This window comes from Nocardioides sp. SR21 (assembly GCF_022761125.1).
In the GTDB taxonomy this organism is placed as follows: domain Bacteria; phylum Actinomycetota; class Actinomycetes; order Propionibacteriales; family Nocardioidaceae; genus Nocardioides.
Genome location: NZ_JAKWJR010000002.1, coordinates 394,923 through 508,633 on the forward strand (window position 1 = coordinate 394,923; position 113,711 = coordinate 508,633).

Sequence of the window (113,711 nt, forward strand, 5' to 3'; positions counted from 1 at the left end):
CAGACCGCGGTGCATGCGCTCCGGGTCCTCCCAGGCGAGCAGCACCTGGGCGGCCGAGCCGGCGCGCATCGTGAGCTGCGAGCCGACCGGGATGGTGTCGCGCAGGCCGGAGGGGCGCTCGGCGGCAGCGACGCACACGCGGTGCTCGCCCTGGCGGCGCCAGAGCTGGGCGGACTCGCCGGTGATGTCGCGCAGTCGCGCCAGCACCGGGCCGGCGGTGGCGAGGAGCCGGTCCTCGCCGGCCGCGGCGGAGAGCTCCGAGAGCCGCGGGCCGAGCACGAAGCGGCCCTGCATATCGCGCGCGACGAGGCGGTGGTGCTCGAGCGCGACCGCGAGCCGGTGGGCCGTCGGTCGGGCCAGGCCGGTGCCGGCGACCAGGCCCGCGAGGGTGGCCGGTCCGGACTCGAGGGCGGTGAGCACGAGGGCGGCCTTGTCGAGCACGCCGACGCCGCTGGAGTTGTCCATATGGCAATACTGCCGTCTCACAACCTGGGATGCAAGTGGTACGGTATGTGAGATCGAACGGATCACCAGTTGACGTCACGACGACGTGAGGGAAGAGGGAACCGATGGGCAAGACCCTGTCAGAGAAGGTGTGGGACGAGCACGTCGTCCGCTCGGTCGAAGGGGAGCCCGACCTCCTCTTCATCGACCTCCACCTCATTCACGAGGTCACCTCGCCGCAGGCGTTCGACGGCCTCCGCATCGCCGGCCGACAGGTCCGCCGCCCCGATCTGACGCTCGCCACCGAGGACCACAACGTCCCGACCCTCGACTGGGACAAGCCGATCGCCGACCCGGTCTCGCGCACGCAGGTCGAGACCCTGCGCAGGAACTGCGAGGAGTTCGGCGTCCGCCTGCACCCGCTCGGCGACATCGAGCAGGGCATCGTGCACGTCGTCGGTCCGCAGCTCGGCCTGACCCAGCCCGGCATGACGATCGTCTGCGGCGACTCGCACACCTCCACGCACGGCGCGTTCGGCTCGATCGCCCACGGCATCGGTACGTCGGAGGTCGAGCACGTGCTCGCCACCCAGACGCTGCCGCAGGCGCGCCCGAAGACCATGGCCGTCACCGTGAACGGCACGCTCCCCGACGGCGTCACCGCCAAGGACCTGATCCTCTACCTGATCACCCAGGAGGGGACCGGCGGCGGCCAGGGCTACATCGTCGAGTATCGCGGCCAGGCGATCCGCGAGCTCTCGATGGAGGCCCGCATGACCGTCTGCAACATGAGCATCGAGTGGGGCGCCAAGGCCGGCATGATCGCTCCCGACGAGGTCACGTTCGCCTACCTCGAGGACAAGCCCGAGGCGCCCAAGGGCGCCGAGTGGGACGCCGCGGTCGCGCACTGGAAGACGCTGGTCTCCGACGACGACGCGGAGTTCGACAAGGAGATCGTGATCGACGCGGCCGACATCACGCCGTGGGTCACCTGGGGCACCAACCCCGGCCAGGGCGCGCCGCTCGGCGGCACCGTCCCGTCGCCGGCCGACTTCGAGGACGCGATCGACAAGGTCGCGGCCGAGAACGCCCTGCGCTACATGGACCTCGAGGCCGGTACGCCCCTGCGCGAGGTCACGATCGACACCGTCTTCGTCGGCTCGTGCACCAACGGTCGCCTCGAGGACCTGCGTGAGGCCGCCTCCGTCATCAAGGGCCACAAGGTCGCCGACGGCACGCGCATGCTCGTCGTCCCGGGCTCGGCGCGGGTGCGCCTCGAGGCCGAGGCCGAGGGTCTCGACCTCGTGTTCAAGGAGGCCGGCGCCGAGTGGCGTGGCGCGGGCTGCTCGATGTGCCTGGGCATGAACCCCGACACCCTGGCCCCGGGCGAGCGCAGCGCCTCGACGTCGAACCGCAACTTCGAGGGCCGCCAGGGCAAGGGTGGTCGCACCCACCTCGTGTCGGTGCCGGTCGCGGCCGCCACCGCCGTCCGCGGCACGCTGTCCACGCCCGCCGACCTGGTCTCGACGAGCTCGACCAACGGAGGGAACTGACATGGAGAAGTTCACCAGCCACACCGGTGTCGGCGTCCCGCTGCGTCGCAGCGACGTGGACACCGACCAGATCATCCCGGCCGAGTACCTCAAGCGGGTCACGCGCAGCGGCTTCGAGGACGGCCTGTTCTCGGCCTGGCGCAACGACCCGACCTTCGTGCTCAACAACCCGGCGTACGCCGAGGGCTCGGTCCTGATCGCCGGCCCGAACTTCGGCACCGGCTCGTCGCGCGAGCACGCCGTCTGGGCGCTGCAGAACTACGGCTTCAAGGCCGTGATCTCGCCGCGCTTCGGCGACATCTTCCGCGGCAACTCCGGCAAGGCCGGCCTGCTGACCGGCAAGGTCGACGAGAAGGTCGTCCAGCGACTGTGGGACTACCTCGACGAGAACCCTGGCGCCACCGTCACCGTCGACCTCGAGTCCCGCACGGTGCGTGCCGGCGAGGGCCCCGACGCGATCGAGGACTCCTTCGACATCGACGACTACACCCGCTGGCGGCTGCTCGAGGGGCTCGACGACATCGGGATCACGCTCGGACACGAGGCCGACATCGCGTCGTACGAGGCGAATCGGCCGAGTTGGAAGGCCGTGACGATTCGCGGCTGACAAACCGTCTCTCTGAGGGCGAATTCCCAAGCAGGCTTGGGGATTCGCCCTCATTGCGTTCCAGAACCCGCTCAACAGAGACGAAATCGCGTTCTGAGAAAACGGAAAAACATCACGGAAAACACCGCGTGGTGATTGTGACGAGCGCCGCGAATACCTAGCGTGCATTGAAGAAAGTCGAGCACGGGCTCGACCACTTGTCGTTCATTGGAAGGGAAGACAGTGAACAAGTCAGAGTTCATCGACGCACTGGCGGGTCGTTACGAGGGCAACCGCAAGGCCGCGGCCCACGCTCTCGAGTCCGTGCTGGACACGATCACGCGCGAGGTCGCCAAGGGCGAGAAGGTCGCCATCACCGGCTTCGGGTCGTTCGAGAAGCGGATCCGCGAGGCCCGCTGGGTCCGCAACCCGCAGACCGGCGCTCGCATCAAGGCGAAGAAGACCGCGGTTCCGAAGTTCACCGCTGGCGCGGACCTGAAGAACGTCGTCTCCGGGGCCAAGAAGCTCCCGAAGCTGACGCTGACGGCTGCTCCGGCTGCTGCGAAGAAGGCTGCGGCGCCGGCGAAGAAGGCCGCCGCCGCGACCAAGAAGGCCGCTCCGGCCAAGAAGGCGGCGCCCGCCAAGAAGGCTGCTCCGGCCAAGAAGGCGGCTCCGGCGAAGAAGGCGGCTGCCAAGAAGGCTCCGGCCAAGAAGGCGCCCGCGAAGAAGGCGGCTCCGGCCAAGAAGGCTCCCGCCAAGAAGGTCGTAGCCGCGAAGAAGGCGGCTCCGGCGAAGAAGGCGGCTGCCAAGAAGGCTCCGGCCAAGAAGGCGCCGGCGAAGAAGGCTCCGGCCAAGAAGGCCGCCAAGAAGGCCTGACCTCGCTGGTCCGAACTGCGACGGGCCGTCACTCCTCTGGAGTGGCGGCCCGTCACTCGTCTGTGGGTACGACGGCCGCGGTGCGCGGCCCGATCCCCAGCGCCACCGCGGACCTGAGGTCGTCGAGGTCGTCGACGTCGCGGCGCACCGACGCCGGCACGTCCGCGAGCTCGTCGGCCCCGGCGTCCACGTGTGCGTCGCGCGACCCGGGGCCGAAGCGCGGGTCGAACTCCTCGAAGCCCGCGACGTACAACGTGGTGCCGGTACCAGCGGCGTCGGGCACGAACGACGGGTACGGCAGCACGGCTCGCGCCAGCGCCGCGTCGAGGTCCTCGGCGCGCAGCGAGGGCAGGTCCGCGCACAGCGCCACCGGCGCGAGCTCCGGCCAGCGCCGGTGCGCCTCGGCCGCGGCCAGGCGCAGCGCGCCGTTCAGGTCGTCGGTGACGCCGTCGGGGATCGACACGGCGCCGAGGGACCCGAGGATCGAGGAGAAGCGGGCGTCGTCGGTCACGGCCAGCACCTGCGCCACGGACGTGGCGGCGAGGCAGGCGGCCACGGTGTCCTGGGCGAACGCCTCGGCCAGCGACCGGCGTACGTCGGTGTCGAGCCCGAGCAGGCGCGACTTCCCGACCGCCGGTGGCTTCACGGGGACGAGGACGACGAATTGCTGATCGGGTCGGTGCTCGGACATCGCGCCGATCCTGTCAGGCCGCTCCACGTCCGGAGCACGGTGTCCGAGTAACCTGCGTCCGTGACGGTACGCAAGCTGCAGCAGAGACGCGGGTGGGCATGGTCCATCGGCGTCGCCATCGTGAAGCCGCTGCTGCTGCTCACGACCAAGCGCACGTGGATCGGCGGGGAGAACATCCCCGTGTCCGGTGGGTTCATCCTGGTGCTGAACCACATCTCGCACCTCGACCCGTTCATGGCCGCGCACGTCGTCTACGACCACGGCCGGATGCCGCGCTACCTGGCGAAGTCCGGGCTGTTCAAGAACAAGCTGCTCGGGTTCTTCCTGCGCTCGGCCGGCCAGATCCCGGTCGAGCGTCTGAGCAAGAACGCCGTCGGTGCGTACGCCGCCGCAGTCGCCGCGGTGCGCAGCGGGGAGGCCGTCGTGGTCTACCCCGAGGGCACCATCACCCGCGACCCGAACGGCTGGCCGATGCTCGGCAAGACCGGCGCGGCGCGCATCGCGCTCGAGACCGGCTGCCCGGTGATCCCGGTCGGCCAGTGGGGCGCGCAGTCGCTGCTCGCGCCGTACTCGAAGAAGCCCGACCTGTTCCCGCGCAAGCAGATCACCATGAAGGTCGGCCCGCCGATCGACCTGGCCGACCTGGCGGAGCAGCCGCGGTCCGCGGCCTCGATCGCCGAGGCGACCGACCGGATCATGACGACGATCAAGGACCTCGTCGAGGACGTCCGTGACGAGCCGGCTCCGGCCGAGCTGTTCGACCCGAAGAAGGCCGGCATGAACGAGATCGGCAATCCGAACCGCAAGACCATCCCGGGAGAGGACCCCGCATGACCACCCCATGGACTCCCGGGCTTCCCCCGCTCCGCTCCTCCAGCCCCCGATTCCACGGGGACCCCGGATGAGCAAGGTCGCCGTCTTCAGTGCCGGCTCCTGGGGCACCGCCTTCTCGATCGTGCTGGCCGACGCCGGCAACGACGTGACGCTGTGGGCGCGCCGCGAGGAGCTCGCCACCGCGATCAACGACCGGCACGAGAACCCGGACTACCAGCCCGGAGTCGAGCTGCCGCACACGATCAGCGGCACCCACGACGTCGAGAAGGCGCTGCACGGCGCCGACCTCGTCGTGCTCGCGACGCCGTCGCAGACGCTGCGGCAGAACCTCACCGAGTGGGCGCCGTACGTCGAGAAGGATGCGGTGTTCGTGTCCCTCATGAAGGGCGTCGAGCTCGGCAGCCTCGAGCGGATGAGCCAGGTGATCGCCGAGGTCACCGGAGCCGGCCCGGAGCGGATCGCGGTCGTCAGCGGGCCGAACCTCTCCCCGGAGATCGCCCGCCGCGAGCCGGCCGCGTCGGTCGTGGCGTGCGAGGACGAGGACGTCGCGAAGATGATCCAGGGGCGCATCCACTCCGCGGCGTTCCGCCCGTACACGTCCGTCGACGTGCTCGGCTGCGAGCTCGGTGGCGCGTACAAGAACGTCGTGGGTCTCGCGGTCGGCATGGCCGTCGGCCTCGGCTTCGGTGACAACACGACCGCGTCGGTCATCACCCGCGGCCTCGCCGAGACCGCCCGGCTCGCGATGGCGCTCGGCGCCAACCCGCTCACGCTGATGGGCCTCGCCGGCCTCGGTGACCTCGTCGCCACCTGCTCGTCGCCCCTGTCACGCAACCGCACGTTCGGCGAGAAGCTCGGCCAGGGCATGACGACCGCCGACATCTACGCCTCCACCAACCAGGTGGCCGAGGGCGCGAAGTCCTGCTCGTCGCTGCTCGCGCTCGCCGACCGGACCGGTGTGGACGCCCCGATCGCCCAGGCCGTCACCGCGGTCGTCGACGGCCGGATGACCGCGCAGGACATGATGGAGGCGTTCATCGCGCGCGACACCAAGGCCGAGACCGACTGAGACGTCCGGCAGTACCTGGGCTGGCTTCGCTCGCACCTCGACACCACCCTGCGACTACGGTCTGCGGCATGCGCGCGACCATCGAGATCCAGGCGCCGGGCGGGACCGCCGAGGCGTACCTGACCGGCGAGCCCGGCAACCCGGGCGTCCTGCTCTACGTCGACGCGATCGGGCTGCGGCCGCGGACCGAGGAGATGGCCGACCGCATCGCGTCGTGGGGGTACGTCGTCCTGGTGCCGAACGTCTTCTACCGCGCCGGCCGCGCAGCGGACCTCGCGCCGACCGGGGACCTGCGCGACCAGGGTGCGCGCGAGGCGTTCTTCGCCGGCGGCGTCATGGACCGCGTGCACGGACTCACGCCCGACCTCGCAGAGCCGGACGCCCGTGCGTGGGTCGCCGAGCTCGAGGGGCACGCCGCCGCCGGACCGATCGGCGTCACCGGCTACTGCATGGGCGCGCGGCTCGCGGTCCGCACCGCGGGCTGGTTCCCCGGCACGGTCGCCGCGGTCGGCGGCTTCCACGGCGGCGGACTCGTCACCGGCGCGGCGGACAGCCCGCACCTGTCGATCGCCGGCTCGACCGCGGCGTACGTCTTCGGGCACGCCGACCGCGACCCCGGCATGACGCCCGAGCACGTCGCGGCCCTCGAGCTCGCCCTGGCGGACCACCCCCACCTCAACGAGATCTACCCCGGCGCGCGGCACGGGTACTCGATGGCCGACACGTCGGTCTACGACGAGGCCGGCGCCGAGCGGCACTTCCGTGAGCTGCGGGCGCTGCTCGAGCGAACTCTCTGACCGACCCTCGAGGGGGCTGGCGGGCGCCGCCGATGAGGAGTAGCAATGGAGCAGCGCGGGCGAGCGTGCCCGCGGAGACGGAGGGAACGAGATGGCTGCTCATCTGCCCGCTGACGCCGAGCACCCGCACGCGTACGACGATCGGCGCTCGACGATCACCGCGATCCTGGCGGTGGTGCTGCTGAACGCCACGATCATCGGGGTGTTCATGTTCATCACCTGGCTGACGTACAACACCGACTGACCAGGCCGCCTGTCTCGCTTCAACCGAACGGGCACCCCCGCGCGTTGAGAGGGTGTGACGGTGTTGAGGCGGGAGTCGTTCGAGGAGTGGGCGCGATCCCGCCAGCAGCGGCTGGTGCGGTCGGCCTACCTGGTGACCGGTGACTTCCAGCGCGCCGAGGACCTCGTGCAGGAGGCGCTGATCCGCGCGGCGCAGCGGTGGGACACGTTGCGCGACGGCCAGCCCGACGCGTGGGTGCGCACGGTCGTCTTCCGCGAGCACGTCTCGTGGTGGCGCCGGGTGCGACGCGAGACGGTCACCGACGAGCCACCCACGGGGCTGCTCGATCCGCCCGGTGAGGCGCCGGTGATGATCCAGGACGCCCTCGCCCTGCTCACGCACAAGCAGCGGGCGGTGCTCGTGCTGCGCTACATCGAGGACCTCAGCGTCGCCGAGACCGCGGCGGTCCTCGGCGTCAGCGACGGCACCGTCAAGAAGCAGGCATCCGTCGCGCTGGCCAGCCTCCGCGAGATCGCGCCCGGGCTCGAGGAGCTGCAGGAGGAGCTGTCATGAGACTCGCCGACCTGGCCGAGCAGATCGACCTGCCCGAGACAGACGTGGTCACGGGCGCCTGGGACGCCGCCGTACGACGGACCCGGCGCCGACGCGCCGTGGTCGTCGCCGCGAGCGCGGCGGTGGTGCTGGTGGTCGTCGGTGTCTCGGCGTTGTCGTTGCGTGGCGAGCCGGAGCGGCCGCAACCGGCGGTGCCCGAACCCACGCCGACCGTGACCGAGTCGCCGCAGGGCATCGACCACTCCAACACCCAGCGCCTGGTGTCACCCGAGCTGTGGGAGGGGCTCTCGAGCCTGGAGCCCGGGGCGACGACCGACCTGTCCGAGGACCCGATGGACGAGGGGGTGTTCGCGACCGTGGACCCGGACGACGGAGCGGTCCCGATCGTGCTCGGCTCGGACGGCCGTTGGCGCCGGGTCGACGTGCCGGGGCTGGTCCTCATCGACGACGGCGGTGGCTACACGTCCCCGGTGGTCAGGCCGACGGCGTTCTCGGCGGACGGCACGCACCTCGCGCTGCCGCAGCCGGACGCGCTCGTCGTCGTCGACCTCACCGACGGCAGCCACCGGACCTATCCGATGCCCGACGACTTCCTGTCGTACGCCGTCTGGGCCGACGACTCGCACGTCCTGGTCTCGTCGGAGGGAGCCACGACCAGCACGCTCGTCGACCTCGACTCCGGCGACACCGTCGCCGCCGACCTCCCGCCGGACACCGTGTTCGCCGACGGCGACAGCCTGAGCTGGGGGCGCTCCGACCAGGTGCTCGACTGGGGGTCGCGACCCGACGTACCCACCCTCGCCAACAACGCCGGCGGCCTGGTCGAGTACCCGCCGCTGCTGAAGGACGGACTGGCCATCGGCGACATGACGGTCGGCTCGCGCACCGTCGGCAGCGAGGACCCGCCGCTCGGCAACGGCGTCGTTGCCGTCGACACGAGCAGCGGCGACGTCCTCGCCTACCTGCACGTCGGTCCGGGCCCGGGGCTGATCGCGCTGCTGGGCTGGGACGGCGCCCTGCCGGTCGTCGGCTTCGTCGACCGCACGGGAACGCACCTGAGCATGGCGATCGCGGTATGGGACTACCGCGCCGGGAACCTCCGGCCGATCGCCGAGACGAGCGGCATGGCCGTCGCGTGGCGCCGGTCGCTCTAGGCGAGCGCCTGCGCGAGGTCGGCCCAGAGGTCCTCGACGTCCTCGATGCCGACCGACAGCCGCACCAGGCCGGCCGGGATCGTGTCCGGCTCGGCGTTCCACCTGCGCCGGCGCTCGTACGTCGACTCCACGCCGCCGAGCGAGGTCGCGTACAGCCACGTCCGCAGCCGCTCGGGCAGCCGATCGGCCGCGTCGGCACCGTCCGCGAGCACGATCGAGATGATGCCGCCGAAACCCGGGTAGCGGACCTCGCTGAGCGCGGGGTGACCGTCCAGGCGCCGGGCGAGCTCGGTCGCGTTCGCCTGGGCCCGCTCGACGCGCAGGTGCAGGGTGCGCAGGCCGCGCAGCGCGAGGTAGGCCTCGAGCGTGCCGGGGGTGGTGCCGAGCAGGTCGCGGCGACCCTTGAGGACGGCGTACAGCTCGTCGTCCGCGGTCACGATCGCGCCCATCAGCGCGTCGCTGTGGCCGGCGATGTACTTGGTCGCCGAGTGCAGGACGATGTCGACGCCCTGCTCGATCGGGCGCTGGATCACCGGCGTCGCGAACGTGTTGTCGACCACGACCCGGGCGCCTTCGGCGTGCGCAGCCTCGGTGATCGCTGCGATGTCGGCGATCTCGAGCGCCGGGTTGGTCGGCGACTCGAACCACACGAGCGCCGCGTCGTCGCACGCGGCCGCGACGGCCGCGGTGTCGGTGATGTCGACGAGCCTGGTGCGGATCCGGCCCCGCATCTCGAGGTCGGCCAGCTGGAGCAGGGTGCCGGTGTACGAGTGCCTCGGGGCGACGACGATCCCGTCCTGGCCGACCAGGTCGAGCACGGTCGTGACCGCCCCCATCCCGGAGCCGAAGCTCAGGCAGCGACCCCCCTCGAGCGCGCCCAGCGCGTCCTCGAACGCCGCCCAGGTCGGGTTGCCGTAGCGGCCGTACTCCACGTCGCCGCCGGCGCCGTACGTCGAGGCCATCGTGATCGGCACGTTCAGCGGCTGGTCCGGTCCGCGCTCGGGACGACCGGCGTGGACGGCGACCGTGGCGGGCTTCCTGCTGTCGGGCATGGGGCAAACACTAGATGGGGAGATTCGAGGGGCGTGCACGCGAGCGGCGCTCGCGGAGCGCGCGAGCCCGCGGATCTCGTCATCTAGGGTCAGGGGCATGATCGCGATGACGCTGGCCGAGGTCTCGGAGGTCGTGGGCGGCGAGGTCGTCGGCGCGACCGAGCCGGTCGTCGTCGACGGGCCGGTGAGCATCGACGGGCGTGAGCCGGCCCCGGGCGGGCTCTTCGTCGCGTTCGTCGGTGAGCGCTCCGACGGTCACGAGCACGCCGCGCAGGCGGGGGAGAACGGCGCGGTCGCGGTGCTCGGCAGCCGGCCGACCTCGCTGCCGACCGTGGTGGTCGACGACGTCCAGGCGGCCCTGCAGCGGCTGGCGGCGCACGTCGTCGCCCAGCTGAGGCGCACCCACCAGCTGACCGTGGTCGCGATCACCGGCTCCCAGGGCAAGACCTCCACCAAGGACCTGCTCGCGGCGGTGCTCGCCGACGCCGCACCGACCGTCGCCACCCGCGGGTCGTACAACAACGAGATCGGGATGCCGCTCACCGCGCTGCGCAGCGGCCCCGACACGCGCTACCTGGTGCTCGAGATGGGGGCGCGCGGCCGCGGCCACATCGCCGAGCTCGCCGCCCTGGTCGCGCCCGACGTCGCGCTGGTGCTGAACGTCGGCGTCGCGCACCTCGGTGAGTTCGGCTCCCGGGACGCGATCGCTCAGGCCAAGGGCGAGCTCGTGGAAGCCCTCACGACAGCCGGTACGGCGGTGCTGAACGCGGACGACGACCGCGTGGCGGCGATGGCCTCCCGGACGCCGGGTGCGGTCGTCACGTTCGGGGCCGAGCGCGAGGCCGGCGTCCGGGTCGAGGAGCTCACCCTGGACCGGCTCGGCCGGCCGTCGTTCGTCCTCGCGGCCGGTGGTGAGCGGGTGCCGGTCACGCTCCGGCTGGTCGGTGCGCACCAGGCGCTCAACGCCGCCGCGGCGGCCGCGGCCGCCCTCGCGGCCGGGCTCGCGCTGCCGCAGGTCGGCGCCAGCCTCGGCGACGTCGCCGAGCTCTCGCAGTGGCGGATGGAGCTGCACGAGCTCGCCACCGGCGTGATCGTCCTCAACGACGCGTACAACGCCAACCCCGACTCCATGCGCGCCGCGCTCGACGCGCTGGCCGTGATCGGCGCGGACGCGGGGGTGCGCCGTACCGTCGCGGTCCTCGGTGAGATGCGCGAGCTGGGGGAGACGTCCGCCGCCGAGCACCGCGCGGTCGGCGAGTACGCCGCTGGGCTCGGGATCGACGAGGTCGTCGCCGTCGGTGAGCCGGCACGGGAGATCGGCGGCACCTTCCTCGAGGACAACGCGGCCGCCGTGGCGTGGGTCGCCGAGCACGTCGGCGAGGGTGACGCAGTCCTCTTCAAGGCCTCCAACGGAGCGCGCCTCTTCGAGGTCGCGGCCACGCTTGCGTAGGGTTGCTTCCCGTGTCTGACAAGGTCCGCGTTGCCCTGCTCTTCGGAGGCCGCTCCGGCGAGCACGCGATCTCGGCCGCCACCGCCGCCGGCGTGATGAAGGCGATCGACCGCGACAAGTACGACGTGCTGCCCGTCGGCATCACCCGCGAGGGGCAGTGGGTCCTCACCAGCGGTGACACGCAGCAGTGGGAGCTCTCGGCGAGCAAGCTGCCCGAGGTCACCACCGAGGCCGGTCGCTCGGTCGCGACGCTCGCCGACCTCGGCGAGGTCGACGTGGTCTTCCCGCTGATGCACGGACCGTTCGGCGAGGACGGCACCATCCAAGGGCTGCTGGAGCTGGCCGACGTCCGCTACGTCGGCTCCGGCGTGCTCGCGTCGGCCGTGGGCATGGACAAGCAGTACATGAAGATCGTCTTCGCCGGCCACGGCCTACCGGTCGGCCCGTACGTCGCGATCGCGCCGCGCGACTGGGAGAGGCGCCAGGACGCCGTGCTCGCCGAGATCCAGGAGCGGCTGACGTTCCCGGTGTTCGTGAAGCCGGCGCGCGCGGGCTCCTCGCTGGGCGTGCGCCGCGTCGACGTGCCCTCCGACCTCGTCGAGGCGATCGAGGAGGCTCGCTTCCATGACCCCAAGGTGCTCGTGGAGCAGGGCCTCGAGGGCCGCGAGATCGAGTGCGCCGTCCTCGGCGGGCGCAACGGCGGCGAGCCCCGGACGTCGGTTCCTGGCGAGATCGTCGTCGACCACGACGCGGCGGACTTCTACGACTTCGAGGCCAAGTACCTCGGCGGCACGCAGGCGCGCACCGAGGCGCCCGCCGACCTGCCCGACGACGTGGCGGCGCGGGTGCGGGAGCTGGCGTCCCAGGCGTTCGAGGCGATCGGCGCCGAGGGTCTTGCCCGCGTCGACACGTTCGTCACGCCGGGCGGCGAGGTCGTCCTCAACGAGATCAACACGATGCCGGGCTTCACCCCGATCTCGATGTACTCCCAGATGTGGGAGGCCAGCGGTCTGTCCTACACGGACCTGGTCGACGAGCTGATCCAGCTCGCGCTCGAGCGCCGGACCGGCCTGCGCTGAGCGGCTAGAGGCACTTTCCGGACTTCTCGAGGTTCGCCTCGATCAGTTCGGCCAGCTCGCCCGCGGTGTTCGGGAACCCGTCGGGCCGGTACTCGCCCGGCAGGTCCACGTGGACGCGCGGGCGGTAGTTCATCTCGGTCATCGGCACGTCGGTGGTCTCGTCGCCGTCGAACATGTCCTTGAACACCTCGTCGGGGACGAACCAGCCGGTCTGCTTCACCGCGATGCAGGTCGAGGTGTCGCTGAACTCCGGCGGCTGCTCGACGCCGCACGTCAGCACGATCGCGGGGTCGCCCCAGGCGGCGCCGTACTCCGTGTCCCCGGCGACCTCGACGGACTCCTGCCCGGCGAGGGTGTCGGGGAGCTTCGCGACGAAGTCGCGACAGGCCTGGGCGTCCGCGTCCGACATGTCGGCGGCGTGGATCTCGGGCGGGCCGCTGCTGCAACCGGCCAGCAGGACGAGCCCGGCGAACGCGACGACGCCCCGCGTCCAGGAGGACACGGGGCGTCGTGAACGAGCGGGGTGGATCACCCTCAGATGTGCACGACCGGGCAGGTCAGCGTCCGGGTGATGCCGTCGAGGTTCTGGACCTTCGAGACCACGAGCTTGCCGAGCTCGTCGACGTTGCGCGCCTCAGCACGCACGATGACGTCGTACGGACCGGTGACGTCCTCGGCGAGGGTGACACCCTTGACCTGGGCAATCGCGGTGGCGACCTCGGCAGCCTTGCCGACGTCGGTCTGGATCAGGATGTACGCCTGGACGACCATCGAGCTCTCCCTGGTGTCTGGATACGGGGACGTGTCGCGGTCAACCTATCGTGCGCCCCACCGCACCGCATCTGGTGGGATGGTCCCCATGCCGTTCCCACATGACGCGACCCTGGCCGACGCGGGCGAGTTCGGGCTGATCTCGGAGCTGGTCGCGCTGTTCCCGCAGGGCGAGCACGTGCTGGTCGGGCCGGGCGACGACGCCGCGGTGCTGCGGGTCCGCAACGGACACGTCGTCGTCTCGACGGACCTGCTGGTCGAGGGGAACCACTTCCGCCGCGACTGGTCCTCGGCCGAGGACATCGGCCACCGGGCGGCCGCGCAGAACCTGTCCGACATCAACGCGATGGGCGGCCGGGCCACGTCGCTGACCATCGGGCTCGCGGCGCCCGCCGACCTCCCCGCGGCGTGGGCGCTCGACTTCGCCCGCGGCTTCGCCGACGAGTGCTCCCTGGTCGGCGCGAGCGTCGTCGGCGGTGACCTGACCCGCTCGGACAAGGTCGTCATCGCGGTCACCGTGCTCGGCAGCGTGACCGCGTCGCCCGTGCTGCGCTCCGGCGCCCGCCCCGGCGACACCCTCGCGCTGTTCGGCCGCCAGGGCTGGGCCGCCGGCGGCCTCGCGGTCCTCGGCCGCGGCTTCCGCTCCCCGAAGGTCCTCGTCGACGCCTACAAGCGCCCGGAGCCGCCGTACGACGCCGGCCGGGTCGCCGCCGAGGCCGGCGCCACCGCGATGATCGACGTCTCCGACGGTCTGCTCGCCGACGCGGGACACATCGCCTCTGCCTCCGGCGTCGCGATCGACGTGCACGCCGCGGCGTTCGACATCGCCGAGCCGCTGCAGGCCGTCGGCGCCGCCCTCGGCGCCGACCCCCTGCAGTTCATCCTCGGCGGGGGAGAGGACCACTCGCTGCTCGCGACCTTCCCCGACGCCCTCGCCGTACCGACCGGCTGGCTGCGGGTCGGCACCGTCGCCGAGGGCTCGGGCGTCACCGTCGACGGTGCGGAGTACGACGGTCCCACGGGCTGGACGCACTTTTAGCTGCCTTCCAGCCCCGAGCTTGCTCGGGGCTGGAAGACGCAGCAGCAAGGTCGAGTAGCCGCGCGAGCGAGGGACGAGCTCGCGACCGGCGTATCGAGACCCAGTTGGCACAGGCAGTCGGTCGGGCGCAGCGGTCTCGCTGGCGCTCGCGGCAGCGGTCTCGCTGGCGCTCGCCACTCGACCAACGAGAGTCGCGACATGCAAAAGGGCCCCGACCGATTGGTCGAGGCCCTTCTGGGAGAGCTAGATCAACGGGTGACCTTGCCGGCCTTGAGGCAGCCGGTGCACACGTTGAGGCGCTTCGGGGTGCCGTTGACCTTGGCACGCACGCGCTGGATGTTGGGGTCGAAGCGACGCTTCGTGATCTTGCGGGACCACGGCCGGTTGTTGCCGAAGCCGGGCTTCTTGGCGCAGATGTCGCAGACGGCAGCCACCGTGTACTCCTGAACGAATCGATGATGTGAACTGAACTGAAAACGTGGGGCCCGGCGAGCGGGCAACCGCACAAGAGTATCCGATGCCCAGCCGCACTCGAAAATCGAGCCGGACGCACTAGCCTGTGGCACTCGACTCACCGAGCAGGTGCCCGGTGGTCAGTCTCCACGATCGAGGACGGCATGGAAACTCCGGGCAGCGCGAGCATCACGCTCGGAGCGGTGCTGCGGTTCGTGGACATCGCCGTCGACGCCCTCTCGGAGGCGCGCGAAGAGATCGACGCGCTCAACGTCTACCCGGTGCCCGACGGCGACACCGGCACGAACATGTACCTCACCATGTCCGCCGCCCGTGACGCCGTCCGCGACGCGACCGGCGGCGACCCGGAGGCCGACCTGGGCCCGGCGCTCGCGGCGTTCAGCCGGGGCGCCCTGCTCGGCGCGCGTGGCAACTCCGGCGTCATCCTCAGCGAGATGATCGGCGCCCTGGCCCGCCGGATCGTGCAGGCGACGCCCGACGAGCGCCGCGCGCTCGTGATGGCCGAGGCGCTGCGCCAGGCCACCGAGGCGAGCTACGCCGCGGTCGGCGACCCGGTCGAGGGCACCATGCTCAGCGTCATCCGCGGCGCCGCGGAGGCGGGCGCGGAGGCCGCGCAGGCGCCGACCGCGCGCTCCAGCGACGTGTTCACGGCCGCCGCCCAGGGAGCGCGTACGGCGCTCGCGCGCACGCCCGAGCAGCTCCAGGTGCTGCGCGACGCGGGCGTCGTCGACGCCGGCGGCCGCGGCATCAGCGTGATCCTCGACGCGGCGGAGACCGTGCTGACCGGCCGGCGCCCGGTCCCGGTCACCTCACCGCTGGGCAGCCGCACCATCCCGATCCCGACCACCCCGACCGGCGACCTGACCCCGGAGGGACCGTCGTACGAGGTCATGTACCTCCTCGACGCCGAGGACGCCGCGATCCCGGCGCTGCGCAGCGCGCTGGCCCCCCTGGGCGACTCGCTCGTCGTCGTGGGCGGCGAGGGACTGTGGAACGTCCACGTGCACGTCGACGACGTCGGCGCCGCGGTCGAGGCGGGGATCGCCGCCGGACGGCCGCACCGGATCCGCGTCACCCACTTCGCCGAGCAGATCGCCGAGGTCCGCCAGCGCGCCACGGACCGGCAGGGTCGCCGGGTCGTCGCGGTCGCGGCCGGCCCCGGGCTCGCGAGCCTCTTCGAGGAGGCCGGCGCGATCGTCGTACCCGGAGGTCCCGGGAGGCGGCCCTCCACCGGCCAGGTGCTCGAGGCGATCACCACCTGTGGCGCCTCCGAGGTCATCGTGCTGCCCAACGACGCCGACTCCGTGCGGGTCGCGCAGATCGCCGCGAGCACCGCCCAGGCCGACCTCGAGGGCGCGATCCGCGTCGCGGTGATCCCGACCCAGGCCCAGGTCTCCGGCCTCGCCGCGATCGCGGTGCACGAGCCCGGGCGCGCGTTCGACCAGGACGTGCTCGAGATGACCGCGACCGCGCGGCACGCGCGCCAGGGCGCGGTCACCGTCGCATCGCGTCAGGCGATGACGATGGCCGGGCCGTGCGAGCCGGGCGACGTGCTCGGGGTCGTCGCGGGCGACTTCGCGGTCGTCGGCGAGGAGCTGTTCGCCGTCGCGACCGACGTGCTCGACCGGCTCCTCGGCGGTGGCGGCGAGCTCGTGACGATCGTCGCGGGCGCCGAGGACGCCGAGGGTGCGCTGGCGACCCGGTGCGCCGGTTACGTGGAGGAGCACCACCCGGCTGTCGACGTCGTGGTGTACGACGGTGGTCAGGAGCGGTACCAGCTCCTGGTGTCCGTCGAGTAGAGGAGCCTGGTTGATCAGTCTCGACTCACCGGTGATCGCAGTCCTCGGCGACCACAAGAAGAAGCGGGAGGGGATCGAGGAGCGGCTTGGCCTGCGCACGGTCGGCGACCTGCTCCACCACTTCCCGCGGCGCTACGTGAAGACCGGCGAGCTGACCCGCGTCGACGACCTCGAGGACGGGCAGATGCTCACCGTCGTCGGCCAGATCGCGCACAGCAAGCTCAACAGCTACACCGACCGGCGCACCGGCCGCCCGGCGTACCGCCTCGACGTGAGCGTGCGCACCGACGGGCCGTCGTTCCGCATGTCGTTCTTCGCCAAGGGCAAGCACATCGGCGAGTGGCACCAGAACCGTCTCCCCGTCGGGCGCCGCGGCATCTTCCTCGGCAAGGTCGGCAGCTTCCGCGGCGACTGGCAGCTGACGAACCCCCAGCTGGTGCTGTTCGGCGACCCCGACGAGGACGCCGCGCAGCTCTCACTCGACAAGATCGGCGAGTTCTACCCGATCTACCCGCTCACCAAGGGCGTCGACTCGTGGGACATCCAGCGCGCGGTCGCATTCGCGCTGACGGTCGTCGATGACGTGCCCGACCTGATCCCCGAGGCGGTGCGCGAGGAGTACGGCCTCCTCGACGTCCGTACGGCGCTCGAGCGCATCCACAACCCCCACGACTACGGCGAGATCAGCGCCGCCCAGCGACGCTTCCGGTTCGACGAGGCGCTGGTCACCCAGCTGGTGCTGGCGCGCCGTCGCCGCGCGGTCCGTGAGCTCGGCGCGCAGGCGCGCACCGGCGGCGGCGGGCTGCTGGCGGCGTTCGACTCCCGGCTGCCGTTCGACCTGACCGCCGGGCAGCGTGAGATCGGCGCCCAGATCGAGGAGGACCTCGCCCAGCCGCACCCGATGAACCGGCTGCTCCAGGGTGAGGTCGGCTCCGGCAAGACCCTCGTCGCGCTGCGCGCGATGCTGCGCACCGTCGACTCCGGCGGCCAGGCGGCGCTGCTCGCGCCGACCGAGGTGCTCGCCCAGCAGCACCACCGCTCGATCACCGCGATGCTCGGCGACCTCGCCGCGGGCGGGATGCTCGGCGGCGCGGCCGACGCGACCAACGTCGAGCTGCTCACGGGCTCCATGACCAAGGCGCAGCGCACCGCGCCGATGTCGCGGATCGCGACGGGGGAGGCCGGGATCGTCATCGGCACCCACGCCCTGCTCGAGGAGAAGGTGATCTTCGCCGACCTCGGCCTCGTGGTCGTCGACGAGCAGCACCGCTTCGGCGTCGAGCAGCGCGCTGCGCTCACCGACAAGGCCGGCACGCCGCCGCACGTCCTGGTGATGACCGCGACCCCGATCCCGCGCACCGTCGCGATGACGGTCTTCGGCGACCTCGAGACCTCCACGCTCACCGAGCTGCCCGCCGGCCGCGCGCCGATCCAGACCAACCTGGTCCCGCTGGCCGAGCAGCCGCAGTGGATCAGCCGGGTCTGGGAGCGGGTCCGCGAGGAGGTCGAGAAGGGCCACCAGGTGTACGTCGTCTGCCCGCGCATCACCGGCGACGAGCACGAGCAGGGGGAGAGCGACCAGCTCGACGTCGACGAGGACGGCAACACCGTCGCCCCGACCGCGCCGGCCGCCGGCCTGAGCGCGGTCGAGGAGGTCGCCGCGGAGCTCGTCGAGGGACCGCTGCACGGCCTCCGCGTGGAGAAGCTGCACGGCAAGCTGCCGCCGGAGGAGAAGGACGCCGTCATGCGGGCGTTCGCCGCCGGCGACGTCGACGTCCTCGTCGCGACGACGGTGATCGAGGTCGGCGTCGACGTCGCGAACGCGACCGCGATGGTGCTCCTCGACGCCGACCGGTTCGGCGTCTCGCAGCTCCACCAGCTGCGCGGCCGCGTCGGCCGGGGCGGCCTGCCCGGGCTGTGCCTGCTGGTCTCCCGCGCCGAGGTCGGGTCGCCGGCGCGCGACCGGCTCGACGCGGTGACGAGCACCACCGACGGCTTCGAGCTCAGCCGCGTCGACCTCGAGCAGCGCCGCGAGGGCGACGTTCTCGGCAAATCGCAGTCGGGATACCGCTCGGGCCTGCAAACTCTGCGCGTGCTGCGTGATGAGAAGACGATCGTGGAGGCGCGCGCCGCCGCCGTCGCCCTGCTGGAGGCCGACCCCGACCTCGCCCACGCGGGCGACCTGGGCGCCGCCGTGACCGCGCTCGAGGAATCGGTGCAGTCTGACTTCATGGAGAAGTCGTGACGCGGATCATCGGCGGCACGGCAGGAGGCCGGCGGATCACGACGCCGCGCGGCGTGCTGACGCGACCCACCAGCGACCGGGTGCGCGAGGCGCTGTTCTCCGCCATCGAGTCGTGGAGCGGATCGCTGCACGGGCTCCGCTTCCTCGACCTGTACGCCGGCTCGGGGGCGATCGGCCTCGAGGCGTGGTCCCGCGGCGCCGGCGTGGTCACGCTGGTCGAGCAGGACCGCAGGACCGCCGCGCTGATCTCCGAGAACGCCCGCTCCATCGGGTTCGCGCGCGCCAACGTCGTGGCGGCGCCGGTCGCGAGCACGCTGCACCGGCCACCGAGCGCGCCGTACGACATCGCGTTCCTCGACCCGCCCTACCCGCTGTCGGAGGACGCCCTCGCCACGGACCTGCTGGCGCTCACCGCCGAGGGCTGGCTGGTGCCGGGCGCCCTGGTGATCGTGGAGAGGTCCGGTCGCAGCCCGGAGCCGCGGTGGCCCGACGGCATCACCGGCGACCGCGAGAAGCGGTACGGCGAGACCGTGCTTTGGTACGGTCACGCCGCCCCCGAAGCAGAGGAGTAGCCGTGCGTCGAGCCGTCTGTCCCGGGTCGTTCGACCCGGTCACCCACGGACACATCGACATCGTCGGCCGTGCGGCGAAGCTCTTCGACGAGGTCGTGGTCGCGGTCGGGGTGAACGCCTCGAAGAACCGGCTGTTCACGGCCGAGGAGCGCATCGAGATGCTGCGCGAGGCCTGCGCCGGCATGGCGAACGTCACGGTGAGCAGCTTCTCCGGGCTGATCGTCGACTTCTGCCGCGAGATCGACGCCCAGGCGATCGTGAAGGGCCTGCGCGGCGGCAACGACTACGAGTACGAGCTGCCGATGGCGCAGATGAACTCCCACCTGACCGGCGTGGAGACGGTGTTCGTGCCGACGACCGCCGCGCTGGGCTACGTGTCCTCGAGCCTGGTCAAGGAGGTCGCGACGTTCGGTGGCGACGTGACCGGGCTGGTGCCGGACGCCGTGCTCGCGCGGCTCACGACGCGGCTTGCCGAGCGGGCCTGACCGTATTTTGCCGGTCGGGACCCCAGCCCGGTACGCTTCTCGCTGATCTGTTTGTGCCTGAAACGGAAGTAGAAACCTGAGCAGCCTGGACCCGAGAGCGCCGCTCGTGCTCGACACCCGCGAGCTCGGCCGCCGCCCGGGGTCCCAGCGTCAGGTGACACTCACGGCTCCGGCACCCGCAGATCTAGGCATCGAAGTCCTTCGTGTCCCGGAAGGTGCGCCGGTCGAGCTCGACCTGCTGCTGGAAGCGGTCATGGAGGGAGTACTGGTCACGGGCACGGCTCACGCCGTGCTCGACGGCGAGTGTGCGCGGTGCCTGGAGCCGATCTCCGACGAGATCGAAGCGCGGTTCCAGGAGCTGTTCGTGTACGTCGAGCACCAGACCTCCCACGACGAGGACGACGAGGTCAGCAGGCTCGAGGGCGACCTGGTCGATCTCGAACCCCTGTTGCGGGACGCGGTGGTGCTGGCACTACCGTTCCAGCCGCTGTGCGAGGACGACTGCCCAGGACTGTGCACCGAGTGCGGAGCACGCCTGGCGGACGACCCGGACCACAGCCACGAAGCACCGATCGACCCGCGCTGGGCCGGCCTGACCGCCCTGACGCAGGACCAGCAGGACCCCGAAGCAACCGAGTAGCACCCCGTACGGCCGGAGATCCCGGTCCTGGTAGAGGAGATAACAGTGGCTGTCCCGAAGCGGAAGATGTCGCGCAGCAACACCCGGCACCGTCGTTCGGCCTGGAAGGCCGTCGCGCCGAGCCTCGTGACGTGCGCGAACCCCGCCTGCGGCGCCAAGCACCTGCCGCACCGTGCGTGCGGCGAGTGCGGCCAGTACGGCGCGCGCGCTGACCGTCGTCAGGTCCTCTGACCCGGTCAGAACGCTGACCAACTACGCCGAGCTGCGCGCCGCGCTCGGGGACCCGGAGCTGGACCCCGAGCTGCTCGAGCGCGCGCTCACGCACCGGTCGTTCGCCTACGAGAACGGTGGGCTGCCGACCAACGAGCGCCTGGAGTTCCTGGGTGACTCGGTGCTCGGCGTGGTCGTCACCGAGACGCTCTACCGCACCCACCCGGACCTCTCCGAGGGCCGGCTGGCCAAGCTGCGCGCCGCGGTCGTCAACGCCCGGGCGCTGGCCGAGGTCGGACGCGGCATCGGCGTCGGCGACCACGTGAAGCTCGGCCGCGGCGAGGAGTCCACCGGCGGTCGCGGCAAGGCGTCGATCCTGTCCGACACGGTCGAGGCCGTGATCGGTGCCGTGCACCTCAGCGGCGGTTTCGAGACCTCCGCGATCGTCGTGCACCGGTTGTTCGACCCCCTCATCGAGGCGGCGTCGGCGCTCGGCGCCGGCCTGGACTGGAAGACCTCCCTGCAGGAGCTCTCCGCCGAGCACGGCCTCGGTGTGCCGGAGTACGTCATCGAGGACGACGGCCCGGACCACATGAAGACGTTCACCGCCCAGGTGCGCGTCGGCGACGGCCTCTACGGCAACGGCATCGGCCGCTCCAAGAAGGAGGCCGAGCAGGCCGCCGCGGAGACGGCGTACGGCGAGATCGCCACCAGCCTCGGCGTCGACGACTCCGTCGACATCGCAGCGCAGATCGTCTCCCGCAAGAACTAGCCCCGACCACGCATGCCTGAGCTGCCCGAGGTCGAGGTCGTCCGGGCCGGGATCGAGCGGCACGTGCTCGGCTCGACCATCACGCGTGTCGACGTCCTCCACCCGCGTCCGGTACGCCGCGACGCGGGCGGGCCGGCCGGGTTCGCGGCGGCCCTGACCGGTCGCCGGATCGAGGCGGCCCGACGTCGCGGCAAGTACCTCTGGCTGCCGCTCGACAACGGCGACGCCCTGCTCGGCCACCTCGGCATGAGCGGCCAGATCCTGGTGCAGCCGCCCCATGCTCCCGACGAGCGGCACCTGCGGGTGCGCTTCGCGCTCGAGGGCGCCGACGAGGGCCGCGAGATGCGCTTCGTCGACCAGCGGATGTTCGGCGGGCTGTCGGTCTCGGCCGGAGGCGCGGACCTCCCGCCCGAGATCGCGCACATCGCCCGCGACCCGCTCGACCCCGAGTTCGACGACGACCTGTTCGTGCGCAAGGTCCGCAAGCGCACCTCCGGCGTGAAGCGGCAGCTGCTCGACCAGGGCCTCATCTCGGGCGTCGGCAACATCTACGCCGACGAGGCGCTCTGGCGGGCCCGGATCCACGGCGAGCGGCCGGGCGACCGGCTCACCGCCACCCAGGTCCGCGAGCTGCTCGGGCACGCCCGCGACGTCATGGTCGCGGCGCTGGGGGAGGGCGGCACGTCGTTCGACGCGCTGTACGTGAACGTCAACGGCGAGTCCGGCTACTTCGACCGCTCGCTGCACGCGTACGGCCGCGAGGGCGAGCCGTGCGAGCGGTGCGGCACACCGATGCGCCGGGTCGCGTTCATGAACCGCTCGTCGTACTTCTGCCCGGTGTGCCAGCCGGCCCCGAGAAGGCGTCGCGGCACCGCGAGTGGGCTTCGGGACGGCTCGCTCAGTCCGTCGCACGCTCCGGACTGAGCGCCGATGCCTCCTCGACCTCCTCGCTGATCGGGAGCTCCGCAAGCTCGGCTCCCGCGCTCGGAGATTGACCTACGAGAGCCCCGGTGGGACTCTTGAAGACGGCCCGTCACCCACGGTGACCATCACGACCCCTGGAAGGTTCCTCTATGGCCAAGGCGCTGATCGGCTACATGAACAGCGACCTGCGGACCCCCGCGAACCTCGTAGCCGAGAACGCTCGGCTGCGCGCGCGTGTGGGCGAGCTCGAGGCGTTGGTACTGCGCCTCAGCGAGGAGAACGACAGCCTGACCGCCGCTCAGGCCGCTGTGCTTCTCGACGAGGCCTCCCTGCAGGAGATGCAGCCCGCCTGACGCAGTAGACCACCGCGGACCGGTTGACCCGTTCTGGTCCGCGGGTACGAGCGCGTCCGCACGTCAAACCGGTGGGAACCGGCAGCGCGTGACGGTTAGGGTCTGCACCTTGTGAGCAGCCTCGTCGAGATCGTCGCCCCGCGGCGGTTCGGCATCGGGTTCCGGTGGCTGCTGTCCTCGTCGTGGGTCTCGAACCTCGGCGACGGCATCGCGATCGCCGCCGGGCCGCTGCTGGTCGCGTCGATGACGCACGACCCGATCCTGGTCGCCAGCGCGGCGCTGCTGCAGTGGCTCCCGCCGCTGGTCTTCGGGCTGCTCGCCGGGGCCCTGGCCGACCGGCTGGACCGGCGCCTGATCATCGTCACCGTCGACCTGCTGCGCGCGGTCGTGCTGGTGCTGCTGACGCTGGTGATCGCGACCGACCTGGTGCAGATCTGGATCGTGCTGCTCGCGATGTTCCTGCTCGGCACGGCGGAGGTCTTCGCGGACAACACCGCGTCGACGCTGATGCCGATGCTGGTCGATCGGGACGACCTGGCGGTCGCGAACTCACGGCTCACCTCCGGCTTCATCACCGTGAACCAGCTGGCCGGACCGCCCATCGGCGCGGCGCTGTTCGCGGCCGGTCACGCCGTACCGTTCGCGGCCCAGGCCGTGCTGGTCGCGCTCGGTGCGGTGCTGATCTCGCGCCTCGTGCTCGCGCCGCACCGGCGTGAGGTCGCGCCGGACACCCACCTGCGCCACGACATCGCCGAGGCGTTCCGCTGGGTGCTGCACAACGCGGCCGTCCGCACGCTGGTGATGACGATCTTCGTCTTCAACATCACCTTCGGCGCGGCCTGGTCGGTGCTGGTCCTCTACGCCACCCAGCGGCTCGACATGGGGCCGATCGGCTTCGGCCTGCTGACGACGGTCTCCGCGGTCGGGGGCCTGCTCGGAACCCTGGCGTACCCGTGGATCACCCGGCACGTGAGTCTCGGCAACCTGATGCGGATCGGGTTGGTCTTCGAGACGTTCACGATGCTCGCGCTGGCGCTCACCACGCATGCCTGGGTGGCGATGTGCATCTTCTTCGTGTTCGGCGCCCACGCGTTCATCTGGGGCACGACCTCGCTGACGATCCGCCAGCGCGCCGTCCCCAGCGAGCTCCAGGGCCGGGTGGGCAGCGTCAACCTCGTGGGCGTCTTCGGCGGCCTGGTGATCGGCTCGGGCATCGGGGGAGTGATCGCGTCGCACTGGGGCGTGACCGCGCCGTTCTGGTTCGCGTTCGTCGGCTCGGCGATCTTCGTGGTGCTGATCTGGCGCCAGCTGGTCCACATCGCCCACGCGGACGAGGCGGACCAGCCGGCTCCCGCTTGACGCGCATCTCGGGGATTCCGGCACGCGGGGGTGCGGGCGGGTATCGTCGGGCTCGCTGAGCTTCCCCCACGCCCGGCTGCGATGATGCTGCGACGTTTCAGTACCTCGGATCGATGAGCTGGGAGCCGCACGTTGTACCTGAAGAGCCTGACCCTGAAGGGGTTCAAGTCCTTCGCCTCCTCGACGACGCTCCAGCTCGAGCCGGGCATCACCTGCATCGTCGGGCCGAACGGCTCCGGCAAGTCCAACGTCGTCGACGCGCTCGCGTGGGTGATGGGTGAGGCCAGCGCCAAGTCGCTGCGCGGCGGCAAGATGGACGACGTCATCTTCGCCGGTACGTCCGGGCGCCCGCCGCTCGGCCGCGCCGAGGTGCTGCTGACCATCGACAACTCCGACGGCGCGCTGCCGATCGAGTACGCCGAGGTCACGATCAGCCGCACGATGTTCCGCTCCGGCGGGTCGGAGTACGCCATCAACGGCAACCCGTGCCGGCTGCTCGACGTCCAGGAGCTGCTCAGCGACTCCGGCATCGGCCGCGAGATGCACGTGATCGTCGGGCAGGGCCAGCTCGACCAGATCCTGCACGCGACCCCGGAGGACCGGCGCGGGTTCATCGAGGAGGCAGCCGGCGTCCTCAAGCACCGCAAGCGCAAGGAGAAGGCGCTCCGCAAGCTCGACTCCACCGAGGGCAACCTCAACCGCCTCAACGACCTGCTGACCGAGATCCGGCGCCAGCTCAAGCCGCTCGGCCGTCAGGCCGAGGTGGCCCGTCGGGCCGCGACCGTGCAGGCGGAGGTCCGCGACTCCCGCGCCCGCCTGATGGCCGACGACATGGTCACCGCGCACACCGCGCTCGAGCAGGAGATGGCCGACGAGTCGATCCTGGTCGCGCGCCGCGAGCAGGTCGAGGCCGACGTCGCCACGGCACGCGAGGCCGAGTCGCGCCTCGAGGCCGCGCTGCGCGAGGACCTGCCGGCGCTGGCGCAGGCGCAGGACACCTGGTTCGCGCTCTCCGGCCTGCGCGAGCGGCTGCGGGGCACCCAGTCCCTCGCGAACGAGCGGATCCGCAACGCCGCCGGCACCACCGACGTCGAGGAGGTCCGCTCCGGGCGCGACCCCGAGCAGCTCGAGGCCGAGGCCGAGCAGGTCCGCCAGCAGGAGCAGCGGATCGCCGCCGAGGTCGACGCGAACCGGACGGCGCTCGAGGACGCCGTGACCGCCCGGCGTACCGCGGAGGACGCCGCCGCCGAGGAGGACCGCCGGGTGGCGGGCCTGCAGCGGGCGGCCGCCGACCGCCGCGAGGGGCTGGCCCGGCTGCACGGGCAGGTCAACGCGCTGAAGTCCCGCGCCGCCGCGGCCGACGACGAGGTCGGGCGGCTCACGCTCGCCCGCGAGGAGGCCGTCGCCCGCGCCGACCGCGCCCAGCGCGACTTCACCTCGCTCGAGACCCGGGTCGCCGGCCTCGACGCCGGCGAGGAGGGTCTCGACGCCGAGCACGAGGCCGCGGTGCTGGCCCTCGACGCGATCGAGGAGAGGCTCGCCAAGGCCCGCGACGAGGCGCTCCAGGCCGACCGCGACCGCACCGGTCTCGCGGCCCGCAAGGACGCGCTCGAGATGGGCCTCAACCGCAAGGACGGCGCCGGCGCGCTGCTGGCGGCCTCCGACTCGGTCTCCGGGCTGATGGGCTCGGTGGCGGCGCTGCTCGGCGTCCGCACCGGCTTCGAGACCGCGGTCGCGAACGCGCTCGGCTCCGCCGCCGACGCGGTCGCCGTGGCCGACGCCGACGCCGCGGTCCGCGCGATCGGGCACCTCAAGGGCGACGACCTCGGCCGCGCCGGGCTGGTGCTCGGCGGCGGGCCCGACACCGACCGCGACTGGCCCGAGCTGCCCGCGGGGGCGACGTACGCCGTCGAGGTGATCGAGTGCCCCGACGCGCTGACGTCCGCGCTGACCCGGCTGCTGTTCAAGGTGGCGGTCGTCGACGACCTCGACGCCGCCCGCGCGCTGGTGGCCGACCTCGCCGACGTCACCGCGGTGACCCGGGACGGCGACGTCCTCGGTGCGCACTTCGCCTCCGGCGGCTCGTCGAGCCAGCCGAGCCTGATCGAGGTGCAGGCCGCGGTCGACGAGGCCGTCGAGCAGCTCGCCGAGGCGGTCGCCGCCTCCGAGCGGCTCGGGTTCGAGATCTCCCGCACCGAGAGCGAGCGGCTCGAGGCGCAGAAGCGCGTCGACGTCGCACTCGCCAAGCTGCACGAGTCCGACGCCACGCTCGCGGCGGTCGCCGAGGAGCTCGGCCAGTACGGCTCCCAGGCCCGCGCGGCCCGCGGCGAGGCCGAGCGGCTCACCCAGGCGATCGAGAAGGCCGAGGAGGCTCGCGTCCAGGCGGTCGCCGGGCTCGCCGAGCTCGAGACCCGCCTCGCGGCCGCCGAGGACGCGCCCGAGGAGGAGCCCGACACCTCCGTCCGCGAGCAGCTCGTCGAGCAGGCCCGTGCGGCCCGCCAGGGCGAGATGGACGCCCGGCTCGCGCTGCGGACGTCGGAGGAGCGCGCCCGCGCGCTGCACGGCCGCGCCGACTCGCTCGTCCGGGCCGCCCGCGCCGAGCGCGAGGCTCGCGCCAAGGCTGCCGAGCGCCGCGAGCGGCTGATCCGCGAGGGCCGGGCCGCCGAGGCCGTCGGCCAGGCGGTCGGCTACGTCCTCGCCCGGCTCGAGGTCTCCGTCCACCGCGCGACCGAGGCCCGTGTGGCCGTCGAGCAGGCCCGCGCCGGCCGCGAGCAGGAGCTGCTCTCGGTGCGCACCACGCTGCGCGAGCTCGGCAAGGAGCACGACGAGCTGGTCAACTCCGTGCACCGCGACGAGATGGCCCGCACCCAGCAGCGGATGCGTCTCGAGCAGCTCGAGGAGAAGGTGCTCGAGGAGCTCGGCATGGACGCCGCGGCCCTGATGGCGGAGTACGGCCCCGACCAGCCCGTGCCGTACGCCGGCCCGCTCGACGAGGGCCAGGAGCCGCCCGAGCCCACGCCGTACGTCCGCGAGGAGCAGCAGAAGCGGCTCAAGACCGCCGAGCGCGCCCTGCGGGAGCTCGGCCGGGTCAACCCGCTCGCGCTCGAGGAGTTCTCGGCGATGGAGGAGCGGCACAAGTTCCTCACCGAGCAGCTCGAGGACCTCAGGAAGACCCGCAAGGACCTCCTCGACATCGTCCGCGAGGTCGACCTGCGCGTCGAGCAGGTCTTCACCGAGGCGTACGCCGACGTGAGCACCGCGTTCGACGCGACCTTCGCGCGGCTGTTCCCGGGCGGCGAGGGCCGGCTGGTGCTCACCGAGCCCGGCGACATGCTCAACACCGGCATCGAGGTCGAGGCCCGCCCGGCCGGCAAGAAGGTCAAGCGGCTGTCGCTGCTGTCCGGTGGCGAGCGGTCGCTGGTCGCGGTGGCGTTCCTGGTCGCTCTGTTCAAGGCGCGTCCGTCGCCGTTCTACATCCTCGACGAGGTCGAGGCGGCGCTCGACGACACCAACCTCGGCCGGCTGCTGGAGATCTACGAGGAGCTGCGCGAGAACTCCCAGCTGCTCGTGATCACCCACCAGAAGCGGACCATGGAGGTCGGCGACGCGCTGTACGGCGTGACCATGCGCGGCGACGGCGTCTCCGCGGTGATCAGCCAGCGCCTGCGGGATCAAGACGCGCGCGCCGAGACTGCCGAGTCCGCCTAGTGCCCGCCGAGCGGCCGACCCGCGATCAGTACGTCTACTGGGAGCAGGTCACGACCCGCTGGGCCGACATCGACGTCTACGGGCACATGAACAACGCCCGCTACTTCGAGATCATCGACACGGTCGTCAACAACCAGCTGGCCGTCGCGACCGGCGTCGACATCCGCGCGCTCGACGCGATCGGGGTCGTGGCCGAGGTGGGCTGTCGCTACTTCGCCGAGATCGGCTACCCGGAGCCCGTCGACGTCGGAGTGGTGGCCGACAAGGTCGGCAGCTCGTCGGTGGTCTACCGCGTCGGCCTCTTCCAGGGCGACGGCGACGAGGCGTCCGCGGAGGGCCGCTTCGTGCACGTGTACGTCGACAACACCGACCCGGCGCGCCCTGCCGTGCCGATGCCGGACGTGATCCGCGCCGCGGTCACGCCTTTGTTACGCACGGTGTGACACGGTGGGGGCGCGGGTACCCGTCCGGGTGTCTGTGTCTCTCGGGAGGTAGCTCGTGCTCGTCGTCGTCATCGTAATGGTCCTGATCCTGCTGCTCGCCGGGGCGGTCACGGCGTACGTCGCCTATCCGCACCGCGGCGAGGAGCTGCCGGTCGCCCCGTGGATCGGTGAGGCGATGGAGCGGGCCGCGGACGCGGCCCCGGTGATCGAGCCGGAGTACCAGGACTCCGAGCGGAAGCACTGAGTCCGACACCCGGCACCCGCTCTGGTTGGATTGAGGGCATGGAGTCCTCGCTTCTGCTCATCCTGATCATCGCCCTGCTGGCCGTCGCCGTCATCGGCATCGGCGTGGGGCTGGTGATCTCCTCCCGCAGCAAGTCGTCCGCCCCGGTGGTCGAGGCCCCGCCGGCCCCGCCCACCGCGGAGGCGCCGCCCGAGGTCGAGGTCGTCGAGGCCCCGGAGACCCCGGCCGCGCCGGTCCTCGAGAAGCCCGAGGGACGCGAGTCCCGCCTGGTCCGGCTGCGTCAGCGGCTGGCCGGCTCGCAGGGCGGCCTCGGCCGCGGCCTGCTCGCGCTGCTCTCGCGCGACCGGCTCGACGAGGACACCTGGGAGTCGATCGAGGACACCCTGCTCACCGCGGACGTCGGCGTCGGCCCGACCCAGGAGCTGGTCGAGAAGCTGCGCACCCGGCTGCGCGTCGAGGGCAGCCCGGAGGACCCTCGCGCGGTGCTCCGCGAGGAGCTGCTGAACCTCGTCGGCCCCGACATGGACCGCGCGCTCCAGGTCAGCGGCGCCGACGGCCGGCCCGGCGTCGTGCTCGTCGTCGGCGTGAACGGCGCCGGCAAGACCACCACCGTCGGCAAGATCTCCCGCATCCTCGTCGCCGACGACCGCAAGGTCGTCCTCGGCGCGGCCGACACGTTCCGCGCCGCCGCCGTCGAGCAGCTGGCCACCTGGGGCGAGCGCGTCGGCGTCGACGTCGTCCGCGGCCCCGAGGGCACCGACCCGGCCAGCGTCGCGTTCGAGGCGGTCAAGGAGGGCGTGGACACGAACGCCGACACCGTGATCGTCGACACGGCCGGGCGCCTGCAGAACAAGGCCGGACTCATGGACGAGCTCGGGAAGGTCAAGCGCGTCATCGAGAAGCAGGCCCCGGTCACCGAGGTGCTGCTCGTCCTCGACGCCACCACCGGCCAGAACGGCCTGATCCAGGCCCGCGTGTTCAGCGAGGTCGTGGACGTCACCGGCATCGTGCTGACCAAGCTCGACGGCTCCGCGAAGGGCGGCATCGTCGTCCAGGTCCAGCGCGAGCTCGGCGTGCCGGTCAAGCTGGTCGGCCTCGGCGAGGGCGCCGACGACCTGGCGCCGTTCGACGCCGGCGCGTTCGTCGACGCGCTGCTCGGGTAGGAACCGGGAGCCGCGTCGTCACGTCCGACGCAGTATGACCGTCCACCCACGAGCAACCGCTGCCGCGCTGGTGGCGTCGGTGCTCGTCCTCGCCGGCTGCGGCGACCGGGCAGGGGAGGACGTCTCCAGCGCCGGGTGCCACGGCCCCTGGATCGACACGAGCGCGGTGGGTGAGCCCCCTCAGCGCTCCGACCCGGCCGTGACGGTCAGGCCGGGCGGGACCGTCCGGCTCCACGGGCACGGGTACACCTCGGCCTGCAACGACACCGGTGAGCAGGAGGAGCTGGAGCCCCTGGGGCCGGTGGAGGTCAGCGTGCGGCTTCCCGGGGGCGGCATCCTCCGGCTCGGCGAGCTCACCCCGCGCGTGGAGGGGACCGACGTGGGGTTCGTGGCCACCGCGACCGTGCCGGCGGGCACCCCGGCGGGCACCGCCGTCGTACGCGACGACCGGTCGCCGGCGACGACGTTCCGGTTCACCGTCGCACCGTGAGTCGTTGAGATTCGCGTAACACCGAAGTAACACCAGCCCGGAACTCGTTGCATGACCGCAACATGTGACCACCGGTCTTGAAACCTCCGCGGCAGAAGGTCTTCCTCAATGGGGCGGACCCCGGGTGCGACAGAGCGGTCGCCGCGACCTGCCCTCCTTGAATCTGCACCCCTGGAGGTTCTGTGGACGGCTACTACGCCTTCATGCTGATCGCGACGGCGTTGGTCCTGATGATGACCGTGCCCGCGCTGGCGTTGTTCTACGGCGGCATGTCCCGGTCGAAGTCCGTGCTCAACATGATCATGATGTCGTTCATCGCGGCAGCGATCGTCGGCATCCTGTACGTCGCGGTCGGTTGGTCGATGGGCTTCGGCGGCGACGGCACGTTCTTCGCCAACCCGTTCGAGCTGTTCTGGCTCGACGGTGTCTCGACCGACAACTACATCTACGTGATGTTCCAGATGACGTTCGCGATCATCACGGTCGCCCTGATCAGCGGCGCGGTCGCCGACCGGATGAAGTTCGCGGCGTGGGTCGTGTTCGTCCCGATCTGGGCGCTGCTCTGCTACTTCCCGATGGCCCACATGGTCTTCAGCTGCACCGAGGACTCGCTGATCTGCGGCCGCATCGGCGCGCAGGACTACGCGGGCGGTACCGCGGTCCACATCAACGCCGGTATCGCGGCTCTCGTGCTGGTCCTGCTGCTGGGCAAGCGCCTCGGCTGGCCCAAGGACAAGATGCGCCCGCACAACCTGACCCTCACCATGCTCGGTGCGGGCATGCTGTGGCTCGGCTGGTACGGCTTCAACGTCGGCTCGATCGTCTTCACCGGCGCCACCGACGAGGAGAACCTCGCGCAGTTCTACAGCGAGACCGGTCGCACCTTCGCGAACACCACGCTCGCGACGATGGCGGCGATCCTCGGCTGGCTGGTCATCGAGCGCCTGCTCCACAAGAAGGCCACCTCCCTCGGTGCCGCCTCCGGCATCGTCGCGGGCCTGGTCGCGATCACCCCGGCCGCCGGTGCGGTCAACATCGGGGGTGCCGTCGCGATCGGCGCCATCGCCGGTGCGGTCTGCGCCTGGGCGGTCGGCCTGAAGTTCAAGCTCGGGTACGACGACTCGCTCGACGTGGTGGGCGTCCACCTGGTCGGCGGCATCATCGGCACGCTCCTGATCGGGTTCTTCTCCACCTCCGCCGGTGCCGGTGGCGTCGACGGCCTCTTCTACGGCGGCGGCTTCACCTCGCTCGGTGACCAGGCGCTCGGTGTGCTGGTGGCGATCCTCTTCTCTGGCATCGTGACCACCGTGATCGCCGTGGCCATCAAGTACACGGTCGGCCTGCGGCTCAACGAGGACGCCGAGGTCGAGGGCATCGACCTGGCCGCCCACGGCGAGACCGCGTACGACCTGCACACCAGCAGCCTCGGCGGCGGTGGCAAGTCCGGCGTGCTGGCTGCCTCCACCGCCACCTCCGCCCCTGCTTCGGAAGGAGCCAACGCATGAAGCTCGTGACCGCGGTCATCAAGCCGCACAAGTGGGAGGACGTCCGCGAGGCTCTCGAGACCTTCGGCGTGACCGGCATGACGGTCAGCGAGGTCAGTGGCTACGGCCGCCAGAAGGGGCACACGGAGGTCTACCGGGGCGCGGAGTACGACATCGCCCTGGTCCCGAAGATCCGGATCGAGATCGTGGTCGGCGACGACGACGCCGACGACATCGTCGGCATCATCGTGAAGACCGCCGGCACCGGCCGGATCGGTGACGGCAAGGTGTGGGTCAGCCCGGTCGACACCGTGGTCCGGGTCCGCACCGGCGACAAGGACGAAGCGGCCCTGTGAGGTCAGCTCTGTGAAGCACACCGTGGCCCGGCTCCTCACGCAGGAGCCGGGCCCCGGCGTATCCGGGATCCTTTCCCCATGACCGCCGCCGAGCGCGCCCAGCGCGCGTCCGACGCCGACGAGCTCTGCGCCAAGGCGTACGAGCAGAGCGGGGGACCGGGCTCCGGCGCCGCGCTGGTCGCGGTCGGCGGGTACGGCCGGGGCGAGCTCGCGCCGTACTCCGACCTCGACGTCGTGCTGGTCTCGGCGGAGGGTGTCGACGTGCGGCAGGTGGCCGAGCAGGTCTGGTACCCGCTCTGGGACTCCGGCTCGAAGCTCGACCACTCGGTGCGCACGTTCCCGGAGATGGTCGCCGCGTCCGACGCCGACCTGAAGGTCGCGCTCGGGCTGCTCGACCTGCGGCACCTCGCGGGCGACCCCGCGCTGACACTGCAGCTGCGGACGACGATGCTCGGGCAGTGGCGCCGGAGCGCCCGCGACCGGCTGCCCGCGCTGCACGACCTGGTCCGCAACCGGCACGACCTGGTCGGTGAGCTCGCGCACCTGTCGGTGCCGGACCTCAAGGAGGCCGAGGGCGGGCTCCGCGACGCGACCGTGCTGAAGGCGCTGGTGGCCACCTGGCTCGTGGACGTGCCGCACGTCGAGCTGGAGCGCACCCGGGTCGCCCTGCTCGACCTGCGCGACCAGGTGCAGGACTGTGCCGGTCGCGCCACCGACCGGATCGCCCCGGAGATGTGGGAGCTCCTCGCCGAGCGGCTCGAGCTCGCCGACGCCCGGGCCGCGCAGGTGCAGGTCCGTGAGCTCGGCCGGCGGATGGCGCACCTGTCGCACCTGACGTGGCGCCGGGTCGACGCCGCGCTGGCCCGGCCCGCGGCGTACGAGTCGGCCCGTCGCCCGGGCCTGACGCCGCTCGCGCCGGGCGTGGCGCTCGCCAGCGGCGAGGTGGTCCTCGACGCGCGGGCCCGCCCCGCCGAGGACCCGGCCCTGCTGCTCCGCGCCGCCGCGATCGCGGCCGAGCGCGACGTCGTGCTCGCTCCGGCGACCGCGGCTCGCCTGGTCCGCGAGTGCGCGCCGCTGCCGGTCCCGTGGCCCGACGAGGCCCGCCAGCTGCTGGTCCGGCTGCTCGCCTCCGGTCGCGGCCTGCTGGGCGTGTGGGAGACCCTGGAGGAGACCGGGGCGCTCGACAGCTTCCTGCCGGAGTGGGAACGGGTCCGGCTGCTGCCGCACGCGTCCGCGATCCACCGGTTCACCGTCGACCGGCACGTCGTCGAGACCTGCGTCGAGGCGTCCACGCTGATCCGCGACGTGGCGCGCCCGGACGTGCTGATGGTCGCCGCGCTGCTGCACGACATCGGCAAGGGGGGCCTCGTCTCGCACAGCGTCGCGGGGGAGCCGATCGCTCGCGAGATCGCCGCGCGGATGGGCTTCGCCCCGGACGCCGTCGACCTGATCGCGCGGCTGGTCCGCTGGCACCTGCTGCTGTCCGAGACGGCCACCACGCGAGATCCCGACGACCCGGCGACCGTCGAGCTGGTGTCGTCCCAGGTGGGTGACACCGAGGCGCTCTCGCTGCTGCTCGCGCTCACCGAGGCCGACGCCAAGGCCACCGCGCCCAAGGCCTGGTCGTCCTGGCGCTCGGGCCTGATCCGCGACCTCGCGCGCCGTACGCGCGCCGCGCTCGACTCGGGCGCCGCGCTCCCGCCGATCGTGATCGACGAGCTCGAGATCCCACGCGCCGTACGCCGCCGCGGGTCCGCCTCGATCGAGACCGAGGCCGCCGGCGATGGGACCCGCGTCACGGTGATCGCGCCGGACCGGGTGGGTCTGCTCGCGGACGTGGCCGCGATGTTCGCGATGCAGCGGGTCCCGGTCCGGGCGGCCCGGGCGTGGGCGCAGGAGCAGTACGGCGTCTCCGTGTGGGAGGTCGGCGAGCCCGACCTCGACCCGGCGGTGCTGCGGCAGCGCTTCGAGGCCGTCGTCGACAAGCGCGTCGACGTCGCTCGCCGGCTCACCGGACCGGCTGCGGCGTTGGACCCGTCGGTGGTCGTGCGCCCCGAGGCGTCCGACCAGGCCACCGTGCTCGAGGTGCGCGCGGCCGACCGCCCCGGGGTGCTCTACCAGGTGTGCGCGGCCCTTGCGGGCCTGGACGTGGCGGTGCGCTCCGCGCACGTCGACACGCTCGGGCCCCAGGCGGTCGACGTGTTCTACCTGCAGGAGGCCTCGGCCGGCGTGCTGTCGGACCGCCGCGCGGCCGAGGCGGCGCATGCGGTGCGCGACGCCCTCACTGCGGCGGCGGGCTGATGCGGGTATCGGCTGGCAGGTGCCCCGAAACCCGCGATGTCGGGAGCGCGCGGGACGCCGACTAGGCTGGGACCCGTCTCTGCCGTCATCCAGCACAGGACCACGACTTGTTCGCCACACTCTCCGACCGGCTCGCCGATACCTTCAAGAACCTTCGGGGCAAGGGCCGGCTCTCCGAGGCCGACATCGACGCCACCGCGCGCGAGATCCGGATCGCGCTGCTGGAGGCCGACGTCGCCCTCCCCGTGGTGAAGGAGTTCGTCGCCGCGGTCAAGGAGCGGGCGCGCGGCGAGGAGGTCAGCCAGGCGCTGAACCCCGCCCAGCAGGTCGTGAAGATCGTCAACGAGGAGCTCGTCAACATCCTCGGTGGCGAGACCCGCCGGCTGCGGTACGCCAAGTCCGGCCCGACCGTCATCATGCTCGCCGGCCTCCAGGGTGCCGGCAAGACGACGCTGGCCGCCAAGCTCGCGCTGTGGCTCAAGGAGCAGGGCCGCTCGCCGATGCTCGTCGCCGCCGACCTCCAGCGCCCGAACGCCGTCAACCAGCTCCAGGTGAACGGCGAGCGCGTCGGCGTCACCGTGTTCGCGCCCGAGCCGGGCAACGGCGTCGGCGACCCGGTCGCGGTCTCGCGGGCCGCGATCGAGGAGGCCAAGCGCACCCTCCACGACACCGTCATCGTCGACACCGCCGGCCGCCTCGGCGTGGACGCCGAGCTGATGCAGCAGGCCGCGGACATCCGCGACGCCGTGCAGCCCGACGAGGTGCTGTTCGTCGTCGACGCGATGATCGGCCAGGACGCCGTGATCACCGCCCAGGCGTTCCTCGACGGGGTCGGGTACGACGGCGTCGTACTCACCAAGCTCGACGGTGACGCCCGCGGTGGTGCCGCGCTCTCGATCGCCTCGATCACCGGCAAGCCGGTCATGTTCGCCTCCAACGGCGAGAAGATGACCGACTTCGACCTGTTCCACCCCGACCGCATGGCCTCGCGGATCCTCGACATGGGTGACGTGATGACCCTGATCGAGCAGGCCGAGAAGACCTTCGACGCCGAGCAGGCGGCCAAGGCGGCGGCCAAGCTCACCGGTGAGGGCGGCGAGTTCACCCTCGACGACTTCCTCGAGCAGATGCAGCAGGTCCGCAAGCTCGGCTCGATGTCGAAGATCATGGGGATGCTGCCCGGGATGGGCCAGTTCCGCGACCAGCTCGAGAACTTCGACGAGCGCGAGATCGACCGGATCCAGGCGATCATCCAGTCGATGACGCCGGCCGAGCGGGCCAACCCGAAGATGATCGACGGCTCGCGCCGCGCCCGCATCGCCAAGGGCTCCGGCCGCCAGGTCTCCGACGTCAACCAGCTCGTCGACCGGTTCTTCGAGGCCCGGAAGATGATGCAGAGCTTCGCCAAGGGCGGCGGGATCCCCGGGATGCCGGGCATGCCCGGGATGCCCGGGATGGGTGGCAAGCGGTCCAAGGCCAAGCAGGCGCCCAAGAAGGGCAAGGGCAAGCGCGTCTCGGGCAACCCGGCGAAGGCCGCCCAGCAGGCCGCTGCCCAGAAGGACAAGGCCGCCTCCGCCGGCGCCAACCCGTTCGGCAACCCGGGTGGCGCCGAGCCGGTCGACTACGAGAAGGCCGCCGCCGCGCTCGACCTGCCCAAGGACTTCTCCAAGTTCCTCAAGTGATCAAGCGCCCAGTCGGCCGCGAGCGGGCGGCGTCGGGTGACGAGGTCGAGGCGCACCGGTCGCGGGCTCGCAAGCTCGTCCGCGCGGCTTGCTACCAGTGAGACGAGAAGCAATCGTGACCACTCTCATCGTCGACGCCGCGAACGTCGTCGGCAGCCGCCCCGACGGGTGGTGGAAGGACCGCGCCGGCGCCGCGCGCCGGCTGCACGAGCAGCTGCTCGTCGCGGACCTGCCGTACGACGAGGTGGTCGTCGTGCTCGAAGGTGCGGCCAAGGGCGGCACCAAGGCCGGCCGCGACGGCCACGTCCGCACGGTGCACGCCAAGGGCTCCGGCGACGAGACGATCCTCGAGCAGGCGCGGCTCGCCGCGGCGAAGGGTCGCACCGTGGTGGTCACCGCCGACCGGATGCTCCAGGCCAGGGTCGGGGGAGTCGGCGCCCAGGCGCTCAGCCCGTCCTGGCTGCTCGACCAGCTCTGAGCTGCCCCGGGCCGAGCTCGCGAGGATCGAGACACCCGGATCGGCCCGTTTCCACAGGCTCCGAGGGCCGTTCGGGGTGTCTCGAGGAATCCCGGCTGCGGCCGAGCACCCGCTACGATGGGTGACAGCTCAACAAGTTCAGGGTTTCACGCGTCTTGGAGGTGGGTTCGGCGCGTCGTATCGACGCACCCGAAAGGCCCACCCCGTGTCACCCCTCGCTTCCTACCGGCGACTCTTCGAGCTCGCCGGGCCGGCGTACGTCGCCGTCGCCTTCGTCGCCCGGCTGCCGCTCGCCATGTCCCAGCTCGGCACCCTCCTGCTCGTCTCCGGCGCCACCGGCAGCTACGGCCTCGGCGGGCTCGCCGCCGGTGCGCTGGCGATCGCCAACGCGGTCGGCGCGCCGTTCGCCGGCTCCCTGGCCGACCGGATCGGTCAGCGCCAGGTCGTGCTCGTCCAGTCGCTCGCCGGCGCGGCGTCCCTGACCCTGCTGGTCGCGCTGGTCCACGGCGGTGCCGCCGACGCCGCGGTGGTCGCGGTCGCGGCCCTCGCCGGCCTGACCATGCCGCAGGTCGGCCCGCTGGCCCGTGCGCGCTGGCGCCCGATCACCGGCGGCCAGCGCCGCCTGGTGGACGTCGCGTTCTCGTACGAGGGCGCTGCCGACGAGGCGTCGTTCGCGATCGGCCCGGCGCTGGTCGGCCTCGGCGTCGTGGCGTTCTCCCCGAGCGGCGCGCTGCTGCTCGCCGCCGCGATGCTCGCGGTGTTCGGCACGGCGTTCGCGCTGCACCCGACCGCCCGCACCACGCGTGGCGAGGGCCCGCAGCTCCCGACCGGCCGGCTGTTCTCGCCCGCCCTGGTCGTGCTGATCACCGCCCAGCTGTTGATCGGCGTGCTGTTCGGCGCCACCCAGACCGGCACGACCGTGCTGGCGACCGAGGTGGGTCAGCCCGGTCTCGCCGGCCTCGTGCACGCCACCCTCGGCGTGGGCAGCGCACTCGCCGGCATCGCGACCGCGTTCATCCCCGAGCGGATCGGGCCCGAACGCCGGATCCTGGTCGCGGCCTCGGCCCTGCTCGTCTTCAGCGTGCCGCTGCTCCTCGTCGACGGACTGCCCGCGCTCGTCCTGGTCGTCGGCATCCTCGGCTTCGCCGTGGCGCCGTTCATGATCGGCGTGTTCACGCTGGGGGAGCGGGTCGTGCACCCGAGCCGGGTGGCGACCACGATGACCGTGCTCGCCAGCGCCACCGGTCTCGGCTACGCGCTCGGCTCCGGCGTGGCCGGCCGGCTCGCGGACCAGCACGGCTACACCGCCGCGTTCGCGGTCACGGTGTCCGCCATGGCGATCGCCGTGATCCTGGTCGTGGCCTCGCAGCGGCTGCTGCGCAACGCCCTCGCCGCTGCCAAGCCCGCACCGGAGCTGGTGACCGCCGCCTAGGGTCTCGCAGGCTCGGTCGCGCGGCCTGCTCGACCACCATCATCGAGATCGCTGGCGTGTCTTCGATAACGTCCGGGGCATGGCTGCTGCGCTCCGCTTCTCCGGCCCCGTCCTGCCCGACGGCGAACCCCGCGACCTGTACGTCGTCGACGGCGCGATCACGCTCGAGCCGGTCGCCGGCGCCGAGCGCGCCGTGGACGGCTGGATCGTGCCCGGGCTGGTCGACGCGCACTGCCACCTCGGCCTCGACGACGACGGCGCGATCTCCGACGAGGCGACCGAGGAGCAGGCCGTCCTGGACCGCGACGCCGGTGCGCTGCTGATCCGCGACTGCGGCTCCGCGGCCGACACCGCGTGGGTCCACGAGCGGGAGGACCTGCCGCGGCTGATCCGCGCCGGGCGGCACATCGCGCGCACCAAGCGCTACATCCGCAACTACGCCCACGAGGTGGAGCCCGCCGAGCTCGCGACGTACGTCGCCCAGGAGGCGCAGCGCGGCGACGGCTGGGTGAAGCTGGTGGGCGACTGGATCTCCCGCGAGGACGGCGACCTGCGGCCGTCGTTCCCGCCCGAGGCGTTCGCCGAGGCGATCGCCGCCGCGCACGAGCACGGCGCGAAGGTCACCGCGCACTGCTTCGGCCACGAGGTGCTCACCGGCCTGATCGAGGCCGGCATCGACTGCATCGAGCACGGCACCGGCCTGCAGCTGGACCAGATCGAGGCGATGGCGGCCCGCGACGTCGCGCTGGTGCCCACGGTGATGCAGCTCGACAAGTTCCCCGGCTACGCCGCAGCGGGCCGCGAGAAGTTCCCCGACTACACCTCGACCATGACCGACCTGTACGTCCGGCGCCGCGACACGATCATGGCGGCGTACGACGCCGGGATCGCGCTGTACGCCGGCTCCGACGGCGGCGGCATCAGCCGGCACGGCAACCTGGCCGGCGAGGTGATCGCGATGGTCGCCCTCGGGCTGCCCGCCGAGTACGCGCTCGGGGCGGCTTCCTGGCGGGCCCGTGACTGGCTGGGCTGGAACGCCACGCTCGACGAGGGCGCGCCCGCGGACTTCGTCGTGTACGACGCGAACCCGCTCGAGGACCTGTCGGTCCTGCTCCGTCCCGCGTGCGTGGTGCTGCGCGGGCGGGTCGTGGCCTGAGGCCCTAGACCTCGGGCACGGCCCGGACGAGCTTGACCTTGCCGTCAGACACGTGGAACCAGCGTGGCGTCGGGCCGTCGTCGCCGATCCGCTTGAGCAGGCCGGTCATCACGTAGTTGAACCACTTGCGGTCCTGCTCCGCCGGGCGGTCGGTCCGGGCCTCGGTCTCACCCCGGGTGCGCAGCGCCAGCTGGCGGGCGGTGAGCACGTGCGTGCCCGCGTAGAGCAGGATCTCGATCATCTTGACCTGCTCCGCCGGCACGTCGACGATCCGGTCGTCGACCACGAGCAGATCGCGCGAGGGGTTGATCCGCAGCCCGCGGAACTCGATCCAGCTGCCCACGAAGCGCATGCCCAGGTCGAGCATGCCGTCGCGTCCGTCGAGCCCGTCCTCATCCTCCTCGAGGGAGTCGTCGTCCTCGAAGCCGACGTTCTCGCCGGCCAGGACCTGGCGGACGAACGCCGACCGCTCGGCGTTCTCGGCGGCAGGGGCCCACGCGGCCGCGGTCTCGCTGCTGGTGACCGTCTCGACCGGGCGGCGGGCCACGGCCGCGAGGCGGGCCTGGAGCTCGCGCGGGCGGATCGGCTTGGGGACGTAGTCGTCGGCGCCGGCGTCGAAGCCGGCGAGGATGTCGTGCTCCTGCGAGCGGCTGCTGATGATGACGATGTACATGCCCGTGCCGGTCACCTCGCGGATCCGGCGGGTGACCTCGAGGCCGTTCATGTCGGGCATCGTCACGTCGATGGTCGCGAGCGCGGGGCGGTGCTGGAGGGCCAGCGCGATGCCGTCGGGGCCGTTCGACGCGGAGATCACCGCGAACCCCGCCTGAGCCAGCACGATCTGGAGGAGGTCCACGGTGTCCTGGTCGTCGTCGATGACGAGGGCGACAGGCTTGGCGCTCACCGAGGCTTCAGACACGGGCCGAAGTATCACAGGCCCCACGGGGTCCTGTCAGTTCTTCTGGCGTGTCGGGACGTACCTCACTCGTGCATCGTTGCGCCGCACGAGCTCCTCGCCGAGCGAGGCCCCGGTGTGCCTGTCGATCGTGGTCCGCCAGATCTCGTTGACCCGCCGAACGTCCCCCGACGCGGTGTCCACGAAGCGGTCCTCGCGCGCCTCGACGCGGTACGTCACCGGCGTCATCCGGTCGCTGCGGAGCTCGCCGCGCAGGTGCTGCTCGCCGACGCGGACCCGCAGCTGGTACGTCGCTGCGGTGTCGTTGCGGACGACGAGGTCGACGTAGTTGTAGACGATCGTGCAGCCGACGCCCCACGGCACCACGCGACCGCTGTCGGGGAACAGGTCCAGGCTGTGCTCGGAGCGCTCGACGACCGTGAGCGCCGAGTGCAGGACCAGCCAGTGCAGCAGGTTCGCCAGCTGGCAGATCCCGCCGCCGACACCGGCGCCCACCTCGCCGTCCACGAAGCGGAGTCCGTCGACGTACCCCTTCCGGCGGGTGCAGTTGCCGACCACCCGGTTGAAGGAGAACGTCTCGCCGGGGCGGAGCACTAGGCCGTCGACCCGCGCCGAGGCGAGCCGCAGGTTCGTGACCTTGTTGTGCTGCAGGACCATCGGCACGCCCTCGAGCTCACGCAGCAGCGGAGAGCTGTGGTGCACGAGCCGCTCGGCGAGGTCGGGTTCGCGGGTCGTGGCCCAGTCGGCGCCGGAGCGCAACCAGTGCCAGCGGCGCCTGGCCCGGTGGGCGCGGATCGCGGCGGGCCGCAGCCAGGGGTGTCGTTGCGAGGGAGTCACGTCGCTGGGACGCGCCGGCACGGCTCCCGGTTGTCAGGACTTGGGGCGCACGGCCCAGAGCACGCCGGTCACGATGAGGATCACGAGCCCGACGAGGCCGAGCCCCAGCGGCAGCAGGATCGTCAGCAGGATGCCCGCGATGAAGCTGCCGATCTCGGGCGCCGGCCCGACCAGGACGGTGCCGCCGCCGGTGCAGGTGATCTCGAGCCTGCCCGAGCCGGGGGCGAACCGGGTGTCCCCGACCCAGGAGCCGTCGCGGTCCGACCGCTCCAGCGTGCCGCTGGCCGGCTCCTGCGCGAGCGGCTCGGAGGTCTGGGTGTCGACGACCTCGCAGGACTGATTCATCCCGAGCTCCAGCCACAGCATCCGGTCGCCGTCGGTGCCCACCGTCACGGCGTACGGCCGGTCGTCGGCCGGCACGCGGGCGTCGGTCTCGAAGAACGACGCGAGGACCCAGATGAACAGCACGACGCCGACCACGGCCGCGGCCACGATCAGCCCGCCGCCGAGCACGAACCAGCCCCAGCCCGGCCGCTTCTTCGGCGGCGGCGGTGGCGGGTAGCCCGGCGGGTAGCCTGACGGAGTGCCGTACGGCGGCTGGGTCATGTCCCGACTCTGCCCGATTTTCCCCGTGCGGACGACGTCTGGCAGACTTGGCCGCTGAGTCCTGCGCGCCCGCGACCCTCTATCTCGGTCGCGCAGAGCCCATCGAGGATGCCGACCCGGTGCTTTCCCCACCTGGAGGCGGGATCCTCACCACCCACATATTCCTGAGGAGACACCACAAACGTGGCCGTCAAGATCCGTTTGAAGCGCCTGGGCAAGGTCCGGGTTCCGCAGTACCGCATCGTCGTCGTCGACTCGCGCAAGAAGCGCGACGGTCGCGTCATCGAGGAGATCGGCAAGTACCACCCCAAGGAGGACCCGTCGTACATCGACGTCACCTCTGACCGGGCGCAGTACTGGCTGGGTGTCGGCGCGCAGCCGACCGAGGCCGTCGCCAAGCTCCTGAAGATCACCGGCGACCTGCAGAAGTTCAAGGGCACGTCGGGCCAGGAGGGCACCCTCAAGGTCAAGGAGCCCAAGCGCGACAAGCTCGAGATCTTCAACGAGGCCCTCAAGGACGCCGCGAACGAGCCCAAGGGCGACGCGGTGACCAAGAAGGCCGCCTCGAAGAAGAAGGCCGAGGAGCCCAAGGCGGAGGAGACCCCCGCCGAGGAGCCCAAGGCGGACGAGACCCCCGCCGAGGAGCCCAAGGCCGAGGAGACCCCGGCCGAGGCGCCCGCCGCCGAGGAGGCTCCGGCTGAGGCCGAGGCCACCGAGGACGCCGAGAAGACCGAGGCCTGAGCGACATGCTCGCCGACGCGCTCGAGCACCTGGTGCGTGGCGTCGTCGACCACCCGGACGACGTCCGGGTGCGCGACAAGCAGCTGCGCCGCGGCTCGATCCTCGAGGTCCGGGTCCACCCCGACGACCTCGGCAAGGTGATCGGTCGCAACGGTCGTACGGCCACCGCGTTCCGCACCGTGATCTCCGCCCTGGCGGGTCGCGGCGGCGCGCGGATCGACTTCGTCGACGTCGACCGTCGTAACTGAGCTGACCGCTTGAATGGGTGTCGCCCCTCACGGGGCGGCACCCGTTCGGCTATTTGGAACGGCAACTGGAACGGCAACTGGAACGGCAACTGGAACGGCATCGGAGAGGGAGAGCGTGGAGACCATCGACGTCCTGGTCGGCCGGATCGGCAAGGCCCACGGGCTGCGCGGTGACGTGACGATCAACGTCCGCACCGACGAGCCCGACCGCCGGTTCGCGACGGGTGCCGAGCTGGTCGTGGAGGCGCCGCAGGGATCGGTCACGAAGCTGCGCACGCTCACCGTGGCGAGCACCCGCTGGCACTCCGGCGTGCTGCTCGCGCGCTTCGAGGAGGTCCCCGACCGCACCGCGGCCGAGGCGGCCCGCGGCATCCTGCTGTACGCCACGGTCCCGGCGGACGCCTCGCCCGACGACCCGGACGAGTACTACGACCACCAGCTGATCGGCCTGACGGCGTACGACCTGGACGGCACGGCCATCGGCGAGGTCACCGGCCTGGTGCACGGCGCCCAGGACCTGCTGGCGATCAAGGCGAACGACGGCCGCCCCACGCTGGTGCCGTTCGTGAAGCAGCTCGTGCCCGAGGTCGACGTGCCCGGTGGCCGCGTGGTCGTCGCGGACCGGCCCGGGTTGGTGACGCCGCTCCCGGAGGACGAGTCGTGAGGATCGACGTCGTCACGATCTTCCCCGACTACCTCGCGCCGCTCGAGCTGTCGCTCGCGGGCAAGGCCCGCGAGAAGGGCCTCATCGACATCCGGGTGCACGACCTGCGGCAGTGGGCGCACGACAAGCACCGCACCGTCGACGACACGCCGTACGGCGGCGGCGCCGGCATGGTGATGAAGCCCGAGCCGTGGGGCGAGGCGTTCGACGCGCTGATCTCGACGGGCGCGAACGACGAGCGGCCGACGGTCGTGTTCACCACGCCGTCCGGGCAGCCGTTCAGCCAGGCCGTCGCCCGCGAGCTGGCGACCCGCGAGCGGATCGTGTTCGCCTGCGGGCGCTACGAGGGCATCGACCAGCGGGTGCTCGACGAGGTCGCGACCCGCTGCGAGGTGCGCGAGATCTCCCTCGGCGACTACGTGCTCAACGGGGGAGAGGTCGCCGCGTTGGCGATCACCGAGGCGGTCGTGCGACTGGTCCCGGGCTTCATGGGCAACGCCGAGTCGCTGGTGGAGGAGTCCCACGAGGACGGTCTGCTGGAGTACCCCGTCTACACCAAGCCCGCCTCCTGGCGCGGCCACGAGGTGCCGCCGGTGCTGCTGTCCGGCGACCACGGCGCGATCGCCGGCTGGCGGCGCGACCAGGCGGTACGCCGCACCGCGGAGCGACGGCCCGACCTCGTCCACCCGTCGGTGCTGATCGACGACGTCGACATCCGGCCCGTGCAGGCCGGCGACGCGGGCGAGCTGTTCGTGCTGCAGCGGGCCTGCTGGGTGCAGGAGGAGCACGACAACCCCGGCGTCCGGATCCCGGCGCTGCACGAGACGCTCGACGAGCTGCGCGCCTGGATCGCGCGCGACACCGTGCTGGTGGCCCGCTCGGCCGGGCGGCTGGTCGGCGCGGTCCGCGCCTCGCTCGACGGCGAGTCCTGGGAGGTCGGCCGCCTGATGGTCGCTCCCGACGTGGCCGGCCGCGGGCTCGGCCGCACCCTGCTGGAGCGGATCGAGGCGCTCGCGCCGGCCGAGGCGGCGACGTACGCGCTGTTCACCGGAGCGGGCAGCGCCCGCAACCAGAAGATGTACAAGAAGGCCGGCTACCGCCTCCGCGGGGAGATCGCGCCGGGCGTCGTTCGCATGACGAAGGCGATTCGTCGCCCCTGATCCCGCTGTGGCAGACTTGACCCTCGGTCCAGCCGGCCAAACAAGGATCGCCCCGAGGACACGTCCACGTGGGGTCCGCACCAGTTCCTGCCACAGGGGGAGCTCGGCGCCGCCGGCCACCCAGGCTCGGACCATCCCAACTGAACCAGTTCCCCGTACCGCGGCTGACCTGTGGCACTCGCGAGGAGATGCACATGACCAACGTCATTGCCGAGCTCGGCAACGCCATCAAGCGCGACGACGTCCCGGACTTCCGCGCCGGTGACACCGTCAAGGTCCACGTCAAGGTCGTCGAGGGCAGCCGCTCCCGTGTCCAGGTCTTCCAGGGCGTCGTCATCCGCGTCCACGGCTCGGGCATCGGTCGTACCTTCACCGTTCGCAAGATCTCGTTCGGTGTCGGCGTCGAGCGGACCTTCCCGCTGAACTCCCCGATCTTCGAGCAGATCGAGGTCGTGACCCGCGGTGACGTCCGCCGCGCCAAGCTCTACTACCTCCGCAACCTGCGCGGCAAGAAGGCGAAGATCAAGGAGCGCCGCGAGGTCTGAGAAGGAATTCTCAGACATCGTCGCTAATCTCTGCGAGTGACTTCCGAAGACCGCGACCCGACTTCCGTCGCTGAACCCGACGAGCCGGTGTCGCGGTCTTCGTCTGTCGAGGAGCAGACCACGCCCGCGAAGAAGAAGCACCTGCCGGTCTGGCAGGAGACGATCCTGCTGCTGGCGATCGCGCTGGTGCTGGCGATCGTCATCAAGGCGCTCTTCGTGCAGGCGTTCTACATCCCGTCGCAGTCGATGGAGCCCGGCCTGGTCAAGAACGACCGGATCCTGGTGCAGAAGGTGTCGTACTGGTTCGGCGGCAGCCCCCAGCGCGGCGACGTCGTGGTGTTCAAGGACCCGGGTGGCTGGCTCAACGAGGCGGAGTCCGCCGGGCCGACCGGTGGCGTCGCCACCCTGCTGTCCCGTATCGGGCTCTACCCGTCGGGCGGACACCTCGTGAAGCGCGTCATCGGCGTCGAGGGCGACACGATCGTCTGCTGCGACAAGCAGGGCCGGATCGAGGTGAACGGCGTCCCTCTCAACGAGGAGGACTACGCGCGCCCCGACCGCAAGGGCTGCTACGGCCCGATGCCCGAGGGCGGCAAGTGCGACTGGTCCGTCGGCCCCGTGCCCGACGGCCACGTCTTCGTGATGGGCGACAACCGCAACAACTCCGCCGACTCGACCGTGCACATGTGCGACGGCAAGCTCGAGGACTGCGCCGAGAGCCCGTACGTCGACGTCGACGACGTCGTCGGCAAGGTGTTCGTGCTGCTCTGGCCGAGCGACCGGTTCGGGTTCCTCCACCGTCCCGACACCTTCGCGGACGTCCCCGACGCGTCCTAGGCGATCTCTCGTGAGTGAGCTGCCCCGCGGTGCGACGGTCCGGAAGGATGCCGGGCTCTACGGCTACGAGCGCGCCCTGCGCCGACACGGCATCGAGCCCATCGCCGGCGTCGACGAGGCCGGCCGCGGCGCCTGCGCCGGCCCGCTGGTCGCCGGCGCGGCGATCCTGCCCGCGGGCAAGGCCGGGATCATCCCCGGGCTCGCCGACTCCAAGCTGCTGACCGAGAAGTCCCGCGAGCGCTGCTACGACCAGATCCTCAAGCGCGCGCTCGCCTGGTCGGTCGTGGTCGTCTCCCACGAGGAGTGCGACCGGCTCGGGATGCACGTCGCGAACGTCGAGGCACTACGCCGCGCCGTGGCCCTGCTCGACCTGCCTCCGGCGTACGTGCTGACCGACGGGTTCCCCGTCGACGGGCTCGGCGTCCCGGGCCTGGCGGTCTGGAAGGGCGATCGCGTGGCCGCGTGCATCTCCGCGGCCTCGGTGCTGGCCAAGGTCACCCGGGACCGGATCATGGTCGACCTGGACGCCGAGTGGCCGGCGTACGACTTCAAGACGCACAAGGGCTACATCACCGACGTGCACACCGCGGCGCTCACCGAGCACGGTCCCTCGCCCGTGCACCGGATGCGGTTCGTGAACGTACGGCGCGCCGCGGGCCTCGAGCCGCTCCCGGGCGAACCGGTGGACCCCGTCGCCTCGTAGGCTCACCCGCGTGAGCTCCGAGGACGCGGGCGCGGGCGCGCCCGCCGCGAAGAAGAAGCACCTGCCCATCTGGCAGGAGACGCTGCTGCTGCTGGCGATCGCGCTGGTGCTGGCGATCGTCATCAAGGCGCTCTTCGTGCAGGCGTTCTACATCCCGTCCGAGTCCATGGAGCCCGGGCTGGTCAAGGACGACAAGATCCTGGTGCAGAAGCCGTCGTACTGGTTCGGCGACGGCCCGTCGCGCGGTGACGTCGTCGTGTTCGAGGACCCGGGCGGCTGGCTGCCGCCCGAGGAGGCCGCCACGACCAGCGGGATCCCTCAGCTGCTGTCGAAGATCGGTCTCTACCCGTCCGGCGGGCACCTGGTGAAGCGCGTGATCGGGGTCGCGGGCGACACGATCGTCTGCTGCGACGACGACGGCCGGATCGAGGTGAACGGCGTAGCGCTCGACGAGGAGGACTACGCGCGGCCCGACGAGGCCGGCTGCTACGGGCCGATGCCCGAGGGCGGCGCGTGCGACTGGACCGCCGGACCGGTGCCGGACGGCCACGTCTTCGTGATGGGCGACAACCGCAACCGCTCCGCCGACTCGAGCTTCCATCTCTGCGAGGGCGCGACCGACTGCACCGACGACCCGTACGTCGACGTCGACGGGGTGGTCGGCAAGGTGTTCGTGCTGCTGTGGCCGCGCGAGCGGTTCGGCTTCCTGCACCGTCCCGACACGTTCGAGGACGTGCCGGACGCCTCCTGAGCCAGGGAGATAGAGTCGTCGGTGTGAGCGCGGAGGACCTCGAGAAGTACGAGACCGAGATGGAGCTGACGCTCTACCGGGAGTACCGCGACGTCGTCGGGATCTTCAAGTACGTCGTCGAGACCGACCGCCGGTTCTACCTGTGCAACCAGGTCGACGTGAAGGCGCGCACCGAGGCCGGGGACGTGTTCTTCGAGGTCTCGATGAGCGACGCGTGGGTGTGGGACATGTACCGTCCCGCCCGCTTCGCGAAGAACGTGAAGGTGCTGACGTTCAAGGACGTCAACGTCGAGGAGCTCAGCCCGGCGGAGATCGACCTGCCGAAGGGCTGATCCGGCCCACCTTCCGTCCACAACGGGGCGTCCGACCCGGCGTTCCACAGCCGCCCCGCGCCGGCCCCCTCGGTGTCCACGCGCCCGGCGACGCTGAACGCATGACGAGGACGACGACGGCGGCGATCAAGCAGGCCCTCGGTGCGTACGGCGAGGCACTCGCCGCGCGGCACCTGGTCGAGCAGGGCATGGTCCTGCTCGACCGCAACTGGCGCTGCGAAGCGGGCGAGATCGACCTGGTGCTGCGCGACGGCGACGTGCTCGTCGTGTGCGAGGTGAAGACCCGCAGCAGCGTCCGGTACGGCACGCCGCACGAGGCGGTCACCGACATCAAGGTGGCTCGGCTGCGACGCCTGGCCGCCCGGTGGATCGAGGCCCGCGGGGTCGCCGTCCGCGACATCCGCATCGACATGGTCGGCATCGTCCGGCCGCGGCGCGGCGCCTCGGTCCTCGACCACGTGCGGGGGATCGGCTGATGCCCTTCGCCACCGCCCACACCGTCTCCCTGCACGGCGCCGTCGGTCACCTGATCGACGTGCAGACCGACGTGTCGCCCGGCCAGGTCGGCGTGACCATGGTCGGCCGCGCCGACACCACGATCAACGAGGCACGCGACCGGTGCCGGATGGCGATCATCAACAGCGAGCTGGACTGGCCGGCCACCCGGCGGATCACGATCCTGCTGTCTCCGGCCGACCTGCTGAAGCACGGCACGCACTTCGACCTGGCCGTCGCGGTCTCGGTGCTGGCCGCGGCGGGCACGGTCCCGGCGGCGGCGCTGGAGGGCGTGGCGTTCATCGGGGAGCTCACCCTCGACGGCAACCTCCGCTCGGTCACCGGGGTGCTGCCGATGGTGCTGGCCGCGGCCGAGCGTGGGATCCGCGCTGTGTTCGTGCCCGAGCCGCAGACCCGGGAGGCGGCGATGGTCGCGGACATGAGCGTGATCGGCGTCCGCTCCCTGGGGCAGGTGGTCGCGGTGCTGCGTGACGAGGAGGTCCCCGACGCTCCGCCGGTCGCGCCGACGTCCGGAGCCCGGCTGCTGGCGTGGCGCGGGCAGGAGCGGCTCGACGAGCTCGACCTGGCCGACCTGCTCGGCATCGCGGACGCGCGGTACGCCGTCGAGGTCGCCGCCGCCGGCGGCCACCACCTCCTGCTCTCGGGGCCGAAGGGCTGCGGCAAGACCAGCCTGGTCGAGCGGATCCAGGGGATCCTGCCGGACCTCTCGCGCGACGAGTCCGTCGAGCTGAGCGCGATCCACTCACTGGCCGGGACCCTCGACCCCGAGGCCGGCTTCCCGACCCGGCCACCCTTCTCGGCGCCCCACCACGACGCCAGCAAGGCGAGCCTGATCGGTGGCGGGCTCGGCGCCGTACGCCCCGGTGAGGTCAGCAAGGCGCACACCGGCGTGCTGTTCCTCGACGAGTTCCCGCTGTTCCGGTCCGACGTGATCGAGGCGCTCCGGCAGCCGCTCGAGAACGGCGACGTCACGATCGCGCGCCGCGACGAGTCGGTGACGCTGCCCGCGCGCGGCATGGTGGTGCTGGCTGCGAACCCGTGCCCCTGCGGCGACTACTCCGGGGACGTCCGGATCAACCGGTGCACGTGCCGGGAGGCGCAGCGCCGCGACTACCGCAACAAGGTGACCGGTCCGGTCGCCGACCGGGTCGACATCGTCCGGCACCTGCCGCCGCTGCGGCGCAACGACGGTCTGGCCGACCTCGAGCCGGCCGAGTCCTCGGCCGCGGTGCGCCGCCGGGTCGAGGCGGCGCGGGGGCGGCAGGCGGAGCGGTACGCCGACACCCACTGGCGGCTCAACGGCCACGCCCCGGGCCCGGTGCTGCGCGACCGCTGGCCGCTGACCAAAGCGGGGCAGAAGGCCGTCGACGACCGGCTCTACGACGGCAAGCTCAGCCGCCGCGGCGCGACCCGGGTGCACCGGCTCGCGTGGACCGTCGCCGACCTGCGTGCCCTCGACCAGCCCGGGCTCGACGAGGTGGACACCGCCCTGCGGCTGCGCACCGGTGACCCGCTGCTGCTCTCGATGCTGGAGCGAGCGGGATGAGTGCCGAGCGGCTGGCCCGGGTCGCCCTCTCGGCGATCGGGGAGCCCGGCGACCCACGGCTGCTCGACCTGGTGGCACAGCACGGTGCGGTGGACGTCCACCACCGGCTGGTCGCCGACCACGACGTGGCCGACCTGCAGACCGACCCGGCCGCCCGGCGATCCGCGACCGACCCCGAGAGGACGCTGCACGAGGCCGCGCGGCTCGGGCTGCGGTTCGTGGTGCCGGGCGACGACGAGTGGCCGGGCTCGCTCGACGACCTGGCGGTCGCGGCCCCGCTGCAGCGACGCGGCGGCGTCCCCCTCGGCCTGTGGGTGCGCGGCCCGGTGCGGCTCGACCAGCTGACCGGCTCGGTCGCGGTCGTCGGCTCGCGCTCCGCCACGACGTACGGCGCCGACGTCGCCGCCGAGATCGCGGCCACCGTGGCCGAGGCGGACCGCGCGGTGGTCTCCGGGGCGGCCTTCGGGATCGACCAGGCCGGCCACCGGGGCGCGCTCGCGGGTGGGGGAGTGACGGTCGCGGTGCTCGCCTGCGGCGCGGACCGGGTCTACCCGGCCGCGCACCGCCAGCTGATCGACCACATCGGCGCCCACGGCGCGGTCGTGTCCGAAGCCCTGCCCGGGTGGGCGCCGACCCGGCTCCGCTTCCTCGCCCGCAACCGGCTGATCGCCGCGCTGACCTCCGGCACCGTCGTGGTCGAGGCCGCGGTTCGCAGCGGCGCGCTCAACACCGCGAACTGGGCGACCCGGCTCAACCGGTCGGTCCTCGGGGTTCCCGGCCCGGTCACCAGCGCACCGTCCCAAGGTGTGCACCAGCTGATCCGCTCCGGCGCGGCGACGCTGGTGGCCTCGGGCGCCGACGTGCTCGAAGCCGTCGGCGCCGCGGGCGAGCACCTCGCCTCCGAGCCGCGCGGCCCGGACCGCGCCCGCGACCGGCTCAGCACCCGCCAGCAGCAGGTGCTCGACGCCGTCCCGGTCTCCGCCGCGGTCGTGGCGACCTCGATCGCCCGCACCGCCGGCGTCGGCACCGCCGCGGTGCGGGCTGAGCTGGACCGGCTCGCCGCGCTCGGCCTCGTCCAGCGCGACCAGGACCGGTGGCGGCTCGCCGCGCGGGCTCAGGACTGAGGAGGCTGATGCTTCCTAGACTCGAGTGGTGAGCGACGAGGACGTGCTGCCCGAGCCGATGGCGCGGGTGCTGGGGGAGTACGAGCGGCACCTCGCCGTCGAGCGCGACCTGACCGCGCACACCGTCCGGGCGTACATCTCGGACGTCGGCGGCCTGCTCGACCACGCCGCTCGTCTCGGCTGCACCGACGTCGGCGAGCTCGACCTCAGGACCCTGCGCAGCTGGCTGGCCAAGCAGCAGACCCTGGGCAAGTCGCGCACGACGATCGCCCGCCGGGCGACCGCGGCCCGGGTGTTCACCGCGTGGCTGGCACGCACCGGTCGCGCGCCGACCGACGCCGGCGCCAGCCTCGGCTCACCCAAGGCGCACAAGACGCTGCCGCCGGTGCTGCGCGCCGACGAGGCCAGCGACCTGATCCGGGCCGCGACCGAGCGCGCCGACGACGGCAGCCCGGTGGGGCTGCGCGACGTCGCGATGCTCGAGCTGCTCTACGCCACCGGCATCCGGGTCGGCGAGCTGGTCGGCCTGGACATCGACGACCTGGACCGCGAGCGGAACGTGGTGCGGGTGTTCGGCAAGGGCCGCAAGGAGCGGACCGTGCCGTTCGGACGACCGGCCGCACGCGCGGTCGACTTCTGGCTCAAGCACGCCCGCCCGCTCCTGGTCGTCGACGGCAGCGGGCCGGCGCTGTTCCTCGGTGCTCGCGGCAGGCGGATCGACCAGCGGGCGGTCCGCGAGATGGTGCACCGCCGGATCGCGGACGTGCCCGGTGCCCCGGACATCGGCCCGCACGGACTCCGGCACACCGCGGCCACGCACCTGCTCGAGGGCGGTGCCGACCTCCGGTCGGTCCAGGAGCTGCTCGGTCACGCCTCACTGGCGACCACGCAGCTGTACACCCACGTGACCACCGACCGGCTGCGGCGGGCCTACCAGCAGGCGCACCCGCGTGCGTGAGTACCGCTCCGTCGTCGCCGGCGGCCTGCCCGAGCTCGACCAGCGCCTCTCCGACGAGCTGGACACGTTCAACGCGGCCGCCACGCCCGGGGTCGACGCGGCCCGGGAGCTCACGGTGCAGCTGCTCGACGAGTCCGGTGAGCTCGCCGCCGGCCTCAGCGGGTGGACCTGGGGCGTCGCCGCCGGGATCGGCATGACCTGGGTCCGCGACGACACGCGCGGCGCCGGCCTCGGCTCCCGCCTGCTCGCGTCGTTCGAGGACGAGGCGCGGGCGCGCGGGTGCACGCACGTGTTCGTCACGTCATTCACCTTCCAGGCGCCGGGGTTCTACGAGCGGCACGGCTATCGCGAGATCTTCCGGTGGGACGGCGTCCCGACCCCGGGGGCCGCAGACGTGCATCTGCGCAAGGACCTCTGAGCCGCAGCTCCGGTCGTGCAGGTCCTGGATCGGTGCCCGCCAGCCGGCGTAGGGCATCGCGGTCACTCGCGCGGCGATCGGCTCCGCGCGCCAGAGGGGCAGCAGCCGCACGGGGCCCGCGCCGACCAGGCGCAGTGGGTCGAGGTAGGTCTCGCCGCGGATCCAGCCCCAGTGCAGGCACGAGCGGGGCAGGCAGTGGGACCCGGTGGGGGAGAGCCGCCCGATCCGGTCGCCGGCGCCGACGGACGTGCCGACGGTGACGGTCGCGTCGACCGGCTCGTACGTCGTGCGGGTGTCGCCGTGCGAGACCACGACCACCCCGCGACCGGCGAGCACGCCCGCCCAGGTGACCGTCCCGGGGAGCGCGGCCCGCACCGGCTGGCCGGGGGAGCCCAGCAGGTCGACGCCGCGGTGACCTGCACCCCAGGGGTCTGCGGGCGGGTCGAAGTCGGCCATGACGTCGGGCGCGGGCACCAGCGGCCACACGCCCACGGGATCGGTGTCGGCCGATGCCGGCCGCGGCACCAGCAGCCCCGCGAGGACGGTCAGGAGGACGGCGAGGAGCACGGTGAGGAGGAGGGCGATCCGGGTGGTCATGGGTCGACCCTGTGCCGGTCCGGGGACGATCGGCGGGCACCGCGTCCGGGGCTGTGGACAGCCCGGTCGGAGGGGGCGCCTGTGGATTCGCCGGGGCCCCGGTCGGTGGACTACTCTGGTCGACGCAATCCTTGCGGATTGACTACGCACGCTCGCAGACCGCGACGGGCCCTGGAACTCCGAGGTCCCGACCACCCGTGGGCGCCGATCCTCAGTCCGGCTGGGCAACCAGTCGGTCGGATCGCGCGCGAGCGTCAGGGCGACCGGCACCCGCCGGGAGCAACGAACTGTAAACACCGATGGGTCCCACCCGGTCCGGCCTGGTTCAAGGCAGGACAGCACGGGCGCGGGCTCGAACAACAGGAGATTCACATGGCAGTCGTGACCATGCGCCAGCTTCTCGAGAGCGGCGTGCACTTCGGACACCAGACCCGTCGCTGGAACCCGAAGATGAAGCGCTTCATCATGACCGAGCGCAACGGCATCTACATCATCGACCTGCAGCAGTCGCTGGCCTACATCGACCGCTCGTACGCCTTCGTCAAGGAGACGGTCGCCAAGGGCGGCACGATCATGTTCGTCGGCACGAAGAAGCAGGCCCAGGAGGCCATCGCCGAGCAGGCGACCCGCGTCGGCATGCCGTACGTCAACCAGCGCTGGCTCGGTGGCATGCTCACCAACTTCCAGACGGTGCACCAGCGGATCAACCGCCTCAAGGAGCTCGACGAGATCGACTTCGACGACGTCGCGGGCAGCAGCCGCACCAAGAAGGAGCTGCTGCAGATGCGCCGCGAGCGCGACAAGCTGAACAAGTCGCTCGGCGGTATCCGCGAGATGACCCGGACCCCGTCCGCGGTCTGGATCGTCGACACCAACAAGGAGCACCTCGCCGTCGAGGAGGCGCGCAAGCTGCGCATCCCGATCATCGGCATCCTGGACTCCAACTGCGACCCGGACCTCGTCGACTTCCCGATCCCGGGCAACGACGACGCGATCCGCGCCGTCGGCCTGCTGACCCGCGTGGTCGCCGACGCCGTCGCCGAGGGCCTCATCGCCCGCTCGGGCGCCAAGCCGTCCGAGGGTGCCGAGGCCGTGGGTGCCGAGGAGCCGCTGCCCGAGTGGGAGCGCGAGCTGCTGGGTGGCGAGGCTGAGGCCGCCGCTGTCGAGGCGACCGGTGGCGACGCCACCGCCGACGCCCCGGCCGCCGAGGCCACCGGTGCCTCCACCGAGGCCGCTGAGGCCGCCGAGGCCACCGAGGCCGCTGAGGCCCCCGAGGCCCCCGAGGCGACCCCGGCCGCCGACGCCCAGGCCTGACCCGCACACCGACGTACCTGAGAAGGAACCCACATGGCTTACACCGCAGCCGACGTCAAGAAGCTCCGTGAGCTGACCCAGGCCGGCATGATGGACTGCAAGAAGGCGCTCGACGAGTCCGACGGCGACTTCGACAAGGCCGTCGAGCTGCTCCGCGTGAAGGGTGCGGCCAAGGCCGCCGCCCGGGCCGCGGAGCGCGAGGCCTCGGCCGGTCTGGTCGCCGCTTCCGGCAACGCCCTGATCAGCCTCAAGGCCGAGACGGACTTCGTCGCGAAGAACGACGCGTTCATCGCCGCCGCCCAGCAGATCGCGGACGCCGCCGACGCCAACAAGACCGGCGACGCCGAGGCGCTCAAGGCCGTCTCGCTCGGCGACAAGACGGTCGGCGAGACCGTCGAGGAGCTCGCCCGGACCATCGGCGAGAAGATCGAGCTCGGCGAGGTCGCCTACTTCGAGGGCAGCACCACGGTGTACCTCCACAAGAAGGCGTCCGACCTGCCCCCGACCCTCGGCGTGCTCGTCGAGTTCGAGGGTGACGAGGCCGCCGCGAAGCAGGCTGCCCAGCAGGCCGCCGCGCTGAAGGCCCAGTTCCTCACCAGCGACCAGGTCCCGGCCGACGTCGTCGAGGCCGAGAAGGACGTGCTGACCAAGAAGACGCTCGAGGAGGGCAAGCCCGAGGCTGCCGTCGCGAAGATCGTCGAGGGTCGCATCAACGCGTTCTTCAAGGAGATCGTCCTGCTCGACCAGGAGTCGGTCTTCGAGGCCAAGAAGTCGGTCAAGCAGGTCCTGGACGCCGCCAACACCTCCGTGACGCGGTTCGCCCGTTTCGAGGTCGGCGCCTGAGCAGCTAGGTTCTAGCCAGACCACACGAGGAGGCCGGTGCGATGACAGAGACCCTGATCATCGGACCGGCCTTCTCGCATGTCCGCACGCAGCTCGACCCCCACATCCAGGACGTACGAAGGAGCCGCCCGTGACCGGTTACAAGCGAGTTCTGCTCAAGCTCTCCGGAGAGGTGTTCGGTGGCGGCAAGGTCGGCGTCGACCCCGATGTCGTCCAGACCGTGGCGCGGGAGATCGCGGCGGTCGCCAACGCCGGTGTGCAGATCGCGGTCGTGACCGGCGGTGGCAACTTCTTCCGCGGCGCCGAGCTCCAGCAGCGCGGCATGGACCGGGTCCGTGCCGACTACATGGGCATGCTCGGCATCGTCATGAACTGCCTGGCCCTGCAGGACTTCCTCGAGAAGCTGGGCGTGGAGACGCGGGTGCAGACCGCGATCACCATGGGCCAGGTCGCCGAGCCGTACATCCCGCGCCGTGCCATCCGGCACATGGAGAAGGGACGCGTCGTGATCTTCGGCGCCGGCATGGGCATGCCGTTCTTCTCCACCGACACCGTCGCCGTCCAGCGCGCGCTGGAGAGCAAGTGCGACGTGGTCCTGGTGGCCAAGAGCGGTGTCGACGGCGTCTACACCGCGGACCCGCACCTCGACCCGACCGCCACGAAGTTCGACGAGCTGACGTACGGCGAGGCGATCTCGCGCGGGCTGCGGATCATGGACCAGACTGCGTTCGCGCTGTGCGGCGAGAACAAGCTGCCCATGGTCGTCTTCGGCATGGAGCCCGAGGGCAACATCCTGCGGGTCGTGCAGGGTGAGAAGATTGGCACGCTCGTCAGCGCCGGCTGACCGGCGCACGAGCCCCCACCAGCAACGCACCAAGGAGCACCCGTGATCAACGACATCCTCCACGAGGCCGACGGCAAGATGGACAAGTCGGTCGAGGCGACTCGCGAGGAGTTCGCGGCGATCCGTGCCGGTCGGGCCCAGCCGAGCATGTTCAACAAGATCGTCGTCGAGTACTACGGCACCCCGACGCCGCTGCAGCAGCTCGCGTCGTTCACCTCCCCGGAGGCCCGCATCATCCTGATCGCGCCGTACGACATCGGTGCGATCGGCAACATCGAGCGCGCGATCCGCGACTCCGACCTCGGCGTGAACCCCTCCAACGACGGCAAGACGCTGCGCTGCGTGTTCCCCGAGCTCACCGAGGAGCGCCGCAAGGAGTACATCAAGATCGCGAAGGCCAAGGCCGAGGACGGCCGCGTCGCGGTGCGCAACCTGCGCCGTACGGCCAAGCAGAACCTCGAGAAGCTCGAGAAGGACGGCGAGGTCGGCAAGGACGACGTCACCGGTGCCGAGAAGCGCCTCGACGGCATGACCAAGAAGCACACCGACGCCATCGACGAGATGCTGAAGCACAAGGAGTCCGAGCTGCTCGAGGTCTGAGCACCGGAAAACCCGATGAACGGATCTCCTGCGCCGGCGGCCCCCGCGACCCCGCCGAAGAAGGACCACGGCCGCGCCGGCCGCGACCTCCCGGCCGCGATCACCTCGGCGGTCGTGCTGGTCGCCGCGATCGTGCTGTCGCTGGTCTTCTGGAAGACCGCCTTCATGGTGATCGTCGCGATCGCCGTGGTGGTGGCGATCTGGGAGCTCCACCGTGGCTTCTCGGTGAAGGGCATCAACCTGCCGGAGCAGCCGCTGATGGTCGGCGGCGTGGTCATGGTCGTCGTCGCCTACTTCTGGGGCGCGCCCGCCCTGGTCACCGCCACCGCGGTGGCCGCGCTGGTGACGATGCTGTGGCTGCTGCGTCGCGGCATCGACGGCTACGTCATGAACTCCACGGCCGCGGTGTTCAGCCTGATCTACGTCCCGTTCCTCGGCTCGTTCGTGGCGCTGCTGCTCGCCGAGGGCGAGGGTCCCAACGGCGGCGGCCTGAACGACCCCGGCGTGCAGGGCATCATCACGTTCATCGCGATCACGGTCGCCTCCGACACCGGCGGGTACGTCGCCGGCGTGCTGTTCGGCAAGCACCCGATGGCGCCGGTGATCTCGCCCAAGAAGTCCTGGGAGGGCTTCGCCGGCTCAGCGGTGTTCTGCCTGGTCACCGGCTGGGCGCTGGTCGTCTACCTGCTCGACGGCGACTGGTGGGTCGGCCTGCTGCTCGGCGCGATCGCGGTCGTGATGGCCACGCTCGGCGACCTGTGCGAGTCGGTGATGAAGCGCGACCTCGGGATCAAGGACATGAGCAACGTGATCCCCGGCCACGGCGGCCTCATGGACCGCCTCGACTCGCTGCTCGCGACGGTCGCGCCGATCTGGCTCGTGCTGCACTACCTGGTCTTCAGCTGACGCGCCTGTGCGGCGCGGGTGCGCCGGCGTCGTAGCATCGAGTCAATGTCTACCGACCAGCAGCACAACGAGGGCGAGGCGCCCGTCGAGGACACCGAGTCCCAGCCCGACTGGTGGCACCGCGACCACCCGACGTTCACCGCGCTCACGGGGTTCTTCACCGGCCTGGCGTTCGTGATCATCGTCCCCGGCCTGTTCGCCGCGGTGCTCGGCTGGATCTTCGACTACGAGCGCGCCGAGGACCTGTTCCCGCTGGTGCTGCTCACGCTCGCGGTGCCGATCGGCCTGGTGCTCGTGCCGAAGACGCGGCGCTTCGGCCTGTACATGCTCATCGGGCTGGTGACCACGGCGTTGGTGGTGCTCGGTGTCGCCGGGCTCGTGCTCTGGTACATGGTCACCTACCAGAGCTGAGGCCAGAGCTGAGGCCAGAGCTCAGGCCAGAGTTAGGGCCCCCGACCCTCCGGATGGGATGATCGTCGTCTGATGTCCGAGTCTGAGCGCACCAACCTTCCCCTGGTCTTCGACGAGCCGCGCGGCCGCAAGAAGCCGCCGCCGCACCTCGCCGACCTCACCCTCGACGAGCGTGTCGAGAGGCTGAAGGAGCTCGGGCTGCCGGGCTTCCGCGCCAAGCAGCTCTCGAACCACTACTTCGCCCGGCTCGTCGACGACCCGGCCGAGATGACCGACCTGCCCGCGACCCAGCGCGACGAGCTGGTGGCCGGGCTGCTGCCGGACCTGATGACGCCGCTGCGCGTGATGGAGGCCGACCGCGGCACGACCCGCAAGACGCTGTGGAAGCTCTTCGACGGTGCCCTGGTCGAGTCGGTGCTGATGCGCTACCCCGACCGCGCCACGATGTGCGTCTCCAGCCAGGCCGGGTGCGGCATGGCCTGCCCGTTCTGCGCCACCGGCCAGGGCGGCCTCCAGCGCAACATGTCCACTGCCGAGATCGTCGAGCAGGTCGTCGCCGGCGCCCGGGCACTGGCCCGCGGCGAGGTCCCCGGCGGCCCGGCCCGCGTCTCCAACGTGGTGTTCATGGGCATGGGGGAGCCGCTGGCCAACTACAAGGCCGTCATCGGCGCCGTCCGCCGCCTCACCGACCCCGCCCCCGAGGGCCTCGGCATGAGCGCCCGCGGCGTCACCGTCTCGACGGTCGGCCTGGTGCCGCGGATGCTGCAGCTGGCCGACGAGGGCATCCCGGTCACGCTGGCGCTCAGCCTGCACGCGCCCGACGACGAGCTGCGCAACGAGCTGGTGCCGATCAACACCCGCTTCTCGGTCGAGGAGACCGTCGCCGCGGCCTGGAACTACGCGCAGAAGACCAAGCGCCGCGTCTCGATCGAGTACGCCATGATGCGCGGCATCAACGACCAGGCCTGGCGCGCCGACCTGCTCGGCGACGTGCTGCAGTCGTACGGCGACTGGGGCTGGGTGCACGCGAACCTGATCCCGCTCAACCCCACGCCGGGCTCGAAGTGGACCGCCTCCGACCCGGCGGATGAGCGCGAGTTCGTGCGCCGCCTGGAGGCGAAGGGCATCCCGACCACGGTCCGCGACACCCGCGGGCGCGAGATCGACGGCGCCTGCGGGCAGCTGGCGGCGGCCGAGTAGCGAGACGTTCACCCACGCGCCACGTCGATCTCGGGGCGCGTTAGGAGCGACTGTCAACGCTGGAGGCCGTGGACAAGCTCCGGGTGCTGATCGTCTCCGAGTCCTTCCTGCCGCAGGTCAACGGCGTCACGAACTCCGTGCGCCGCGTCCTCGACCACCTCGCCGCCACCGGCCACGACGCCGAGCTGGTCGCCCCGACGGGGCCACCGACGTACGCCGGTTTCCCGGTCACCCGCGCGCGCGGCACCGCGCTGCCGTTCTACCGCGACTTCCGCATCGGCCTGGAGACCCGGGCCCGGCTGCGGTCGGTGATGCTCCGGTTCCGTCCCGACGTCGTGCACGTGGCTTCACCGGCGACCCTCGGGTACCAGGCGGTGCGCGTGGCCGAGGAGCTCGGCATCCCGACGGTCGCGATCTACCAGACCGACCTGGTCGGCTTCGCCGAGCGCTACGGGATCCCCGGGGGCATGCGGGCGATGGCGTCGCTGACCCGCCGCATCCACGCCGGTGTTGACCGCACGCTCGCGCCGTCGTCCGCGAGCCTGCGCCAGCTCGAGGGGCTCGGCGTGCAGCACACGGCACTGTGGCCGCGCGGCGTCGACCTGCAGCAGTTCCACCCGGTACGCCGCAGCGCGGAGCTGCGACGCCAGGTCGTCCCGGACGGGCGGCTGCTGGTCGGGTACGTCGGCCGGCTCGCGCCGGAGAAGGAGCTGGAGCTGCTCACCTGCCTCGCCGACGACCACCGCTACGCGCTGGTGGTCGTCGGCGGGGGCCCGGAGGAGAAGCGGCTGCGCGCGCTGCTCCCCGGCGCCTCGTTCCTCGGCGTCCTGCACGGCGACGAGCTCGGCCGGGCCTACGCCTCGCTCGACGTGTTCGTGCACACGGGACGCCACGAGACCTACTGCCAGTCCGCCCAGGAGGCGCTCGCGTCGGGCGTGCCAGTGGTCGCGCCGCGCTCGGGCGGCCCGGTCGACGTGGTCGCCGACCGCGTGGCCGGCCTGCTGTACGAGCCGGGCTGCCGCGAGCAGCTGACGGCGTACGTCGACCGGCTGGCCACCGACCACCTGTACCGGCGCCGGATGGGGCTGGCGGCCAGGCGCAGCGTCGGCGACCGGTCGTGGTCAGGGGTCAACGACCGGCTCGTCGACCACTACCGCGACGTGATCGGCACCCACTCCTCCTGGCAGCGGCACGCAGCCTGACGTCAGCGCATGAACTTGGGTGCCTTGAGCACCAGCTCGGTGTTCCGCGCGTCCTTCGCACCGCGCCGGTCCTTGCCCTGCTCCTGCCAGTCGTTGGCCGAGAGGTCGCGGCTCAGTGCGGCGAGCTGGACCGGGTCCTCGAGGTCGCCCTCGAAGTCGCCGCCGGAGTGGTCGAGCAGCGTCGTGAAGATCGAGATGGTGCCGTCCTTGTTGTCGGCGACCTCGATCAGCCGGGCCTGCTGCGGCCAGTCGATGTGCGAGGCGGTGTTGATCTCCCAGAACTTCAGCGGCATGCCCTTGAACTGCTGAGGCCAGATCTGGTTGGTGTGCGTGTGGCCGTTGACCCACGCGATCACGTTGTCGAACGGCGCCAGGGCGAACATGATCTCGTCGCGGAGCACGCGCGGCACGTCGTCCACGATGCCGGTCTGGGCGTTCTTCATCGTGCTCAGGGTGTGGTGGCTGGCCAGGATCACGAGCTTCTTCTTGCTCTTCTTGAGCAGCGAGGTCAGCCAGGCGAGCTGGGTCGGGTCGATGGAGCCGTTCTGGTTGCCGTTCGGGTTCACGGTGTCGAGCACGATGAACCGGACGAGGCCCTTGTCGAAGTAGTAGTAGCCGGTGCCCTTGTCCCGGTTGGCCTGCTTGAAGCCGTGGCCGACGGGACCGGCCGCATCGGGGTTGTTGGAGACGAAGTGCTCCTCGATCCACTCCTGCTTGGTGAGCGGGCGGCGCTCCGGGTCCGGGGTCACGGTCCGGTTCACGCCCGGGCTCACCAGCAGCTGGTCGCCGGTCACCTTCGCGGTCCAGTCGTCCTCCCACGCCCAGTTGCCCTGGCGGAGCGAGTCGTGGTTGCCGAACGCGGTGTACCAGGGCATGGCCAGTCCCTCGGCCTCGAACGGCGCGCGGGCGGCGTCGAGCAGGCCGGGGACGGTCGGGAAGCCGAACTTCGAGCGCGGCAGGTCGTCCTCCAGGCCCTCGGGAGTGCCCTCCGGGTGCCAGTAGCGGACGTCGTACGTCGCGACGTCGCCGTCGATGACGCCTTCGTACTTGGTGAGGTCACCGGAGTCCACTCGCACCGAGCCGCCGTCGAGCACGTCGATGTTCCAGCGGATCTCGTTCTTCTGGCCGTTGTCGGAGTTGTCGCCGGTCTGCACGGCGAACGCCAGCGGCTTGCCGGTGACGGGGCCGCGGCGGATCGCGTTGATCTGGCGGACCATCGCGTCCGCGACGTGGGCGCCGAGGATCTCCTGCGGGCGCCACGCCGACTTGTAGAAGCCGGGGTTGGTGTTCGGGACGTCCGGGTCGTCGCCGCGGTCGTAGGCCTCGAGCCGGCCCGGCGACTGCGAGTCGACGATGTGCACGTCGCTGAGCTGGGCGAACGCCAGGATCGGCTTGCGGCGCTTGGCGCGGCCGGCCTTGGGCTTCGCGCCGAGCCTTCGGACGACGTACTTGTCGCCCGGACCGGTGACGACGGACCGCCAGCCGGTGACGGCGTCGGGCTCGCCCTTCAGCAGCACCGACTTCGCGGTGGTGCCGGAGTGGCCGTGGCGCAGCGCGGGGCTGCCGGTGACGGCCTGGGCGGAGAGGCCGCTGCCGAGGCCGCTGAACGCAGCGACGGCACCGACGGCGGCGGAGGAACGGAAGAGGTCACGACGCGAGATCTGCACCGCGTCAATGTAGTCTCACGGATCGGTCATTTCCGCGAAACCACGAGGTTCACGGCGTCCTTTACCGAGTCGACCAGGTGGACGTGCTGCTCCATCGCCCTGCCCCGCGCCAGTCGCTGGAGGAGCGGCCACGCGGGCAGCTCCTCGGTCCAGTACGACGCGCCCACGAGGACCATCGGGGCGATCGAGGACTCGTCGGCGTAGTAGTTCTCGCAGGCGTCCTGGAAGATCTCCTGGACGGTGCCGCCGTGGCCGGGCAGGAACACGATCCCGCCGTCGCAGACCTGCAGCAGGGTCGCCTCGCGGGTGGAGTTGCGGAAGTACTTCGCGATCGCGGTCGCGAACGGGTTCGGCGGCTCGTGGCCGTAGTGCCAGGTCGGGATGCCCAGCGAGTCCGCGCCGCCGGCGAACCGCTCGCGCACGGCCAACGCTGCGCGCACCCACGCGTCGACCGACGGCCGGAAGGTGGGGACGCCGGCGAGCATCGCGATCGCCTCGGGGAGGTCGTCGGGGCGCTGCGCCATCCACGCGCCGAGGTTGGCCGCCTCCATCGCCCCCGGCCCGCCGCCGGTGGCGACCGTGAGGTGCGCGCCCAGGCCGGCGCCGAGCAGGGCGGTGTCGAGGTAGGCGGGGTGTCCGCGGTCGAGGCGGTGCCCGCCCATCACGCCGACCAGGCCGCGGCCGGCGACCCATGACTCGAGCGCGAGGTCGATGGTGTGGTCGTGCAGGGCGCGGCCGAGCGCGGAGCCCGGGTCGCTCGGGCGCTGCGACCAGGCGTAGGCCAGCGCGTCGAGGGAGTCGGCGTACCGCGGAGCGTCGTACAGCTCCTCGGGCGTGTAGAGCGCGCTGCGCGGCTCGACCGGGAGGTCGGACGGCACCTCGAGCACGAGCGCGCCGTGGTCCTGTGCCCGCTCGGCGTCGCCGGTGGCGAACCGGCAGCCGAGGAACGTCGCCCCGGCGACCGACACGTCCGCGAGCGCGTCGTGCCGGTCGGTGAGGTCGACGCCGCGGACCCGCCAGCCCCGGAGGGTGGTGGCTCCCGCGGCCAGCCTCCCGTCGAACTCCGCGAGGGACTCGACATGGACGACACGGCCGCGGGAGCGCTTCACGCCCCGAGACTAGTCAGAAGGCGTGCGCCATCAGGTCGCCGAACAGCTCGTGCTCGTCGACCTCGAGCCCGCGCGCCTTGAACCAGGTGCACACGTTCGTGCAGTCGCGCATCAGGAACTCCAGCGCGTTGGTGTTCCCGGCCAGGTCGACGATCTGCGGCAGGTCGATGATCACCAGCCGCTCGCTGGCGGCGAGCAGGTTGTACGCCGACAGGTCGCCGTGGATGATCCCCGCGCCGACCATGGTCGCGAGCGCCTCGCGGAGCTGGTCGAAGTACGACGCGAGCAGCGCCGGCTCCGGACGGGTCTGGGCGAGCCGTGGTGCGCTCTCGCCCTCGTCGTCGGTGATCCACTCCATGAGGATCTCGGTCCCGTCGACCTGCACGGGGTAGGGGACCGGCAGCCCGAGCTGCCAGCAGCGGTTGAGCGCGGACCACTCCGAGATCGCCCACTCGCTGGTGGCGACGATCTTGCCCCAGGTGCTCTTGGCCTTGAGGGCACGCTCGTCGCGGGACCGCTTGACGCTGCGGCCCTCGGTGTACGCCGCAGCGCGGTGGAAGCTGCGGTGCTCGCTGCTGCGGTAGCGCTTGGCGACCATGACGACCGACTCGCCCAGGGCGTCGCTGCCGGGGACCGCGCGCTCCAGCAGGAACGCATCGGCCTCCTTGCCGGTCTTGAGGATGCCGAGCTCGGTGTCGATCGCGGCCTGGGAGGTCACGACCCAGTCGGGCCGGGGCTCCGGGCCGCGGCTGAGCGGCTCGACGTCGAGCCAGGTGCTCCAGCGCTGACCGTCGCCGAGGTCGTCGTAGGTCTGGAAGTCGAAGACGAAAGCAGGGTTGAGCTCAGAGGTGGTGAAGTCGTGTGACATCGGTGGAGGTGCTCCAAGAAGTGAGAGGGCTGTGGTCTGCGGACAGGCCAACGACAGTCATGGACATGTCACGCTCCTCTCGATCGGGCACCCGGCACTCACCGGACGACGGCAGCAAGTGTGGGGAGTGGTGCGGGGGCGGCGCAAGCCATTTACGCGGTCGTTGCGTCGTCGCGGTTTCACCATGTGATGCAGACGAACCGGCACTTCTCATGGTGTGCACGCCATGTGAAGTGCGGGTTGGCCTGCATCACATGGTGAAACCGCAGCGAACACCAGCCCGCACATGACGATGCCCCGCCCGGGGTGCGCCGGACGGGGCATCGCGTTCAGGGGCGGCTCTAGCAGACGGAGTCCGACGGTTTCGGGTTCCGCAGGCCGAGCAGCGGGCGGAAGGCGAGGCCGACGTACGTCCCGACGATCGCCATCACGCCCCACAGCCAGCCGTGCAGGCTGAAGGAGGCGATGCCGCCGAAGTAGGCGCCGATGTTGCAGCCGAACGCGATCCGCGCGCCGTAGCCCATCAGCAGGCCGCCGATCACCGCGCCGACGCCGAGCCGCAGCGGCACCTTGCGGTGCAGCACGAACGCGCCGGCCGCGGAGGACGCCACCAGGGCGCCGATGATGATGCCGAAGTCCATGACCGAGGTCTTCTCGGCGAGGATGCCGGCGTTGTACTTGGCGAGGTTGGCCGGGTCCTGCCAGAAGCCCCACGACAGCACGTCCACGCCGATCGCGTCGAGGATCTTCGAGCCCCACAGCGAGAACGCGAACGTGACGCCCCAGGCGCCGCCGGAGACGAAGAGCGTCGCGGCGTTGAGCCCGGCGAGCAGCAGCGCGCCGACCCACAGCGGCCACGAGCCGCGGACCGCGCGGTACGGGCCGTGGGCGACCGGCGCCGGCTCGATCTCCGGGACCGCGCGGTTGCGGGCCAGGAGGTACGTCGCCCCGACGATCGCGGCCATCAGCACGAGCGACGCGATCCAGGCGCCGGCGTACCCGCCGAACCAGTCGGTCAGCGAGACCGGCGCGTGGCTGGGCTGCTCCATCCACCAGGGGAACTGGTAGGCGCCGAGCGTCGCGCCGCCGATGAAGCCGGCCAGCGTCAGCAGGATCGCGGTGTGGCCGCTGCCGATGGCGAACAGCGTGCCCGAGGCGCACGAGCCGCCGAGCTGCATCCCGACCCCGAACAGGAACGAGCCGACGAACAGCCCGAACCCGATCGGCGCCAGCGTCGGCATCGTCGGGACGTCGTCGAAGCCGATGCCGTTGGCCAGGATCGGCGCGAACAGGGTGCAGGCCACCGCGAGCATCAGCATGTGCGCGCGCAGCGCCTTGCCCTGGCGTACGGCGACCAGCTGGCGCCACGCGGAGGTGAAGCCGAACCTGCTGTGGAACAGCACGAAGCCGAGCGCCAGGCCGATGCCGAACAGCAGCGCCGGCACCTGGCCGGACTTCGTGAAGATGACGCCGCCGAGCACCAGCGCGGCGACGAGGCCGAGGACGACGACGCCGGCTTGCGGGGGTGGCTCGGTCGGCGCGACCGGGATCGGCCTGCGGGTGGAGCGTTCGGTGGTGGACATGAGGGGTCCTTTCGGAGGTCAGCGCGCGAGCGCGCCGACGGGCGTGACCGTGCCGCCGGGGAACCAGGCGACAGCGGTCTCGTGGTGCCCGCTGCTCGCGGGCATGTAGGCCGCGCGGGACGCGGCGTAGAGAGTCAGCGGGTCGGGCTCGCCACCACGCGCGGCACGCCACGCGAGGTACGCCGACCCGGTCGGTGCCTGGCCGGGGAAGTACTCCGCGAGCACCTGGCTGAACTCCTGCGCCGCGGTGTCGCGGATGTCGAAGTCCAGCGCCAGGACCGCCCCGGCCGTCGAGTCGACGACGCCCGGCGTGAGCAGCCACGGCGCCAGCCAGGTGCCGTCCGAGCGGATCGGCTGCTCCCGCAGGGGACGCCCACTGACCGCGCCGAGATGACGGGCCGCCGTGCCCCAGCCGCTGACGACGACCAGGGCGTTGCGCACGCCCGGTGGGTCGTCTGGGGTCACGACGGCCACGCCGGCCTCGGTGGCCGCGCCGCGCACGAGATCGAGCGCGGCACGGCTGCGCGCGGAGTCGTCGTACTCGACGGCGACCTCCTCGACGCCACGCTCGACGAGCGTGCCGACCATCGCGCGAAGGGCTGCGGCGTCCTGGGCATGCAGCCCGTCGGCCGGGCAGGACGCCGGTGGCGACCCGCCCGCGAGCACCGCTGCGCTCGCCGTGGTCAGGCACTCCGGCCCCTCGGCGCCGGTCCAGCTCGCGGTCTCGGGACGGTCGGTCCCGGTCTCGACCGCGAACGGCAGCCGGTGCTCCTTGCCGTGCGTCACCAGCACGGTGCCGGAGCCGGCGGGCAGGTCGACGACGGCCCAGAGCCCGTCCGTGCCGGGTCGCGGCACGGCTCGGACCAGGTCGTCCTCGTCGGTGCCGACGAGGACCGGGGGACCGGCACCGTGGGCATGGGTGCTGTCGACCCGGACCAGGTTCGGCCCGGGCCGCGCGGGCGCGACGGTGACCGTGAACGTCACGTCGTCGTGCTGCAGCCGCTGCACGCTCGGCACGCCGGGGGTCCGCTCGCCGCCAAGGACCTGCTGACCCTCGGTGCGGGCGGACCACTCGCGTTCCAGGGCGTTGCCGCTGGTGTGCTCGTCCGACCCGGCGGCGACGGCGTACGACGCCGCCCCCACGAGGAGGCCGCCGGCGATGACGGCGGCCCCCACGCGGATGGCGTTACTTGATGTCGGCATCTGCCGTCACGAACAGCATCGAGTGCGGCTTCGCCGGTCCCCAGTCGCCGTGCGGCCAGGACTCCCGGTCGAAGTCGATGCACGACTCGCCGCTGGTCTCGTCGACGAACTCCTCGTCGAGTGCCAGCGTCGCGTCGTCGTTGATGTCGGCGAGGCAGACCCGGTGGTCGCCGTTGAGGCCGGTACGGGCCACGAAGTAGTTGGAGTACGCGATCCGGCGCACGTCCGAGGTCTCGTGGTAGTACCCGTCCTCGACGAGCTCGAGGTTGTCGAGCGTGCCCCAGTGCGGGCCACCGGGCGCGGGCAGGGTGTCGACGATCGCCGGGCAGTCGCTCTCCGCGCCGCCGGCCACGGTCTCCTCGATCGTGTCGATGTTGCAGGAGACGTCGGTGCCGGACGCCAGCAGGTCCTGGATGTCCAGCTTCAGGATGTACGACGGGCTCCCGGCGTCGGTGCCGCTGGGCGTGCGCCCGGCGACCGCGACGTACAGGTGCTTGTCGTCGAGGCTGGTCTGCGTCCAACCGGCGTTCGAGCCGCCGCCGTACGGGTTGCGCGACGGGTCGGCCGCCTTGTTCGAGGTGGTGAGGTCGAAGACCTCGCGCCACTCCGGCTCGTCGGCGGTGATGTCGGGCGAGTAGTAGATCGCACCGCCCTGCATGGTGCTGGCGAACGCGCCCTTGTGCTCGGGCAGGTTGGTGACCGTGGTCTCCATCGCCGCCCGCGGCTCCTCCTGGTGCGGCACCTTGCCGACGCGCGGGCCGTCCGGGAGGAACGACACCGCCTTCAGCTTCGGGTGGTCCAGGTCGGAGATGTCCCAGGTGCGCACCGTGGGCCGGCGCAGGTACGACGAGGGCGCCTGCACCGGGTTGAGGATGATGTTGCGCGGCTCGTTGTAGTCGCTGGTGATCAGCACGTCGAGGTCCTCGCGAGCCTGGATGCCGTGCGGGTTGGCGCACGTCGCGGCCGCGAGCTGCGGGATGTTGTCGCAGCGCTGCTCGTTCTCGGCCGTCTCCGGTGTCGCCGGTGCCTCGAACACGGTCTCGCCGTTCGCGTCGAGCCGGACCAGCTCGCCGGGGGAGCCGGCGAAGCCGTTGCCGATGCGCGTGGTGCCGTCGGAGTACGTGCACGGACCGGGTACGTCGGGTCCGCCCATGTAGGTGCCGAACGCTCCGCCGTCCTTGGTCACCCAGTACGCGTCGGGGACCGAGCCGCAGAGCGTGTCCGTCGGCAGGTTGACGTGCTTGAGCTTGAGCGCGGGCAGCTCGCTGGTGTCGATGACGTACGTGACGTCGGTGAAGAGCCCGCCGGCGAAGATGTTGTTGCCCTTGTGCCAGATGTACTGCATGTGGTGCGGCTCGTTCTCGACCAGCGGCCCGACGGTCGCGGTGTTCACGACCTTGCCGTACGTCGACGACCCCTTCGTGGCGTCGACCACCGCGAAGAAGTCCGGCCCGATCTGGTCGCCCTTGCCGAGCAGGTCGGGCGTGATCACGTCGGGCAGCGACGTGAGCTGCTTGCCGCTGCGGTCGAGGACGTTGTTGTCGCCGGCCCACACGACGAGGTACTCGCGGCGCAGCCCGTCGTCGGGCACGGTGCCACCGCTGTCACCTCCGCCGAGGATCGGGAGCTTCGGGATGACATCGCCGAGGCCGAGGTCCTGCAGGACCGTGGTCGGGACGAGGTCGGTGCGCAGGTTGTTGGTGAGCCAGTAGGACTCGCCGTCACCACCGAGCACCGTGTTCGTGAGGTCGTTGACGACCCCGCTGTTGAAGAAGCCCTGGAGGGCTGCGTTCAGCGCGGCGATCGCCGAGGCGGCGATGTCGACCGGCTGACCGGGATCCTCGGCCGGCTCGTCAGCAGACACTGACGTGGCGCCGAGCATGACGACGAGCACGGCCGCGGTGACGGCTGCGAGCACGCGTCGGACTAGTGGTTGCTTGTGCAAGGTCTTTCCTCCGAGATAGAGGCCCCATGTGGCCTTCCCTTACAAGCGATCACTGCTGGTGGGTCAGGCGGCAACACCTCCCGTGGTGGTCGGGATCGCGAGCTCGGCGACCCGGTCCCATGCGTCGTCGACGTGCACGACGCTGCGTCCCAGCCGGTGGAGCACACTGGCTGCGACGCCGGCCCGGTAGCCCGAGCGGCAGTGGATCCAGAGCTCGCCCGCGGGCAGCTCGTGCCCGCGGACGTCGGCGTCCTGCACGGGCAGGTGCACCGCGCCGGGCAGGTGGCCGGCGTCGTACTCGTCGCGCTGGCGCACGTCGACCACGACCGTGGGTCCGGCCTCGAGGAACTCCTCCCAGGTCGCGCGGCGGTACGTCGCCGGGAGCGGGGTCGACGGCGCCAGCACGTGGGTGCCGGGTCCGTCGATGCCGATCGCGGCCAGGTCGTGCAGGGCGGACTGGATGTCGTCGGGACGGTCGCACAGGAGCACCAGGTCGTCGTCCCACGGCACCAGCCAGCCGACGTACGTCGCGAACTGCTTGCCGTACTCCACGCTCACCGTGCCGGGCAGGTGGCCGGCCGCGAACGACGCGCGGTCGCGCAGGTCGACGACCCACGTCCCCGAGAGCACCGCGTCGGTCACCTCGTCGGCCGTGACCGGGCGTGCCGGCCGGGGGAGTGCCCGACCGGCGCCGGCCAGGTTGAGCGGGGCCATGTGGTCGTAGTACGACGGCACCGGTCCGTAGCCGGCGACGAGGTCGGCGACGAACTGGTCGACCGGGGTGGTCAGCACCGGGTTCGTGGTGAGCTGGGCGCCGATGGTGACCGGACCCTCGGACGGCGCGGTGACGGTCCCGGAGCAGAAGCTGCCGAAGCCGTGGGTCGGGAGCAGCAGGGTCCCGGGGTCGAGGGCGCCGAGCAGCTGCGCGCTGGACCACTGCTGGCGCGCGAGCTCCTCGGTGAGCCGGTCGTCGACGAGGTCGGTGCGCCCGACCGTGTCGTGCAGGAGGCTGCCGCCGCTGAGCAGGGCGGCCGGGCCGGCGGGCTCGTCGTGCTGGCGGACCAGGAACGACTGGTGGTGGCGCGTGTGTCCGGGGGTGGCGAGCACCGCGACCCGCAGGCGGCCGACCGGGATGACGTCGCCGTCGCGCACGCCGACCCGCTCGAACGACACCGGCTCGTCGGCCGAGACCAGGTAGTCGGCGCCCATCCTGCGAGCCAGCCCGAGCGCGCCCGAGACGTAGTCGTTGTGGATGTGGGTGTCCGCGACGGCGGCGATCTCGACGCCGGCGGCGTCGGCGGCCGCCTCGACGAACCCCGTGTCCCGCGGCGGGTCGACCACCAGGGCCTGCTGGCCGTCGTGCACCAGGTGGCACCGGTTGCCGAGCTCGGGGATCTCGAGGGGGACGACCTGCATCTGCCGCTCCTGTTAGTTGTTAAAGTCGACCAAACTAGTACGGTTATATCACGATCGAGTCTCGCTGCAGGTCGGCTAGGTTGCTGGCGTGATCCGTCGCTCCCTGGCTCTCGCCGTCGCCACCGGCCTCATCGCGGCGCCGCTGGTGTCCTCCCAGCCGGCCTCCGGTCGAGCCGAGGATCCGCGCGGCGCCTCGGGGATCGGCGACCCCTACTTCCCGCTCGACGGGAACGGCGGCATCGACGTGCAGTCGTACGACGTCCACGACCGCTACCAGTTCGGCGAGCGCCGCCTCTCGGGCTGGACCCGGATCATGCTGCGGCCCACCGCGGACCTGGCCGGGTTCAACCTCGACCTGCTGCTGCCCGTGCAGTCGGTGCGGATCGACGGCGACGAGGTCGACTTCGAGCACAGCGGACACGAGCTGGAGATCAGCGCCCCCGTCGCCGAGGGCGAGCTCGTCAACGTCGTCGTGAAGTACGCCGGCTTCCCCGGCCGCTACTCGTACGCCGGCGAGAGCAACTGGCTGGCGAACCGCCACGAGGTCGTCGCGATGAACCAGCCGCACATGGCGCCGTGGTGGTTCCCGGCCAATGACCACCCGCTCGACCGGGCGGCCATCAAGATCGCGATCACCGCCCCCAAGGGCAAGCAGGTCATCGCCAACGGCAACCGGGTCGCGCGCACGGTGCACGGCAGGCTGGCCACCACGACCTGGCTCCCGGACGAGCCGATGGTGCCGTACCTCGCGTTCTTCGCGGCGGGCGAGTTCGCCGTCGCCAAGGGCGCCGACCACGGCCACCCGTGGGTCGTCGCCGTCTCCAAGCGGCTGTCGCCGGACCTGCGCGAGCACGGGATGTCGCTGCTGAAGAAGTCCGCGAAGTACACCGCCTGGATCGAGGACGTCCTCGGCGCGGACTACCCGTTCTCCACCACCGGCGGCGTCGCGACCAGCCTCGAGCCCGGGTTCGCGCTGGAGAACCAGACGCGGCCGACGTACTCACCCGGCAGCCTGAACACCTCGACGGTGATCCACGAGCTCGCGCACCAGTGGTTCGGCGACTCCGTCGCCGTCGAGGGCTGGAAGGACATCTGGCTCAACGAGGGCTTCGCGACGTTCTTCGAGATCTACTACGCCGAGGAGGCCGGCAACCTCACCGGCGACCAGTGGCTGCGCGACCAGTACGACGGGCTCCCGGCCAACAGCGACTTCTGGGACCACGAGGTCGCGGACCCCTGCCCGACGTACGAGAACTGCGTGAGCAGCATCTTCGCGTGGTGGGTCTACAACCGCGGCGGCATGGCCCTGCAGGCGCTGCGCAACGTGATCGGCGACGACGACTTCTTCGAGGTCCTGCGCACCTGGGTGACCGACCGCGAGGGTGGCAACGGCACGACGTCGCAGTTCGAGGCGCTGGCCGAGGAGGTCAGCGGACAGGACCTCGACGCGTTCTTCGACGCGTGGCTGCACGACATGCAGAAGCCGGCGGACACCGTCGCGAACGGCCTCGGCTGAGCGAGCTCGGACCGTTTTGAGCCGGGCCGGCCGGGGAAGGTTCCGGCCACGGCCGAACCCCTGTTGGGCCGATCCACCTGGTGCGACGGAGGCTCTGATGCGGCGTGGGATTGCGGTTCTGTTGGTCCTGTCGTCCATGACGGTGGTCACGGCCACCTCGGTCGAGCAGGCCGTCGCCGACGGCCCCGACCTCTGTGTGTACGGGGAGAAGTACAAGAAGAAGGCGACGACGAAGTTCGAACCCGGGCCCGCGGCGTTCACCCTGGCCATCGACAACCGCGGCAATCCTCAGGCCCAGATCGAGACGTGGAACGTAAGCCAGACGCGGACCGTCACGCACGGCCGGAAGAAGACCGGGAGTGTCGCCAGCTCGGTCTCGGCAGGGCTGAAGGGGATCGCCGAGGCCAAGGTCGACGCCACGTTCAGCCGGGAGCGGAGCACGGAGCGCTCGGTCAGCGTGACCGTCACGACGAGCTCGCAGCGGACCTTCCCCGCCGACACGTTCAGCAGCTGGACGAGGGGCATCTACACCGTCACGGCGAAGGCGGTCCACCTGTGCTGGAAGCCGAGCCACCAGAAGTGGGTGACGGTCGGCACCGACGTGCAGAAGTGGCCGGTGATGAACGCCTGGAAGTTCAAGGTCATTCGGCGAGGCTGACCTCAGCCGAGCAGGGGACTGACGAGCTTCGCGGCCAGGCTGGGCAGCCGGGTCAGGCTCTCCTCGGCGTCCGCGATCGTCATCACGCGCAGGCCCGCGTTGATGCCCAGCCAGCGGAACGGCTCCCGCTCCCACGCGGGGGAGCGGTGCCCGACCCATGGCAGCGTTGTGAGCTCCGTGTCGCGGCCGAGGACCAGGTCGCGCAGGGTGCGGCCGGCGAGGTTCGTCGTGCTCACGCCGTCGCCGACGTACCCGCCCGCCCAGCCGAGCCCGGTCGTGCGGTCGAGGCCGACCGACGCGCACCAGTCGCGCGGGATGCCGAGCGCGCCGCCCCAGGCGTGTGAGACGCGGGTGCCCGCGAGCACCGGGAACAGGTCGGTCAGCGTCGCGTACAGCCGGGCGAACACCTTCTCGTCGCGGTCGAACTCCGGCCGGATCCGTGAGCCGAAGTGGTACGGCGCCCCGCGCCCGCCGAAGACCAGGCGGTCGTCGGCGGTGCGCTGGCCGTAGACGATCAGGTGCCGGTGGTCGGTGAACGTCTCACGGCGGGCGAGCCCGATCTCCTCCCACGTCGACGCAGGCAGCGGCTCGGTCGCGATGATCAGCGAGTAGACCGGGACGACGACCCGGGACTGCCCGCTCAGGCTCGGCGTGTAGCCCTCGGTCGCGCGGATCACGGTCGCCGCTCGTACGTCGCCGTTCGCGGTGTGCGCCCGGCCCGGTCGGATCGCGCGCACCGGGCTGCGCTCGTGGATCGTGACGCCGCGCCGCTCCACCACGTCGGCGAGCCCGCGGACCAGTCGCGCCGGGTGGATCGCCGCGCAGTCCGGGGTGTACGTCGCTCCGACGGTCCGGCTGCCGCGCAGCAACGCGGTCGCCTCGGTGCGGTCGAGCAGCCGGACGTCGTCCTCGCCGCGGTCCCACTCGCGGGCGTGCGCGACCTCGGCGCGAGCGCGGCGGAGCTGGGCGCGGCTGCGGGCCAGCGTGATGGTGCCGCCCTTGGCGATGTCGGCGTCGATGCCCTCGGCCGCCGCGACCCGGATGACCTCGTCGACGGTCTCGCGCATCGCCCGGTGCTGGGCGATCGCGCCGTCGCGGTCGGCCATCTCGGCGAGCGTCCCGGCCGAGGCCGGGAACAGCGCCGAGCACCAGCCGCCGTTCCGGCCGGACGCGCCGTACCCGGCGGTCTCGGCCTCGAGCACCACGATCTTCAGGCTCGGGTCGGCCTCGGCGAGGTAGTACGCCGTCCAGAGGCCGGTGAACCCGGCGCCGACGATCGCGACGTCCGCGTCGACGTCGCCGGACAGCGCGGGTCGCGGCGTCCAGCCGGTGTCGACGGTGTCGTGCCAGAGGGAGAGCCGCTCCCAGTGCGGATCGGTCCCGGAGATCAGCGCACTCCCCACGAGTAGGTCTGCTTGCGCAGCCGGAGGTACATGAACGTCTCGGTCGAGGTGACGTTCTCGATCGTGCGGATCTGCCCGGAGATCAGCTCGAGCAGGTGCTCGTCGCTCTCGCACACGACCTCGACGAGCAGGTCGTAGGAGCCGGCGGTGACCACGACGTAGTCGACCTCCTCGAGCTCCGCGATCGCGTCGGCGACCGGCTCGAGCGGGCCGCTCACGCGGACGCCGACCATCGCCTGCCGGGCGAAGCCGAGCTCGAGCGGGTCGGTCACCGCGACGACCTGCATGACGCCGCCCTCGATCAACCGCTGGACCCGTTGGCGGACCGCCGCCTCGGAGAGACCGACCACCTTGCCGATCGCGGCGTACGAACGGCGCCCGTCCTGCTGGAGCTGTTCGATGATCGCCTTGGACACGTCGTCGAGCTGAACGGCGTTGCGCACGGGCTTCCTGACCATGGGAGGCATCGTATACAAGCGATTTCGTTGCGAGAACGTTTCCAATCGACGGGATCGCTTGTTCAGGTCCCCCATGCATGGCACGATCCGAGCAATCGAGCCCGAACGTTCTGAGGGGAGCCGCATGCCGTCGGAGTCATCTGGTCGCCGCGGCGGCGTGTCGCGCCGGACGCTGCTGAAGGGAGGCGGCGTCGTGGCCTTCGGCGGGCTGAGCCTCGCCGCGCTCCAGCTCCCGTTCTTCGAGGTCCAGGGCGCCCAGCAGGATCCGAAGCTCTGCACCGCGCCGGACGTCTCGGCCGAGGAGATGCAGCTGATCATCTCCAACTGGCCGGGCTACATCGACCCGCGCAAGAACCCGAACGGCACCTTCCAGACGTTCCAGACCCAGACCGGGATCACCGTCGCGTACTCCGATGACGTCAACGACAACGCGGAGTTCTACGCGAAGGTCCGCAACCAGCTCGGTGCCTGCGAGCCGATCGACCGCGACATGATCATGCTGACGGACTGGATGGCGGCGCGGATGATCGGCCTGGGCTGGATCCAGCCGCTCGACAAGGCCAACGTCCCGAACCTGCACGCCAACCTGATCGAGCCGCTGCGCGGCCGGCAGTGGGACCTCGACCTGGAGTTCCACGCGCCGTGGCAGAGCGGCCTGACCGGCATCGCCTACAACGCCGGCAAGACCGGCGAGGTGCGCAGCTTCGAGGAGCTGATCACCCGCGAGGACCTCAAGGGCCGGATCACGCTGCTCTCGGAGATGCGCGACACGATGGCCTTCATGCTCCGGATCGTCGGCGCGAACCCGGACAAGTTCACCGATGCCGAGTGGGAGAACGCCATCGACCGGCTCCAGCAGGTCGTCAGTGCCGGTCAGGTACGCGCGTTCACCGGCAACGAGTACATGCAGGACCTGGCGGCCGGCAACATCGTCGCCTGCGAGGCCTGGTCGGGCGACGTGATCCAGCTGCAGCTCGACAACCCGGACATCAAGTTCGTGGTGCCCGAGGAGGGGCTGTCGCTCTGGAGCGACAACATGATCGTCCCGAACCTCGCGACCCACCAGGCGAACGCCGAGCAGTGGATCAACTACTACTACGACCCGGCCGTCGCGGCGAAGCTCGCCGCCTGGGTGAACTACATCTGTCCCGTCGAGGGTGCCCGGGAGGAGATGGAGAAGATCGATCCGTCGCTGGCCGAGAACCCGTTGATCTTCCCCGACGAGGAGATGCTCGCGAGCACGTTCGACTTCATGCCGCTGGACGACCAGCAGCAGGTTCGCTACGAAGGAGACTGGTCCGATGTCACAGGTGGCTGAGACCTCCGGCGCGCCCGCCGCGCCCGCCCCGGACGCGTCGTACGACGGGTTGCGGCTGCGCAACCTGACCAAGTCGTTCGGGGCGTTCACCGCCGTCGACGACCTCGACCTCGACGTGCCGCGAGGATCGTTCTTCGCACTGCTCGGCCCGTCCGGGTGCGGCAAGACCACGACCCTGCGGATGGTGGCCGGGCTCGAGACGCCGACGTCCGGGTCGATCACGCTGGCCGGCCAGGACATCACGTACGCCAAGCCGTACAAGCGGCCCGTCAACACCGTGTTCCAGAGCTACGCGCTGTTCCCGCACCTCGACATCCACGAGAACGTCGCGTTCGGCCTCAAGCGCCGCAAGGCCAAGGAGGTCGACGCGCAGGTCAAGGAGATGCTCGACCTGGTCGAGCTCGGCGTGCAGGCGCGCAAGCGGCCGACCCAGCTCTCCGGTGGTCAGCAGCAGCGCGTCGCGCTGGCCCGGGCGCTGATCAACAAGCCCGAGGTGCTGCTGCTCGACGAGCCGCTCGGCGCGCTCGACCTGAAGCTGCGTCGCTCGATGCAGATCGAGCTCAAGCGCATCCAGGTCGACGTCGGCCTGACCTTCATCCACGTCACCCACGACCAGGAGGAGGCCATGACCATGGCCGACACGGTCGCGGTGATGAACCAGGGCGTCATCGAGCAGATGGGCAGCCCCGCGGACCTGTACGAGAACCCGCGCAGCACGTTCGTCGCGAACTTCCTCGGCCAGTCGAACCTCATCGAGGGCCGGATCACCAACCGCGCCGCGGACCTCGTCACCGTCGACATGCAGGGCATCGGCGTCTCGATCCCGGCCGACCGGGCGCACGCCGACGGCGACATGGGCTGGGTGGGGATCCGGCCGGAGAAGGTGCTGATCGGGGAGCCCGGCGCGACGCTCGACGCACCGGGCAACACCATCCCCGGCGGCGTGATCAGCGACGTCAGCTTCGTCGGCGTCAGCACGCAGTACCTCGTCCGGATGCCCTGGGGCCAGGAGATCCAGGTGTTCGCGCAGAACACCGGACGCACCCGGCTGTTCGCCCAGGGGGAGTCGGTCGAGCTGTCCTGGCGGCCGGAGTACGCGTTCCTCCTCGACCACGCGCAGGACGCCACCGCGGGCGCCCAGAAGGACGACGCGTGACCCGGCGCACGGGTGGCCTCGGCTACCTCCTGCTCGCCCCGGCCGCCCTGTGGCTGGTGCTCTTCTTCGTCGTCCCGTTCTACTCGCTCGTCGCCACCAGCCTGTTCGACCCGGCCGGGTCGGACTTCCGCGGCTACGAGATGACCTACCACTGGCAGAACTACACGGATGCCGTGCAGGAGTACTGGCGGCCGATGCTCCGGTCGCTCTGGTACGGCGCGCTCGCGACGTTCTTCTGCCTGATCCTGGGCTACGTGCTGGCCTACGCGATCGCGTTCAAGGCGGGCCGTTGGAAGAACCTGATGCTGGTGCTGGTCATCGCGCCGTTCTTCACGAGCTTCCTGGTCCGCACGCTGTCGTGGAAGCTGATCCTGGCCGACGACGGCTGGATCGTCGACACGCTCCAGACGCTGCACCTGCTCGGTGAGGACGGGCGCCTGCTCGTGACGCCGTTCGCCGTCGTGATGGGTCTGACCTACAACTTCCTGCCGTTCATGGTGCTGCCGCTCTACGCGAGCATCGACAAGATCGACCACCGCCTGATCGAGGCCGCGGGGGACCTGTACGCCAACCCGGTCGTCGGGTTCTTCAAGGTCACCTGGCCGCTGTCGCTCCCCGGCGTCATCTCGGGGACGCTGCTGACGTTCATCCCCGCGTCCGGTGACTACATCAACGCCCAGCTGCTGGGCGGCCCGAACCAACGGATGGTCGGTGGCGTGATCCAGAGCCTGTTCACCGACGCCAACGACTACCCGACGGCGGCCGCGCTGTCGGTGATCATGATGGTCGGGATCGTGGCGATGGTCTTGGTCTACGTACGACGCGCCGGGACGGAGGAGCTGCTCTGATGCGCTGGATCCGCAACAACCTCGTGCTCCTGCTCGGCATCGCCGTGCTCATCTACACGTTCATCCCGATCGCGATCGTGATCCTGATGAGCTTCAACGACCCGAACAGCCGACTGATCTACAGCTTCGACGGCTTCACGCTGTACAACTGGCAGAACCCGTGCGAGCCCGACGGCATGTGCGGCGCGCTGTGGACCAGCATCAAGGTCGGCTTCCTCGCGACGCTGTTCTCCACGATCCTCGGGACGCTCGCGGCCTTCGCGCTGGTGCGGCACGACTTCCAGGGCCGCTCGTCGTCGAACCTGCTGATCTTCATGCCGATGGCGGCACCCGAGATTGTGATGGGCTCCTCGCTGCTGGCGCTGTTCGTCGCCGCGGGCTTCGCCGGCCAGCTCGGCTTCTGGACGATCCTCATCGCGCACATCATGTTCTGCCTGTCGTTCGTCGTCGTGACCGTCCGGGCCCGCCTGGCCGGCCTCGACGACAACCTCGAGCAGGCGGCGATGGATCTCTACGCGACACCGAGCCAGACGTTCTGGCGGGTCACCTTCCCGCTGGTCTTCCCCGGCATCCTCGGTGCGGCGCTGCTCAGCTTCTCGCTGTCGTTCGACGACTTCATCATCACGAACCTCAACGCCGGCAACACCACGACGTTCCCGATGTTCGTCTGGGGCGCCGCCCAGCGCGGCGTGCCGATGCAGGTCAACGTCGTCGGCACCCTGATGTTCATGATCGCGATCCTCATCGTCGTCGGTGGCGAGGTCACCTCACGCCGCCGCAACGCCAAGCTGGCCTGAGCGCGACTCCTTGCACCTTCGGTGGTCGAGTAGCGAGCGCCAGCGAGCGTATCGAGACCACGGCTCCTTCGACGCTCGCGCGACTCCTCACACCTTCGGTGGTCGAGTAGCGAGCGCCAGCGAGCGTATCGAGACCACGGCTGGGTCGTCGACGCTCGCGCGGCTTCTCGCTCGTTCGGTGGTCGAGTAGCGAGCGCCAGCGAGCGTATCGAGACCACGCTGGGTCGTCGTCGTTCGCGCGGCTTCTCGCTCGTTCGGTGGTCGAGTAGCGAGCGCCAGCGAGCGTATCGAGACCACGCTGGGTCGTCGTCGTTCGCGCGGCTTCTCGCTCGTTCGGTGGTCGAGTAGCGAGCGCCAGCGAGCGTATCGAGACCACGCTGGGTCGTCGTCGTTCGCGCGGCTTCTCGCTCGTTCGGTGGTCGAGTAGCGAGCGCCAGCGAGCGCCAGCGAGCGTATCGAGACCACGGCTGGGTCTCGTCGCTCGCGCGGTTATTCGCACCTTCGGTGGTCGAGTAGCGAGCGTATCGAGACCACGGCCGGGTCTCGATACGCCGGTCGCGAGCTCCTTCGTCGCTCGCGCGGCTACTCGACCTGGCTGCTGGGTCCCCGTCCTCGCCTGCTCGGACGGGGGCAGCTCAGGCTGCTGGGTCCCCGTCCTCGCAAGCTCGGACGGGGGCAGCTCAGGCTGCTGGGTCCCCGTCCTCGCAAGCTCGGACGGGGGCAGCTCAGAGCATCTGGCCGGCCTTCTCCAGGACGGTGCGCAGGATCTGCTCCATCTCGTCGAAGTGCTGCTGGTCGCAGATCAGCGGGGGCGAGAGCTGGATGACCGGGTCGCCGCGGTCGTCGGCGCGGCAGTAGAGGCCCTCGGCGTAGAGCTGCTTGGAGACGAAGCCGAAGAGGATGCGCTCGCACTCCTCGTCGTTGAAGGTCTCGCGGGTGTTCTTGTCCTTCACGAGCTCGATGCCGTAGAAGTACCCGTCGCCGCGGACGTCGCCGACGATCGGCAGGTCACGCAGCTTCTCGAGGGTGGCACGGAAGGCGCCCTCGTTGCCGCGGACGTTCTCGAGGACCTTCTCCTCCTCGAAGATCTCGAGGTTCTTCAGCGCGACCGCGGTCGAGACCGGGTGGCCGCCGAAGGTGTAGCCGTGGGCGAACATCGCGCCGTCCTCGAGGAACGGCTCCATCAGCTTGTCGGAGGCGATCATCGCGCCGAGCGGGGCGTAGCCCGACGTGATGCCCTTGGCGCAGGTGATCATGTCGGGCTGGTAGCCGTAGCGCTCCGCGCCGAACATGTGGCCGAGGCGGCCGAAGGCGCAGATGACCTCGTCGGAGACCAGCAGCACGTCGTACTCGTCGCAGATCTCGCGGACCCGCTGGAAGTATCCGGGCGGCGGCGGGAAGCAGCCGCCGGCGTTCTGCACCGGCTCGAGGAAGACCGCGGCGACGGTGTCGGGGCCCTCGTTCTCGATGGCGACCGCGATCTGGTCGGCGGCCCAGCGGCCGAACGCCTCGGGGTCGTCGCCGTGGATGGGGGCGCGGTAGATGTTGGTGTTCGCGGCCCGGAACGTCGAGGGCACCAGCGGCTCGAACTGCTGCTTGAGCGGCGGGAGGCCAGTGATCGACAGCGCGCCCTGGGTGGTGCCGTGGTAGGCGATCTGGCGGCTGATCACCTTGTGCTTCATGGGCTTGCCGGTGAGCTTGAAGTAGTTCTTGGCGAGCTTCCACGCGGTCTCGACGGACTCGCCGCCGCCGCTGGAGAAGAAGATCCGGTTCAGGTCGCCGGGCGCGTACGACGCGATCTTCTCGGCGAGCTGGATCGCGGACGGGTGCGCGTAGGACCACAGCGGGTGGAACGCGAGCTCCTTCGCCTGGGCGGCGGCCGCCTCGGCGAGCTCGGTGCGCCCGTGCCCGAGCTGCGACACGAACAGCCCGGCGAGGCCGTCGAGGTACCTCTTCCCGGCCGCGTCGTAGATGTAGGCGCCCTCGCCGCGCACGATGATCGGCACGTCCGAGTCGGCGTACGACGAGTGCCGCGTGAAGTGCATCCAGAGGTGGTCCTTGGCGGCGCGCTGGAGGTGGTCGTAGTCCGGGTACATGGCATCCATGGTGCGTGGTCGACCAGCCCCGAAGCAAGTGAATCCGTCGTCGAAGCATGTGATTTGCGCGGATTCCGAAGCAAATCCCCGTGATAGGAATTGCCCATGACCCGCTACGGCCCGCAGTTCGGCCCGGACATCACCTTCCTCGGCGTGGACCGGGTCGACCTCGACGACGCGGCCGCGCTGGCGACCGCGGACGTGGTGGTCGTCGGTGCGCCGTTCGACGGGGGTACGTCGCACCGCCCCGGCACCCGCTTCGGGCCGATGGCGATCCGGCAGACGGACTACCTGCCGCACGACGGCTCGCGCCCGCACCTCGCGCTGCGCGTCGACGCGCTGCAGGACCTGAAGGTCCTCGACGCGGGCGACGTCGAGATGCCGCCCGGCCACATCGAGCGGTCGCTGGGCAACCTCGAGGAGGCGGTGTACGCCGTCGCCAGCGCGGGCGCCGTACCGCTGGTCCTCGGAGGCGACCACTCGATCGCGTTCGCCGACGCGAAGGGGCTCGCCCGCCACGTCGGTTTCGGCAAGGTCTCGATGATCCACTTCGACGCGCACGCCGACACGGGCGACATCGAGTTCGGCTCCCTGTGGGGGCACGGTCAGCCGATGCGCCGGCTGATCGAGTCCGGCGCGCTGCGCGGCGACCGGTTCCTGCAGCTGGGGCTGCGCGGCTACTGGCCCGGCCCCGAGACGCTCGGCTGGATGGCCGAGCAGAACATGCGGTCCTTCGAGATGGCCGAGATCGGCAAGCGCGGCCTGGGCGCGTGCCTCGACGAGGCGTTCGAGATCGCGCTCGACGAGTGCGACGCGGTGTTCCTCTCCGTCGACATCGACGTGTGCGACCCCGGCCACGCGCCCGGCACGGGGACGCCCGAGCCGGGTGGGCTCTCGGCGCGCGAGCTCCTCGACGCTGTACGCCGCATCTGCATGGAGCTGCCGGTGGCGGGGATCGACGTGGTCGAGGTGTCGCCGCCGTACGACCACGCGGAGATCACCGCGTTCCTCGCCAACCGCGTGTGCCTGGAGGCCCTGTCCGGCCTGGCCGTCCGCAAGCACGGCATCAGCCACGACCCGGCCGGCCCGCTGCTGGAAGGCCGGACGCGGTGAGCAGGGTTCTCCGTGCGGCCGCGGCCTTCGACGGCCACCGGCACCTCGGCCCGACCGAGATCACGGTCGAGGACGGCCGGATCACGGCGGTCCGACCGTCGAGCGGTCCCGCCGACGTCGCGTTCGTGTCGCCCGGCTTCACGGACGCCCACGTGCACCCGATCCAGGGCGGGCTCGAGCGGCTGCGCTGCGACCTGTCCGAGGTCGACACCCGGGAGGAGTACCTCGCGCACGTCAAGGCGTACGCCGACGCGCACCCGGACCGCGAGTGGATCCTCGGCGGCGGCTGGGCGATGCCGGCGTTCCCGGGCGGCAACCCGACGGCAGCCGACCTCGACGCCGTGACCGGTGGCCGGCCGGCGTTCCTGCCGAACCGCGACCACCACGGCGCGTGGGTGAACAGCAGGGCGCTGGCGATCGCCGGGATCGACGAGCACACCCCGGACCCGCCCGACGGCCGGATCGAGCGCGACGCGGAGGGCCGCCCGAGCGGCACCCTGCACGAGGGCGCGACCTCGCTGGTCTCGCGCTTCATCCCGCGCACGAAGGGCGACGAGTACTACGCCGCCCTGCTCGCCGGTCAGTCCTACCTGCACTCCGTCGGCGTCACGTCGTGGCAGGACGCGATCGTCGGCGCCTACTCCGGCATGGACGACCCGGCGTCGACGTACACGACCGCGGCGGCGAACGGCGACCTGACGTCGTACGTCGTCGGCGCACTGTGGTGGGAGCGCCGGCTCGGCGTGGAGCAGGTCGCGGACCTGGTCGGGCGGCGCGCGACCATGAGCGGCGGGCGGTTCCAGGCCACCAGCGTCAAGATCATGCAGGACGGCGTGGCCGAGAACGGCACGGCCTCGATGCTGCTGCCGTACCTCGACAAGTGCGGACACCCGACCGACAACTCCGGCCACTCGTTCCTGACCGCCGCGGCGATCCGCGACGCGATCCAGGCACTCGATGCCGCTGACTTCCAGGTCCATGTGCACTGCATCGGGGACCGCGGGACCCGCGAGGCGCTCGACGCGTTCGAGGGGACCGACCCGGCGCTGCGCCACCACATCGCGCACCTGCAGCTGATCCACCCCGACGACGTACGCCGGTTCGCGGATCTCGGGGTCGCGGCCAACATGCAGATGCTGTGGGCCTGCCTCGACGACCAGATGGTCGAGCTGACGATCCCGTTCCTGGGGGAGGAGCGGAGCCGGTGGCAGTACCCGTTCGGCGACCTCCACCGGGCCGGCGCCCGGCTGGTCGGCGGCAGCGACTGGCCGGTCAGCACGCCCGATCCGCTCCAGGCGATCCAGGTCGGCGTGACCCGTCGTGACCCCGAGAGCGACCGCGATGCGTTCCTCCCCGAGCAGGCGCTCGACCTGGAGACCGCCTGGGCGGCGTACACCTCGGGGTCGGCGTGGGCGAACGGCCGGGACGACGCCGGGGTGCTCCGAGAAGGCGCCGTCGCGGACCTGGTCGTGCTCGACCGGGACCCGTTCGACGGGCCGGTGGAGGAGGTCGTCGGGGCGCGGGTGACGTCGTCCTGGATCGAGGGAACCCCCGTCTACGAGGTCTGAATCAACGAAATCCGCATGAAAAGCCGGGTTGGCCCTACAGATTCCGTTGCCGGGCCTCTAGGCTCGCCGACATGGCCGACCAGACCTTCAAGAACGTCATCAACGGTGAGCTCGTCGACAGCGTGTCCGGGGAGCGCTACGACGTCATCGACCCGACCAACGGCGAGGTGTACGCGCACGCGCCCAAGTCCGGCGCCGAGGACGTCGACCGCGCGTACGGCGCGGCCGCGACGGCGTTCGAGTCGTGGGGCCGGACGACCCCGCAGGAGCGCGCCACCGCGCTGCTCAAGATCGCGGACGCGATCGACGCCCGCGCCGACGAGATCACCGCGGTCGAGTGCAAGGACACCGGCAAGCCGATCGGCCTGACCGCGTCGGAGGAGCTGCCGCCGAGCTCGGACCACTTCCGCTTCTTCGCCGGCGCAGCGCGCGTGCTCGAGGGCAAGTCCGCCGGCGAGTACATGAGCGACCACACGTCGTGGATCCGGCGCGAGCCGATCGGCGTGATCGGCCAGGTGACGCCCTGGAACTACCCGCTGATGATGATGATCTGGAAGATCGCCCCGGCGCTCGCGGCGGGCAACACCGTCGTGCTCAAGCCGAGCGACACCACGCCCGCCTCGTCGGCGCTGCTGGCCGAGATCTGCCAGGAGTTCCTGCCGCCGGGCGTGCTCAACGTGGTCGCCGGCGACCGCGACACCGGCCGCGCCCTGATCGCCCACAAGACCCCGCAGATGGTGTCGATCACCGGCTCCGTCCGCGCCGGCATGGAGGTCGCGGGCTCCGCGGCCGCCGACCTGAAGAAGGTCCACCTCGAGCTCGGCGGCAAGGCCCCGGTGATCGTCTTCGACGACGCCGATGTCGAGAAGGCCGCCGCCGCGATCGCCGAGGCCGGCTACTTCAACGCCGGCCAGGACTGCACCGCGGCCACCCGCGTCCTCGCCGGCCCCGGCGTGCACGGCGACTTCGTCGCGGCGCTCACCGAGGCCGCGAAGGGCATCAAGACCGGCATGCCCGACGACGAGGACGTCCTGTACGGCGCCCTCAACAACGTCAACCAGCTCGAGCGGGTCACCGGCATGGTCGACCGGCTGCCGGACCACGCGACCCTCGAGACCGGCGGCAAGCGCCAGGGCAGCAGCGGGTACTTCTACGAGCCCACCGTGCTGTCCGGCCTCAAGCAGGACGACGAGCAGATCCAGCAGGAGATCTTCGGCCCGGTCATCACCGTGCAGAAGTTCAGCGACGAGGCCGAGGCGCTGCGCTGGGCCAACGGCGTGGAGTACGGCCTGGCCTCCAGCGTCTGGACCAAGGACCACGGCCGCGCGATGCGGATGTCCAAGAACCTCGACTTCGGTGTCGTCTGGATCAACACCCACATCCCGTTCATCAGCGAGATGCCGCACGGTGGCTTCAAGCACTCCGGCTACGGCAAGGACCTCTCCATGTACGGGCTCGAGGACTACACGCGCCTCAAGCACGTCATGAGCTACATCGGGGAGTAGGCGCCCGCGGTGGTCGAGCAGCGAGCGCCAGCGAGCGTCGTCGAGACCCCCGCACCCGACCGCCTGCCTTGGCTGCGGGGGTCTCGACGAGCTCGACCAACGAAAGAGGCACCATGAGGATCCTGCTTGTCGGCGCCGGTGGCGTCGGATCGGCCTTCGCCGCCATCGCCGCCCGCCGCGACTTCTTCGAGACCATCGTGGTCGCGGACTACTCGCTCGAGCGGGCGGACAAGGCGGCCGCCGCCGACGGCCGGTACGTCGCCGCCCAGATCGATGCGTCGTCCGAGGAGGCCGTCGCGGCGCTGTGCCGCGAGCACGGCATCACGCACGTGATGAACGCCGTCGACCCCGTGTTCAACATGCCGATCTTCAACGGTGCGTACGCCGCGGGCGCGGACTACCTCGACATGGCGATGTCGCTGTCGAAGCCGCACCCGACCGCGCCGTACGAGAAGACCGGCGTGAAGCTCGGTGACGAGCAGTTCGCGGTGGCGGGGGAGTGGGAGAACTCCGGCCGGCTGGCGCTGGTCGGCATCGGCGTCGAGCCGGGGCTGTCGGACGTGTTCGCGCGGTACGCCGCCGACCACCTGTTCAGCGAGATCGACGAGCTCGGCACCCGCGACGGCGCCAACCTCGTCGTCACCGACGACGACGGGAACGAGATCTTCGCGCCGTCGTTCTCGATGTGGACCACGATCGAGGAGTGCCTCAACCCGCCGGTGATCTGGCAGGACGGCGACTGGCACACGACGCCGCCGTTCAGTGAGCCGGAGGTGTTCGACTTCCCCGAGGGCATCGGGCCGGTCGAGTGCGTGAACGTCGAGCACGAGGAGGTGCTCCTGATGCCGCGCTGGGTCGACTGCAAGCGCGCGACGTTCAAGTACGGCCTCGGCGACGAGTTCATCAACATCCTCAAGGTGCTGCACACCCTCGGCCTGGACTCCACCGAGAAGGTGCGGGTCAAGGGCGTCGAGGTGTCGCCACGCGATGTCGTCGCCGCCGTGCTGCCGGACCCGGCGACCGTCGGGCCGCGGATGAAGGGCAAGACCTGCGCCGGGCTGTGGGTCACCGGCAAGGGCAAGGACGGCGCCGAGCGGTCGACGTACCTCTACCACGTGGTCGACAACGAGTGGACCATGCAGGAGTACGGCCACCAGTGCGTGGTGTGGCAGACCGCGATCAACCCCGTCGTCGCGCTGGAGCTGCTCGCTCGGGGGACCTGGCAGGGCGCGGGCGTGCTCGGCCCGGAGGCGTTCGACGCCGTGCCGTTCCTCGACCTGCTCACGGAGTACGGCAGCCCGTGGGGGATCAAGGAGCTCTGACTCAGGTCCTCCTCGGAGGTGCCGATGGGCATACGTGCCCATTTCTCCGCTGAGCCTGCGCAGCCGGTGGCCGTCATGGCTCCCTCGCGGTGGGTCGCTGCCCGATGCCGCGTGGCGGACGAGGCACCGCGCGGTCATGGCGCTGTTGTGGCTGCACGTGGTGCTGATCCCGGTGTACGCCGTCTACCGCGGCAACTCGCTCGGGCACGCCTGGGTCGAGATGGCACCGGTCCTGATGGCTGCGCTGGTCGCCGGATTCATGCGGCTCGGCCGCGTCGCGTCGGCCTCGGTCGCCGCGGCCGGCCTGGTGATCTGCTCGGGCGTGATCGTGCACCTCTCCGGCGGCATGATCGAGGCGCACTTCCACTTCTTCGTGATGATCCCGGTGATCGCGATGTACGAGGCGTGGGCGCCGTTCACGATCGCGGTGGGCTACGTGCTGGTCCACCACGGCGTGATGGGCACCCTGAACTCGCACGCCGTCTACAACCACCCGGCGGCGCGCGACCAGCCCTGGCTCTTCGCCGGCGTGCACGCGGGGTTCTTCGCGTTCGCCAGCGCTGCCTGCATCGTCAACTGGTGGCTGCACGAGAAGGCGCGCGAGTCGTCGCAGTCGCAGATGGGGCTGCTCAGCACCATCGTCGAGTCGCTGCGTGACGGCCTGGTGGTCATCGACTCGCAGGGCAGGATCCTGCTGCGCAACCCGTCCGGTGTGGAGCTGATGGGTGGGCTGCACGACGACGTCCACGAGGTGAGCGGAACCGATCAGTTCGGGCTCTTCCACACCGACGGGAACCCGATCGCCGAGGACGACCTGCTGCACGTGCGGGCGCTAGCCGAGAACCGCGTGCAGGACCTCGACCTCGTGGTCCGCAACGCCGGCGTGCCGGACGGTCGCGTGCTCAACTTCGTCGCCACGCCGCTGGAGACCTCCGTCGGCGACGCCGACCGCGACGTGGTCGTGGTCTTCCGCGACGTCACCGAGCGGCACCGCACCGAGCAGGCGCTCGCGGACGCGCTCGCGACCGAGCAGGCGGCGAGCGAGCAGCTGCGCGAGCTCGAGCGGGTGAAGTCCGACTTCGTCTCGACCGTCAGCCACGAGCTGCGCACGCCGATCACCAGCATCATCGGCTACCTCGAGGTGCTCGAGGACGGCATGGTCGGTGACCTGGACGAGGCCCAGCGCGGCATCGTCAGTCGCATCGACCGCAACAGCCACCGGCTGCTGCGCCTGGTCGAGGACCTCCTCAAGCTCTCCCAGATCGAGTCGTCGACGCTGCAGATCAACCGGGTGCCCACCGACCTGCGCGACGTCGTCACGGCCTCCCACGACGCCATCGGCTGGATGCTGGAGAACCGCAGCCTGCAGGTCGACGTCGACCTGCCCGACCAGGCCGTCGAGCTGGACGTCGATCCCGACGAGCTCGAGCGGATGCTGGTCAACCTCCTGACGAACGCCGTGAAGTTCACTCCGGACGGCGGCCGGATCGGCCTGGCCCTCGGTGTCGACGACCTCGGCGCGACGCTGTCGGTCTCCGACACCGGCGAGGGCATCCCGGAGTCCGAGCAGAACCGCTTGTTCAGCCGCTTCTACCGCTCCTCGACCGCCACCGAGCAGGCCGTCCAGGGCACCGGCCTCGGGCTCACGATCGTGCAGGCCATCGTCACGCTGCACGGCGGCGCGATCGACGTCGACTCCGGCGCCGACCGCGGGACCACCTTCACGGTCCGCCTGCCGCGGCGTACGGCTAGAACGTCGGCGGGATCCGAACCACTGGCCATCTGACCTCGGCCACCGACGCCCGCGCGGCCTCGAGCCAGGTCTGCTCCGGTGGCCGCACCGTCAGCGTCGCGCCCCGCATCGGGATCCGCCGCACGCGCTGGTCCGGCGTTCCGACCGGCACGGTCAGCGACCCCGTCGCCTTCGTCGCGAACGCCGGCACCACGATCGTGGCGTTCCCGAGCCGGGTGCGGACGACGACGGGAAGGTCGCGGTCGCGCGGCCGGTCGAGGCGCGCTGAGATCGCGACGGTCGTCGGCAGCAGCGGCGACGCCGTGACGTCCGCGTCGTCGACCGACACGACCGGAGGCGGGTCGTCGTCGACGACCTTCACGACCCCGAGGTCCTCGACCCGCTCGTCGACCCGGTCCTGCGGCGCGCGGAACCAGATCCGCGCCTCGCGCTCGCCCGCGGGGATCCGCACCGGTCCGGCGGGAGTCGGGACCCGGGTCGCGCGGGTCGTCGGCCGGTCGAGCCGCACGGTCAGCCGCACCCGGTCGCCCTCGGCCAGCCGCGCGTGCTCGGCGCGCACGGTCGCGCGCGGCACCGGGGGCGTCGGGTTGCCGTCGGCGTCGAGCGCCGCGAAGCAGTAGCCGCGCTCGCGCAGCGCCGCGATCTCGCCGGGCAGCGCCTTCAGCGTGGCGGGGGAGTTGGTGACGCCGTCGTGGTGGAGCACGACGTTCGTGCGGTGCGGACGCACGGCGGTCAGGACGTTCTTCTGGATCTGCTTCGGCGTCAGCCCGGTCCAGTCGCTCGAGTCGACGGTCCAGAGCACCGGCACCAGGCCCTCCTTCGCGATCATCCGCCGGACCCGGTCGTTCACGGCGCCGTACGGCGGCCGCGCCAGGTCGGTCGGCTGCACGCCGGCATCCAGGAGCGCCTGCTGCGTCGCGGCCAGCGCCTCCCGTGCCTCGGCCGGCCTCTGCGCGGTCAGGTCGGCGTGCTCCCAGGTGTGGTTGCCGATGGCGAACCCGGCCCGGTCGACCATCCGCACCAGCTCGGGGTGCGTCTCGACCCGGTTGCCGACCATGAAGAAGGTCGCCGGGACCTCGAGCCGCGTCAGCAGCCGCACCACCTGCGGGGTCACCGTGGCCAGCGGACCGTCGTCGAACGTCAGCGCCACCAGCCCGCGCGAGCACGGCACGACCGGCCGGTCGGGGGCAGCGGTGGCCGGCGCTGCAGGCAGCACGACGGCGGCCACGAGGGCGGCGAGAACGGCGCGGAGCATCACCCGAGTGTGACGTCCGGGGACAACGTCAGGTTGTCAGGGCCCGATGAGCCCGATGAGCCCGATGAGTCCGCGTCCCGGCCGCGGTCTACCGAGGTATGACCGCCACCAATCTCGCCGAGCTGTACGACCTGCCGGTCCTCGAGCTGGCCGCCGTCACGGAGGGCCTGGGCAACGCGCTGTCCCAGGCGCCGGAGTCGGGCGGACCGAACCGGCACAGCTGCTGGCTGACCACGATCAACGCCGACGGCAGCCCGCACGTCACCGGCATCGGGGCCCTGTGGGTGGACGACACCTTCTGGTTCACCACCGGTCGTACGTCGCGCAAGGGCCGCAACCTCGCCCGTGAGCCGCGATGCGCGATCGCGACCGCGACCGCGGCCGCCGACCTGGTGCTGGAGGGCCGGGGCGAGCTCGTCACCGACCCCGGCCTGGTGGCCGCGCGGGCGGCGGCGTGGGCCGCCGAGGGGTGGCCGTGCGAGGTCGACGAGTCGGGCGTCGCCCTGACCGCGCCGTTCAGCGCGCCGTCGGCCGGACCACCGCCCTGGCACGTCTACCGGATCGAGCCGACGTCGATCACCGCGCTCGGGATGAAGGAGCCCGGGGGTGCCACCCGCTGGACCTACTGAAAACGATGCGACGGGTGTCGGTGTCGCGTCATACCGTCTTCCCCAGCCATGACTGCCACTCTCGGAACCGATCGCCCGGTCACCTCAGCTCCTCGTCCGCCCCTCCCTCCCGAGCGGACCGTCACCTGGCGTCGGCTCCGCGGCCCGGTCGCCACGTGGTCGCTGGTCGCCGCCGGCATCGCCGCGATCAGCACCTCCCTCGGGTCGCTGGTCGCGGGTCGCCTCGCTGAGTCCGCCACCTCCGAGCTGGTCGAGCTCCTGGCGCTGCTCGTCATCGGCGCGGCGGTGCTCGACACCGCCGCGCGCACCCTGTGGGCCGGCGTCGTCGACCGCGCCGAGGGCCGGCTCCGCGCCGACCTGCTCGACGCCGCGATGCACCAGCCGCTCGCGGTGCTCACCGAGCAGGCGGTCGGCGAGGTGCTCGACCGCGTCGACGACGACACCCACGAGGTCGGCAGCCTGCTGCGGCAGAGCGGCTGGCAGGCGATCCGCACGGCCCTCGCCGCCGGCCCGCTCTGGATCGTCGCCGGTGTCACGTGGTGGCCGGCGTTCCTGCTGTTCCCGCTCGCGGGGGTCGGTGCGGTCGCGGTCGCGTGGCGGCTGCTCCCGCAGGTCGCCGCCCGCAAGGTCGAGGAGGAGGCGGCCTGGACCGACCATGCCGCCGCCATGGAGGAGGGCGTCGCCGGGCGCGACGACCTGCGCGCCAGCCTGGGCCAGGCACACGTGCTGCGCCGCTGCGTCGAGCTCGCCTCCCTGGTCCACCGCCGGTTCGCCGTGGTGCTCGGTCTCGAGGCGCGGATCGGCCGGCGCACCGGCACGCTGCTGCACGGCGTCCTCGCCGCCACCGCCCTGATCGGGGTCGTGCTGGTCGTCAACGGCCGCCTCGACACCGCGGCGCTGGTGACGCTCTACCTCGTCACCACGATGTTCGTGGGCCAGGTCGACATGCTCGCGCGGCACCTGCCGGACCTGCAGGCCGGCTTCGGCGCCGTGCTCCGGCTGCGCGACCTGCTCGGCTCCGAGCCCGAGCCGGTCGGTGGCGCCGACCTGCCCGAAGGTGCGCTCGAGGTCCAGTTCCGCGACCTCCACTTCGCGTACGTCGAGGGTCGCTTCGCGCTCCAGCACGTCGACCTGCACGTCCCCGCCGGCACGACCTGCGCGCTGGTCGGGCGCACCGGGTCCGGCAAGTCCACGCTGGCGTCGCTGCTGTCCCGTGCCGTCGAGCCCGAGCCCGGATCGGTCTTCCTCGGCGGCGTCGACGTACTCGATCTCGACCTGCAGCAGCTGCGCTCGTCGGTCGGCGTCGTCACCCAGCGCACCGAGATCCTGGCCGGCACGCTCGCCGAGAACATCACGCTCTTCCAGCCGGTCCCGCGCGCCGACGTCGAGGCCGCGGTCACCGAGCTCGGGCTCGACGCCTGGGTCGCCGGCCTGCCCGACGGCCTCGACACCCTCCTCGGCCCGGGCGGCACCACGCTCTCGTCCGGGGAGGAGCAACTGGTCGCGTTCGCCCGGCTGCTCGTGCGCCACGTGCGCGTCGTCGTCCTCGACGAGGCGACCGCACGGATGGACCCGGTCACCGAGGGCCACGTCGTGCGCGCCTCCGAACGGCTGCTCGCCGGACGCACCGGCATCCTCGTCGCCCACCGGCTCTCGACCACCGAGCGGGCCGAGCAGGTCGCGGTCCTCGACGGCGGCCGGGTCGTGCAGCGCGGCTCGCGCGCGGTGCTCGCGGCCGAGCCCGGCCCGTTCCGCTCCCTGCTGGACGCCTCTGCCGAGGACGAGGTCCTGCGCCCCGCCGACGAGGCCGTCCGGGGCCAGGTCGGCACCGTTCGGCGTACCGGCGAGGTGCCTCCGCCACCGCAGCTCCGCGACGCGCCCAGCCTGTCGCGGGCGACGTTCTCCGCGATGACCATCGAGCCGAAGTGGGGACTGGTCAGCGTCGTGCTGTTCCTGTTCTCAGCACTCACCGGCGCGCTCGGCGCGGTGAGCGCCTGGATCTGGGGCCACCTGGTCGCCTCGCTGCAGGACGGCCAGACCCCGACCGGTCTGACCGCGGCGCTGGTGTTCTCCCTCATGCTGTCGCCGCTGCTGCTCGCCGAGGCGTTCCGCCGCTACCCGCGCTGGTGGATCTCGGTGATGCTGCGCGTGCGCACGTCCGTGCTCGCCGGTCAGACCTCGCAGCACCGGCTGGAGCGCACGCCCCCGGGCGAGGTGGTCGCGCGCACCATGGATGCCGACCGGCTCGCGCGCTACTCCGACCGCTGGATCGACTTCGTCAACGGCTTCCTGATCGCCGGGGTCACGGCCCTGGTCGCGCAGAGCTTCCTGGCCGGTGGCGTGCTGCTGATCGTGATGGTGGGCTCGGCGCTGGCGTCCTCGCTCGGCCGCAAGATCGCCGGTCGTTCGGCCGCGGCGTCCGCCACCGCCCGGGCAGGGTTCGGCAGGTCGCTGGTGTCCGCGCTCGACTCCGTGCGCACCGTGAAGCTCGCCGCCTCGACCCCGAGCGTGCACGCGCACCTGCGCGAGGTCGACGGCGGCAGGGTGGACGCCGCGGTGCGTGAGCACCGCGTCCAGGCGCTGCTCGACGGCGTACCCATCGTGATGGTCCAGTGCGGCGTGGTCGCGGCTTGGGCCGTGCTGGTCGCCGGCGGCTGGGGCCTGGCCACCGCGCTGCTGGTGGCGACCGCGGTCAACGGCTTCGACTGGTTCGGCCGGGTCGCCGGCGCCGTGGTCACCGAGGCTCCCGGCGTCCGCGCCTGGATGCGGACGACGAGTGGGCTGGCCGGCGGCGGCGACCTGATGCACCTGCCCGAGGGCGTCGACCTCGTCGCCGGCGCCTCGCCCGCGCCCGAGCCGGGCGCCCGCGACCCGCTGCGCAGCCTCGAGCTGCGCGGCCTGACCGCGGTGCACGACGACGGCACGATCGGCGTGAGCGACGTCGACCTGACCGTCGGCTCGCAGGAGCTGGTGCTGCTGCTGGGCCAGGTCGGCTCCGGCAAGTCCAGCCTGCTGTCCGCGCTGGCCGGGCTGATCTCCAGCACCGGCGAGATCTCCTGGAACGGCGATCCGGTCGGGGACCAGCAGGTGTTCCTGCGTCCGGGCCGGGTCGCGCACGTCGCGCAGGTGCCGCGGGTGCTGTCGGACACGTTCGCCGACAACGTGCGCCTCGACCACCCCGACCGCCAGGTCATGCCAGCGGTCGAGACCGCGCGCCTCGCCCAGGACGTCGAGTCCGCGGGCGGTCCGGACGCCCTCGTCGGGCACCGGGGAGTGCGGCTGTCCGGTGGTCAGGTGCAGCGGCTCGCGCTCGCCCGCGGTCTCGCCTGCGACGCCGAGCTGCTGCTCGCCGACGACGTGTCGTCCGCCCTCGACGCCGCCACCGAGATCGAGCTCTGGACCGCCCTGCGCGAGCGCGGCGCCACGGTCATCGGCGCGACGTCGAAGCGCGCCGCGCTGGTCCAGGCCGACCGCGTCGTCGTGCTCGTCGAGGGCCGCGTCGCCGCGGTCGGACCGTGGTCGGAGCTGGCCGACCGCTGGGGTCACCTGGCGGGCTAGGTTTCCGCCGGCCGTCCACCGGTTACCTGGGAGTGACCACCCTTCTCGGAGCGGGGGAGACGCATGCGACGGCACTGGCCGATGTTCTGCGCATCACTGCTCGCGGCGACGGCGCTGGCCCTCGGCGGTTGGCTGTGGATGACGACCCGCGCGGCGGACGGTGTGGAGGTCACCTGGCGTGACGGTGACCCGACGTGCACGGGCACGACGACGAGGTCGGACGAGAGGTTCGGCACCGTCGTCGCGGCGACGTCCCAGATGCGATGCCGGTACACCATCGAGATCAGCAACGACAGCGACCGCGGCATCCACCTGGTCGAGATCGAGGCGCCGGGGGTCGGTCCCGAGACCGGCTCGGTCGTCACGGTCGATCCCACGACCAGCCCGGCTCCCGTGCCCGCCGACGACGGCCTCGACGCGGTCTACCCGCTGGACCAGGACCTCGCTCCCGGTGAGTCCACGTCGGTCGACATCGTCGTGGTGTTCCACCCGGAGGGCTGCAACGACGGCGGCACCTTCTGGATGCGTGAGTGGCCCGTGCTCAACTTCGAGACCCTGGGCAGCAGCTTCGACCGCGCGCCGGCCGAGACGTTCGCGTTCCACCGGAACGGGAGCACGCCCGGCTGCGACGACTTCTAGAACGGGTCACGCGGGTCCCGGCACGCGGACCCGGCGGACGAGCCGGGCGGGCAGCCCGACCGCGATCTCGAGCGGCCCGCGCAGCCGGAAGGCGGCGAATGCTGCCCCGATCGCGAGCAGCACGACCACGTGCTTCAGGTATGCGTGCGGAATCTCAGGCGGCCAGAAGCTCGGTGTGCGCAGGACGACGTGCAGTGAGTACAGCGTCAGGGTCATCGCACCCGCACCGAACAGGATCGCCAGCGGCGCGGTCGCCGTGGGCGACAGGGCCTGGACGGCCAGCAGACAGAATCCGATGACGAAGATCGCGCTGCCGATCGTCTGGGCCAGGTCGAACGGCGTCGCCGAGTGCGGCGCGACGAGGAGCAGCCAGCTCCAGTCGCCGTCCGGGGGCGTGGTGCCGTACATGCCGAGGGCGTTCGCGTCCGCGACCGCGGGATCGACCAGCGACCGGGAGACCTGGGTCGCCAGGATCGCCACGCCGAGACCGCCCACGGTGAGGCCGACCAGGAGCGAGCGGTCACGGAGGTCGGCGCGGCCGAGCGCGAGCCCGGCGAACAGGTAGGCGAGCCACGGAACGACCGGGTAGTAGCCGGTGAACAGCAGCTCGCTCGCCAGTTGCCACGGATCCGCGAGCTGGCCGAACGTCGGGCTCGCGTAGCCGCGCTCGGGCAACGCCGGTCGGACCAGGTGGGAGAGGACCGGCGCGACGACCACCCAGACGACGGCGAGCAGCGCCAGCGCGCGGGCGCCCAGGAACGTGAACGGGAGTCCGAGCACGAACAGCACGCCGTAGTAGGTGAGGATGATCGCCAGCCCGCTCTCCAAGCCGCCGAGCGCGAGCCCGAGCGCAGCGATCAGCAGGGCACGGACCCCGATCGCCACCGCGCGCAGGCCGGCGGCGCGGCCCCGCAGCGGCTCCCGGGTCATCAGGGCGAGGCTCACTCCGGCGAGGACCGCGAAGAGGGCCGATGCCCGTCCGCCCGCCAGCCACTGCCCGAAGCTCAGGTCCCCGGACGGCGTCCGCTCGTCGAGCATGTGCGTGGCCACCATGCCGAGCAGCGCCAGGCAGCGCGCGATGTCGAGGCCGATCAGCCGCCCACCCGCCCGCGCTGCCATGCGACCACGGTAGGCGGCGGGTCAGACCTCGTTCGTCGCGTCGTACACCCAGGACGTGTCGGCGGTGGCCAGCCCTTCGACCCACGATGCCGGCGCGGCGTTCATGATCGCGCCGTAGTCCCAGTAGTCCTTCCAGAGGCAGACCCTGCCGTCGCGCACCCGGTGAACGGTGACGAACGCGAGCGTGACGACCTCGCCGGTCGGGAACGTCCACGTCTCGGTGTGCTCGTACATCGCGTTGCCGTCGGCGTCGGCGACGAGCAGCCCGTCGTGGTTCTCGTACGCCGAGAGCCCGCCCCAGCCGACCTGCAGCCGCTTGGCGATGTCGGCCGGCCCGCGGGCCGCGAGCGACGGCCCGACGGGCATGTCGAGGTAGATGCAGTCGTCGGTCACCCAGTCGGCGATGCCGTCGTAGTCGCGGGCGGACAGCGTCCGCCAGAGGCCGCGCACGGCCTCCTCGGGGGTGCGGGTCACGAGGCGGCGACCGTGGCGCGGGAGTCCTGCTCGGCCCGCAGGAACTGGCCGGTGCGCTCGCGGCCGACGATCTCGGTGGGCTCGCCGTCGGCCACCACGCGCCGGCCCGCGATGAACACGGCGGGTACGGCGGCGTCGTTCCGGTTCACCATCCGCGAGAGGTTGCCGTACTGCTCGACCGGGCTCTCGTGGTAGCTCTCCAGGCTGGCGTCGAGCCGCTCCGGGTCGATGACCACGATGTCGGCGCGGTCGCCCTCGCGCAGGAAGCCCGCGTCGATGCGGTACCACTCGCCGAGCTCGCCGGTGAGCCGGTGGATCGCCTGCTCGGTGGTCATGAACGGCTTGCCCTGGATCTCGGCGTCGCGGACGTGCTTGAGCAGCCTCAGCGCGAAGTTGTAGAACGCCATGTTCCGTAGGTGCGCGCCGGCGTCGGAGAAGCCGACCTGGATGCCGGGGTCGGCGGCCAGCTTCTTGAGCACCTCGGGGCGGTGGTTGCTGATCGTCGTACGCCACCGGATGTCCGTGCCGTGCTCGAGCACGAGGTCGAGGAACGCGTCGACGGGGTGCTTGCCGCCGCGCTCGTCGCCGACCTGGCCGAACGACTTGCCGACCACCGACGCGTCGGGGCAGGCCACGATCTCGGCGTCGTAGAAGTCGCGGTGCCAGACGCGCGGGCCGTACTTGCTCTCGTAGTCCTTGCGGAACTTCTTGCGGTACTCCTCGTCGCGCATCAGCTCGTCGCGCGCGATCTTCTCCTGGATGTGCAGCGCCATCGCACCGGAGCCGAACTCCTCGAAGATCACCAGGTCGATGCCGTCGGCGTACACCTCGAACGGCACCGGTAGGTGCTGCCAGCGGAAGTCCGCGCCCATCTTGTTGACGACGTTCGCGATCGGTCGCATCAGGTGGATCACGAACGGGATCGCCTTGATGTCGGCGGCCGACAGCAGGCTGGTGCGCAGCGGTGCCTTGCCGAACCACCCGATGGAGCCGAGCGCCTGCACGCCGATCGTGTGCGGGTGGCTGGCGTCCGGGCCGGCCTGCAGCGCGCGCCTGCGGCTGCGCAGGATCTTGCGCAGGCCGCGCATCTCCTTGCCCTTGGCGTACGTCGAGGGCAGCGTGCGCGAGCGGCAGAGGTCACCGTCGACCTTGTCGAACAGCAGCTGCTGGGCGGACATGCCGACGAAGCCGGCGTCCAGCGCCTCGGTGAGCATCCGCTCCATCCGCGCCTGCTCGCTGCGCGAGGGCTTGACCTCCTTGCGGGTCGCGCGGTCCAGGCCCATGGTCGCGGTGCGCATGTCGGAGTGGCCGACGAACGCCGCGAGGTTCGGGCCGAGCGGCAGCGACTCGAGCATCTCGACGTACTGCTCGGCGTTGTTCCAGCTCTTGTGCTCGTCGACCGCGCGGATCACGTGCTGGCGCGGGATCGCCTCGACGCGACCGAACAGGTCGCCCGCGTCGACGCCGCCGACGTGGACCGTGGACAGGGAGCACGAGCCCAGCAGCAGCGTGGTGACACCGTGGCGCACCGACTCCGGCAGGCCCGGGCCGTCGAGCACCTCGATGTCGTAGTGCGTGTGGATGTCGACGAACCCCGGCAGCACCCACTGGCCGGCCGCGTCGACGACCTCGGGGCAGCCCGTCTCGTCGAGCGCCTCCGCCGAGACGACCGCGACCCGGCCGTCCTTGATGCCGAGGTTCCGGATCGCGGAGGCCGCGCCCGTCCCGTCGAACCAGCGCCCGCCCTTGATGATGGTGTCGTAGGTCACAAGGGCATGGAACAGGTTCTAGTTGACGCGCGTCAAGTGGTTGCGGCGAATGCCTCCGCGACCACGTCGAACGCCTCGCCGAGCAGCCCGTCGCTGATCGCCAGCGGAGGCAGGAACCGGAAGACGTTGCCCCAGGTGCCGCAGGTCAGCGTGACGACGCCGTTCTGGTGGCAGTACGCCGACACCGCGGCCGTGCGGACCGGGTCGGGGTCGGTCGTCCCCGGCTTGCAGAGCTCGATCGCCATCATCGCGCCGCGGCCGCGGACGTCCGCGATCACGTCGTGCTGGGCGGCCAGCTCGCCGAGGCGGGTGGCCATGATCGCGCCCAGTTCGCGGGCGCGGGCGTCGAGGACCTCGGTGCGCATCTCCTCGATCGCGCCGAGCGCGGCGGCACAGGCCACCGGGTTGCCGCCGTACGTGCCGCCGAGGCCGCCGACGTGGACGCTGTCCATCAGCTCGGCGCGGCCGGTCACCGCGGCCAGCGGCAGGCCGCCGGCCATGCCCTTCGCGGTCGTGACCAGGTCAGGAACGACGTCCTCGTGGTCGGCGGCGAACCAGTCGCCGGTGCGGCAGAAGCCGGTCTGGATCTCGTCGGCGATGAACACGATGCCGTTCTCCTCGGCCCACGCGGCCAGCGCGGGGAGGAAGCCGGGCGCCGGCACCACGAAGCCGCCCTCGCCCTGGATCGGCTCGATCACCAGGCAGGCGAGGTTCGTCGCCCCCACCTGCTTGTCGAGCACGTCGATCGCGCGGGCCGCCGCCTGCTCGCCGGTGAGCCCGTCGCGCAGCGGGTACGACATCGGGGCGCGGTAGACCTCGCCGGCGAACGGGCCGAAGCCGTTCTTGTACGGCATGTTCTTCGCCGTCATCGCCATCGTCAGGTTGGTGCGCCCGTGGTACGCGTGGTCGAACACGCCGACCGCGTCCCGGCCGGTCGCGACGCGGGCGATCTTGACGGCGTTCTCGACCGCCTCGGCGCCGGAGTTGAACAGCGCGGACTTCTTCGCGTGGTCGCCCGGCGTCAGCTCGGCCAGCGCTGCGCACACGTCGACGTAGCCGTCGTACGGCGTGACCATGAAGCAGGTGTGCGTGAACGCCGCGACCTGCTCCTGCACGTTGCGCACGACGGTCGGCGCAGCGTTGCCGACGGTGGTCACCGCGATGCCGGAGCCGAGGTCGATGAGGTGGTTGCCGTCGACGTCGACGAGCACGCCGCCGCCCGCCTCGACGATGAAGACGGGGAGCGTCGTGCCGACGCCGTCGGCGACGTGCGCCTTCTTGCGGTCGAGCCGCTCGAGCGAGCCGGGGCCGGGGATCTCGGTGACGAGGCGACGTTCCTGCGCGATGCTCATGTTGGGAGCGTAGTGCGGGAGACTGGGTGACGTGAGTGGCCTTCCTAGGGACATCGTCCTCCTCGGCAGCACCGGCTCCATCGGCACCCAGGCCCTGGACCTGGTCCGGGCGAACCCGGACCGGTTCCGCGTGGTCGGGCTGACCGCCGGTGGCTCCAACCCGGAGCTGTTCGAGGCGCAGGTCGCGGAGTTCGCGCCGGCGTACTCCGGCCTGGGTGAGGAGGCCTCGGTCGAGGCCGCGTCGCGCGAGTGCGACGTCGTCCTCAACGGCATCACGGGCGCGGTCGGCCTGCGGCCGACCCTCGCCGCGCTCGACGCCGGCAACGTGCTCGCGCTGGCCAACAAGGAGTCGCTGATCATGGGCGGCCCGCTGGTGCTCGACCGTGCCAAGCCCGGCCAGATCGTGCCGGTCGACTCCGAGCACAGCGCGCTCGCGCAGTGCCTGCGCGGTGGTACGCCGGACGAGGTACGCCGGCTCGTGCTGACCGCGAGCGGCGGACCGTTCCGCGGCCGGACCCGCGCCGAGCTCGAGCAGGTGACCGTCGAGCAGGCGCTGGCGCACCCGACGTGGGACATGGGCCCGGTGATCACGATCAACTCCGCGACTCTGGTCAACAAGGGCCTCGAGGTGATCGAGGCGCACCTGCTGTTCGGGATCCCGTTCGACCGGATCGAGGTCGTCGTGCACCCGACGTCGGTGGTGCACTCGATGGTCGAGTTCGTCGACGGCTCCACGCTGGTCCAGGCGAGCCCGCCGACCATGCTGATCCCGATCGCGCTCGGCCTGGCGTGGCCCGAGCGGGTGCCGGACGCCGCGCCCTCGGTCGACTGGACGAAGCCGGAGACGTGGGAGTTCTTCCCCCTCGACGACGAGGCCTTCCCGGCGGTCGCGCTGGCGCGCGAGGCGGGGGAGCGCGGCGGCACCGCGCCGGCGATCTACAACGCGGCCAACGAGGTGTGCGTCGACGCCTTCCGACGGGGGCTGCTCAGGTTCGTGGACATCGTGCCGACGGTTCAGACAACTCTCAGGCGGGACGACGTACCCTCGTACGGGCAGGCGATGACGGTTGAGGACGTCCTCGCCGCCGATGCGTGGGCTCGGAACACCGCCCTCGCCCTGATCGAAGGACGTTGATGACCGGCCTGTTCTACCTGCTGGGTGTGCTGATCTTCGTGGTCGCCATCCTGGCCTCGATCGGCCTGCACGAGCTCGGCCACATGATCCCGGCCAAGAGGTTCGGCGGGAAGGTCACGCAGTACTTCATCGGCTTCGGACCGACCGTGTGGAGCAAGCAGGTCGGCGAGACCGAGTACGGCGTCAAGGCGATCCCGCTCGGCGGCTACGTCAAGATCGTCGGGATGCTGCCGCCGGGCGCGGAGGACCTCGCCGACGAGGTGACGTACGACGCCGAGGGCAACCAGGTCGTCAAGGTGCGCAAGTCGAACACCGGCATGTTCACCCAGCTCATCTCGGACGCCCGAGCGGCGGAGTGGGAGCTGATCACGCCCGAGGACAACGACCGGCTCTTCTACAAGATGGCGTGGTGGAAGAAGGTCATCGTGATGGCCGGCGGGCCGACGGTGAACCTGCTCATCGCCTTCTTCATCTTCTGGGGCGTGTTCGCGACGTACGGCCAGCGGAGCGTGGAGCCCGAGCCCGGCCCGCCGGTGATCGACACCGTCTCCGAGTGCATCATCCCGTTCGACGACGAGGGCCGTGCCTGCACGTCCTCGGACCCGGCCAGCCCGGCCGTCGAGGCGGGCCTGCGCCCCGGTGACGTGATCACCAGCTTCAACGGCACCCCGGTCGCGAACTGGGACGACCTGCGCACGATGATCCGGGGCAACTCCGACGGCGAGGCCGTGATCGGCTACGAGCGCGACGGTCAGGAGCTGACCGGAACCACCAGCACCACCGTCGAGGCCCGGCCCACGTCGGGCACGGACCTCACGCTGCGCCAGGTCGGCTTCCTCGGCGTCACGCCCACGTCGTACATCGCCGTCGAGACCGGCGGCCCGATCTACACCCTCGACCAGATGGGCACGATGACGGTCGACACCGTCAAGGCGCTGGCCACGCTGCCGGTCAAGGTCTGGGGCGTCGCCGAGGCGATCGTCGGGGTCGAGGAGCGCAAGATCGACAGCCCGGTGAGCATCGTCGGCGGCGGCCGCCTGGCCGGCGAGACGGTCTCGCACGAGGAGTTCCCGGTGCGGGAGAAGGCCGTCTTCCTGCTGATGATGATCGCCGGCTTCAACCTGTTCATCGGCCTGTTCAACTTCATCCCGCTGCTGCCGCTGGACGGCGGGCACATCGCCGGCGCCCTCTGGGAGGCGCTGCGCCGCGGCTGGGCCCGCCTGTGGGGCCGCCCCGACCCGGGGTACGTCGACGTCGCCAAGCTGCTGCCGATCGCGTACTGCGTCGCCGCCAGCCTGCTGGTCATGGGCGTCGTGCTGATCGTCGGGGACCTCGTCGTCCCGCTCCACCTCGAGTCCTAGGATTCACCACATGACTGCCATCAGCCTGGGCATGCCCGAGGCGCCGCCGCCGGTGCTCGCTCCCCGCCGCAAGACCCGCCAGATCAAGGTCGGCAAGGTGGGCGTCGGCAGCGAGTCCCCGGTGTCCGTGCAGTCGATGACGACCACGCTCACGTCCGACGTGAACTCCACGCTCCAGCAGATCGCCGAGCTCACCGCGACCGGCTGCGACATCGTGCGCGTCGCCTGCCCGAGCCAGGACGACGCCGACGCGCTGCCCCAGATCGCGCAGCACTCGCAGATCCCGGTGATCGCGGACATCCACTTCCAGCCGAAGTACGTCTTCGCGGCGATCGACGCGGGCTGTGCCGCCGTACGCGTGAACCCGGGCAACATCCGCAAGTTCGACGACCAGGTCAAGGAGATCGCGCGCGCCGCGAAGGACCGCGGCACCTCGATCCGGATCGGCGTGAACGCCGGCTCGCTCGACCCGCGGCTGCTCGAGAAGTACGGCAAGGCCACGCCGGAGGCGCTGGTCGAGTCGGCCGTCTGGGAGGCCGGCCTCTTCGAGGAGCACGACTTCCACGACTTCAAGATCTCGGTGAAGCACAACGACCCGGTCGTCATGGTGCGCGCCTACGAGCTGCTCGCCGAGGCCGGCGACTGGCCGCTGCACCTCGGCGTGACCGAGGCGGGCCCGGCGTTCCAGGGCACGATCAAGTCGGCCACGGCCTTCGGTGCGCTGCTCTCGCAGGGCATCGGCGACACGATCCGCGTCTCCCTCTCGGCCCCGCCGGTCGAGGAGGTCAAGGTCGGCATCCAGATCCTGCAGTCGCTGAACCTGCGCCCGCGCAAGCTCGAGATCGTCTCGTGCCCGTCGTGCGGCCGCGCCCAGGTCGACGTCTACACGCTCGCCGAGCAGGTGACCGCCGGGCTCGAGGGCATGGAGGTCCCGCTGCGCGTCGCGGTCATGGGCTGCGTCGTCAACGGTCCCGGCGAGGCCCGCGAGGCCGACCTCGGAGTGGCGTCCGGCAACGGCAAGGGCCAGATCTTCGTGAAGGGCGAGGTCATCAAGACCGTGCCCGAGTCGCAGATCGTCGAGACGCTGATCGAGGAGGCCATGCGGATCGCCGAGGGCATGGAGTCCGTCGACGGCGCGTCGGCGTCCGTCACGGTGTCCTGACACGACGTAGGCTTCGGCCGTGCTCACGACCCGGCACGGCGTCCGCCCGCTCGGCGCCTCCGACCTCGCCGCCTTCCTGGAGCTCGCGCGCCGGGATCCGGTCGTGAACGTCTTCGCCGACTACCGCGCGAGCACCACCAACCTCGAGCCGCGCTGGCTCGGGGGCGAGATGTGGGGCCGCTTCGAGGGCGGCACCCTCGCCGCCGCGTGCCACGTCGGCGCGAACCTCGTGCCGGTGCAGGCGACCGCCGAGGACGCCGCGGTGTTCGCCGAGCGCGCGCTCGCCCGCGGCCGCACCGTCTCCACGATCGTCGGCCCGCAGGAGGCGGTCCGGGTGTTCTGGAACGGCGTCGCCGGCAGCTGGGGCCGGCCACGCGAGGCCCGCTGGGAGCAGCCGCACCTCGAGATCGCCGGGACGCCGTCGGTCGCGCCCGACCCGCTGGTGCGGCGTACGACCCGCGACGACCTGGACGAGGTCTACCCGGCGTGCGTGGCGATGTACACCGAGGAGGTCGGGGTCTCGCCGGAGTACGGCGGGGGAGCCGAGCTCTACCGCGCCCGGGTCATGCAGCTGATCAGCCGCGGCTGGTCGTTCGCGCGGTTCGACGACGACGGCCGGCTGGTCTTCAAGGCCGAGGTCGCGTGCGCGACGCCGTACGCCGCCCAGATCCAGGGCGTGTTCGTGCCGCCTGAGTACCGCGGCCAGGGCGTCGCGACCGCCGGGATGGCCGGCGTCGTCGAGATCGTGCGCCGCGAGATCGCGCCGGTGGTCTCGCTGTACGTGAACGACTGGAACACCAGCGCCCGCGCGGTCTACGAGAAGGTCGGCTTCCGCGAGACCGCCCGCTTCGCGACGGTGATGTTCTGATGACGCGCTCCGCACGGTTCCTCATCGCGATCTTCGGTGTCTCCGGCGTCGTCCACCTCGTCCGCCCCGAGGTCTACGAGCCCCTGATGCCCTCCTGGGTCCCCGCCCACCGGGCCGTGATCGTCGGCAGCGGCGTCGCCGAGCTCGCCTGCGCCGCCGGCCTCGCCGTACCCGCCACCCTGCGTACGGCCGGCTGGGCCAGCGCCCTGCTCCTCCTCGGCGTCTATCCCGGCAACATCAAGATGGCCGCCGACGCCGCGGGCACCCGCAACACCCGCTTCAAGGTCGCCGCCTTCGCCCGCCTCCCGCTGCAGGTCCCGATGATCCGCGCGGCCCTCCGCGTCGCCCGCGGCTGAGGTTCTCCACAGCTCGCTCTCACGCGGTTTCGCCTGCGCTCCGCCGGGGGAATGATCGGCCCCGTGACCGGTGCTCGGGCGGTCATCGCCGCCGCAGTCCTCCTGCTCGGAGTCAGCGCTTGCTCAAGCGACGACCCGGAGCCCATCGTTGCGCCCACGCCCAGCTCGTCGGCGCCGAGCGATCCGAGCCCGAGTAGTCCGAGCACCTCGCCGGTGTCGGCGTCGTTGTCACCTGAGGAAACGGTCCGTGCCTGGGTCGACGCGCAGAATCTGGCCCTCCAGACCGGCGAGACGGATGACCTCGAGAGCTGGAGTCTCGATTCATGTACGACATGCGATCAATTCATCGAGCCAATAGCCCGAGTGCATGCCGACGGCGGCTACTTCAAGACGGAGGGCTGGTCTATTGATGGCCTCAACCTTCGAAACTCTGGCACCGACACGCCAATCGTGGATGCGGCTGTCACGATCGCTGGCGGGAAGACGCTTGAGAGTGAGGGCGCAGAGCCGGTTGTCTATGGCCCTGAGAAGCACCTCTTGGCCTTCAAGCTCAAGGACGATGGCGCTGGATGGGGCGTGTCGTTCGTCGGGTTCATCTCGTGATCCGACGCACTCGCTTCTTGCTGGGGTTCGCTCTCGCTGCCGTCCTCATTGCCGCGCCCGCGCACGCTGACTGTGAGTGGGTTGAGGAGGTAATCGCGGTCAACGGTCTGATGGAGGTTCACTCCTCCATGAGTTGCCCAGGCGGATCGGGCTCATCGACAGACGTTGGCGACCAGCCGATGCGCGACTCGGACTGGGACACGATCTGCGTTCGGACCGCAATCTCCACGGGTCAGGCCCCGGGCGAGTACTGCAACGAGCCGGTTGAACCTAGCGCGAGTCCGACCGTGACTCCCGGTCTGGTTGCGCGCGCTTTTCAGCGCTTGCCGCTCCCGGCCTCAAGGCTCGTGGTCCAACCCCCGGACGGTCGGACGCTGGTGAATTTCGAGACCAATTTCTACACGGAGCAAGGGGAGTTCACGCGGACCGTGACGTTGCTCGGTCGGCAGGTGGAGCTGCGGATCTGGCCCGAGCGGTTCGGGTGGAAGTTCGGGGACGGGCACGAGAAGTGGACGACGTCGCCGGGCGACGCGTACCCGAACCTCGAGATCACGCACCGGTACCTGTCCAAGGGCCGGGTCGCTCCGAGCGTGTCGACCACATTTGCCGCTGAGTTCCGTGTCGGAAACGGGCCGTGGCGCGAGGTCTCAGGGACGGTCACGATCCCCGGCGCCGCGCAGAGCTTGCGAGTGGTGGAGGCCCGGCCGGTGCTGGTCGGCAGCTCCTGAGGCCCCGCCGTCCGTGGTCGACGGATGTGGGTCAGCGGATATGTCGGTCCACGTGGCGGCTCAGAACCGCGGCGTACGTCGCAACTTCGAGGCGCGCTCACACTCGCCACCGTCGCAGCGCACGGTGGCCCAGCGACGCTCGTCGTACGTGTCGAGAAGGAGCGAGGTGTTGGACTCCCAGCGGATCGAGCCGAAGAAGTACGGCGCGTCGTAGCGGGCGAGACGGTCGCCGGTGGCGCGGCGGACGGTGACCGACGAGGGGCCGATGCCGTCGGACAGGATGTGGATCGCGGCGACCCGCCCGCCGTCGGGGGAGACGGCCGTGACCCGCTCCTTGCACGACCGCGAGAGCCGGTTCCCGCTAAGGGAGGTGAGGACGGAGCAGCCGCCCAGGTACGGGTCACGGGTGTACGACGCGACGCGGTTGGCGGGGATCGAGGCGAAGTAGCCGGTGCGCCGGTTGATCGGCGAGGTGTCGTCGGTGCCGCCGTACGTCCACCAGAACGTCTTGTTCGGCGACCACGAGCCCAGCACGGCCCGACCATCGGCAGCATCGAGCACCGACACCGAGCCCGGGAACGTCCGCGTGACCAGGATCCGGCCGGTGCGGGCGCTGCGGACGCGGACTGTCGTCGAGTCCCGGCCCATGAACGGCGTCGAGATCAGGTGCCGACCGTCGTCGGACAGCAACGGGGACGCGGAGGCGTCGCGGTTCGAGGTGATCTCGCGCTGCCGCCCGTCGGCGCGCACCCAGATGATCCGCGCGTCGGAGCCGTCGGCGTCGGACAGCCGCACGACGTACCGGTCGTCCGACATGCCGAGAAGACCCACCGACGCCGCATCCATCCGCAGGCGCACGGATCCGTCGTGGACGACGCGCCCGTCGACGTGCGCCCCGGCCGGATGAGGACCAGCGGGGAGCGACGCAGGGGCGAGCGAGAGAAGCAGGGCCGAGACGAGTGCGGTGATCATGACTGGAGGACGCGATAACCCGGGCGAAGGTTGCAGTCCTCAGCAAGTAGCCTTCTCCGCATGATCATGCGGATGTCGAGCCTCTTCGTACGGACCCTGCGCGAGGACCCGGCGGACGCCGAGGTGCCGTCGCACAAGCTCCTGGTCCGCGCCGGCTACATCCGCCGCGCCGCGCCTGGCATCTACACCTGGCTGCCGCTGGGCCTCAAGGTGCTGCGCAAGATCGAGGACATCATCCGCGAGGAGATGAACGCGATCGGCGCGCAGGAGCTCAGCTTCCCCGCGCTGCTGCCCAGGGAGCCCTACGAGGCGACCAACCGCTGGACCGAGTACGGCGACGGCATCTTCCGCCTCCAGGACCGCAAGGGGGCCGACTACCTCCTCGGCCCCACCCACGAGGAGATGTTCACCCTCGTGGTGAAGGACCTCTACAGCTCCTACAAGGACCTGCCGCTCTCGATCTACCAGATCCAGACCAAGTACCGCGACGAGGCGCGCCCCCGCGCCGGCCTGCTGCGCGGCCGCGAGTTCGTCATGAAGGACTCCTACTCCTTCGACGTCGACGACGCCGGCCTCGAGAACAGCTACCAGGCGCACCGCAACGCCTACATCCGGATCTTCGACCGGCTCGGTTTCGAGTACGTCATCGTCGAGGCGATGTCGGGCGCGATGGGCGGCTCGAAGTCCGAGGAGTTCCTCGCGACCGCCACCGTCGGCGAGGACACCTACGTCCGCTGCTCGCTGTGCGACTACGCCGCGAACGTCGAGGCCGTGCACTCCCCGCCGATCGCCGCCGTGCCGTACGACGACGCGCCGGCCGCCCACGCGGAGCAGACCCCCGACACGCCGACCATCGACACGCTCGTCGACCACCTGAACGAGAAGTTCGCCCGCGACGACCGTCCGTGGACCGCCGCGGACACGCTGAAGAACGTGCTGTTCACGGTGAAGCACCCCGACGGCACCGTCGAGGCGCTGGCCGTCGGCCTGCCCGGTGACCGCGAGGTCGACGACAAGCGGCTCGAGGCGCACCTCGGCGAGGGCGTGGAGTTCGCGCCGTTCGGTGACGACGACTTCAAGAGCCGCCCGACGCTCGCCAAGGGCTACATCGGCCCCGGCGCGCTGGGGGAGAAGAAGCCCGCCGGCGTCCGCTACCTCGTCGACCCGCGCGTCGTCGAGGGCACCCGCTGGGTGACCGGCGCCGACACCCCGGGCAGCCACGTGATCGACCTGGTCGCGGGCCGCGACTTCTCCGCCGACGGCATCATCGAGGTCGCCGAGGTCCGCGACGGCGACCCCTGCCCCCGCGGCGACGGCGGCGTCCTCGAGTCCGCGCGCGGCATCGAGATGGGCCACATCTTCCAGCTCGGTCGCAAGTACGCCGACGCGCTCGACCTCAAGGTCCTCGACGAGAACGGCAAGCTGGTCACGGTCACCATGGGTTCGTACGGCGTCGGCCCGTCGCGCGCGGTCGCGGCGATCGCCGAGGGCACCCACGACGAGCTCGGCCTGGCCTGGCCCCGTGAGGTCGCGCCGGCCGACGTGCACATCGTCGCCGCCGGCAAGGACGAGGCGATCTTCGCCGCGGCCGAGCGGGTCGCGCACGAGCTCGACAAGCAGGGCATCGAGGTCCTGTACGACGACCGCGCCGGCAAGATCAGCCCCGGAGTGAAGTTCAAGGACGCGGAGCTGATCGGCGTCCCGACGATCGTCGTGGTGGGCAAGGGCCTCGCCGAGGGCACCATCGAGGTCAAGGACCGGGCGTCCGGCACCAGCGAGCAGGTCCCCGCCGACCACGTCGTCGACCACGTGGTGCGGGTGGTCCGTGCCTGAGCGGATCCAGGCGGTCATCTTCGACTGGGGCGGCACCCTCACCGCCTGGCACGACATCGACTTCCACGCGGAGTCGCTCGCGCTCGCCCAGGCTGTGGTGAACGCCGACCACGACATCGAGGTCTCGCGCACCCTGCTGCACCAGGCCGGCGACACGATCTGGGGCCGCTCGCGCGACCTCCAGCAGAGCTCCACGGTCGCGGACCTGTTCACCGCGGCCGGGCTCGAGCACGATCCCGAGCTGCTCACGGCGTACTACGAGTTCTGGGAGCCGCACACGCTCACCGACCCGGAGGTCCTGCCGCTGTTCGAGGACCTCCGCGCGCACGGCATCAAGGTCGGCGTGCTGTCGAACACGATCTGGCCGCGGGCGTGGCACGAGGGCTGGTTCCGCCGCGACGGCGTCGACCACCTGATCGACGGCGATGTCTACACGAGCGAGATCCCGTGGACGAAGCCGTCGCCGCACGCCTTCCGCGCCGCGATGGACACCGTCGGTGCGACCGACCCCGCGCGGTGCGTGTACGTCGGCGACCGCCTCTTCGACGACGTCTGGGGCGCGCAGAACGCCGGCATGCGGGCGATCCACGTCCCGCACAGCGTCATCCCGGCCAACCAGGTCGGCCACAGCGAGGGTGAGCCGGACGCCGTCGCGCACCGTCTCGGCGACGTCGCGAGCATCGTTCACGCCTGGTTCTGAAACACGTTCCACTGCACCTTTGTGCAATGCACAAACGTGAGGTCGCGTTCTCCACCCGATTCCCGCGAGCCCGTTGCATGCTTGTGCAAGAGCGACCTCCCCGTCAGTCCCCCCACATCCCGGCGGGGGTCGCTCCCGGCCTCACGGAAGGCCCCTAACGGTCCGTGAACTCGTCCAGCCCGGGGAACGTCTCGGGAGTTCCCCGGAAGACGAGTTCACGGACCGCTGCCTCGTTCAGCGCCGCGATCGCGAGCCGCCGGGTCGTCCCGGTCGAGCTCGCCACCAGGAAGGCGTACGTCGCCGCGGCCGAGCGCTCCAGCTCCAGCGCGGCCCGCTCCACGTCGCGCGCCGTCTCCAGCCTCGGGATCTCGTACGCCGCCAGCGCGGCCACCGGATCGCCCTCCAGGTCGATGACGGCGGCGGTCAGCAGGTCGCGGCGGGCGCGGTGCGCGGTGTAGGCCGCGGTCACCGCCTCGACCAGCTCGGGCGTGGCGCGCCCGCCGAGCGCGCCGTACACGAAGACCGCCGCGTGCTCGGCGGCGAGCGTGGTCTGCAGGGCCTCGAGCTCGCTCATGCGAGCCCCCGGGGAAGTCGCTGCGACACAGCCGCACTCATCGACGCGAGCAGCCGCGCCAGCGCGCCGCTCTCCGCGGCGACCGATGCCTGCACGAGCCGCTTCTGCAGGCGCTGCTCGGTGCGGCGTACGGCCTCCGTGGTCGCGACCGCGGTGCCTCCCGCGACCTCCTCCGGGCCGTCGAGCGCCTCGATGTGCTCCCGGTGCAGGACGGCCAGCCCGGGCAGTCCGGCGGCCAGCGCGAGCCGCTCCGCGCGGGCCAGGTCGACGAGCACGGCGTCGACGAGGGCGACGTCCGGATCGGGCGCCGGGGTGGCCGACGGCGCGCCGGCCGGGTCGGACTTGTCGCCATCGTCACAGCCGGACGTCACGATCGCGACCGCGCCGAGCGTGAGCGCGGTGCGGCGGGCGAGGGGGAGTGGTCCGACGTGCACGCGGTGACCCTATCCAGCGGCTAGGGTGGTCGATCAACAACAGCACAAGGAGGTCGCGTACCCGTGACAAGTTCCAAGCAGGACGTCATCCGGGACCGGATCGAGACTGAGCTCGTCGACCCCCTGAGTGCCCTCGCCCTCGACATCGAGGCCGTCGAGATCAGCCCCGCGGGCAACCGGCGGGTGCTGCGCGTCGCCGTCGACAAGGACGGTGGCGTGACGCTCGACGACGTCGCCGAGGCGACGCGCACGATCGACGCCGCGCTCGAGGCGTCCGACGTGATGGGCGAGCAGCCCTACACGCTCGAGGTCACCTCGCGTGGTGTGGACCGGCCGCTGACCCTGCCCCGGCACTGGCGCCGCAACGCCGGCCGGCTGGTCAAGGTCACGTTCGCCGACGGCCAGGACGCCACCGGGCGGATCAAGGAGTCCGGCGACGAGGGCGTGACGATCGAGGTCGACGGCACGGACCGGGACGTCGCGTATGCCGACGTGAAGAAGGCGCTGGTGCAGGTGGAGTTCAACCGGCCCGGCAAGGACGAGGCGGACGACGACGAGGCGGGAGAGGCCTGATGGACATCGACATGAGCATCCTGCGCATGCTCGAGCGGGAGAAGGAGATCTCGTTCGACGTGCTCGTGGAGGCGATCGAGCAGGCCCTGCTGACGGCGTACCACAAGACGCCCGGCGCGCAGGAGAAGGCCCGCGTCGAGCTGGACCGCAAGACCGGTCACGTCACGGTGATCGCCACCGAGGTCGACGACGAGGGCAACGCGGTCGGCGAGTACGAGGACACGCCCGAGGGCTTCGGCCGGATCGCGGCGACGACCGCGAAGCAGATCATGCTGCAGCGGCTCCGCGACGCCGAGGACGACATCCGCTTCGGTGAGTTCTCCGGCAAGGAGGGCGACATCATCTCGGGGATCATCCAGCAGGGTCGCAACCCCGACGACGTGCTGGTCGACCTCGGCAAGCTTGAGGCGCTGCTGCCGCCCGGTGAGCGGGTGCCGGGGGAGCGCTACGAGCACGGCACGCGCATCAAGTGTCTGGTGGTCTCGGTGCGCAAGGGCATGCGTGGCCCGCAGGTCACGCTGTCGCGCTCGCACCCGAACCTCGTGAAGAAGCTCTTCGCCCTCGAGGTCCCGGAGATCGCCGACGGCACCGTCGAGATCGCCGCGCTGGCGCGCGAGGCCGGTCACCGCACCAAGATCGCGGTCCGGTCGACCGCGTCCGGTGTGAACGCCAAGGGCGCCTGCATCGGCCCGATGGGGTCGCGGGTGCGCAACGTGATGTCGGAGCTGCACGGCGAGAAGATCGACATCGTCGACTGGTCCGACGACCCGGCCGAGCTGGTCGCGCACGCGCTGTCGCCGGCCCGGGTGACCTCGGTCGAGGTCATCGACGCCGAGGCGCGCGCCGCGCGGGTTGTGGTCCCCGACTTCCAGCTGTCGCTCGCGATCGGCAAGGAGGGCCAGAACGCCCGCCTCGCCGCCCGTCTGACCGGCTGGCGGATCGACATCCGCAGCGACGAGGCCCCGGCGGACGACGAGGGCTAACCGCCCCAGACGCGGTCGACGACCAGCTCGGGCACGAGCTGGTCGTCGGCACCCGTCGACCAGTCCGGGAAGTCGAAGACCGCGATCATCACCTGCATCGGGTACGCCGGCGGCCGCGCGCACCGGCGTACGACGGTGCCGTCCACGGTGAACACCGCCTCGTCGGCGTCCCAGTCGACGGCGTACGTGTGCGGCTCGGCGACGTCGATCGGGAGCCGGGGCGCGTCGAAGTCCTGGGTGAGCCGCGGGTCGCGGAACGCCTTGACGCCGACCCCGACTGCGGTGGGGTCCTTGCCGAACACCTCGACGACGCAGAGCTCGCCGCACTGCTCCTGGGCGTCGTCGTCCTCGAAGCCGCTCAGCCACAGCGCGGCCATCGACCGCGGCGAGAGGGACATGGCGCACCGGATCGCGACCCGTCCGGACGACGGCAGCCAGCCCTCGAAGCGTGGCTGCTCCTCGCGCACCGTCAGCCCCTCGCGGTAGCGCTGCTGTCCCCGGGTGCTGCCGGCCGGGCCGGACCACGCGCCGGACTGGATCCCGGACACCCGCAGCGGCGGATCGTGGTCGCCGGCGCACCACAGCCCCTGGTCCGGGGGAATGCGGAGCGTGAGCCGGCCGTTCTCGACGGTGTAGGTCGCCGCGCTCGCGGCCGTCGAGCTCCACACCGGCAGGTAGGACGGCAGCCAGATGGTCCGATCGAGGTCGGTCCCGGCGAAGTCCTCCGAGAAGTGGCTCACCTCACGACCGTAGGGTCGCGCGCCCCGGTTCGAAATAGGTGGTCCGAGCGCGGTAGGCTCTACGACAGTGGCGCGTGAACACATCCCTTCTGCATGCCCCGAACCATCTTTCCCGGTTCGGACGTGCGTCGGATGCCGTGCGCGGGCCGCTAAGGACGAGTTGTTGCGGGTGACCGCCGGCTCGGACGCGCACGGCCAGCCGGCCGTCGTACCCGATCCGACAGCCACCGCACCCGGACGTGGAGCGCACCTGCACCCCACAGCCGAGTGTTTCGAGCTCGCGGTACGCCGGAAGGCTTTCGGCCGTGCCCTTCGGGTCGCGACCGGGCTCTCCAGCGCACCGGTGGGCGACTACCTCGACTCGCAGAAATATCAACCCTGATCGACCGACAGAAACTGGAGCAGCAGCTCATGAGCACTCGATGAGTTCTTTCCGATGAGTTTGCACACCCCACTAACGGTCTGAATCACCCCCCAGCTGAAGTACTGGACCCGGGTCTCAGGCCAGAAGGAGAAGCGTGGCTAAGACCCGAGTTCACGAACTCGCCAAGGAGTTCGGAGTCGAGAGCAAGTTCGTTCTCGAGAAGTTCAAGGAGATGGGGGAGTTCGTCAAGTCGGCGAGCTCCACTGTCGAACTCCCCGCGGAGATGCGTTTCCGCAAGGAGTACGGCGCTGCCCTGAAGGCCGCTCCGGCCGCAGCGCCTGCCGAGGCCCCCGCCGCGGACAAGGCCGAGAAGCCGGCGCCCGCCAAGAAGGCCGCCGCCAAGAAGGCCGCCGCCGCTCCGGCGGAGGAGGCCCCCGAGGCCCCGGCCGCCGAGGTCGAGGCCCCCGCGGCCCCGGCCAAGAAGGCTGCGCCGAAGCCCGGCCCCAAGGCTGCTCCGGCCACCGAGGAGGCGCCCGCGCCTGCCGTCCAGGAGACGGCACCGCCCGAGGCTCCCGCCGCGGCTGCTCCGGCCACCCCGGCCGCACCGAAGGCCCCGACCCCGGCGCCCAAGCCGGTCGGCAAGCCCGGCGCCCCGCGCCCGGGCAACAACCCGTTCGCGTCCAGCCAGGGCATGGGCCGCAAGCCCGCCGCCCCGGAGCGCGCGGCCGACCCGGCCGCTCCCGGCGCCGGCGACAACCGTCCGCCGCGTCCGCCGGCCGCCCGTGAGGGTGGCGCTCCCGGTCGCCCGGGCATGCCTCGCCCGAACCCGGCCATGATGCCCAAGTCCCCGGCCGCCTTCGGCGGTGGCCCCGGTGGTCGTGGCCCCGGTGGCCCCGGTCGTCCGGGTGCTCCCGGTCGCGGCGGTGCTCCGGGTCGTCCCGGTGGCGCGCCCGGTCGTGGCGCTCCCGGTGGCGGTGCCGGTGCTCCCGGTCGCCCCGGCGGCGCTCCCGGTGGCTTCGGCCCCGGTGGCGGCCGTCCCGGTGGCGGTGGCCGTCCCGGCCAGCGTGGCCAGACCCAGGGTGCGTTCGGTCGCGCCGGTGGGCCCTCGCGCCGCGGTCGCAAGTCGAAGCGCGCTCGTCGTATGGAGTTCGAGGCCATGGAGGCCCCGACGATCGGCGGCGTGCGCGTCCGCAAGGGCAACGGCGAGACCGTTCGCCTGCCGCGTGGCGCCTCGCTGACCGACTTCGCCGAGAAGATCAACGTCGACGCCGCCTCGCTGGTGCAGATGCTGTTCAGCCTCGGCGAGATGGTCACCGCGACCGAGTCGGTGAACGACGAGACGCTCGAGCTGCTCGGTGAGGAGCTCAACTACGTCGTGCAGGTCGTGTCCCCGGAGGACGAGGACCGCGAGCTGCTCGAGTCGTTCGACCTGGAGTTCGGCGAGGACGAGGGCGACGAGGCCGACCTGGCCGTCCGTCCGCCGGTCGTCACCGTCATGGGTCACGTCGACCACGGAAAGACCAAGCTCCTCGACGCGCTCCGCAACGCGAACGTCGTCGACAAGGAGGCCGGTGGCATCACCCAGCACATCGGTGCCTACCAGGTCTCGGCCGAGGTCGACGGCGCCGAGCGTCGGATCACCTTCATCGACACCCCGGGTCACGAGGCGTTCACCGCCATGCGTGCCCGTGGTGCCCAGGCGACCGACATCGCGATCCTCGTGGTCGCGGCCGACGACGGCGTGATGCCGCAGACGGTCGAGGCGCTCAACCACGCCAAGGCCGCCGGCGTCCCGATCGTGGTCGCGGTCAACAAGATCGACAAGCCGGAGGCGGACCCGACCAAGGTCCGTGGCCAGCTGACCGAGTACGGCCTGGTCCCCGAGGAGTACGGCGGCGACAGCATGTTCGTCGACGTCTCCGCGAAGTCCGAGCTCAACCTGGACAAGCTGCTCGAGGCCGTCGTCCTGACCGCCGACGCGTCGCTCGACCTGCGGGCGAACCCGGACCAGAACGCCCAGGGCCTCGTGGTCGAGGCGCACCTCGACCGCGGTCGCGGTCCGGTCGCCACGGTCCTGGTCCAGCGCGGCACGCTGCGCGTGGGTGACTCGATCGTCGCCGGTGCCGGCTACGGCCGCGTCCGCGCGATGCTCGACGAGCACGGCGAGAACATCACCGAGGCCGACCCGTCGCGCCCGGCGATGGTCCTGGGTCTCACCGCGGTACCGGGTGCGGGCCAGAACTTCATCGTGGTCGAGGACGACCGGATGGCTCGCCAGATCGCCGAGAAGCGCGAGGCGCGGGAGCGCGCGGCCATGCAGGCCAAGCGCCGCGTGCGTCGTACGCTCGAGGACTTCATGGCCTCCATGGAGAAGGGTGCGAGCCAGGAGCTCAACCTCATCCTCAAGGGCGATGTGTCCGGTTCCGTCGAGGCGCTCGAGGACGCGCT

The 113,711-nt window shown here is 71.4% G+C and carries 112 protein-coding genes (2 of these 112 cut by a window edge); 83 read left to right on the plus strand and 29 right to left on the minus strand.

Going from position 1 to position 113,711, the window contains the following annotated elements; translation table 11 throughout:
• Positions 1-465: the 5' portion of an IclR family transcriptional regulator gene (locus MJ604_RS05200; protein ID WP_243057232.1), read on the minus strand. The gene continues 258 nt to the left of window position 1, outside the view; 465 of the gene's 723 nt are visible here — the first part of the coding sequence; it begins with the start codon at positions 463-465; the stop codon falls past the left edge of the window.
• A gap of 104 nt (positions 466-569) precedes the next feature.
• Here MJ604_RS05200 and leuC point away from each other — a divergent pair, with 104 nt between their 5' ends.
• The 3 genes from leuC (at position 570) to MJ604_RS05215 (ending at position 3,459) form a co-directional block, all read left to right on the plus strand.
• Positions 570-1,997 carry a 3-isopropylmalate dehydratase large subunit gene (gene leuC, locus MJ604_RS05205; RefSeq protein WP_243057233.1) on the plus strand — a complete coding sequence of 476 codons (1,428 nt, stop codon included), beginning with the start codon at positions 570-572 and terminating at the stop codon, positions 1,995-1,997.
• Position 1,998: 1 nt separating this feature from the next.
• On the plus strand, positions 1,999-2,604 hold the full coding sequence (gene leuD, locus MJ604_RS05210) for a 3-isopropylmalate dehydratase small subunit (protein ID WP_243057234.1): 606 nt from the start codon (positions 1,999-2,001) through the stop codon (positions 2,602-2,604).
• 222 nt (positions 2,605-2,826) lie between these two features.
• Positions 2,827-3,459 (plus strand): HU family DNA-binding protein, encoded by a 633-nt coding sequence (locus MJ604_RS05215; RefSeq protein ID WP_243057235.1) that lies wholly within the window; start codon positions 2,827-2,829, stop codon positions 3,457-3,459.
• Positions 3,460-3,511: 52 nt separating this feature from the next.
• On the opposite strand, the gene cofC is transcribed toward MJ604_RS05215, so the two are convergent.
• Positions 3,512-4,150, minus strand: coding sequence for a 2-phospho-L-lactate guanylyltransferase (gene cofC / locus MJ604_RS05220; protein WP_243057236.1), 639 nt, complete (start codon positions 4,148-4,150; stop codon positions 3,512-3,514).
• A gap of 60 nt (positions 4,151-4,210) precedes the next feature.
• Here cofC and MJ604_RS05225 point away from each other — a divergent pair, with 60 nt between their 5' ends.
• The 6 genes from MJ604_RS05225 to MJ604_RS05250 all read left to right on the plus strand — a co-directional run bounded on the left by MJ604_RS05225 (position 4,211) and on the right by MJ604_RS05250 (position 8,800).
• Positions 4,211-4,984: a 1-acyl-sn-glycerol-3-phosphate acyltransferase gene (locus MJ604_RS05225; protein WP_243057237.1), complete on the plus strand. Its 774-nt coding sequence runs from the start codon at positions 4,211-4,213 to the stop codon at positions 4,982-4,984.
• 67 nt (positions 4,985-5,051) lie between these two features.
• Entirely contained in the window at positions 5,052-6,053 is a 1,002-nt protein-coding gene (locus MJ604_RS05230) for an NAD(P)H-dependent glycerol-3-phosphate dehydrogenase (protein WP_243057238.1), read from the plus strand.
• Between the two features lie 68 nt (positions 6,054-6,121).
• Entirely contained in the window at positions 6,122-6,850 is a 729-nt protein-coding gene (locus MJ604_RS05235; RefSeq protein WP_243057239.1) for a dienelactone hydrolase family protein, read from the plus strand.
• Between the two features lie 91 nt (positions 6,851-6,941).
• The gene (locus MJ604_RS05240) at positions 6,942-7,094 is read left to right on the plus strand and encodes a hypothetical protein (protein ID WP_243057240.1); all 153 of its coding nucleotides are present in this window, start codon (positions 6,942-6,944) and stop codon (positions 7,092-7,094) included.
• 60 nt (positions 7,095-7,154) lie between these two features.
• On the plus strand, positions 7,155-7,646 hold the full coding sequence (locus MJ604_RS05245; protein ID WP_243057241.1) for a SigE family RNA polymerase sigma factor: 492 nt from the start codon (positions 7,155-7,157) through the stop codon (positions 7,644-7,646).
• On the plus strand, positions 7,643-8,800 hold the full coding sequence (locus tag MJ604_RS05250) for a hypothetical protein (RefSeq protein WP_243057242.1): 1,158 nt from the start codon (positions 7,643-7,645) through the stop codon (positions 8,798-8,800). Before MJ604_RS05245 ends, MJ604_RS05250 begins: the two co-directional genes overlap by 4 nt.
• Here MJ604_RS05250 and MJ604_RS05255 read toward each other — a convergent pair.
• Positions 8,797-9,852, minus strand: coding sequence for a PLP-dependent aspartate aminotransferase family protein (locus tag MJ604_RS05255; RefSeq protein WP_243057243.1), 1,056 nt, complete (start codon positions 9,850-9,852; stop codon positions 8,797-8,799). The two genes, MJ604_RS05250 and MJ604_RS05255, sit on opposite strands and share 4 nt — an antisense overlap.
• 97 nt (positions 9,853-9,949) lie before the next feature.
• Between MJ604_RS05255 and murF the strand changes: the two genes are divergently transcribed.
• Both murF and MJ604_RS05265 read left to right on the plus strand, forming a co-directional pair.
• Positions 9,950-11,302: a UDP-N-acetylmuramoyl-tripeptide--D-alanyl-D-alanine ligase gene (murF, locus tag MJ604_RS05260; protein ID WP_243057244.1), complete on the plus strand. Its 1,353-nt coding sequence runs from the start codon at positions 9,950-9,952 to the stop codon at positions 11,300-11,302.
• 11 nt (positions 11,303-11,313) lie between these two features.
• Positions 11,314-12,381: a D-alanine--D-alanine ligase family protein gene (locus MJ604_RS05265; RefSeq protein ID WP_243057245.1), complete on the plus strand. Its 1,068-nt coding sequence runs from the start codon at positions 11,314-11,316 to the stop codon at positions 12,379-12,381.
• Between the two features lie 4 nt (positions 12,382-12,385).
• Here the strand turns inward: MJ604_RS05265 and MJ604_RS05270 are convergent, their stop codons facing one another.
• Both MJ604_RS05270 and MJ604_RS05275 read right to left on the minus strand, forming a co-directional pair.
• A complete protein-coding gene (locus MJ604_RS05270; RefSeq protein ID WP_243057246.1) occupies positions 12,386-12,883 on the minus strand; it encodes a DUF3515 domain-containing protein in 498 nt (165 codons plus the stop codon).
• A 32-nt stretch (positions 12,884-12,915) separates the two neighbouring features.
• Entirely contained in the window at positions 12,916-13,152 is a 237-nt protein-coding gene (locus MJ604_RS05275; RefSeq protein ID WP_028645383.1) for an Lrp/AsnC family transcriptional regulator, read from the minus strand.
• An 88-nt stretch (positions 13,153-13,240) separates the two neighbouring features.
• Here MJ604_RS05275 and MJ604_RS05280 point away from each other — a divergent pair, with 88 nt between their 5' ends.
• Positions 13,241-14,191, plus strand: a complete 951-nt coding sequence (locus MJ604_RS05280; protein ID WP_243057247.1) for a thiamine-phosphate kinase — start codon at positions 13,241-13,243, stop codon at positions 14,189-14,191.
• Positions 14,192-14,439: 248 nt separating this feature from the next.
• Here the strand turns inward: MJ604_RS05280 and rpmB are convergent, their stop codons facing one another.
• Entirely contained in the window at positions 14,440-14,625 is a 186-nt protein-coding gene (gene rpmB, locus MJ604_RS05285; RefSeq protein ID WP_181644901.1) for a 50S ribosomal protein L28, read from the minus strand.
• Between the two features lie 183 nt (positions 14,626-14,808).
• Here rpmB and MJ604_RS05290 point away from each other — a divergent pair, with 183 nt between their 5' ends.
• The 22 genes from MJ604_RS05290 to MJ604_RS05395 all read left to right on the plus strand — a co-directional run bounded on the left by MJ604_RS05290 (position 14,809) and on the right by MJ604_RS05395 (position 38,961).
• Positions 14,809-16,464, plus strand: coding sequence for a DAK2 domain-containing protein (locus MJ604_RS05290; protein WP_243057248.1), 1,656 nt, complete (start codon positions 14,809-14,811; stop codon positions 16,462-16,464).
• Between the two features lie 10 nt (positions 16,465-16,474).
• Positions 16,475-18,709, plus strand: coding sequence for an ATP-dependent DNA helicase RecG (locus tag MJ604_RS05295; protein WP_243057249.1), 2,235 nt, complete (start codon positions 16,475-16,477; stop codon positions 18,707-18,709).
• Positions 18,706-19,281: a 16S rRNA (guanine(966)-N(2))-methyltransferase RsmD gene (gene rsmD / locus MJ604_RS05300; RefSeq protein WP_243057250.1), complete on the plus strand. Its 576-nt coding sequence runs from the start codon at positions 18,706-18,708 to the stop codon at positions 19,279-19,281. Before MJ604_RS05295 ends, rsmD begins: the two co-directional genes overlap by 4 nt.
• 2 nt (positions 19,282-19,283) lie before the next feature.
• Positions 19,284-19,766 carry a pantetheine-phosphate adenylyltransferase gene (gene coaD / locus MJ604_RS05305; protein WP_243057251.1) on the plus strand — a complete coding sequence of 161 codons (483 nt, stop codon included), beginning with the start codon at positions 19,284-19,286 and terminating at the stop codon, positions 19,764-19,766.
• A 253-nt stretch (positions 19,767-20,019) separates the two neighbouring features.
• Positions 20,020-20,406 (plus strand): DUF177 domain-containing protein, encoded by a 387-nt coding sequence (locus MJ604_RS05310; RefSeq protein ID WP_308194109.1) that lies wholly within the window; start codon positions 20,020-20,022, stop codon positions 20,404-20,406.
• Positions 20,407-20,451: 45 nt separating this feature from the next.
• Positions 20,452-20,637, plus strand: a complete 186-nt coding sequence (gene rpmF / locus MJ604_RS05315; protein WP_243057252.1) for a 50S ribosomal protein L32 — start codon at positions 20,452-20,454, stop codon at positions 20,635-20,637.
• A gap of 13 nt (positions 20,638-20,650) precedes the next feature.
• Positions 20,651-21,388: a ribonuclease III gene (rnc, locus tag MJ604_RS05320; RefSeq protein WP_243057388.1), complete on the plus strand. Its 738-nt coding sequence runs from the start codon at positions 20,651-20,653 to the stop codon at positions 21,386-21,388.
• A gap of 12 nt (positions 21,389-21,400) precedes the next feature.
• Complete coding sequence (gene mutM / locus MJ604_RS05325; RefSeq protein WP_243057253.1) at positions 21,401-22,312, plus strand: bifunctional DNA-formamidopyrimidine glycosylase/DNA-(apurinic or apyrimidinic site) lyase; 912 nt, start codon at positions 21,401-21,403, stop codon at positions 22,310-22,312.
• A gap of 149 nt (positions 22,313-22,461) precedes the next feature.
• Positions 22,462-22,665 carry a hypothetical protein gene (locus MJ604_RS05330; protein ID WP_243057254.1) on the plus strand — a complete coding sequence of 68 codons (204 nt, stop codon included), beginning with the start codon at positions 22,462-22,464 and terminating at the stop codon, positions 22,663-22,665.
• Between the two features lie 111 nt (positions 22,666-22,776).
• Complete coding sequence (locus MJ604_RS05335) at positions 22,777-24,024, plus strand: MFS transporter (RefSeq protein ID WP_243057255.1); 1,248 nt, start codon at positions 22,777-22,779, stop codon at positions 24,022-24,024.
• A 132-nt stretch (positions 24,025-24,156) separates the two neighbouring features.
• Positions 24,157-27,732 (plus strand): chromosome segregation protein SMC, encoded by a 3,576-nt coding sequence (smc, locus tag MJ604_RS05340; RefSeq protein WP_243057256.1) that lies wholly within the window; start codon positions 24,157-24,159, stop codon positions 27,730-27,732.
• Positions 27,732-28,175, plus strand: a complete 444-nt coding sequence (locus MJ604_RS05345; RefSeq protein ID WP_243057257.1) for a thioesterase family protein — start codon at positions 27,732-27,734, stop codon at positions 28,173-28,175. The genes smc and MJ604_RS05345 overlap by 1 nt, the downstream gene beginning before the upstream one ends.
• A 76-nt stretch (positions 28,176-28,251) precedes the next feature.
• Positions 28,252-28,419 carry a hypothetical protein gene (locus MJ604_RS05350; RefSeq protein ID WP_243057258.1) on the plus strand — a complete coding sequence of 56 codons (168 nt, stop codon included), beginning with the start codon at positions 28,252-28,254 and terminating at the stop codon, positions 28,417-28,419.
• A gap of 38 nt (positions 28,420-28,457) precedes the next feature.
• A complete protein-coding gene (gene ftsY, locus MJ604_RS05355) occupies positions 28,458-29,582 on the plus strand; it encodes a signal recognition particle-docking protein FtsY (protein ID WP_243057259.1) in 1,125 nt (374 codons plus the stop codon).
• A gap of 34 nt (positions 29,583-29,616) precedes the next feature.
• Positions 29,617-30,072, plus strand: coding sequence for a hypothetical protein (locus MJ604_RS05360; RefSeq protein ID WP_243057260.1), 456 nt, complete (start codon positions 29,617-29,619; stop codon positions 30,070-30,072).
• A gap of 182 nt (positions 30,073-30,254) precedes the next feature.
• Positions 30,255-31,577: an ammonium transporter gene (locus MJ604_RS05365; protein WP_243057261.1), complete on the plus strand. Its 1,323-nt coding sequence runs from the start codon at positions 30,255-30,257 to the stop codon at positions 31,575-31,577.
• Positions 31,574-31,912 (plus strand): P-II family nitrogen regulator, encoded by a 339-nt coding sequence (locus tag MJ604_RS05370; protein ID WP_243057262.1) that lies wholly within the window; start codon positions 31,574-31,576, stop codon positions 31,910-31,912. The genes MJ604_RS05365 and MJ604_RS05370 overlap by 4 nt, the downstream gene beginning before the upstream one ends.
• 78 nt (positions 31,913-31,990) lie before the next feature.
• Positions 31,991-34,213: a [protein-PII] uridylyltransferase gene (locus MJ604_RS05375; protein WP_243057263.1), complete on the plus strand. Its 2,223-nt coding sequence runs from the start codon at positions 31,991-31,993 to the stop codon at positions 34,211-34,213.
• 107 nt (positions 34,214-34,320) lie between these two features.
• The gene (ffh, locus tag MJ604_RS05380; protein WP_243057264.1) at positions 34,321-35,895 is read left to right on the plus strand and encodes a signal recognition particle protein; all 1,575 of its coding nucleotides are present in this window, start codon (positions 34,321-34,323) and stop codon (positions 35,893-35,895) included.
• Positions 35,896-36,010: 115 nt separating this feature from the next.
• Positions 36,011-36,373 (plus strand): hypothetical protein, encoded by a 363-nt coding sequence (locus tag MJ604_RS05385; RefSeq protein WP_308194110.1) that lies wholly within the window; start codon positions 36,011-36,013, stop codon positions 36,371-36,373.
• Positions 36,374-36,578: 205 nt separating this feature from the next.
• Positions 36,579-37,805, plus strand: coding sequence for an MFS transporter (locus MJ604_RS05390; RefSeq protein ID WP_243057265.1), 1,227 nt, complete (start codon positions 36,579-36,581; stop codon positions 37,803-37,805).
• A gap of 79 nt (positions 37,806-37,884) precedes the next feature.
• Positions 37,885-38,961: an amidohydrolase family protein gene (locus MJ604_RS05395; RefSeq protein WP_243057266.1), complete on the plus strand. Its 1,077-nt coding sequence runs from the start codon at positions 37,885-37,887 to the stop codon at positions 38,959-38,961.
• A gap of 4 nt (positions 38,962-38,965) precedes the next feature.
• Here MJ604_RS05395 and MJ604_RS05400 read toward each other — a convergent pair whose 3' ends face one another.
• From MJ604_RS05400 to MJ604_RS05410, 3 genes are read right to left on the minus strand one after another with little or no spacing between them, the layout of a single operon-like run.
• On the minus strand, positions 38,966-39,880 hold the full coding sequence (locus MJ604_RS05400) for a response regulator transcription factor (protein ID WP_243057267.1): 915 nt from the start codon (positions 39,878-39,880) through the stop codon (positions 38,966-38,968).
• Positions 39,881-39,913: 33 nt separating this feature from the next.
• On the minus strand, positions 39,914-40,714 hold the full coding sequence (locus tag MJ604_RS05405) for a VanW family protein (protein WP_243057268.1): 801 nt from the start codon (positions 40,712-40,714) through the stop codon (positions 39,914-39,916).
• 33 nt (positions 40,715-40,747) lie between these two features.
• The gene (locus tag MJ604_RS05410; RefSeq protein WP_243057269.1) at positions 40,748-41,320 is read right to left on the minus strand and encodes a hypothetical protein; all 573 of its coding nucleotides are present in this window, start codon (positions 41,318-41,320) and stop codon (positions 40,748-40,750) included.
• A gap of 183 nt (positions 41,321-41,503) precedes the next feature.
• Here MJ604_RS05410 and rpsP point away from each other — a divergent pair, with 183 nt between their 5' ends.
• The 14 genes from rpsP (at position 41,504) to MJ604_RS05480 (ending at position 51,863) form a co-directional block, all read left to right on the plus strand.
• Positions 41,504-42,061, plus strand: a complete 558-nt coding sequence (gene rpsP / locus MJ604_RS05415) for a 30S ribosomal protein S16 (protein WP_243057270.1) — start codon at positions 41,504-41,506, stop codon at positions 42,059-42,061.
• A gap of 5 nt (positions 42,062-42,066) precedes the next feature.
• Positions 42,067-42,309, plus strand: a complete 243-nt coding sequence (locus MJ604_RS05420) for an RNA-binding protein (protein WP_243057271.1) — start codon at positions 42,067-42,069, stop codon at positions 42,307-42,309.
• A 115-nt stretch (positions 42,310-42,424) separates the two neighbouring features.
• Positions 42,425-42,973, plus strand: coding sequence for a ribosome maturation factor RimM (rimM, locus tag MJ604_RS05425; protein WP_243057272.1), 549 nt, complete (start codon positions 42,425-42,427; stop codon positions 42,971-42,973).
• Positions 42,970-44,133: a tRNA (guanosine(37)-N1)-methyltransferase TrmD gene (trmD, locus tag MJ604_RS24155; RefSeq protein ID WP_243057273.1), complete on the plus strand. Its 1,164-nt coding sequence runs from the start codon at positions 42,970-42,972 to the stop codon at positions 44,131-44,133. Before rimM ends, trmD begins: the two co-directional genes overlap by 4 nt.
• 194 nt (positions 44,134-44,327) lie before the next feature.
• Positions 44,328-44,678 (plus strand): 50S ribosomal protein L19, encoded by a 351-nt coding sequence (gene rplS / locus MJ604_RS05435; protein ID WP_243057274.1) that lies wholly within the window; start codon positions 44,328-44,330, stop codon positions 44,676-44,678.
• A 36-nt stretch (positions 44,679-44,714) separates the two neighbouring features.
• Positions 44,715-45,515 (plus strand): signal peptidase I, encoded by an 801-nt coding sequence (gene lepB, locus MJ604_RS05440; protein WP_243057275.1) that lies wholly within the window; start codon positions 44,715-44,717, stop codon positions 45,513-45,515.
• A gap of 10 nt (positions 45,516-45,525) precedes the next feature.
• The gene (locus MJ604_RS05445) at positions 45,526-46,218 is read left to right on the plus strand and encodes a ribonuclease HII (protein WP_243057276.1); all 693 of its coding nucleotides are present in this window, start codon (positions 45,526-45,528) and stop codon (positions 46,216-46,218) included.
• Positions 46,219-46,228: 10 nt separating this feature from the next.
• A complete protein-coding gene (gene lepB / locus MJ604_RS05450) occupies positions 46,229-46,969 on the plus strand; it encodes a signal peptidase I (protein ID WP_243057277.1) in 741 nt (246 codons plus the stop codon).
• Between the two features lie 23 nt (positions 46,970-46,992).
• Entirely contained in the window at positions 46,993-47,301 is a 309-nt protein-coding gene (locus MJ604_RS05455; protein WP_243057278.1) for a DUF2469 domain-containing protein, read from the plus strand.
• Positions 47,302-47,402: 101 nt separating this feature from the next.
• Positions 47,403-47,777: a YraN family protein gene (locus MJ604_RS05460; RefSeq protein WP_243057279.1), complete on the plus strand. Its 375-nt coding sequence runs from the start codon at positions 47,403-47,405 to the stop codon at positions 47,775-47,777.
• A complete protein-coding gene (locus MJ604_RS05465) occupies positions 47,777-49,363 on the plus strand; it encodes a YifB family Mg chelatase-like AAA ATPase (protein WP_243057280.1) in 1,587 nt (528 codons plus the stop codon). Before MJ604_RS05460 ends, MJ604_RS05465 begins: the two co-directional genes overlap by 1 nt.
• A complete protein-coding gene (gene dprA / locus MJ604_RS05470) occupies positions 49,360-50,487 on the plus strand; it encodes a DNA-processing protein DprA (RefSeq protein WP_243057281.1) in 1,128 nt (375 codons plus the stop codon). Before MJ604_RS05465 ends, dprA begins: the two co-directional genes overlap by 4 nt.
• Positions 50,488-50,545: 58 nt before the next feature.
• Positions 50,546-51,445 carry a tyrosine recombinase XerC gene (locus tag MJ604_RS05475; protein WP_243057390.1) on the plus strand — a complete coding sequence of 300 codons (900 nt, stop codon included), beginning with the start codon at positions 50,546-50,548 and terminating at the stop codon, positions 51,443-51,445.
• A complete protein-coding gene (locus MJ604_RS05480; protein ID WP_243057282.1) occupies positions 51,438-51,863 on the plus strand; it encodes a GNAT family N-acetyltransferase in 426 nt (141 codons plus the stop codon). Before MJ604_RS05475 ends, MJ604_RS05480 begins: the two co-directional genes overlap by 8 nt.
• Here MJ604_RS05480 and MJ604_RS05485 read toward each other — a convergent pair.
• On the minus strand, positions 51,747-52,460 hold the full coding sequence (locus MJ604_RS05485; RefSeq protein WP_243057283.1) for a M23 family metallopeptidase: 714 nt from the start codon (positions 52,458-52,460) through the stop codon (positions 51,747-51,749). The two genes, MJ604_RS05480 and MJ604_RS05485, sit on opposite strands and share 117 nt — an antisense overlap.
• A 372-nt stretch (positions 52,461-52,832) precedes the next feature.
• On the opposite strand from MJ604_RS05485, the gene rpsB reads away from it, so the two are divergent.
• The 8 genes from rpsB to MJ604_RS05525 all read left to right on the plus strand — a co-directional run bounded on the left by rpsB (position 52,833) and on the right by MJ604_RS05525 (position 59,780).
• On the plus strand, positions 52,833-53,774 hold the full coding sequence (gene rpsB / locus MJ604_RS05490) for a 30S ribosomal protein S2 (protein ID WP_243057284.1): 942 nt from the start codon (positions 52,833-52,835) through the stop codon (positions 53,772-53,774).
• Between the two features lie 33 nt (positions 53,775-53,807).
• Positions 53,808-54,617: a translation elongation factor Ts gene (tsf, locus tag MJ604_RS05495; RefSeq protein ID WP_243057285.1), complete on the plus strand. Its 810-nt coding sequence runs from the start codon at positions 53,808-53,810 to the stop codon at positions 54,615-54,617.
• Between the two features lie 130 nt (positions 54,618-54,747).
• On the plus strand, positions 54,748-55,461 hold the full coding sequence (gene pyrH, locus MJ604_RS05500) for a UMP kinase (RefSeq protein WP_243057286.1): 714 nt from the start codon (positions 54,748-54,750) through the stop codon (positions 55,459-55,461).
• A gap of 45 nt (positions 55,462-55,506) precedes the next feature.
• Positions 55,507-56,061, plus strand: coding sequence for a ribosome recycling factor (gene frr, locus MJ604_RS05505; RefSeq protein WP_243057391.1), 555 nt, complete (start codon positions 55,507-55,509; stop codon positions 56,059-56,061).
• Between the two features lie 15 nt (positions 56,062-56,076).
• Positions 56,077-56,967: a phosphatidate cytidylyltransferase gene (locus tag MJ604_RS05510; RefSeq protein WP_243057287.1), complete on the plus strand. Its 891-nt coding sequence runs from the start codon at positions 56,077-56,079 to the stop codon at positions 56,965-56,967.
• Positions 56,968-57,012: 45 nt separating this feature from the next.
• Positions 57,013-57,378: a hypothetical protein gene (locus MJ604_RS05515; RefSeq protein ID WP_243057288.1), complete on the plus strand. Its 366-nt coding sequence runs from the start codon at positions 57,013-57,015 to the stop codon at positions 57,376-57,378.
• A 72-nt stretch (positions 57,379-57,450) separates the two neighbouring features.
• The gene (rlmN, locus tag MJ604_RS05520; RefSeq protein ID WP_243057289.1) at positions 57,451-58,578 is read left to right on the plus strand and encodes a 23S rRNA (adenine(2503)-C(2))-methyltransferase RlmN; all 1,128 of its coding nucleotides are present in this window, start codon (positions 57,451-57,453) and stop codon (positions 58,576-58,578) included.
• A gap of 68 nt (positions 58,579-58,646) precedes the next feature.
• A complete protein-coding gene (locus MJ604_RS05525; protein ID WP_243057290.1) occupies positions 58,647-59,780 on the plus strand; it encodes a glycosyltransferase family 1 protein in 1,134 nt (377 codons plus the stop codon).
• A 2-nt stretch (positions 59,781-59,782) separates the two neighbouring features.
• Here MJ604_RS05525 and MJ604_RS05530 read toward each other — a convergent pair whose 3' ends face one another.
• The 7 genes from MJ604_RS05530 to MJ604_RS05560 form a co-directional block, all read right to left on the minus strand.
• Positions 59,783-61,447: a TIGR03767 family metallophosphoesterase gene (locus MJ604_RS05530; RefSeq protein ID WP_243057291.1), complete on the minus strand. Its 1,665-nt coding sequence runs from the start codon at positions 61,445-61,447 to the stop codon at positions 59,783-59,785.
• Between the two features lie 26 nt (positions 61,448-61,473).
• On the minus strand, positions 61,474-62,556 hold the full coding sequence (locus MJ604_RS05535) for an LOG family protein (protein ID WP_243057292.1): 1,083 nt from the start codon (positions 62,554-62,556) through the stop codon (positions 61,474-61,476).
• A 13-nt stretch (positions 62,557-62,569) separates the two neighbouring features.
• Positions 62,570-63,424 (minus strand): serine protein kinase RIO, encoded by an 855-nt coding sequence (locus MJ604_RS05540; protein WP_243057293.1) that lies wholly within the window; start codon positions 63,422-63,424, stop codon positions 62,570-62,572.
• Between the two features lie 341 nt (positions 63,425-63,765).
• Positions 63,766-65,007, minus strand: coding sequence for a YeeE/YedE family protein (locus tag MJ604_RS05545; protein WP_243057294.1), 1,242 nt, complete (start codon positions 65,005-65,007; stop codon positions 63,766-63,768).
• Between the two features lie 18 nt (positions 65,008-65,025).
• Positions 65,026-66,183, minus strand: coding sequence for an ABC transporter substrate-binding protein (locus MJ604_RS05550; protein ID WP_243057295.1), 1,158 nt, complete (start codon positions 66,181-66,183; stop codon positions 65,026-65,028).
• A 10-nt stretch (positions 66,184-66,193) separates the two neighbouring features.
• On the minus strand, positions 66,194-68,128 hold the full coding sequence (locus MJ604_RS05555; protein WP_243057296.1) for a hypothetical protein: 1,935 nt from the start codon (positions 68,126-68,128) through the stop codon (positions 66,194-66,196).
• Between the two features lie 90 nt (positions 68,129-68,218).
• Positions 68,219-69,571, minus strand: coding sequence for an MBL fold metallo-hydrolase (locus tag MJ604_RS05560; protein WP_243057297.1), 1,353 nt, complete (start codon positions 69,569-69,571; stop codon positions 68,219-68,221).
• An 88-nt stretch (positions 69,572-69,659) separates the two neighbouring features.
• Here MJ604_RS05560 and MJ604_RS24160 point away from each other — a divergent pair, with 88 nt between their 5' ends.
• Together MJ604_RS24160 and MJ604_RS05570 are read left to right on the plus strand one after the other, a co-directional pair.
• Positions 69,660-71,087, plus strand: coding sequence for a M1 family metallopeptidase (locus tag MJ604_RS24160; RefSeq protein ID WP_243057298.1), 1,428 nt, complete (start codon positions 69,660-69,662; stop codon positions 71,085-71,087).
• Positions 71,088-71,223: 136 nt separating this feature from the next.
• The gene (locus MJ604_RS05570; protein ID WP_243057299.1) at positions 71,224-71,745 is read left to right on the plus strand and encodes a hypothetical protein; all 522 of its coding nucleotides are present in this window, start codon (positions 71,224-71,226) and stop codon (positions 71,743-71,745) included.
• 2 nt (positions 71,746-71,747) lie between these two features.
• Here the strand turns inward: MJ604_RS05570 and MJ604_RS05575 are convergent, their stop codons facing one another.
• Both MJ604_RS05575 and MJ604_RS05580 read right to left on the minus strand, forming a co-directional pair.
• Complete coding sequence (locus tag MJ604_RS05575; protein ID WP_243057300.1) at positions 71,748-73,148, minus strand: FAD-binding oxidoreductase; 1,401 nt, start codon at positions 73,146-73,148, stop codon at positions 71,748-71,750.
• Entirely contained in the window at positions 73,133-73,606 is a 474-nt protein-coding gene (locus MJ604_RS05580; RefSeq protein WP_243057301.1) for an Lrp/AsnC family transcriptional regulator, read from the minus strand. Before MJ604_RS05580 ends, MJ604_RS05575 begins: the two co-directional genes overlap by 16 nt.
• A 124-nt stretch (positions 73,607-73,730) precedes the next feature.
• Between MJ604_RS05580 and MJ604_RS05585 the strand changes: the two genes are divergently transcribed.
• From MJ604_RS05585 to MJ604_RS05600, 4 genes are read left to right on the plus strand one after another with little or no spacing between them, the layout of a single operon-like run.
• Positions 73,731-74,924 carry a PotD/PotF family extracellular solute-binding protein gene (locus tag MJ604_RS05585; protein ID WP_243057302.1) on the plus strand — a complete coding sequence of 398 codons (1,194 nt, stop codon included), beginning with the start codon at positions 73,731-73,733 and terminating at the stop codon, positions 74,922-74,924.
• Complete coding sequence (locus MJ604_RS05590) at positions 74,908-76,080, plus strand: ABC transporter ATP-binding protein (protein WP_243057303.1); 1,173 nt, start codon at positions 74,908-74,910, stop codon at positions 76,078-76,080. Before MJ604_RS05585 ends, MJ604_RS05590 begins: the two co-directional genes overlap by 17 nt.
• Positions 76,077-76,928, plus strand: coding sequence for an ABC transporter permease (locus tag MJ604_RS05595; protein ID WP_243057304.1), 852 nt, complete (start codon positions 76,077-76,079; stop codon positions 76,926-76,928). Before MJ604_RS05590 ends, MJ604_RS05595 begins: the two co-directional genes overlap by 4 nt.
• Positions 76,928-77,725: an ABC transporter permease gene (locus MJ604_RS05600; protein WP_243057305.1), complete on the plus strand. Its 798-nt coding sequence runs from the start codon at positions 76,928-76,930 to the stop codon at positions 77,723-77,725. Before MJ604_RS05595 ends, MJ604_RS05600 begins: the two co-directional genes overlap by 1 nt.
• Positions 77,726-78,450: 725 nt before the next feature.
• Here the strand turns inward: MJ604_RS05600 and MJ604_RS05605 are convergent.
• The gene (locus tag MJ604_RS05605) at positions 78,451-79,821 is read right to left on the minus strand and encodes an aspartate aminotransferase family protein (RefSeq protein ID WP_243057306.1); all 1,371 of its coding nucleotides are present in this window, start codon (positions 79,819-79,821) and stop codon (positions 78,451-78,453) included.
• 105 nt (positions 79,822-79,926) lie between these two features.
• Here MJ604_RS05605 and speB point away from each other — a divergent pair, with 105 nt between their 5' ends.
• The 5 genes from speB to MJ604_RS05630 all read left to right on the plus strand — a co-directional run bounded on the left by speB (position 79,927) and on the right by MJ604_RS05630 (position 87,115).
• On the plus strand, positions 79,927-80,934 hold the full coding sequence (gene speB / locus MJ604_RS05610; protein WP_243057307.1) for an agmatinase: 1,008 nt from the start codon (positions 79,927-79,929) through the stop codon (positions 80,932-80,934).
• Complete coding sequence (locus tag MJ604_RS05615) at positions 80,931-82,502, plus strand: amidohydrolase (protein ID WP_243057308.1); 1,572 nt, start codon at positions 80,931-80,933, stop codon at positions 82,500-82,502. Before speB ends, MJ604_RS05615 begins: the two co-directional genes overlap by 4 nt.
• 71 nt (positions 82,503-82,573) lie before the next feature.
• Positions 82,574-84,007, plus strand: a complete 1,434-nt coding sequence (locus MJ604_RS05620; RefSeq protein WP_243057309.1) for a gamma-aminobutyraldehyde dehydrogenase — start codon at positions 82,574-82,576, stop codon at positions 84,005-84,007.
• 113 nt (positions 84,008-84,120) lie between these two features.
• Positions 84,121-85,329: a saccharopine dehydrogenase family protein gene (locus tag MJ604_RS05625; RefSeq protein WP_243057310.1), complete on the plus strand. Its 1,209-nt coding sequence runs from the start codon at positions 84,121-84,123 to the stop codon at positions 85,327-85,329.
• Between the two features lie 136 nt (positions 85,330-85,465).
• A complete protein-coding gene (locus tag MJ604_RS05630; RefSeq protein WP_243057311.1) occupies positions 85,466-87,115 on the plus strand; it encodes an ATP-binding protein in 1,650 nt (549 codons plus the stop codon).
• Here the strand turns inward: MJ604_RS05630 and MJ604_RS05635 are convergent.
• Positions 87,078-88,337, minus strand: a complete 1,260-nt coding sequence (locus MJ604_RS05635; protein WP_243057312.1) for a polysaccharide deacetylase family protein — start codon at positions 88,335-88,337, stop codon at positions 87,078-87,080. The two genes, MJ604_RS05630 and MJ604_RS05635, sit on opposite strands and share 38 nt — an antisense overlap.
• 98 nt (positions 88,338-88,435) lie before the next feature.
• Between MJ604_RS05635 and MJ604_RS05640 the strand changes: the two genes are divergently transcribed.
• The 3 genes from MJ604_RS05640 (at position 88,436) to MJ604_RS05650 (ending at position 93,163) form a co-directional block, all read left to right on the plus strand.
• Positions 88,436-88,966 carry a pyridoxamine 5'-phosphate oxidase family protein gene (locus MJ604_RS05640; RefSeq protein WP_243057313.1) on the plus strand — a complete coding sequence of 177 codons (531 nt, stop codon included), beginning with the start codon at positions 88,436-88,438 and terminating at the stop codon, positions 88,964-88,966.
• Between the two features lie 48 nt (positions 88,967-89,014).
• On the plus strand, positions 89,015-92,524 hold the full coding sequence (locus MJ604_RS05645) for an ABC transporter ATP-binding protein (RefSeq protein ID WP_243057314.1): 3,510 nt from the start codon (positions 89,015-89,017) through the stop codon (positions 92,522-92,524).
• A gap of 63 nt (positions 92,525-92,587) precedes the next feature.
• Positions 92,588-93,163, plus strand: coding sequence for a hypothetical protein (locus MJ604_RS05650; protein WP_243057315.1), 576 nt, complete (start codon positions 92,588-92,590; stop codon positions 93,161-93,163).
• Between the two features lie 6 nt (positions 93,164-93,169).
• On the opposite strand, the gene MJ604_RS05655 is transcribed toward MJ604_RS05650, so the two are convergent.
• Genes MJ604_RS05655 through gabT form a run of 4 tightly spaced genes read right to left on the minus strand, consistent with a single transcriptional unit; the run spans position 93,170 to position 97,877 of the window.
• Positions 93,170-94,282, minus strand: a complete 1,113-nt coding sequence (locus tag MJ604_RS05655; protein WP_243057316.1) for a heparan-alpha-glucosaminide N-acetyltransferase domain-containing protein — start codon at positions 94,280-94,282, stop codon at positions 93,170-93,172.
• Positions 94,283-94,303: 21 nt separating this feature from the next.
• A complete protein-coding gene (locus MJ604_RS05660; RefSeq protein ID WP_243057317.1) occupies positions 94,304-94,756 on the minus strand; it encodes a nuclear transport factor 2 family protein in 453 nt (150 codons plus the stop codon).
• The gene (locus tag MJ604_RS05665) at positions 94,753-96,525 is read right to left on the minus strand and encodes an amidohydrolase family protein (RefSeq protein ID WP_243057318.1); all 1,773 of its coding nucleotides are present in this window, start codon (positions 96,523-96,525) and stop codon (positions 94,753-94,755) included. The genes MJ604_RS05660 and MJ604_RS05665 overlap by 4 nt, the downstream gene beginning before the upstream one ends.
• Before the next feature lie 32 nt (positions 96,526-96,557).
• Complete coding sequence (gene gabT, locus MJ604_RS05670; RefSeq protein ID WP_243057319.1) at positions 96,558-97,877, minus strand: 4-aminobutyrate--2-oxoglutarate transaminase; 1,320 nt, start codon at positions 97,875-97,877, stop codon at positions 96,558-96,560.
• Between the two features lie 22 nt (positions 97,878-97,899).
• Here gabT and MJ604_RS05675 point away from each other — a divergent pair, with 22 nt between their 5' ends.
• From MJ604_RS05675 to MJ604_RS05705, 7 genes are all read left to right on the plus strand, one after another.
• Complete coding sequence (locus MJ604_RS05675; RefSeq protein ID WP_374458332.1) at positions 97,900-99,012, plus strand: 1-deoxy-D-xylulose-5-phosphate reductoisomerase; 1,113 nt, start codon at positions 97,900-97,902, stop codon at positions 99,010-99,012.
• Entirely contained in the window at positions 99,012-100,373 is a 1,362-nt protein-coding gene (locus tag MJ604_RS05680) for an RIP metalloprotease (RefSeq protein ID WP_243057321.1), read from the plus strand. Before MJ604_RS05675 ends, MJ604_RS05680 begins: the two co-directional genes overlap by 1 nt.
• 10 nt (positions 100,374-100,383) lie before the next feature.
• Positions 100,384-101,535, plus strand: a complete 1,152-nt coding sequence (gene ispG / locus MJ604_RS05685) for a flavodoxin-dependent (E)-4-hydroxy-3-methylbut-2-enyl-diphosphate synthase (protein ID WP_243057322.1) — start codon at positions 100,384-100,386, stop codon at positions 101,533-101,535.
• 19 nt (positions 101,536-101,554) lie between these two features.
• A complete protein-coding gene (locus tag MJ604_RS05690; protein ID WP_243057323.1) occupies positions 101,555-102,403 on the plus strand; it encodes a GNAT family N-acetyltransferase in 849 nt (282 codons plus the stop codon).
• Positions 102,403-102,759: a DoxX family protein gene (locus tag MJ604_RS05695; RefSeq protein ID WP_243057324.1), complete on the plus strand. Its 357-nt coding sequence runs from the start codon at positions 102,403-102,405 to the stop codon at positions 102,757-102,759. The genes MJ604_RS05690 and MJ604_RS05695 overlap by 1 nt, the downstream gene beginning before the upstream one ends.
• 63 nt (positions 102,760-102,822) lie before the next feature.
• Positions 102,823-103,362 (plus strand): DUF6318 family protein, encoded by a 540-nt coding sequence (locus tag MJ604_RS05700; protein WP_243057325.1) that lies wholly within the window; start codon positions 102,823-102,825, stop codon positions 103,360-103,362.
• 287 nt (positions 103,363-103,649) lie between these two features.
• Positions 103,650-104,090, plus strand: coding sequence for a hypothetical protein (locus MJ604_RS05705; protein ID WP_243057326.1), 441 nt, complete (start codon positions 103,650-103,652; stop codon positions 104,088-104,090).
• Between the two features lie 60 nt (positions 104,091-104,150).
• On the opposite strand, the gene MJ604_RS05710 is transcribed toward MJ604_RS05705, so the two are convergent.
• Complete coding sequence (locus MJ604_RS05710) at positions 104,151-105,062, minus strand: hypothetical protein (RefSeq protein WP_243057327.1); 912 nt, start codon at positions 105,060-105,062, stop codon at positions 104,151-104,153.
• A 60-nt stretch (positions 105,063-105,122) separates the two neighbouring features.
• Between MJ604_RS05710 and MJ604_RS05715 the strand changes: the two genes are divergently transcribed.
• Positions 105,123-106,895: a proline--tRNA ligase gene (locus MJ604_RS05715; RefSeq protein ID WP_243057328.1), complete on the plus strand. Its 1,773-nt coding sequence runs from the start codon at positions 105,123-105,125 to the stop codon at positions 106,893-106,895.
• Complete coding sequence (locus MJ604_RS05720) at positions 106,888-107,595, plus strand: HAD family hydrolase (protein ID WP_243057329.1); 708 nt, start codon at positions 106,888-106,890, stop codon at positions 107,593-107,595. Before MJ604_RS05715 ends, MJ604_RS05720 begins: the two co-directional genes overlap by 8 nt.
• A 154-nt stretch (positions 107,596-107,749) precedes the next feature.
• Here the strand turns inward: MJ604_RS05720 and MJ604_RS05725 are convergent, their stop codons facing one another.
• Complete coding sequence (locus MJ604_RS05725; RefSeq protein WP_243057330.1) at positions 107,750-108,169, minus strand: ferritin-like domain-containing protein; 420 nt, start codon at positions 108,167-108,169, stop codon at positions 107,750-107,752.
• Positions 108,166-108,603, minus strand: a complete 438-nt coding sequence (locus MJ604_RS05730) for a hypothetical protein (RefSeq protein WP_243057331.1) — start codon at positions 108,601-108,603, stop codon at positions 108,166-108,168. Before MJ604_RS05730 ends, MJ604_RS05725 begins: the two co-directional genes overlap by 4 nt.
• Before the next feature lie 63 nt (positions 108,604-108,666).
• Here MJ604_RS05730 and rimP point away from each other — a divergent pair, with 63 nt between their 5' ends.
• Positions 108,667-109,176 carry a ribosome maturation factor RimP gene (gene rimP / locus MJ604_RS05735; RefSeq protein ID WP_243057332.1) on the plus strand — a complete coding sequence of 170 codons (510 nt, stop codon included), beginning with the start codon at positions 108,667-108,669 and terminating at the stop codon, positions 109,174-109,176.
• The gene (gene nusA, locus MJ604_RS05740; RefSeq protein ID WP_243057333.1) at positions 109,176-110,159 is read left to right on the plus strand and encodes a transcription termination factor NusA; all 984 of its coding nucleotides are present in this window, start codon (positions 109,176-109,178) and stop codon (positions 110,157-110,159) included. The genes rimP and nusA overlap by 1 nt, the downstream gene beginning before the upstream one ends.
• On the opposite strand, the gene MJ604_RS05745 is transcribed toward nusA, so the two are convergent.
• Positions 110,156-110,899 carry a glycoside hydrolase family 16 protein gene (locus tag MJ604_RS05745; protein ID WP_243057334.1) on the minus strand — a complete coding sequence of 248 codons (744 nt, stop codon included), beginning with the start codon at positions 110,897-110,899 and terminating at the stop codon, positions 110,156-110,158. The two genes, nusA and MJ604_RS05745, sit on opposite strands and share 4 nt — an antisense overlap.
• Positions 110,900-110,966: 67 nt before the next feature.
• Between MJ604_RS05745 and MJ604_RS05750 the strand changes: the two genes are divergently transcribed.
• Positions 110,967-111,281, plus strand: a complete 315-nt coding sequence (locus MJ604_RS05750) for a YlxR family protein (protein ID WP_308194111.1) — start codon at positions 110,967-110,969, stop codon at positions 111,279-111,281.
• 136 nt (positions 111,282-111,417) lie between these two features.
• A protein-coding gene (gene infB / locus MJ604_RS05755; RefSeq protein WP_243057336.1) for a translation initiation factor IF-2 crosses the window boundary here: on the plus strand, positions 111,418-113,711 show its 5' portion. 550 nt of this gene lie beyond the right edge of the window; the window shows 2,294 of its 2,844 coding nt (coding positions 1-2,294); it begins with the start codon at positions 111,418-111,420; its stop codon lies off the right edge, out of view.

Bases quoted from the DNA above. Each gene is read 5' to 3' on its own strand.
- leuC (WP_243057233.1), top strand. From the start codon at position 570: ATGGGCAAGACCCTGTCAGAGAAGGTGTGGGACGAGCACGTCGTCCGC.
- leuD (WP_243057234.1), top strand. From the start codon at position 1,999: ATGGAGAAGTTCACCAGCCACACCGGTGTCGGCGTCCCGCTGCGTCGC.
- cofC (WP_243057236.1), bottom strand. From the start codon at position 4,150: ATGTCCGAGCACCGACCCGATCAGCAATTCGTCGTCCTCGTCCCCGTG.
- MJ604_RS05230 (WP_243057238.1), top strand. From the start codon at position 5,052: ATGAGCAAGGTCGCCGTCTTCAGTGCCGGCTCCTGGGGCACCGCCTTC.
- MJ604_RS05235 (WP_243057239.1), top strand. From the start codon at position 6,122: ATGCGCGCGACCATCGAGATCCAGGCGCCGGGCGGGACCGCCGAGGCG.
- MJ604_RS05240 (WP_243057240.1), top strand. From the start codon at position 6,942: ATGGCTGCTCATCTGCCCGCTGACGCCGAGCACCCGCACGCGTACGAC.
- MJ604_RS05250 (WP_243057242.1), top strand. From the start codon at position 7,643: ATGAGACTCGCCGACCTGGCCGAGCAGATCGACCTGCCCGAGACAGAC.
- MJ604_RS05255 (WP_243057243.1), bottom strand. From the start codon at position 9,852: ATGCCCGACAGCAGGAAGCCCGCCACGGTCGCCGTCCACGCCGGTCGT.
- murF (WP_243057244.1), top strand. From the start codon at position 9,950: ATGATCGCGATGACGCTGGCCGAGGTCTCGGAGGTCGTGGGCGGCGAG.
- MJ604_RS05275 (WP_028645383.1), bottom strand. From the start codon at position 13,152: ATGGTCGTCCAGGCGTACATCCTGATCCAGACCGACGTCGGCAAGGCT.
- MJ604_RS05280 (WP_243057247.1), top strand. From the start codon at position 13,241: ATGCCGTTCCCACATGACGCGACCCTGGCCGACGCGGGCGAGTTCGGG.
- MJ604_RS05290 (WP_243057248.1), top strand. From the start codon at position 14,809: ATGGAAACTCCGGGCAGCGCGAGCATCACGCTCGGAGCGGTGCTGCGG.
- MJ604_RS05310 (WP_308194109.1), top strand. From the start codon at position 20,020: ATGGAGGGAGTACTGGTCACGGGCACGGCTCACGCCGTGCTCGACGGC.
- mutM (WP_243057253.1), top strand. From the start codon at position 21,401: ATGCCTGAGCTGCCCGAGGTCGAGGTCGTCCGGGCCGGGATCGAGCGG.
- MJ604_RS05330 (WP_243057254.1), top strand. From the start codon at position 22,462: ATGGCCAAGGCGCTGATCGGCTACATGAACAGCGACCTGCGGACCCCC.
- MJ604_RS05350 (WP_243057258.1), top strand. From the start codon at position 28,252: ATGGTCCTGATCCTGCTGCTCGCCGGGGCGGTCACGGCGTACGTCGCC.
- ftsY (WP_243057259.1), top strand. From the start codon at position 28,458: ATGGAGTCCTCGCTTCTGCTCATCCTGATCATCGCCCTGCTGGCCGTC.
- MJ604_RS05360 (WP_243057260.1), top strand. From the start codon at position 29,617: ATGACCGTCCACCCACGAGCAACCGCTGCCGCGCTGGTGGCGTCGGTG.
- MJ604_RS05370 (WP_243057262.1), top strand. From the start codon at position 31,574: ATGAAGCTCGTGACCGCGGTCATCAAGCCGCACAAGTGGGAGGACGTC.
- MJ604_RS05375 (WP_243057263.1), top strand. From the start codon at position 31,991: ATGACCGCCGCCGAGCGCGCCCAGCGCGCGTCCGACGCCGACGAGCTC.
- MJ604_RS05395 (WP_243057266.1), top strand. From the start codon at position 37,885: ATGGCTGCTGCGCTCCGCTTCTCCGGCCCCGTCCTGCCCGACGGCGAA.
- MJ604_RS05410 (WP_243057269.1), bottom strand. From the start codon at position 41,320: ATGACCCAGCCGCCGTACGGCACTCCGTCAGGCTACCCGCCGGGCTAC.
- MJ604_RS05420 (WP_243057271.1), top strand. From the start codon at position 42,067: ATGCTCGCCGACGCGCTCGAGCACCTGGTGCGTGGCGTCGTCGACCAC.
- rplS (WP_243057274.1), top strand. From the start codon at position 44,328: ATGACCAACGTCATTGCCGAGCTCGGCAACGCCATCAAGCGCGACGAC.
- MJ604_RS05460 (WP_243057279.1), top strand. From the start codon at position 47,403: ATGACGAGGACGACGACGGCGGCGATCAAGCAGGCCCTCGGTGCGTAC.
- MJ604_RS05465 (WP_243057280.1), top strand. From the start codon at position 47,777: ATGCCCTTCGCCACCGCCCACACCGTCTCCCTGCACGGCGCCGTCGGT.
- dprA (WP_243057281.1), top strand. From the start codon at position 49,360: ATGAGTGCCGAGCGGCTGGCCCGGGTCGCCCTCTCGGCGATCGGGGAG.
- MJ604_RS05475 (WP_243057390.1), top strand. From the start codon at position 50,546: ATGGCGCGGGTGCTGGGGGAGTACGAGCGGCACCTCGCCGTCGAGCGC.
- MJ604_RS05485 (WP_243057283.1), bottom strand. From the start codon at position 52,460: ATGACCACCCGGATCGCCCTCCTCCTCACCGTGCTCCTCGCCGTCCTC.
- rpsB (WP_243057284.1), top strand. From the start codon at position 52,833: ATGGCAGTCGTGACCATGCGCCAGCTTCTCGAGAGCGGCGTGCACTTC.
- tsf (WP_243057285.1), top strand. From the start codon at position 53,808: ATGGCTTACACCGCAGCCGACGTCAAGAAGCTCCGTGAGCTGACCCAG.
- MJ604_RS05510 (WP_243057287.1), top strand. From the start codon at position 56,077: ATGAACGGATCTCCTGCGCCGGCGGCCCCCGCGACCCCGCCGAAGAAG.
- MJ604_RS05515 (WP_243057288.1), top strand. From the start codon at position 57,013: ATGTCTACCGACCAGCAGCACAACGAGGGCGAGGCGCCCGTCGAGGAC.
- rlmN (WP_243057289.1), top strand. From the start codon at position 57,451: ATGTCCGAGTCTGAGCGCACCAACCTTCCCCTGGTCTTCGACGAGCCG.
- MJ604_RS05540 (WP_243057293.1), bottom strand. From the start codon at position 63,424: ATGTCACACGACTTCACCACCTCTGAGCTCAACCCTGCTTTCGTCTTC.
- MJ604_RS05545 (WP_243057294.1), bottom strand. From the start codon at position 65,007: ATGTCCACCACCGAACGCTCCACCCGCAGGCCGATCCCGGTCGCGCCG.
- MJ604_RS05560 (WP_243057297.1), bottom strand. From the start codon at position 69,571: ATGCAGGTCGTCCCCCTCGAGATCCCCGAGCTCGGCAACCGGTGCCAC.
- MJ604_RS05570 (WP_243057299.1), top strand. From the start codon at position 71,224: ATGACGGTGGTCACGGCCACCTCGGTCGAGCAGGCCGTCGCCGACGGC.
- MJ604_RS05580 (WP_243057301.1), bottom strand. From the start codon at position 73,606: ATGGTCAGGAAGCCCGTGCGCAACGCCGTTCAGCTCGACGACGTGTCC.
- MJ604_RS05585 (WP_243057302.1), top strand. From the start codon at position 73,731: ATGCCGTCGGAGTCATCTGGTCGCCGCGGCGGCGTGTCGCGCCGGACG.
- MJ604_RS05590 (WP_243057303.1), top strand. From the start codon at position 74,908: ATGTCACAGGTGGCTGAGACCTCCGGCGCGCCCGCCGCGCCCGCCCCG.
- MJ604_RS05600 (WP_243057305.1), top strand. From the start codon at position 76,928: ATGCGCTGGATCCGCAACAACCTCGTGCTCCTGCTCGGCATCGCCGTG.
- MJ604_RS05605 (WP_243057306.1), bottom strand. From the start codon at position 79,821: ATGTACCCGGACTACGACCACCTCCAGCGCGCCGCCAAGGACCACCTC.
- speB (WP_243057307.1), top strand. From the start codon at position 79,927: ATGACCCGCTACGGCCCGCAGTTCGGCCCGGACATCACCTTCCTCGGC.
- MJ604_RS05620 (WP_243057309.1), top strand. From the start codon at position 82,574: ATGGCCGACCAGACCTTCAAGAACGTCATCAACGGTGAGCTCGTCGAC.
- MJ604_RS05625 (WP_243057310.1), top strand. From the start codon at position 84,121: ATGAGGATCCTGCTTGTCGGCGCCGGTGGCGTCGGATCGGCCTTCGCC.
- MJ604_RS05630 (WP_243057311.1), top strand. From the start codon at position 85,466: ATGGCGCTGTTGTGGCTGCACGTGGTGCTGATCCCGGTGTACGCCGTC.
- MJ604_RS05635 (WP_243057312.1), bottom strand. From the start codon at position 88,337: ATGCTCCGCGCCGTTCTCGCCGCCCTCGTGGCCGCCGTCGTGCTGCCT.
- MJ604_RS05640 (WP_243057313.1), top strand. From the start codon at position 88,436: ATGACCGCCACCAATCTCGCCGAGCTGTACGACCTGCCGGTCCTCGAG.
- MJ604_RS05645 (WP_243057314.1), top strand. From the start codon at position 89,015: ATGACTGCCACTCTCGGAACCGATCGCCCGGTCACCTCAGCTCCTCGT.
- MJ604_RS05650 (WP_243057315.1), top strand. From the start codon at position 92,588: ATGCGACGGCACTGGCCGATGTTCTGCGCATCACTGCTCGCGGCGACG.
- MJ604_RS05655 (WP_243057316.1), bottom strand. From the start codon at position 94,282: ATGGCAGCGCGGGCGGGTGGGCGGCTGATCGGCCTCGACATCGCGCGC.
- gabT (WP_243057319.1), bottom strand. From the start codon at position 97,877: ATGAGCATCGCGCAGGAACGTCGCCTCGTCACCGAGATCCCCGGCCCC.
- MJ604_RS05680 (WP_243057321.1), top strand. From the start codon at position 99,012: ATGACCGGCCTGTTCTACCTGCTGGGTGTGCTGATCTTCGTGGTCGCC.
- ispG (WP_243057322.1), top strand. From the start codon at position 100,384: ATGACTGCCATCAGCCTGGGCATGCCCGAGGCGCCGCCGCCGGTGCTC.
- MJ604_RS05695 (WP_243057324.1), top strand. From the start codon at position 102,403: ATGACGCGCTCCGCACGGTTCCTCATCGCGATCTTCGGTGTCTCCGGC.
- MJ604_RS05710 (WP_243057327.1), bottom strand. From the start codon at position 105,062: ATGATCACCGCACTCGTCTCGGCCCTGCTTCTCTCGCTCGCCCCTGCG.
- MJ604_RS05715 (WP_243057328.1), top strand. From the start codon at position 105,123: ATGATCATGCGGATGTCGAGCCTCTTCGTACGGACCCTGCGCGAGGAC.
- MJ604_RS05725 (WP_243057330.1), bottom strand. From the start codon at position 108,169: ATGAGCGAGCTCGAGGCCCTGCAGACCACGCTCGCCGCCGAGCACGCG.
- nusA (WP_243057333.1), top strand. From the start codon at position 109,176: ATGGACATCGACATGAGCATCCTGCGCATGCTCGAGCGGGAGAAGGAG.